At 64.6% G+C, this 111,168-nt stretch carries 113 protein-coding genes and 1 tRNA gene (2 of these 114 cut by a window edge); 51 read left to right on the top strand and 63 right to left on the bottom strand.

Annotated features, from left to right (window positions below):
- Both ACNJYD_RS18880 and ACNJYD_RS18875 read left to right on the top strand, forming a co-directional pair.
- A protein-coding gene (locus ACNJYD_RS18880) for an MgtC/SapB family protein (protein ID WP_439367387.1) crosses the window boundary here: on the top strand, window positions 1-276 show its 3' portion. 165 nt of this gene lie to the left of the window's left edge; only the last 276 of its 441 coding nucleotides appear in the window; its start codon lies beyond the left edge, outside the window; it ends in the stop codon at window positions 274-276.
- 91 nt (window positions 277-367) lie between these two features.
- The gene (locus ACNJYD_RS18875) at window positions 368-523 is read left to right on the top strand and encodes a hypothetical protein (protein ID WP_439367386.1); all 156 of its coding nucleotides are present in this window, start codon (window positions 368-370) and stop codon (window positions 521-523) included.
- A gap of 32 nt (window positions 524-555) precedes the next feature.
- Here ACNJYD_RS18875 and ACNJYD_RS18870 read toward each other — a convergent pair whose 3' ends face one another.
- The gene (locus ACNJYD_RS18870) at window positions 556-702 is read right to left on the bottom strand and encodes a hypothetical protein (RefSeq protein WP_172783745.1); all 147 of its coding nucleotides are present in this window, start codon (window positions 700-702) and stop codon (window positions 556-558) included.
- A 153-nt stretch (window positions 703-855) separates the two neighbouring features.
- Here ACNJYD_RS18870 and ACNJYD_RS18865 point away from each other — a divergent pair, with 153 nt between their 5' ends.
- A complete protein-coding gene (locus ACNJYD_RS18865) occupies window positions 856-1,236 on the top strand; it encodes a hypothetical protein (RefSeq protein WP_439367492.1) in 381 nt (126 codons plus the stop codon).
- Here ACNJYD_RS18865 and ACNJYD_RS18860 read toward each other — a convergent pair.
- The gene (locus tag ACNJYD_RS18860; protein WP_257187430.1) at window positions 1,196-2,755 is read right to left on the bottom strand and encodes a glycoside hydrolase family 17 protein; all 1,560 of its coding nucleotides are present in this window, start codon (window positions 2,753-2,755) and stop codon (window positions 1,196-1,198) included. The genes ACNJYD_RS18865 and ACNJYD_RS18860 overlap by 41 nt on opposite strands.
- A gap of 330 nt (window positions 2,756-3,085) precedes the next feature.
- Between ACNJYD_RS18860 and ACNJYD_RS18855 the strand changes: the two genes are divergently transcribed.
- From ACNJYD_RS18855 to ACNJYD_RS18845, 3 genes are all read left to right on the top strand, one after another.
- Entirely contained in the window at window positions 3,086-3,673 is a 588-nt protein-coding gene (locus ACNJYD_RS18855) for a beta-1-3, beta-1-6-glucan biosynthesis protein (RefSeq protein ID WP_172783743.1), read from the top strand.
- Window positions 3,674-3,905: 232 nt separating this feature from the next.
- Window positions 3,906-6,575 carry a glycosyltransferase gene (locus ACNJYD_RS18850; protein WP_172783742.1) on the top strand — a complete coding sequence of 890 codons (2,670 nt, stop codon included), beginning with the start codon at window positions 3,906-3,908 and terminating at the stop codon, window positions 6,573-6,575.
- A 319-nt stretch (window positions 6,576-6,894) separates the two neighbouring features.
- Window positions 6,895-6,970 (top strand) — tRNA-Lys (locus ACNJYD_RS18845).
- A 1,480-nt stretch (window positions 6,971-8,450) separates the two neighbouring features.
- Here ACNJYD_RS18845 and ACNJYD_RS18840 read toward each other — a convergent pair.
- Window positions 8,451-8,663: a hypothetical protein gene (locus ACNJYD_RS18840; protein WP_172783739.1), complete on the bottom strand. Its 213-nt coding sequence runs from the start codon at window positions 8,661-8,663 to the stop codon at window positions 8,451-8,453.
- Between the two features lie 358 nt (window positions 8,664-9,021).
- Between ACNJYD_RS18840 and ACNJYD_RS18835 the strand changes: the two genes are divergently transcribed.
- Both ACNJYD_RS18835 and ACNJYD_RS18830 read left to right on the top strand, forming a co-directional pair.
- A complete protein-coding gene (locus tag ACNJYD_RS18835) occupies window positions 9,022-9,216 on the top strand; it encodes a hypothetical protein (RefSeq protein WP_260379229.1) in 195 nt (64 codons plus the stop codon).
- A 255-nt stretch (window positions 9,217-9,471) separates the two neighbouring features.
- Window positions 9,472-9,630, top strand: a complete 159-nt coding sequence (locus ACNJYD_RS18830) for a hypothetical protein (RefSeq protein ID WP_164936882.1) — start codon at window positions 9,472-9,474, stop codon at window positions 9,628-9,630.
- A 569-nt stretch (window positions 9,631-10,199) separates the two neighbouring features.
- Here ACNJYD_RS18830 and ACNJYD_RS18825 read toward each other — a convergent pair.
- Entirely contained in the window at window positions 10,200-11,576 is a 1,377-nt protein-coding gene (locus tag ACNJYD_RS18825; protein WP_439367385.1) for a DUF6056 family protein, read from the bottom strand.
- A gap of 231 nt (window positions 11,577-11,807) precedes the next feature.
- Here ACNJYD_RS18825 and ACNJYD_RS18820 point away from each other — a divergent pair, with 231 nt between their 5' ends.
- Together ACNJYD_RS18820 and ACNJYD_RS18815 are read left to right on the top strand one after the other, a co-directional pair.
- Window positions 11,808-11,972, top strand: coding sequence for a type II toxin-antitoxin system HicB family antitoxin (locus tag ACNJYD_RS18820; protein WP_306557882.1), 165 nt, complete (start codon window positions 11,808-11,810; stop codon window positions 11,970-11,972).
- A gap of 178 nt (window positions 11,973-12,150) precedes the next feature.
- Window positions 12,151-12,321, top strand: a complete 171-nt coding sequence (locus tag ACNJYD_RS18815; RefSeq protein WP_212257138.1) for a hypothetical protein — start codon at window positions 12,151-12,153, stop codon at window positions 12,319-12,321.
- A gap of 12 nt (window positions 12,322-12,333) precedes the next feature.
- Here the strand turns inward: ACNJYD_RS18815 and ACNJYD_RS18810 are convergent, their stop codons facing one another.
- Window positions 12,334-12,996, bottom strand: coding sequence for a hypothetical protein (locus ACNJYD_RS18810; RefSeq protein ID WP_439367384.1), 663 nt, complete (start codon window positions 12,994-12,996; stop codon window positions 12,334-12,336).
- 1,259 nt (window positions 12,997-14,255) lie between these two features.
- Window positions 14,256-17,363, bottom strand: coding sequence for a DEAD/DEAH box helicase (locus ACNJYD_RS18805; RefSeq protein ID WP_439367491.1), 3,108 nt, complete (start codon window positions 17,361-17,363; stop codon window positions 14,256-14,258).
- A 511-nt stretch (window positions 17,364-17,874) separates the two neighbouring features.
- Here ACNJYD_RS18805 and ACNJYD_RS18800 point away from each other — a divergent pair.
- Entirely contained in the window at window positions 17,875-18,114 is a 240-nt protein-coding gene (locus ACNJYD_RS18800; protein WP_439367383.1) for a hypothetical protein, read from the top strand.
- A gap of 193 nt (window positions 18,115-18,307) precedes the next feature.
- Window positions 18,308-18,553: a hypothetical protein gene (locus ACNJYD_RS18795; protein ID WP_439367382.1), complete on the top strand. Its 246-nt coding sequence runs from the start codon at window positions 18,308-18,310 to the stop codon at window positions 18,551-18,553.
- Between the two features lie 4 nt (window positions 18,554-18,557).
- Here the strand turns inward: ACNJYD_RS18795 and ACNJYD_RS18790 are convergent, their stop codons facing one another.
- Together ACNJYD_RS18790 and ACNJYD_RS18785 are read right to left on the bottom strand one after the other, a co-directional pair.
- Entirely contained in the window at window positions 18,558-18,950 is a 393-nt protein-coding gene (locus tag ACNJYD_RS18790; RefSeq protein ID WP_172783732.1) for an NUDIX hydrolase, read from the bottom strand.
- 109 nt (window positions 18,951-19,059) lie between these two features.
- Window positions 19,060-20,139, bottom strand: a complete 1,080-nt coding sequence (locus tag ACNJYD_RS18785; RefSeq protein ID WP_373569495.1) for an AI-2E family transporter — start codon at window positions 20,137-20,139, stop codon at window positions 19,060-19,062.
- A gap of 229 nt (window positions 20,140-20,368) precedes the next feature.
- Here ACNJYD_RS18785 and ACNJYD_RS18780 point away from each other — a divergent pair, with 229 nt between their 5' ends.
- Window positions 20,369-20,596 (top strand): hypothetical protein, encoded by a 228-nt coding sequence (locus ACNJYD_RS18780; RefSeq protein ID WP_172783730.1) that lies wholly within the window; start codon window positions 20,369-20,371, stop codon window positions 20,594-20,596.
- 102 nt (window positions 20,597-20,698) lie between these two features.
- A complete protein-coding gene (locus ACNJYD_RS18775) occupies window positions 20,699-21,001 on the top strand; it encodes a hypothetical protein (protein ID WP_027575377.1) in 303 nt (100 codons plus the stop codon).
- Window positions 21,002-21,026: 25 nt separating this feature from the next.
- On the opposite strand, the gene ACNJYD_RS18770 is transcribed toward ACNJYD_RS18775, so the two are convergent.
- From ACNJYD_RS18770 to ACNJYD_RS18760, 3 genes are all read right to left on the bottom strand, one after another.
- Window positions 21,027-21,440: a hypothetical protein gene (locus ACNJYD_RS18770; RefSeq protein WP_172783729.1), complete on the bottom strand. Its 414-nt coding sequence runs from the start codon at window positions 21,438-21,440 to the stop codon at window positions 21,027-21,029.
- A 153-nt stretch (window positions 21,441-21,593) separates the two neighbouring features.
- The gene (locus ACNJYD_RS18765) at window positions 21,594-21,809 is read right to left on the bottom strand and encodes a hypothetical protein (RefSeq protein ID WP_172783826.1); all 216 of its coding nucleotides are present in this window, start codon (window positions 21,807-21,809) and stop codon (window positions 21,594-21,596) included.
- A gap of 292 nt (window positions 21,810-22,101) precedes the next feature.
- The gene (locus tag ACNJYD_RS18760; RefSeq protein WP_439367381.1) at window positions 22,102-22,383 is read right to left on the bottom strand and encodes a hypothetical protein; all 282 of its coding nucleotides are present in this window, start codon (window positions 22,381-22,383) and stop codon (window positions 22,102-22,104) included.
- 189 nt (window positions 22,384-22,572) lie between these two features.
- Between ACNJYD_RS18760 and ACNJYD_RS18755 the strand changes: the two genes are divergently transcribed.
- The 3 genes from ACNJYD_RS18755 to ACNJYD_RS18745 all read left to right on the top strand — a co-directional run bounded on the left by ACNJYD_RS18755 (window position 22,573) and on the right by ACNJYD_RS18745 (window position 24,211).
- The gene (locus ACNJYD_RS18755) at window positions 22,573-23,160 is read left to right on the top strand and encodes a formyltransferase family protein (RefSeq protein ID WP_172783727.1); all 588 of its coding nucleotides are present in this window, start codon (window positions 22,573-22,575) and stop codon (window positions 23,158-23,160) included.
- 210 nt (window positions 23,161-23,370) lie between these two features.
- Complete coding sequence (locus tag ACNJYD_RS18750; RefSeq protein ID WP_172783726.1) at window positions 23,371-23,721, top strand: hypothetical protein; 351 nt, start codon at window positions 23,371-23,373, stop codon at window positions 23,719-23,721.
- Entirely contained in the window at window positions 23,666-24,211 is a 546-nt protein-coding gene (locus ACNJYD_RS18745; protein ID WP_439367380.1) for a hypothetical protein, read from the top strand. The genes ACNJYD_RS18750 and ACNJYD_RS18745 overlap by 56 nt, the downstream gene beginning before the upstream one ends.
- 49 nt (window positions 24,212-24,260) lie before the next feature.
- Here the strand turns inward: ACNJYD_RS18745 and ACNJYD_RS18740 are convergent, their stop codons facing one another.
- Window positions 24,261-24,659: a RidA family protein gene (locus ACNJYD_RS18740; protein WP_439367379.1), complete on the bottom strand. Its 399-nt coding sequence runs from the start codon at window positions 24,657-24,659 to the stop codon at window positions 24,261-24,263.
- 141 nt (window positions 24,660-24,800) lie between these two features.
- Here ACNJYD_RS18740 and ACNJYD_RS18735 point away from each other — a divergent pair, with 141 nt between their 5' ends.
- Window positions 24,801-25,676 carry a DMT family transporter gene (locus ACNJYD_RS18735; protein ID WP_439367490.1) on the top strand — a complete coding sequence of 292 codons (876 nt, stop codon included), beginning with the start codon at window positions 24,801-24,803 and terminating at the stop codon, window positions 25,674-25,676.
- 200 nt (window positions 25,677-25,876) lie between these two features.
- Window positions 25,877-27,310, top strand: coding sequence for a caspase family protein (locus ACNJYD_RS18730; protein WP_439367378.1), 1,434 nt, complete (start codon window positions 25,877-25,879; stop codon window positions 27,308-27,310).
- Window positions 27,311-27,552: 242 nt separating this feature from the next.
- Here the strand turns inward: ACNJYD_RS18730 and ACNJYD_RS18725 are convergent, their stop codons facing one another.
- A complete protein-coding gene (locus ACNJYD_RS18725; RefSeq protein WP_172783722.1) occupies window positions 27,553-27,792 on the bottom strand; it encodes a BrnA antitoxin family protein in 240 nt (79 codons plus the stop codon).
- A gap of 3 nt (window positions 27,793-27,795) precedes the next feature.
- Window positions 27,796-28,773, bottom strand: a complete 978-nt coding sequence (gene cysK / locus ACNJYD_RS18720) for a cysteine synthase A (RefSeq protein ID WP_172783721.1) — start codon at window positions 28,771-28,773, stop codon at window positions 27,796-27,798.
- A gap of 222 nt (window positions 28,774-28,995) precedes the next feature.
- Here cysK and ACNJYD_RS18715 point away from each other — a divergent pair, with 222 nt between their 5' ends.
- On the top strand, window positions 28,996-29,214 hold the full coding sequence (locus tag ACNJYD_RS18715) for a hypothetical protein (protein ID WP_172783720.1): 219 nt from the start codon (window positions 28,996-28,998) through the stop codon (window positions 29,212-29,214).
- A 15-nt stretch (window positions 29,215-29,229) separates the two neighbouring features.
- On the opposite strand, the gene tgt is transcribed toward ACNJYD_RS18715, so the two are convergent.
- Window positions 29,230-30,375, bottom strand: coding sequence for a tRNA guanosine(34) transglycosylase Tgt (gene tgt / locus ACNJYD_RS18710; protein ID WP_439367377.1), 1,146 nt, complete (start codon window positions 30,373-30,375; stop codon window positions 29,230-29,232).
- 194 nt (window positions 30,376-30,569) lie between these two features.
- On the opposite strand from tgt, the gene ACNJYD_RS18705 reads away from it, so the two are divergent.
- The 4 genes from ACNJYD_RS18705 to ACNJYD_RS18690 all read left to right on the top strand — a co-directional run bounded on the left by ACNJYD_RS18705 (window position 30,570) and on the right by ACNJYD_RS18690 (window position 34,810).
- A complete protein-coding gene (locus ACNJYD_RS18705; protein WP_439367376.1) occupies window positions 30,570-31,778 on the top strand; it encodes a patatin-like phospholipase family protein in 1,209 nt (402 codons plus the stop codon).
- Window positions 31,779-31,912: 134 nt separating this feature from the next.
- Window positions 31,913-32,659, top strand: a complete 747-nt coding sequence (locus ACNJYD_RS18700) for a TetR/AcrR family transcriptional regulator (RefSeq protein ID WP_172783717.1) — start codon at window positions 31,913-31,915, stop codon at window positions 32,657-32,659.
- Between the two features lie 256 nt (window positions 32,660-32,915).
- Complete coding sequence (locus ACNJYD_RS18695; RefSeq protein WP_172783824.1) at window positions 32,916-33,518, top strand: PepSY domain-containing protein; 603 nt, start codon at window positions 32,916-32,918, stop codon at window positions 33,516-33,518.
- A gap of 254 nt (window positions 33,519-33,772) precedes the next feature.
- On the top strand, window positions 33,773-34,810 hold the full coding sequence (locus tag ACNJYD_RS18690) for an aspartate-semialdehyde dehydrogenase (protein WP_439367375.1): 1,038 nt from the start codon (window positions 33,773-33,775) through the stop codon (window positions 34,808-34,810).
- A gap of 96 nt (window positions 34,811-34,906) precedes the next feature.
- On the opposite strand, the gene queA is transcribed toward ACNJYD_RS18690, so the two are convergent.
- The 5 genes from queA to coaD form a co-directional block, all read right to left on the bottom strand.
- Window positions 34,907-35,980, bottom strand: a complete 1,074-nt coding sequence (gene queA, locus ACNJYD_RS18685) for a tRNA preQ1(34) S-adenosylmethionine ribosyltransferase-isomerase QueA (protein WP_439367374.1) — start codon at window positions 35,978-35,980, stop codon at window positions 34,907-34,909.
- Between the two features lie 122 nt (window positions 35,981-36,102).
- Window positions 36,103-36,567, bottom strand: a complete 465-nt coding sequence (locus ACNJYD_RS18680) for a peptidylprolyl isomerase (RefSeq protein ID WP_018642141.1) — start codon at window positions 36,565-36,567, stop codon at window positions 36,103-36,105.
- The gene (locus ACNJYD_RS18675; RefSeq protein ID WP_439367372.1) at window positions 36,564-36,989 is read right to left on the bottom strand and encodes a hypothetical protein; all 426 of its coding nucleotides are present in this window, start codon (window positions 36,987-36,989) and stop codon (window positions 36,564-36,566) included. Before ACNJYD_RS18675 ends, ACNJYD_RS18680 begins: the two co-directional genes overlap by 4 nt.
- An 8-nt stretch (window positions 36,990-36,997) precedes the next feature.
- Window positions 36,998-37,561, bottom strand: coding sequence for a peptidylprolyl isomerase (locus tag ACNJYD_RS18670; RefSeq protein WP_439367370.1), 564 nt, complete (start codon window positions 37,559-37,561; stop codon window positions 36,998-37,000).
- A 36-nt stretch (window positions 37,562-37,597) separates the two neighbouring features.
- Window positions 37,598-38,095, bottom strand: coding sequence for a pantetheine-phosphate adenylyltransferase (coaD, locus tag ACNJYD_RS18665; protein ID WP_172783711.1), 498 nt, complete (start codon window positions 38,093-38,095; stop codon window positions 37,598-37,600).
- Window positions 38,096-38,363: 268 nt separating this feature from the next.
- Here coaD and ACNJYD_RS18660 point away from each other — a divergent pair, with 268 nt between their 5' ends.
- From ACNJYD_RS18660 to ACNJYD_RS18650, 3 genes are all read left to right on the top strand, one after another.
- Window positions 38,364-38,621 (top strand): hypothetical protein, encoded by a 258-nt coding sequence (locus tag ACNJYD_RS18660; protein ID WP_172783710.1) that lies wholly within the window; start codon window positions 38,364-38,366, stop codon window positions 38,619-38,621.
- A 207-nt stretch (window positions 38,622-38,828) separates the two neighbouring features.
- Window positions 38,829-40,682 carry a potassium transporter Kup gene (locus tag ACNJYD_RS18655; RefSeq protein WP_439367489.1) on the top strand — a complete coding sequence of 618 codons (1,854 nt, stop codon included), beginning with the start codon at window positions 38,829-38,831 and terminating at the stop codon, window positions 40,680-40,682.
- A 34-nt stretch (window positions 40,683-40,716) separates the two neighbouring features.
- A complete protein-coding gene (locus tag ACNJYD_RS18650) occupies window positions 40,717-41,676 on the top strand; it encodes a phosphotransferase family protein (protein WP_439367368.1) in 960 nt (319 codons plus the stop codon).
- 9 nt (window positions 41,677-41,685) lie between these two features.
- On the opposite strand, the gene gyrA is transcribed toward ACNJYD_RS18650, so the two are convergent.
- Both gyrA and ACNJYD_RS18640 read right to left on the bottom strand, forming a co-directional pair.
- Entirely contained in the window at window positions 41,686-44,424 is a 2,739-nt protein-coding gene (gene gyrA / locus ACNJYD_RS18645; protein ID WP_439367366.1) for a DNA gyrase subunit A, read from the bottom strand.
- 356 nt (window positions 44,425-44,780) lie between these two features.
- On the bottom strand, window positions 44,781-45,275 hold the full coding sequence (locus tag ACNJYD_RS18640) for a single-stranded DNA-binding protein (protein WP_172783707.1): 495 nt from the start codon (window positions 45,273-45,275) through the stop codon (window positions 44,781-44,783).
- 439 nt (window positions 45,276-45,714) lie between these two features.
- Between ACNJYD_RS18640 and ACNJYD_RS18635 the strand changes: the two genes are divergently transcribed.
- The 6 genes from ACNJYD_RS18635 to ACNJYD_RS18610 all read left to right on the top strand — a co-directional run bounded on the left by ACNJYD_RS18635 (window position 45,715) and on the right by ACNJYD_RS18610 (window position 52,982).
- The gene (locus ACNJYD_RS18635; RefSeq protein ID WP_172783706.1) at window positions 45,715-46,515 is read left to right on the top strand and encodes an outer membrane protein; all 801 of its coding nucleotides are present in this window, start codon (window positions 45,715-45,717) and stop codon (window positions 46,513-46,515) included.
- Between the two features lie 249 nt (window positions 46,516-46,764).
- Window positions 46,765-47,460, top strand: coding sequence for an outer membrane protein (locus ACNJYD_RS18630; protein WP_172783705.1), 696 nt, complete (start codon window positions 46,765-46,767; stop codon window positions 47,458-47,460).
- A gap of 225 nt (window positions 47,461-47,685) precedes the next feature.
- The gene (locus ACNJYD_RS18625; protein WP_439367363.1) at window positions 47,686-48,438 is read left to right on the top strand and encodes an outer membrane protein; all 753 of its coding nucleotides are present in this window, start codon (window positions 47,686-47,688) and stop codon (window positions 48,436-48,438) included.
- A 271-nt stretch (window positions 48,439-48,709) separates the two neighbouring features.
- Window positions 48,710-51,691 carry an excinuclease ABC subunit UvrA gene (gene uvrA / locus ACNJYD_RS18620; protein ID WP_439367362.1) on the top strand — a complete coding sequence of 994 codons (2,982 nt, stop codon included), beginning with the start codon at window positions 48,710-48,712 and terminating at the stop codon, window positions 51,689-51,691.
- A gap of 49 nt (window positions 51,692-51,740) precedes the next feature.
- On the top strand, window positions 51,741-52,304 hold the full coding sequence (locus ACNJYD_RS18615; RefSeq protein ID WP_439367360.1) for a DinB family protein: 564 nt from the start codon (window positions 51,741-51,743) through the stop codon (window positions 52,302-52,304).
- Window positions 52,305-52,340: 36 nt separating this feature from the next.
- Entirely contained in the window at window positions 52,341-52,982 is a 642-nt protein-coding gene (locus ACNJYD_RS18610; RefSeq protein ID WP_439367488.1) for an HAD-IA family hydrolase, read from the top strand.
- A gap of 111 nt (window positions 52,983-53,093) precedes the next feature.
- Here the strand turns inward: ACNJYD_RS18610 and ACNJYD_RS18605 are convergent, their stop codons facing one another.
- The 3 genes from ACNJYD_RS18605 to ACNJYD_RS18595 all read right to left on the bottom strand — a co-directional run bounded on the left by ACNJYD_RS18605 (window position 53,094) and on the right by ACNJYD_RS18595 (window position 56,282).
- Window positions 53,094-54,047, bottom strand: a complete 954-nt coding sequence (locus ACNJYD_RS18605; RefSeq protein WP_439367359.1) for a cytochrome D1 domain-containing protein — start codon at window positions 54,045-54,047, stop codon at window positions 53,094-53,096.
- 2 nt (window positions 54,048-54,049) lie between these two features.
- Entirely contained in the window at window positions 54,050-54,613 is a 564-nt protein-coding gene (locus ACNJYD_RS18600) for an SRPBCC family protein (protein ID WP_212257156.1), read from the bottom strand.
- Window positions 54,614-55,484: 871 nt separating this feature from the next.
- Complete coding sequence (locus ACNJYD_RS18595; protein ID WP_212257157.1) at window positions 55,485-56,282, bottom strand: AAA family ATPase; 798 nt, start codon at window positions 56,280-56,282, stop codon at window positions 55,485-55,487.
- Between the two features lie 258 nt (window positions 56,283-56,540).
- On the opposite strand from ACNJYD_RS18595, the gene ACNJYD_RS18590 reads away from it, so the two are divergent.
- Entirely contained in the window at window positions 56,541-58,604 is a 2,064-nt protein-coding gene (locus tag ACNJYD_RS18590; protein WP_439367358.1) for a DUF1217 domain-containing protein, read from the top strand.
- Window positions 58,605-58,617: 13 nt separating this feature from the next.
- Here ACNJYD_RS18590 and ACNJYD_RS18585 read toward each other — a convergent pair whose 3' ends face one another.
- From ACNJYD_RS18585 to ACNJYD_RS18575, 3 genes are all read right to left on the bottom strand, one after another.
- Window positions 58,618-59,478, bottom strand: a complete 861-nt coding sequence (locus tag ACNJYD_RS18585; protein ID WP_439367356.1) for a PCC domain-containing protein — start codon at window positions 59,476-59,478, stop codon at window positions 58,618-58,620.
- A gap of 9 nt (window positions 59,479-59,487) precedes the next feature.
- Window positions 59,488-61,092, bottom strand: a complete 1,605-nt coding sequence (locus tag ACNJYD_RS18580; protein ID WP_439367354.1) for an acyl-CoA synthetase — start codon at window positions 61,090-61,092, stop codon at window positions 59,488-59,490.
- A 105-nt stretch (window positions 61,093-61,197) separates the two neighbouring features.
- Window positions 61,198-61,695: a hypothetical protein gene (locus tag ACNJYD_RS18575; RefSeq protein ID WP_439367352.1), complete on the bottom strand. Its 498-nt coding sequence runs from the start codon at window positions 61,693-61,695 to the stop codon at window positions 61,198-61,200.
- Between the two features lie 94 nt (window positions 61,696-61,789).
- On the opposite strand from ACNJYD_RS18575, the gene ACNJYD_RS18570 reads away from it, so the two are divergent.
- The gene (locus ACNJYD_RS18570) at window positions 61,790-62,119 is read left to right on the top strand and encodes a hypothetical protein (protein WP_212257161.1); all 330 of its coding nucleotides are present in this window, start codon (window positions 61,790-61,792) and stop codon (window positions 62,117-62,119) included.
- Between the two features lie 85 nt (window positions 62,120-62,204).
- Window positions 62,205-62,480: a GNAT family N-acetyltransferase gene (locus ACNJYD_RS18565; RefSeq protein ID WP_212257162.1), complete on the top strand. Its 276-nt coding sequence runs from the start codon at window positions 62,205-62,207 to the stop codon at window positions 62,478-62,480.
- 51 nt (window positions 62,481-62,531) lie between these two features.
- Here the strand turns inward: ACNJYD_RS18565 and ACNJYD_RS18560 are convergent, their stop codons facing one another.
- On the bottom strand, window positions 62,532-62,927 hold the full coding sequence (locus ACNJYD_RS18560) for an SPW repeat domain-containing protein (RefSeq protein WP_172783692.1): 396 nt from the start codon (window positions 62,925-62,927) through the stop codon (window positions 62,532-62,534).
- Window positions 62,928-63,251: 324 nt separating this feature from the next.
- Here ACNJYD_RS18560 and ACNJYD_RS18555 point away from each other — a divergent pair, with 324 nt between their 5' ends.
- Window positions 63,252-63,527 carry a GNAT family N-acetyltransferase gene (locus tag ACNJYD_RS18555; RefSeq protein ID WP_172783691.1) on the top strand — a complete coding sequence of 92 codons (276 nt, stop codon included), beginning with the start codon at window positions 63,252-63,254 and terminating at the stop codon, window positions 63,525-63,527.
- A gap of 52 nt (window positions 63,528-63,579) precedes the next feature.
- On the opposite strand, the gene ACNJYD_RS18550 is transcribed toward ACNJYD_RS18555, so the two are convergent.
- Complete coding sequence (locus tag ACNJYD_RS18550) at window positions 63,580-63,981, bottom strand: DUF3597 domain-containing protein (RefSeq protein ID WP_211401963.1); 402 nt, start codon at window positions 63,979-63,981, stop codon at window positions 63,580-63,582.
- Between the two features lie 337 nt (window positions 63,982-64,318).
- Here ACNJYD_RS18550 and ACNJYD_RS18545 point away from each other — a divergent pair, with 337 nt between their 5' ends.
- Entirely contained in the window at window positions 64,319-65,227 is a 909-nt protein-coding gene (locus ACNJYD_RS18545) for a DUF2189 domain-containing protein (protein ID WP_212257163.1), read from the top strand.
- Between the two features lie 120 nt (window positions 65,228-65,347).
- Window positions 65,348-66,172: a lytic murein transglycosylase gene (locus tag ACNJYD_RS18540; protein WP_212257164.1), complete on the top strand. Its 825-nt coding sequence runs from the start codon at window positions 65,348-65,350 to the stop codon at window positions 66,170-66,172.
- A 60-nt stretch (window positions 66,173-66,232) separates the two neighbouring features.
- Here ACNJYD_RS18540 and ACNJYD_RS18535 read toward each other — a convergent pair whose 3' ends face one another.
- Window positions 66,233-66,559 carry a hypothetical protein gene (locus ACNJYD_RS18535; protein ID WP_172783687.1) on the bottom strand — a complete coding sequence of 109 codons (327 nt, stop codon included), beginning with the start codon at window positions 66,557-66,559 and terminating at the stop codon, window positions 66,233-66,235.
- Between the two features lie 568 nt (window positions 66,560-67,127).
- Here ACNJYD_RS18535 and ACNJYD_RS18530 point away from each other — a divergent pair.
- The 5 genes from ACNJYD_RS18530 (at window position 67,128) to ACNJYD_RS18510 (ending at window position 71,835) form a co-directional block, all read left to right on the top strand.
- Window positions 67,128-67,280 carry a DUF1127 domain-containing protein gene (locus ACNJYD_RS18530; protein ID WP_007590701.1) on the top strand — a complete coding sequence of 51 codons (153 nt, stop codon included), beginning with the start codon at window positions 67,128-67,130 and terminating at the stop codon, window positions 67,278-67,280.
- A gap of 127 nt (window positions 67,281-67,407) precedes the next feature.
- Window positions 67,408-68,835, top strand: coding sequence for a methylenetetrahydrofolate--tRNA-(uracil(54)-C(5))-methyltransferase (FADH(2)-oxidizing) TrmFO (trmFO, locus tag ACNJYD_RS18525; protein ID WP_212257165.1), 1,428 nt, complete (start codon window positions 67,408-67,410; stop codon window positions 68,833-68,835).
- Window positions 68,836-68,842: 7 nt separating this feature from the next.
- The gene (locus ACNJYD_RS18520) at window positions 68,843-69,937 is read left to right on the top strand and encodes an AMP-binding enzyme (RefSeq protein ID WP_172783685.1); all 1,095 of its coding nucleotides are present in this window, start codon (window positions 68,843-68,845) and stop codon (window positions 69,935-69,937) included.
- A gap of 94 nt (window positions 69,938-70,031) precedes the next feature.
- Window positions 70,032-70,586 (top strand): CAP domain-containing protein, encoded by a 555-nt coding sequence (locus ACNJYD_RS18515; protein ID WP_172783684.1) that lies wholly within the window; start codon window positions 70,032-70,034, stop codon window positions 70,584-70,586.
- Between the two features lie 73 nt (window positions 70,587-70,659).
- Entirely contained in the window at window positions 70,660-71,835 is a 1,176-nt protein-coding gene (locus ACNJYD_RS18510) for an aminotransferase class V-fold PLP-dependent enzyme (protein WP_212257166.1), read from the top strand.
- A gap of 76 nt (window positions 71,836-71,911) precedes the next feature.
- On the opposite strand, the gene ACNJYD_RS18505 is transcribed toward ACNJYD_RS18510, so the two are convergent.
- On the bottom strand, window positions 71,912-72,373 hold the full coding sequence (locus ACNJYD_RS18505; protein WP_212257167.1) for a cupin domain-containing protein: 462 nt from the start codon (window positions 72,371-72,373) through the stop codon (window positions 71,912-71,914).
- A gap of 126 nt (window positions 72,374-72,499) precedes the next feature.
- On the opposite strand from ACNJYD_RS18505, the gene ACNJYD_RS18500 reads away from it, so the two are divergent.
- Window positions 72,500-74,053 (top strand): winged helix-turn-helix domain-containing tetratricopeptide repeat protein, encoded by a 1,554-nt coding sequence (locus ACNJYD_RS18500; protein WP_212257168.1) that lies wholly within the window; start codon window positions 72,500-72,502, stop codon window positions 74,051-74,053.
- A 25-nt stretch (window positions 74,054-74,078) separates the two neighbouring features.
- On the opposite strand, the gene ACNJYD_RS18495 is transcribed toward ACNJYD_RS18500, so the two are convergent.
- Genes ACNJYD_RS18495 through yajC form a run of 6 tightly spaced genes read right to left on the bottom strand, consistent with a single transcriptional unit; the run spans window position 74,079 to window position 79,720 of the window.
- Window positions 74,079-75,320 (bottom strand): threonine ammonia-lyase, encoded by a 1,242-nt coding sequence (locus tag ACNJYD_RS18495; protein ID WP_212257169.1) that lies wholly within the window; start codon window positions 75,318-75,320, stop codon window positions 74,079-74,081.
- Window positions 75,321-75,365: 45 nt separating this feature from the next.
- Window positions 75,366-76,229, bottom strand: coding sequence for a phytoene/squalene synthase family protein (locus ACNJYD_RS18490; protein ID WP_212257170.1), 864 nt, complete (start codon window positions 76,227-76,229; stop codon window positions 75,366-75,368).
- The gene (locus tag ACNJYD_RS18485; protein ID WP_212257171.1) at window positions 76,226-76,609 is read right to left on the bottom strand and encodes an Mth938-like domain-containing protein; all 384 of its coding nucleotides are present in this window, start codon (window positions 76,607-76,609) and stop codon (window positions 76,226-76,228) included. Before ACNJYD_RS18485 ends, ACNJYD_RS18490 begins: the two co-directional genes overlap by 4 nt.
- Before the next feature lie 60 nt (window positions 76,610-76,669).
- Window positions 76,670-77,689, bottom strand: coding sequence for a protein translocase subunit SecF (gene secF / locus ACNJYD_RS18480; RefSeq protein ID WP_439367346.1), 1,020 nt, complete (start codon window positions 77,687-77,689; stop codon window positions 76,670-76,672).
- A 10-nt stretch (window positions 77,690-77,699) separates the two neighbouring features.
- Window positions 77,700-79,304, bottom strand: a complete 1,605-nt coding sequence (gene secD / locus ACNJYD_RS18475) for a protein translocase subunit SecD (RefSeq protein WP_172783676.1) — start codon at window positions 79,302-79,304, stop codon at window positions 77,700-77,702.
- A 47-nt stretch (window positions 79,305-79,351) separates the two neighbouring features.
- A complete protein-coding gene (gene yajC, locus ACNJYD_RS18470) occupies window positions 79,352-79,720 on the bottom strand; it encodes a preprotein translocase subunit YajC (RefSeq protein ID WP_439367343.1) in 369 nt (122 codons plus the stop codon).
- Window positions 79,721-79,902: 182 nt separating this feature from the next.
- Between yajC and ACNJYD_RS18465 the strand changes: the two genes are divergently transcribed.
- A complete protein-coding gene (locus tag ACNJYD_RS18465; RefSeq protein WP_172783674.1) occupies window positions 79,903-80,886 on the top strand; it encodes an ATP-binding protein in 984 nt (327 codons plus the stop codon).
- A gap of 171 nt (window positions 80,887-81,057) precedes the next feature.
- Here the strand turns inward: ACNJYD_RS18465 and ACNJYD_RS18460 are convergent, their stop codons facing one another.
- Window positions 81,058-82,443, bottom strand: a complete 1,386-nt coding sequence (locus ACNJYD_RS18460; protein WP_439367341.1) for a peptidoglycan DD-metalloendopeptidase family protein — start codon at window positions 82,441-82,443, stop codon at window positions 81,058-81,060.
- Between the two features lie 109 nt (window positions 82,444-82,552).
- The gene (locus ACNJYD_RS18455; protein WP_439367338.1) at window positions 82,553-83,203 is read right to left on the bottom strand and encodes a protein-L-isoaspartate(D-aspartate) O-methyltransferase; all 651 of its coding nucleotides are present in this window, start codon (window positions 83,201-83,203) and stop codon (window positions 82,553-82,555) included.
- Window positions 83,204-83,431: 228 nt separating this feature from the next.
- Here ACNJYD_RS18455 and ACNJYD_RS18450 point away from each other — a divergent pair, with 228 nt between their 5' ends.
- Window positions 83,432-83,803 carry a response regulator gene (locus ACNJYD_RS18450; protein WP_197959430.1) on the top strand — a complete coding sequence of 124 codons (372 nt, stop codon included), beginning with the start codon at window positions 83,432-83,434 and terminating at the stop codon, window positions 83,801-83,803.
- Window positions 83,804-83,806: 3 nt separating this feature from the next.
- Here the strand turns inward: ACNJYD_RS18450 and surE are convergent, their stop codons facing one another.
- The 12 genes from surE to ACNJYD_RS18390 form a co-directional block, all read right to left on the bottom strand.
- Window positions 83,807-84,574 (bottom strand): 5'/3'-nucleotidase SurE, encoded by a 768-nt coding sequence (gene surE / locus ACNJYD_RS18445; protein WP_172783670.1) that lies wholly within the window; start codon window positions 84,572-84,574, stop codon window positions 83,807-83,809.
- Window positions 84,575-84,682: 108 nt separating this feature from the next.
- Window positions 84,683-85,045: a hypothetical protein gene (locus ACNJYD_RS18440; RefSeq protein ID WP_172783669.1), complete on the bottom strand. Its 363-nt coding sequence runs from the start codon at window positions 85,043-85,045 to the stop codon at window positions 84,683-84,685.
- A gap of 121 nt (window positions 85,046-85,166) precedes the next feature.
- The gene (gene serS / locus ACNJYD_RS18435; RefSeq protein ID WP_439367334.1) at window positions 85,167-86,498 is read right to left on the bottom strand and encodes a serine--tRNA ligase; all 1,332 of its coding nucleotides are present in this window, start codon (window positions 86,496-86,498) and stop codon (window positions 85,167-85,169) included.
- A 196-nt stretch (window positions 86,499-86,694) separates the two neighbouring features.
- Complete coding sequence (gene tatC, locus ACNJYD_RS18430) at window positions 86,695-87,507, bottom strand: twin-arginine translocase subunit TatC (RefSeq protein WP_172783667.1); 813 nt, start codon at window positions 87,505-87,507, stop codon at window positions 86,695-86,697.
- Window positions 87,504-87,998: a Sec-independent protein translocase protein TatB gene (tatB, locus tag ACNJYD_RS18425; protein ID WP_439367331.1), complete on the bottom strand. Its 495-nt coding sequence runs from the start codon at window positions 87,996-87,998 to the stop codon at window positions 87,504-87,506. The genes tatC and tatB overlap by 4 nt, the downstream gene beginning before the upstream one ends.
- A 91-nt stretch (window positions 87,999-88,089) precedes the next feature.
- Complete coding sequence (locus ACNJYD_RS18420; RefSeq protein WP_018642198.1) at window positions 88,090-88,323, bottom strand: twin-arginine translocase TatA/TatE family subunit; 234 nt, start codon at window positions 88,321-88,323, stop codon at window positions 88,090-88,092.
- A 165-nt stretch (window positions 88,324-88,488) separates the two neighbouring features.
- Entirely contained in the window at window positions 88,489-89,244 is a 756-nt protein-coding gene (gene scpB, locus ACNJYD_RS18415) for an SMC-Scp complex subunit ScpB (protein WP_172783665.1), read from the bottom strand.
- Window positions 89,245-89,265: 21 nt separating this feature from the next.
- Window positions 89,266-90,105, bottom strand: coding sequence for a segregation and condensation protein A (locus ACNJYD_RS18410; protein ID WP_172783664.1), 840 nt, complete (start codon window positions 90,103-90,105; stop codon window positions 89,266-89,268).
- Complete coding sequence (nagZ, locus tag ACNJYD_RS18405) at window positions 90,102-91,130, bottom strand: beta-N-acetylhexosaminidase (protein WP_212257179.1); 1,029 nt, start codon at window positions 91,128-91,130, stop codon at window positions 90,102-90,104. The genes ACNJYD_RS18410 and nagZ overlap by 4 nt, the downstream gene beginning before the upstream one ends.
- Window positions 91,131-91,176: 46 nt before the next feature.
- Window positions 91,177-92,742: an SPOR domain-containing protein gene (locus ACNJYD_RS18400; protein ID WP_212257180.1), complete on the bottom strand. Its 1,566-nt coding sequence runs from the start codon at window positions 92,740-92,742 to the stop codon at window positions 91,177-91,179.
- Window positions 92,743-92,882: 140 nt separating this feature from the next.
- A complete protein-coding gene (argS, locus tag ACNJYD_RS18395; protein WP_439367326.1) occupies window positions 92,883-94,673 on the bottom strand; it encodes an arginine--tRNA ligase in 1,791 nt (596 codons plus the stop codon).
- Window positions 94,674-94,682: 9 nt separating this feature from the next.
- A complete protein-coding gene (locus ACNJYD_RS18390) occupies window positions 94,683-95,891 on the bottom strand; it encodes a deoxyguanosinetriphosphate triphosphohydrolase (protein WP_439367323.1) in 1,209 nt (402 codons plus the stop codon).
- Between the two features lie 110 nt (window positions 95,892-96,001).
- On the opposite strand from ACNJYD_RS18390, the gene erpA reads away from it, so the two are divergent.
- Complete coding sequence (gene erpA, locus ACNJYD_RS18385) at window positions 96,002-96,331, top strand: iron-sulfur cluster insertion protein ErpA (RefSeq protein ID WP_172783659.1); 330 nt, start codon at window positions 96,002-96,004, stop codon at window positions 96,329-96,331.
- A 5-nt stretch (window positions 96,332-96,336) separates the two neighbouring features.
- Here the strand turns inward: erpA and ACNJYD_RS18380 are convergent, their stop codons facing one another.
- Entirely contained in the window at window positions 96,337-98,646 is a 2,310-nt protein-coding gene (locus ACNJYD_RS18380) for an ATP-binding protein (RefSeq protein ID WP_212257183.1), read from the bottom strand.
- A 153-nt stretch (window positions 98,647-98,799) separates the two neighbouring features.
- Between ACNJYD_RS18380 and xth the strand changes: the two genes are divergently transcribed.
- Complete coding sequence (gene xth, locus ACNJYD_RS18375; RefSeq protein ID WP_439367319.1) at window positions 98,800-99,597, top strand: exodeoxyribonuclease III; 798 nt, start codon at window positions 98,800-98,802, stop codon at window positions 99,595-99,597.
- A gap of 143 nt (window positions 99,598-99,740) precedes the next feature.
- Here xth and ACNJYD_RS18370 read toward each other — a convergent pair whose 3' ends face one another.
- The 7 genes from ACNJYD_RS18370 to ACNJYD_RS18340 all read right to left on the bottom strand — a co-directional run bounded on the left by ACNJYD_RS18370 (window position 99,741) and on the right by ACNJYD_RS18340 (window position 106,301).
- The gene (locus ACNJYD_RS18370; protein ID WP_172783656.1) at window positions 99,741-100,568 is read right to left on the bottom strand and encodes a tetratricopeptide repeat protein; all 828 of its coding nucleotides are present in this window, start codon (window positions 100,566-100,568) and stop codon (window positions 99,741-99,743) included.
- Complete coding sequence (ilvD, locus tag ACNJYD_RS18365) at window positions 100,555-102,276, bottom strand: dihydroxy-acid dehydratase (RefSeq protein WP_172783655.1); 1,722 nt, start codon at window positions 102,274-102,276, stop codon at window positions 100,555-100,557. Before ilvD ends, ACNJYD_RS18370 begins: the two co-directional genes overlap by 14 nt.
- Window positions 102,277-102,684: 408 nt before the next feature.
- Window positions 102,685-103,266, bottom strand: a complete 582-nt coding sequence (locus ACNJYD_RS18360) for a hypothetical protein (protein WP_439367317.1) — start codon at window positions 103,264-103,266, stop codon at window positions 102,685-102,687.
- Between the two features lie 187 nt (window positions 103,267-103,453).
- Entirely contained in the window at window positions 103,454-103,711 is a 258-nt protein-coding gene (locus tag ACNJYD_RS18355; protein ID WP_439367315.1) for a hypothetical protein, read from the bottom strand.
- Between the two features lie 190 nt (window positions 103,712-103,901).
- A complete protein-coding gene (locus tag ACNJYD_RS18350) occupies window positions 103,902-104,114 on the bottom strand; it encodes a hypothetical protein (protein WP_172783652.1) in 213 nt (70 codons plus the stop codon).
- A gap of 151 nt (window positions 104,115-104,265) precedes the next feature.
- Entirely contained in the window at window positions 104,266-104,442 is a 177-nt protein-coding gene (locus ACNJYD_RS18345; protein WP_172783651.1) for a hypothetical protein, read from the bottom strand.
- A 122-nt stretch (window positions 104,443-104,564) separates the two neighbouring features.
- Window positions 104,565-106,301: an adenylate/guanylate cyclase domain-containing protein gene (locus ACNJYD_RS18340; RefSeq protein WP_439367311.1), complete on the bottom strand. Its 1,737-nt coding sequence runs from the start codon at window positions 106,299-106,301 to the stop codon at window positions 104,565-104,567.
- A 316-nt stretch (window positions 106,302-106,617) separates the two neighbouring features.
- On the opposite strand from ACNJYD_RS18340, the gene ACNJYD_RS18335 reads away from it, so the two are divergent.
- Complete coding sequence (locus ACNJYD_RS18335; protein WP_439367309.1) at window positions 106,618-108,804, top strand: lytic transglycosylase domain-containing protein; 2,187 nt, start codon at window positions 106,618-106,620, stop codon at window positions 108,802-108,804.
- 75 nt (window positions 108,805-108,879) lie between these two features.
- Here the strand turns inward: ACNJYD_RS18335 and ACNJYD_RS18330 are convergent, their stop codons facing one another.
- Genes ACNJYD_RS18330 through ACNJYD_RS18320 form a run of 3 tightly spaced genes read right to left on the bottom strand, consistent with a single transcriptional unit; the run spans window position 108,880 to window position 109,822 of the window.
- Window positions 108,880-109,242 carry a hypothetical protein gene (locus ACNJYD_RS18330; RefSeq protein WP_439367306.1) on the bottom strand — a complete coding sequence of 121 codons (363 nt, stop codon included), beginning with the start codon at window positions 109,240-109,242 and terminating at the stop codon, window positions 108,880-108,882.
- Window positions 109,239-109,427, bottom strand: coding sequence for a hypothetical protein (locus ACNJYD_RS18325; protein WP_172782859.1), 189 nt, complete (start codon window positions 109,425-109,427; stop codon window positions 109,239-109,241). Before ACNJYD_RS18325 ends, ACNJYD_RS18330 begins: the two co-directional genes overlap by 4 nt.
- Window positions 109,424-109,822, bottom strand: coding sequence for a hypothetical protein (locus tag ACNJYD_RS18320; protein WP_271506594.1), 399 nt, complete (start codon window positions 109,820-109,822; stop codon window positions 109,424-109,426). The genes ACNJYD_RS18325 and ACNJYD_RS18320 overlap by 4 nt, the downstream gene beginning before the upstream one ends.
- 638 nt (window positions 109,823-110,460) lie before the next feature.
- Between ACNJYD_RS18320 and ACNJYD_RS18315 the strand changes: the two genes are divergently transcribed.
- On the top strand, window positions 110,461-111,168 hold the 5' end (the start) of the coding sequence (locus ACNJYD_RS18315; RefSeq protein WP_439367302.1) for a PAS domain-containing sensor histidine kinase. The gene runs 1,278 nt beyond the window's last position; 708 of the gene's 1,986 nt are visible here — the first part of the coding sequence; the start codon lies at window positions 110,461-110,463; its stop codon lies off the right edge, out of view.

The following is a 111,168-nucleotide window of genomic DNA, read 5'->3' as shown; positions in this document are numbered from 1 at the left end:
TTGCGCGACCACCCGGATGCGATCTCCAGGGTCATCCAGGGCGTCGTTGCCGGCGTATTGACCGGTGTCGGCTTCATCGGCGCAGGCGTCATCCTGCACGACAGCAAGGCGAAGACGGTTCACGGCCTCACCACGGCCGCAACCGTGTGGATTGCGGCCGGCCTCGGCATCGCCTGCGCACTCGGCGCGTGGCTGCTGGTCGGCGCCGCGATCGCGGTGACGCTGCTCGTGCTGTTCGCTCTCGGCTGGGTCGAGCGCCGGCTGGGCTTGAAATAGGGCGCCAGGGACATGCCGGAACATACCAAATGATACGGAGGAGGTTCGCGTAAGAAGGCACTATCCGCGGCGAATTCGATTCGGAGCGGAGATGACGGACGCGAACTTTCTGCGGGAGCAACTCGCGTTGATCCGCGAACTGGCCGACCGCGCCGACCCCCACATCCGGAAGCGACTGCTCGCATTGGCTGAAAAATACGAGCGCCGGCTGGCGGAGCAGAGCCGGAACACGCAAGATCGCAGCTGATTGCGCTTGATCGCTTTGGCGCAGGCGATGACCTATTCCATCCGCGCCTTTTCCTTCAGATCGCGGATGCGCATCTCCGCCTCGTCCTTGGACTGGACGATTTCCGACCAATCCTCCACCCGCGCCTCCTTGCTGAGCCTCTTGAGCTCGCTCAGCTGCTGCTGCGTCGGCTTGTCCATGCCTCACTCCTCGACGGCAATTGCGTTGGGCGACACCATGTTCAGAACCGGCGGGATGCTCGCGTGTTCCTGGACGATGCGCGGGCCCGCCGGATCAACAGAAACATCGCCTGCCCTGTTGCCTGCCCGCGCCTTCCCGACCATATTGCCGCCATGACAAAGAAGCCCTTCCGCCTCACGCCCTACCAGGTGCAGTTCCTGCTCGTGGTCGGATTCGTCACCGTCGGCTGTGCGCTCTACGTGCGCTATCTCGCGATCGAGCTTTCGCAGGTCGCGCTCGCCTGCGACGCCGGGCTGCAGACGCTGGTCTGCAAGTCGCGGGCGGTCTCGACCGTTCTGTTCAAGAATTCGGTGTTCGGCATCGTCGCGCTGGTGGTCGCAACGCTGAACCTGATGCGGCCCTCGATCGTGCTGCTCACGGTCGGCCTCATCGCGGCCGGCCTTGGCATCGTGCTCTACAATGTCGTGCTGTCGGGCCTTGCGATTGGCCTGCTCATTCTTGGCTTTGCTCGGCCCGCGCCCGCCACAGCGTGAGGGCGAACAACAGATAGATCGCGCAGGTCCACAGCGACTGCCAATTGTCGCGGCCTTCGTTGAACAGCACGTACACGGCCGACAGCGCCAGCACCCCCGCGAACACCGCTTCGGCGATCGGACGCTGGCCGATCTGCGGCCGGTTCAACATCAAAAGCGCGAACGGCACCACCGCCATCGTCAGCGCGGCGTAGGGAAAATCCTTGTAGCGCGGGTCGAACACGAAGCCGAGCGCGGTCGCGGCCGCGATCACCGCCGTCACCGCCAGCGTCAGGCCGAGCACGGCGGTGAGCTTCGACCATTTCCGGCCCTCGCGCGGGCCGAGCAGGTCGAGGAAGGTCGGCAGGCTGCGGCCGATCACCATCGCCTGCGCGCAGAAGATCGGTGACAGGATGCCGGCCAGCAGCAGCGCGCCCCAGAGCAGCCAGCCGCCGATCCCGTAGCTCTCGTAATACATCTTGTCGGCGCCGATCCCGAGCAGGCTCCCCGCCGTCGTCGCCGAGATGCCGACGCCGAGCCAGGCCGGGAAGCGCGGCGTCCACGGCCGCCGGCGCAGCGTGATCACCGCGACCGCGAACACCAGCACGGAAAGGCCCATGCCCGCGCCCATGTACCATTTCCAGTACGGGAAATTGCTGATCGGCTCGCCCGGCGGATATTTCAGGCTGCGGCGCACCGAGTCATACAGGCCCCAATAGCCGCCGACGGTGCCTTCCAGCCTGCGCTTCCACGGCTGGTCGTAGGACTCGATCAGGTTGACGCGGAACTTCTGTGCCTTCGCAAGGCTCAGGATTTCCGAGACGACACGCGCCTGGTTGGCGCGCGAGGGCAGCGCGCCGTCGCGCATGCGCCCCGCGCTCGGCCAGCCGGTTTCGCCGATCAGGATCTCCTTGCCGGGAAACGCCACCGCCATGCGCTCGCGGATCGCCTCGACATGGGCGGAGGCGAACTTCGCCTTGATGGGGAAGTCCTCCCAATAAGGCAGGATGTGGATCGTGACGAAATCGACCGCGTCATAGACCTCGCGGTTCTTCAGCCAATATTCCCAGACATCGGCATAGGTGACGGGCACGCTGACCTGGGTCTTGACCAGGCGGATGAGGGAGACGAGGTCTGCCGTCGTCATCTCACCGCGCAGCAGCACCTCGTTGCCGACGATGACGGCGGTGATGATTTCGGGGAATTGCTTGATGAGGCGGATGGCGAGCCCGGCCTGCTCGAAATTCTTGGTGCGGTTGCTGGAGAGCCAGATGCCCTGCAACACTTTCAGCCCGCCGACCTTGGCGGCGATCGCCGGCACCTGGTCGAGCCCGTTCTCCATCGAATAGGTGCGGACGCAGTCGGTGATCTCTTTGAGCTGGCGCAGGTCCTGCTCGATCTGGTCAGCCTCGATATGGGTCCATGCGTCCAGCGGCGACTGCTCGCCGCGGAACGGCGCGTAGGAGACGCATTGAACCTTGTCGGCGGGGTCGATCGGGGCGCGCGCGAGCGTGATCGGCGTGGCAAGCCACCACCACACGGCAGCGATCGCACCCAGTGAGACGAGCAGAAGCGCCAGTGGCGTACGAAGAGAAATCGGTTCCGTCCTCCGCGAAGGGCCGTCGATTACCTTCTCGCACGCCGTCTGCCAAGGGGGCACCCCCGGTGGACCCCTTCGCGCCCCCAAAGGAATTTACCTGCGGCCGTTCGACCGTGATCTAGGATCGTGACTTTGCTGGACAAAATTCGAAATACAGGTCATGGACTCCGAAAGACTTTTCCGCCGCATTGGAGACCCATTTGGACGCCATCAGCTGGCGCGTCCGCGGGGCTCCTGACGCGGACGGCCAGCGGATACATTGGGGAATTCATGCGGCAACGGGTGTTCGAGTCACGAAATGCGGTCCTGCGGCAGTTCGCCGCCACCTTGGCCGTATCCTGCCTGCTCGTTCTGATCGGTGTTGGCGGCGCCTCGGCCCAGAGCGGCACGCCGGCCCCCGACCAGGGCAAGGCGGCCGCCCAGCCCGCCGACGCCGCCAAGGACGCCGCCCAGAATCAGCGCCGCACCGACGAGTTCGCGGAAGCCGCCCAGGTCATCAACGGCCCGGCCGGCAATCCCGAATGCGTCTGGCTCGGCCGGCGCGTGGTGCGGCTGATGTGGCGGGATGACCTCGATACCGCGTTTCGCCATCTCGACCTCTACGACCGCTTCGGCTGTCCCGGCGGCCACATCCAGGCCGCGTTCCGCTGCCTGACCCGCTTCGGCGGCCAGATCGATCCCAAGGTGGCCGAGACCCTGGACAGCCGCGTGCACGCGTGCTGGATCAACCCGGCCGCCCAGCCGCAGCAGGCGGCGGCCGCGGCCTCTCAGCCGGCAGCGCCAGCCGCCAATGCGCAGCCGCAGCCGGCGGCGAGCCCCTCGCCTGCGGCCAGCCCGTCCCCGGCGCCGGCGAAATAGCCCGAGCTCTTAAATAGCTCTGGTCGTTTCAGCTGCCGTTCAGGAACGATCGGCCATAGACACGGTTGGCACTGCCGCGCGTCGTTCGAAAAGGCATGCCCTCATAAGGACATGAGGCCATGACAGTTGTGAAACCGCGCGGCAGAGGTATGCTTCCTTTGCCGCGGACACGGTCGGATCTCGGGGTCAGATCCGCTTCCCTGCCACCTCAGCCCCTATTGGTTTAGCCGCGATGCGCGTTGTCGCCGCCGTTCTGTTGCTCGTGTCTGCGCTCCATGCAGGCGTATGGGGAGTCCTGCGCGACAGGGAACCTGCACCTGATTTCAAAGGCCTGTTGCCCAGCGTCTCCTACGCGCCGTTCGAAGGCTCGGCCCACCCCGACATCGACAACATCCCGACGGTCGAGAAAATCCGCGCCGACCTGAAGACGCTGTCGACCATGACGCGCGCGATCCGCCTCTATTCGTCCACGGGCGGCGTCGAGCTGGTGCCGCCGATCGCGGCGGAGTTCGGCCTCAAGGTCACCGTCGGCGCCTGGATCGACAAGGACAAGGATCGCAACGAGCGCGAGATCAAGGCCGCCATCGAGCTCGCCCGCAAGAACAGCAACGTCGTCGGCGTCGTCGTCGGCAACGAGGTGATCTACCGCGGCGAGCAGAAGGTCGAAGACCTCATCGACATGATCAAGAAGGTGAAGGGCTCGGTCCGCGTGCCCGTCACCACCGGCGAGATCTGGAACATCTGGCGCGACAATCCCGAGCTCGCCTCCAGTGTCGATTTCATCGCCGCGCACGTGCTGCCCTACTGGGAAAACTTCCGCTCGGACCAGGCGGTCGACCAGGCCGTCGACCGCTACAACCTGCTGCGCAACCTGTTCCCCGGCAAGCGCATCGTGATCGCCGAGTTCGGCTGGCCGAGCCAGGGCTACAATCTGCGCAACGCCGATCCCGGCCCGTTCCAGCAGGCGCTGGTGCTGCGCAACTTCGTCAGCCGCGCCGAAGCCATCGGCATGGAATACAACATCGTCGAAGCCATCGATCAGCCCTGGAAATTCTTCGAAGGCGGCGTCGGTCCGTATTGGGGCGTCCTCAATGCCAGCCGCGAGCCGAAATTCGCCTGGACCGGCCCAGTGGAGAATCCCGACTATTGGAAGCTGATGGGCATCGCGCTGTTGGTCGGCGTGCTGCTGTCGCTGCCGATCCTGCGGATCGAGAAAGCGACCGCCAGGCAGGCCTTCCTGCTGTCGGCGACCGCCAATGGCGTCGGCGCCTGGGCCGCGACCGTGTTCGCGTTCTGGAACAGCCACTACTTCATCTTCGGCTCGGCCTTCGCGCTGACGCTCGGCATGATCCTCCTTGTTCCGCTCGTCCTCATCGCGATGGCGCGCATCGACGAGATCGCCGCGGTCGCCTTCGGCCGGCCGCCGCAGCGGCTGATCACGAAGGACAAGCCGGTCGAGAACGTGCCCGAGAATTACTGCCCCAAGGTCTCGATCCATATCCCGGCCTATTTCGAGCCGGTCGAGATGCTGAAGCAGACGCTGGATGCGCTGTCGCGGCTGAACTATCCGAACTACGAATGCGTGGTCATCATCAACAACACGCCGGATCCCGCCTTCTGGCAGCCGATCCAGGACCATTGCCGCGCGCTCGGTGAACGCTTCAAATTCATCAACGCCGAGAAGGTGCAAGGCTTCAAGGCCGGCGCACTGCGCATCGCGATGGACCGCACCGCGGCCGATGCCGAGATCATCGGCATCCTCGATGCCGATTACGTCGTCGAGCCCGACTGGCTGAAGGACCTCGTGCCCGCCTTCGCCGACCCGCGCGTCGGCCTGGTGCAGGCGCCGCAGGAGCATCGCGACGGCGATCTGTCGATCATGCACTACATCATGAACGGCGAATATGCCGGCTTCTTCGACATCGGCATGGTCCAGCGCAACGAGCTCAACGCCGTCATCGTGCACGGCACGATGTGCCTGATCCGCCGCGCCGCGATGGACATGGCCGGCGGCTGGTCGAGCGACACGATCTGCGAGGATAGCGATCTCGGCCTTGCGATCCAGGAGCTCGGCTGGACCACCCACTACACCAACACCCGCTACGGCGCGGGCCTCTTGCCCGACACCTACGAGGCCTTCAAGAAGCAGCGGCACCGCTGGGCCTATGGCGGCCTGCAGATCGTCAAGAAGCACTGGCGCCGCTTCCTGCCCGGTGCGAGCCGGCTGACGCCCGACCAGAAGCGCGAATATGGCCTGGGTTGGCTGAACTGGCTGGGCGCCGAAAGCCTCGGCGTGGTCGTGGCGCTGCTCAACCTCGTCTGGGTGCCGATAGTCGCCTTCGCCGACATCGCCATCCCCGACAAGATCCTGACGCTGCCGATCATCGGCGCCTTCGTCGTCTCGCTGGTGCATTTCCTGTCGATGTACCGCGCCCGCGTCGCCATCAAGCCCGGCCAGATGCTGGGTGCCATGATCGCGGCGATGAGCGTGCAATGGACGGTGTCGCGCGCGGTGGCGCAGGGCCTGATCACCGAGCACATCGCCTTCGCCCGCACCTCCAAGGGCGGCCTTAGCAGGATGTCGATCGAGTTCCAGGCCTTCTGGGAGGCCGTGATCGGCATCCTGCTCATCGTTGGCGCCGGCGTCCTGGTCGCTTCCAACAGCTTCCGCCAGATCACCGAGATCTACATCTTCGCCGGCGTCCTGGTGCTGCAGAGCCTGCCGTTCCTGGCCGCCGTCGCGATCGCCATCCTCGAGCTCAGCCGCATCAACTCGTTCCAGTTCTGGCGCGATAGCGCGATCCGCACCGCCGAGCTGATCGGCCTGCGCCCGGTCGCGCTGCCCCACCCGACCGGCACGCCGCAGCCTGTGCCGAGCGAGGTACGGCGGGAGACGAACTGATCCGGCTCCACGCCGGTCTTCGGACCTCGTGCTTAGAAGTCACATGGTCTTCGGCGTGGATGACCGGCCGCCAATTGAGGTGAGAATTTTGGCCTAAGCGACGGATAGCCCAAGCAAATCCCAGCTCCTGCCGCGATCTTCGGCAGCCACCCGCACTATTGACCTCCGCTGCCACTCCCCCTACACAGCCCGTGCCGAAGGCATGATCCGGAAACAACCGGTTTTCCCCGCAACGCGATTTTCAGCGAAGCGGCAAGACATGCCTCTCGAATGTCCGAACACGATGGCGATCTCTTATCTTAGCCATCAGCGGCCATGGGAGCGCGTAGCTCAGCCGGTAGAGCACGTGACTTTTAATCACGGGGTCCTGGGTTCGAGCCCCAGCGCGCTCACCAAACTTAGCCGCAATTTAAAGCTTGTCGCGTTCGCTGGTCAGGTCGCCGTCGCCGCCGTGTTGTTCGTTGTCATCTGCTGGAGCGCGCGCGTGAAGCGACGCCGTTCGCAATCAAAGGAAGAAGGGCCGTCGTTGTGACGGCACTTCTTCACAGCCACGACGGCAAGTAGCGCGAGGTGGGATTGCGCCGTGTGCTGGTCTACTGGCTTCTGGTTCAGCGCATTCACGGCCGCGTGTACGAAGCCATTTTAGGCGCCCAACGAAGCGAAACTGAAACAATGCAATCCGATGCTGTGATCGTAACGCCCGTTGAAGGGAGAGTGGAATGCGTAGCCTGATTATCGGTGCGGCACTCCTCGCGCTAGCAACCATCGGATGTTCCACGTTTATCTCGGCCGCCCTTTCCGCAGCACGGGATGCAAAGGCCGCAACATTCTCGGAACGGTTCGCGCCGGCAGTGACGGTTCTCCCGAGCGGCTAGCCGCCAGCGTGAACCGGCGAGCCGATTGCGACGGCCTCAATGGGGAGCTTTGCCTTCGCGGTTAAGGAGCTGCAGTCGTCGTTCTAGCTCTTGCTTCTTCGCCGCAAGCCTCTCAGCCAGAACATCATTGACCAGGGTGTGCAGTCGCCACAGCTCTTCGAGACACATGCTCTCAATGGGCTTCCGATCCATGAATCCCCCGACTCACGTATCGCGCAAGGTTAGCGCCAAGAAAGAGACGGTGCCACTTTTTCCCGAAACGATTCACATATGCGATTGAAGCTACAAAGATGAATGCCGCTCCCTGTGAGTGCTGGGCAAACCGGGAGCATGCTTCATTGACTGACGAGGTTCCGTCGCAAAGCCGATTTTTCATTCGAATGGGAGGCAAAGGTTGGATGGTCTACGATCGAGAACGCAAGGGCCCAGCACTGATCGGGACCGACATGGCGGCCAATCTGACCAAGGAGCGAGCTGAGCAATTGCTACGTCTGCTGATGCCCTCGCGCGTCGAGAGGCCACCTGCGACGAATGACAGTGGCCCGCCAGCGTGAGCCGGCGGTCCCAATGGTTGCGGTCTCCTTTCTCGCCAGCCGCAATCGAACGTGTTCACCGGCCGTCGTTCGCGTTGCCGCACCTGAGGCCCTCCTGGATTCATCCCGGTTCTTCGCATTCGAGTTGGGGCTGGTTCTGTACCCCTAGGAAATTTAATTTCTGGTCGGTATCTTTTGAGACACCCCGCTCGAATGTTTGAGCAGACGATATCCCTGGCGTGCCAGACTGAATGGTGCGTCGGGCGGCCCCGGTGTGTCCGCAGCCAGCCCCGCGACGCTCGGGGCCGTTCCTTTGGATTCACATTTGTTGATGCAGGAACATCCTCCAGGACGAACCATGTCGTTACCGGGGCTGGCAAATTTTATCTCGGATCTATTGTAACCCGGTAGGGCCGCTGTTCCAGAGCAGCGGCCCTTGTTCTTGAAGCGTGAACCGGGGGCCGCGCCTAGCGCCTCTTCGGTCGATCGGTTTCTGCTGATCGCGATTTAGGTTTGGCACTCTTGCGAATCGTCGGGGGCGGCTTGCCCTCGGGACTTTGCCTCTCTTGCTTTTGCTCGGCCGCGAATACGCGCGAGCGCAGATCTTGCAATTCGGAAAGCCCGGAAGCGAGCTCGTCGAAACGCTGTTTCAGAACAGCGGTGCGATCGTAAGTGCTCATAGTACGCCCCCTCCGTCACCCCGAGCCGACCGAGATAACAGGGAAAACCATGCAATCGAAAAATGCACTCGCGAGCAGCCAGTTCCAGTGGAAAGTGTTGCGCGGTTGTCGCAGGTCGCGCGATGCGAATTGCTTGGAGACACGGGCTTTGCGCGTGGGATCGTAGATCGGGCGTAGCGCCCCATGACGGCCCCGACCGTGGGGGCTTTTGGGGTGTGGAGGCCGGGGCCGCTGGAGGTGCTTGACCTTTTTGGGGAAGGCCAAAGCCAGCGAAGACTAGGAAAGTTTGGCAATCACGTCTGTTCGCTTTCGAACATTGGCTGTACGTTCCGTTTGCGCAGAACGGAGCGAATTGCCGATGAAGGATTATCTGGCGCAGATCGAGAAACTCCGCAAAGATGCGGCCGAATGCGCCCTGATCCGCGACTTGGCTACCGATCCAGCCAAGCGCGAAGTGTTCGACCGGCTTGCGCGCCACCTCACGGTCCTTGCTGACCAGGTTGAAATGGCGCTGCTTGAGCGGAAGACCGGGACTAACCCGTCTTCACCTTAGAGGCGCGCGCCGCTGATCCCGTGCCAGACTGGCGCAGTCATGGCCAAGTGATTCATGGCCAAGAGATTTATGGCCAAGAGATTTATGGCCAAGTGATTTGGTGCCTCCAGCCTTCGGAGTTGCAGTTGCAGTCGGCATGCTGAGCTAAGCTCCAAACGTTGCCATTGCACCGCTGATCCAGCTGAGCATAGGAACGTTTCGACCGGCGGTGAGTCCTACAAGCGCAATCCATCCCGTTTCCTCGTGGATCGAACGATGGAAAAAGCACTCGCCTATGCCATCTCGGCGGCCCTCGTGGGCTTCGGTCTCTTGATCTTTTTCGCCGGTCTATCTTCCAGTTCGCCCGCTTTATGGACAATCGTCGCGCTGGTCCCGATCACGATCGGGATCGTGAGCGCCTTTGGTCCTGTGTGACTGGATGTGGAAATCGGTCGTTTAGGTCAGCGCGTCTGTATTTTCCGAATCGGCAACTCGTGTTCGCTCTCTCGTAGTTCCCAACCGCTGGTGACGCGCGTGAGCCATTTCGTCTCGATGCTTCTGCTTGCGACGGCCCTGATCTTGACGTTGTGCTTCGGAGTGGCAGCCTGGCGCCTCTCGGCAGACAAAGAGGCCGACATCACCGCCACGATTTCGCATCAGGAATACGGCTGGAGGCCAAGGCCCAGCAACTGAAACTTCGATTGCGACGACAGTCCACCAATCCAATCGCGCTCACCGTTGTTACCTGGCTGCGCGCGTCCACCTCGGCGCTATAAGCCCGTCAGCGTGAACTTCGGATCAAGTTACCGCGCTACCTCCCAACTGCTTTGCTTGACGTGCCTTCAGCTTTCCGGCGCCGCCACCACGGCCGGCATGCTCAACGGCACCCCTCCGACCGAAACCGGCCCCAGAGACTTCAGCTCCCGCATCTAGGGATTCATCCAAACCTCATCGCGCTTTAGGCTGCTGCAGAGCCACAAATCCGGCCGTCGCCGTGGCAGCACTCATTCCGAGGGTGCTTCAACGACGATAAAATCGGTCTTCCCAAAATATCTGGCGACGCATCCCTTGTTCACCATCACGTCGGCTATCAGCAAGAGGGTCGGTTTCCATCTGTGCTGAGCCACGATCACGACCGAGTCAGGTGTCGTGGAGAGGCGTTTGTGGCGCGCGACCGTCTCACGCCAGTAGGGATAGAGGCTCGATGCCTCGGCATACACCAGACGGCCCGTCCTGCCGAGCAGGAGCGAGGCCGCCACGACGACGGCCAGGGCAAGCGGCAACGCCGTCGAATTGAGCGGTAGAAGCATGCCCCTCTTGGAAAGCAATTGCTCGAGCTCTTGGCGATAGGTCCGGACCAGCAGTGAAACGCTCAGTCCCGAACCGAAGAGCAGCAGAATCAGCGCCTGATTTTGCGCTCGCTCGACAAGGCGAATACCTGTCGAGTAGTAGTGAACAAAATACTCGAAATAGCAGCATCCAAGGCAGAGGATCATCAGGCCGGGCGCCAGCAGCCGCGCGCGGGGATGATCGGGCCGGTCCGGTAGGGGGGCAGCAAGCGTCAATGCGCCGACGGCAACCAGCCAGGCGATCACCCCGGGGTCGCGCAGGAATCGCCCCAGCTGCGCAAGACCAAAGCGGAACGCCTCGAGCAGCGAATGGCCGAACAGGCCGGCATTTGTCATCTGCGACATGCGGGAGCCATTGCCGCTTGCCGTCACGACAATTGTCCAACCTGCCAAGGCGGCGACAGCGATGAGCAGATGGCAACCGATCTGCATTCTCCGCTCCAACATGCGACGCGCGAACGCGGAGCCGATGAGAATGGCGACGATCCACGGGGTCGTAAACTCGTTGCACAATCCCGCAATGAAGGCCCCGACAGCCATCCAGATAATCGCAGACGCCGAAAAATCGGCCTCGTTGTCCAGTGCGCGAACGCATTCCCCGAGGATCAGGATGCAGATGATCGCCGGCGGAACGTAACACGCGACCCCCGGAAGCCAGTAGAGCAGTTCGCTTACACTCGGCGAAGCACCGATGATTGCGGCGGCGAAGGCGATGCCGAGAAATAGCGAGGGCAACCCGCGAAGTCGCGGCCACGCGCGCCAAATGGCGATCATGCAGCCGATGACGAACAGGATCACGCCTGTCATCATTGTCAGGGAGTATGCAAAAAGGAGGCTTACGCCCGTCGCCTGCGCGATGATCGCGGGCACTTCGATGAGAACATAGGGGAGGACGCGTCCGCCCAACTCCCCGTATAATCGCATCAGCGAAACGTACAGCCCTTCTTCAAGATACCGGTATGAGAAACAGAAGTCGTCGTGTTGCGGGTCCGCAAATGCGCCCAACGCTATGAAAAAGAGCACGAAAAGCATGGGGACGACGCCGGCAACGACCCATGGCCAACGAACCCGATCACGTAGCCGCCCCATAATCGCTCCCAAGTTCGACCCAAATTTACCGAAGAATTGCAGTCATCGCTAGATGCAACGTCCTGGGTGAGCAAGCGGCTTTCATGACCGCGGCCTCAGCACGTGGGATGGGTTGAGCCCTTTGCGAAACCCATCGCTCGTGACTGCTGGGCGTTTCTGCGAGATTGAGACCAGATGGGCGAGCGTGCGCACTACAAGATCATCATCGAGCCGCTGTCGGAGGAAGACGGCGGCGGCATTGTTGCGACCGTGCCCGACCTTCCCGGCTGCATGTCCGACGGTGCCAACCGAATTCGAAGCGGTGCAGAACGTGCAGGATGCAATCGCGTGTTGGATTGAAGCTGCCGAGGAAGATCATCGCCCGATCCCCGTCCCTTCACATTTGCGACGCGCGGCGGCCGGTTAGTTCCTATGAAAAACGCATCTGCGGGAAGCTGCGCCCTGCCAGTACGAGCCTCACAAAACCCGCTGACAACCCGCCGGAAACGTGTACGCTCCCCAAAACCGGAGGAACGGCATGTTTGAAATCAACGGTTTCGACACGGCGGGAGTCGTCAGTCTCAAGCGGTCGTCACTCGCCGCCGCGCTCAAGAAGGCCAGGGAGCTGGTCGAGGACGGGTGCTGGGACGTTCAGGTCGTCGATCCCACAGGCCTGGTCTACACCTCGTTCGAGGAGCATGCCGCCTAGCGCGACCAGTCCTCAGCTCTCCGGAGCCGCCACCGCAGCCGGCACGCTCAACGGCGCCCCTCCGATCGACACCGGCCCCAGAGGCTTCGGCTCCCGCACCATCCGTTTGCGCATCGCGGCGGAGAGTCCGTAGCGCGCATTCGCTCGTCGAATGGACGACGTGACGTCCGACATCATCACATTCTGCAGGGAGTCGACCTTGGCGATCAGCGTCGACAGCTGCGACGAGATCTTCTTCACGTCGACCCGCTCGTCCGTGATGCTCTGCCGCAGCGACAGCAGCATCAGTGAATCCTGCTGCAACAAGGCCGCATTCTGCTGCAGGGCCTGGTTGTTCTCCTGCAGCGAAGCCGTGTGCTGCTGCTGCGCCGACTGAATCTCTCTCAAGGCGGCAACGACCGGATCCGGCTTCGGCGCCGGCGCCTCCTTCCGCGGCAGCAGTTCAGCCAGGCTGGCAACATTCAGTGACGGCAGGCCGGAGGGCGACGTATAGATCGCCGCTGCGCCGTTGATGGCCAGGGCACATACCGCCAGCGGCAGGACCGTTTTGCGGCGGGGCCTGATCGGCGGCGTTGGCGCTTCCGGGCCTGCTTGTTCATGCGCGCCTGCTGCGGCTGCAAGGGCGACGGCGTCGAGCTCTTCGGCGAAGCTTGGCGTTTCGAAGGACGTGGTCACGTTCTTGACCTCAATGAGCGAGCGACAGGAAGCCGTCGCCGGAACGTCCTCGCGACGCCTCCCTTACGCAGCACCCATCGACACAACTGTCTAAAATTGTGAGCTTTTCGGATTAATTCCACGTTAGCGGCCCGGCCGGCAGACGGCCCGGCGCCCCGGCCGATTACGGATCTATGCACGGTGCCCGTACGACCACCGCCCATCGCCAATCGAGCAGGAGCAACGCGGCGGCCAGACCGTACAACGGATTTTCCGAAGTTGGCGTAATACCACTGTTTTGCCCGACGGGTCAAACGGAGGCACGTCGTCGAGACACGCGGCGTGACGTAGAGCCGCCCCACTGGTCGCGTTCCGCCGATGCAGAGCCGAGCCTTATGGTAGAAGCACTTAGCTACTGTGCATGGGGTTGTTTTCGCATTTTGAGGCGCTCTCCGCCTCGTCCAGCCCTCCGAACAGCTCCTCCATCCGCCGAACGGCGCTTCGCGCACCGGGCTTGTGATCGGGCGCGATGCGCCGAGCCTGTCTGTTCGCCCTTCGCTCGCAGATTACAAACCTGGCCCTGTCGGGCTCGTAACGCGTTTGGGCGACACGGTCGTTCGTCGCTCGACCCGGGCCTTGGCATCCAGCACCTTGTCTCCAGCCCGTGCGGCTCGCGGCCGACTGACCTGGTCCGAAAGGCTCGAGCCTCTCCCTGACAGACCAACTGCATTGGCGCTTCCTTGAGCCTGTGTTGCCGGCCGGAATCTGTTTTGGGACAACGCCGAACCAGTGGCCTTTTGATCCTCATTGCTCGTGCCGCTCCCGATCGCGCCGATCGGCAGGCCATTTTGAGCGTGACCAGCCCCGGCATTTCTCGCGGCCTGAGCTGCCGCCCGCGACTTCGCGGGCGTTGCTGGCTGAACGTTCGGATTGGCCGGCTCGCTGTTGGTGCCCAGATCTCCGGGCGCGGTGTCCTTCGTCCCCATCCCTGGAGGCGCTGAGGGACCGGCATTGCCCGCACTCGTCCCCATTCCAGAAGGTGCCGAGCCGCCAGCGCTACCTGGTCCCGTTCCCATGCCCGCTCCTGCGGGCCCGGCATTTGCGCCGCCCGCTTGCGCCAGAGCCAACAGACATGAGCTTGCGACAATCGCGACAATGACCGGAGGAATGGCATGTGACATCGGACAATCTCCTTCGCCACGCCCAAATTAACTATAATGGTGGAACAGGGCTTCCGCTACGAATTCGCAGCTGTCCGCGCTGACGAACGCGCGAGCCCCTCACCCCTCGTCCAGCAGCTCGAACAGCTCCTCCACCCGCTCGAACGGCGCGTCCTGCGTTTTGGCGTGATAAACGACGCGGTCGCCATCCCGCTGCAGCGACTTGCCCCGCGACTTCCGCAAGCGTCCTGGCAGGAACGTCGCGGCCGCAGCTTCTGGGCCGACGTCGAGGCGGATGATGCCGCGTCGCTTGCATTCGATCCTGAGCTTCGCCGCGGCGAAGAAGTCGCGAGCCACTTTCGGCAAAGGTCCGAAGCGGCGTGAGGTCTCCTCCTCGAGGTCGTCGAGATCGTCCTCGTCGTTGCATCGTGCGGCGCGGGCATAGAGCTCGAGCCGCACCGGCTCGGACTGCACATAGCTCTCGGGCAGCATGTCCCCGACCGGCAGGTTGAGGTCGGGCACCCACAGTGCAGCCTGCTGCTCGTCGGTCTTCTCCGAAGCCATTTTCAGGAGGTGGCTGTAGAGCACCGGCCCGAATACCTGGACGTGGCCGGATTGCTGTTCAGAGAACAGGTCGCCCGCGCCTCGCAGATCGAGGTCGCGCTCGCTGATGGCAAAGCCCGCGCCCGGCCGGCTGAACTCCTCGAGCACGGCGAGGCGCTTCTCGGATTGTCCGGACTCCGTCTCGGTCAACAGATGCGCGAAAGCGCGGATGCCGCCACGGCCGACGCGTCCGCGCAGCTGGTGCAGCTGGGCAAGGCCGAACTTTTCCGGCCAGCACACCACGATGGTGTTGGCGCGGGGAATGTCGAGGCCGCTCTCGACGATGTTGGTCGCGAGCAGGACGTCGGCATGGCCTTCGACGAAGCTCATCATGCGGTCGTCGATCTCGTCGGCCGCCAGCCTGCCATGCAGGCAGACGATGCGAAGGTCCGGTGCGACGGCCCGCACCCGCGCCAGCATGGGATCGAGATCCTGGATGCGCGGGCAGATCAGGAAGCTTTGGCCGTGGCGGCGTTGCTCGCGCAGCAGCGCCGAGGCGATGGCCGCATCCGACAGCGGCGCGATCCGGGTCGCCACCGGAAGCCGGTGCACCGGAGGCGAGGCGATCACGCTGAGATCGCGGAAGCCGGCAAGACCGGCGGCCAGCGTCCGCGGGATCGGCGTCGCGCTCATCATCAGCACGTGGACGTTCTTGGCGAGCCCTGCGAGCTTGGCCTTCTCCGCTGCGCCAAAATGCTGCTCCTCGTCGACGATGACGAGGCCGAGATCGTCGAACCTGACGTCCTTGCCGGTGAGCGCCTGCGTGCCGATCACGACCTTGATCCGGCCGCTGCGCAGGCCCTCCTTGGTCTCCCGCAGCGCCGCGCCCGAGGTCGCGCGCGACAGGTTGCCGACCTCGATGCCGAACGGCGCAAAGCGCTTCTGGAACGTTGCGACGTGCTGGCGGGCCAGCACCGTCGTCGGCACCGCGACCGCCACCTGCTTGCCCGACAGCACCACGGCGGCCGCGGCGCGCAGCGCGACCTCGGTCTTGCCGAAGCCGACGTCGCCGCAGATCACCCGGTCCATCGGATGGCCGGACGCGAGATCGTCCAGCACGTCCCGGATCGCCTGGGCCTGGTCGATGGTCGTGAAGTAAGGGAAACGCGCGACGAACTTCTCGTAGGCCGATCCCGGCGGCACTAGCTTTTCGCCGCGCCGCCGCCGGCGCTGGCTGATGTGCTTGGCGAGCGCCTTACCCGCGATCTGGATCTCGCGCTCGGCCTCGCTGCGGCGCGCCCACCATGTGCTGCCGTCCGCCTTGTCGAGCGAAAGCCTGCCGAGCTCGGCCGCGTAGGGCCACATCAAGGCGAGATCGGGCGGCGGCACCAGCACCGCATTGTCACCGGCGAACTTCAGGCGGATCATCTCGCGCATGGCGCCGCCGCCGGTGTTGACCGTCTGCAGGCCGTCGAGCACGGCAAGGCCGCGCTGGAGATGAACGACCACCGTGCCCTGCTCCGGCGCATCGGCATGGTCGAAGGCCGCGCTCCAGGCGCGCGCCATCGGCTGCGGATGATGCGCGCGGCTGCCGAGCACGTCGGACGCCGTCACCACGACCAGAGGCTTCTTCCCCGGCACGACGAAGCCGGCATCGAGATCAGCGAGCAGCGCCGCCTCGCCGCCCCGCCCGCGCGCCGCCTCCTCCCAGTCTTCGCAGCGCTCCGCCTTGACGCCGCTCATCCGCTCCATCACGCGCAGATCGTCCTCGTGCGCAGCGATCAGGATCAGCCGCGACCCGGCCCGGCGCGTCTCCTCGACGAAGCCGCGCAACGCCTTCCGGGAGGATGTCAGCTTCGAAAACTCCGGGATGGCCTGGAACGGCGCCGTCCGCGGCAGCACCTTCATCCCCTTGGAGAGCCGTTTCCAATCGCTCCGCCCGAGATATTCGCGCTGCCGCTCGCTGCGGGGCGCGGCCTCCTCGATCGTATCGAGCCATCCGTCGGCGTGCGAGGGGACGCTTGCATCGGCGATCCATTTGGCGCCCGCGCAATAATCGAACAGGCTCGCGCGCTTGCCGCCCTTGCCGGCAAGGCCGAGCCGCTCCGACATGGGATCGACGAGCAGCTCCCTGGTCTCGAAGATGATCCTGTGCTCATGCGGGTCGAACGCCACGATCCGTTTGATCGTGTGCTGGGAATGCTCGATCCGGAACGGCCCCAGCGCGCCCGCCGGAAATATCTCGAAGGTCTGGCCGTGGAACAGCGCCCCGCCCGGATAGTCCGGCTCATCGTCGAGATCGTAACCGAGGGATTCGAGGCGGGACTCGAGGTCGTGCTCGGAGAAGGTGCCGCCCACCTTCAAGCTCAGGCTCAGGCGCGACAGGCTGGCCGGCGGCGGCATGCGCTCCATCACCGCTTCCGCCGTCGATACGAGAAACACCGGCTTCTTGGATTTCGCGAGGCGCCTGAGCACGGAGGCTCTGCGCCCCGCAAGCTCATGCGACGGCTCCAGCTGATCGAACGGCAACGTGTTCAGGCGCGGAAACACCAGCACCTCGCAGGAGGGCTCGAGTGCGTGAATGACGCTGCCGAGCCGCTCCGCCCTGTTCTCGCTCTCGGCGAGAAAGACGATGCCGCTGCGTCCGGACTGCTTCCATTGCGCAAGCAGATGAAGGGCCATCATGCCGAGAGGCGACGAAGACGAGATCGTGGCGCGCTGCGATCCTTTGCTCCTCTTCGGCGGCTTCTTGGTCACGCCTGCCTTCTTGGAAAGCCTCACTTGATCCCGCTTCTGCTCTTGAATCGCCGCAAACTGAACGCGAGCCGCCTTGATCCTCGAATCGGCAGCTCGCCGCCATGCATATGGGATTTGCCCTGCGAGCGCACCCCTCCCCGGCAACGTTCGAGGCGGCGGCCCGATCCCGACGATCTGGCCCTGGTCGCGAGAATGGAGGCACGAAAAAGCCCCAGCGCTTGGAGCCACGCTGGGGCGTTTCGTTCAAAATGAATCGGTTAAGCAATGACGTCTTCATAGCAGCGGTTTCGCCGCGCGCTTGTGAACTGGTTCACACGCCCATGAGAGTTCCAAGACCGGCCGATCAGACCACTCCGACCTTCCGGAACGGGCTACCGCGTCGCCCGGTTTGAGCGCGCGCCCGCCGCGCGCTAGGATGTCCGCTTTGACGGAGGCTCATTTGAGACCATTCATTTTCATCAGCGCCGTCGCGCTGCTCGCGACGGTCCCCGCCCACGCACAGCCGCTGGTCGATCCGAACAAGGTCGCTCCCGAATACCGCGAGGCGGCCGAGAAGCGCCGGGCCGAGCAGCTGCGTCAGCGCGAATGCGCGTTGAAGGCCGATCTCGAGAAGGTGCTGCCGAGGGATCGCACCGCCTTTCTCAACCATTGCCTGGAGACGATGGCGGCCAAGCAATAACGGCTGGCCAACTGTTCCAACCGGCGTCGTCCGCGACGGGCAAATGGCGCGGCAGCGCGATGTCTGCCGGCAGCCTGCCACGACGGCATTCAAGCTTTCTTCAGACATTTCGGATCAGCTGACGATCCATCTTCAAAGTGATTGTCATCCGCGCATGAGTTCAGTCCAGATTCAGTGCACGCGGTGCAAGAACGTGTTTCGCGATCGCGCCGGGCGGTTGCAGGACGGCTATTCCAGGCAATGTCCGAGCTGCGAAGTCGTACTGTTCTTCGCCGAGGACTCTCAACATCCCTTCATCAAGCGGGCGATGCGCAGTGCGCGCCAGGTCCGCAAGGAGATGCGGGAGCTCCAGGCCGCGAAGCTGACGGCCCCCGAGCCGCAGGTGGCGCAGTCGCGGAGATTTGCCGGACGGATGCGATCGGCGACGCGCGAGGACTAGCAGCTCAGCTTCGCCGCCGCTTGCGGGGAAACAGGCGGTCGCGGATGTAGCGCGAGGTCGCCGTCAGACGGATGCCGCGGGGCTTCTGCCAGGCGGCGCGGTCGATCTCCTTCTTGTCGCCGATCGCCAGCCTGCCCTTGGCGGACTTGGCGATGAAGATCGCGTCGCTCATCTTGCGGCCGGAGCGCTTGTTCCTCGTCTTCACTTCCTTCCAGAGGCTGATCCTGCCGAGCTTCAGCTTGGGCAGCTCCTCCTTGATCTCCCGCCGCAGGCAGTCCTTCTCCGACTCGCGCGCTCGCTTGCGGCCGCCCGGAAACATCCACAGGCCGTCCGACCGGCGTCTGACCAACAATACCTTGCCGCGCCTGGCGGCGACCAGCTTGGAAGACTTCGCCATTGCTGCCGTTGTCGAAAACAGAATCGACCCAATGGTAACTTGTCTAGTCGAACAGACAAGTTAGCGGCGCGCCTTGATCACAGGCCGCGAGCTATCCTGCGGGGCGAGATCAACCCTTCCCCGGCTCCGCCCGGTCCTCGGTCCTGATCCAGGCCATCATCATTTCCCATGCCACGGACAGGATGATCGGTCCGATGAACAGTCCGACGATGCCGTGGGCCAGCGTGCCGCCGATGACGCCGACGAAGATCACGATGGTCGGGGTGGTCAGGCCACGGCCCATCACGAGCGGCTTCAGCATGGTGTCGATGAAGCCGACCAGCACGAAGAACACGGTGAGCAGCAGCGCCGTGGTGACGTCCTTGGCGGTCCAGATCCAGATGATGACAGGCAGCAGCACCAGGAAAGCACCGATCTGCACGATCGAGAGCAGCAGCACGATGAAGGCAAGAAGGCCTGCGCTCGGCACCGAGGCGAGCTTGAAGCCGATGCCGGCGAGCAGCGCCTGCACGATCGCGACGCCGATCACGCCCTGCGCCACGGCGCGGATGGTCGCACCGGCCAGCGAGAGGAAATGCTCGCTCTGCTCCGGCACGATCCGAAACAGGAAGCCGCGGCCGGCGGCGACCAGGCGCGGCCCATGCGGAAACAGGAAGCCCGCCACGAACACCGAGACGAGAAACTGGAGCGTGCCGACGCCGGCATCGCCCGCGAGCGAGAGCAGCGGGCCGGCCAGCGGCTGGAGATACGGCGCCACCTCGCGCACCACCGCCCGAACGTTGTTGTAGGCTTGGTCCCAGAGCTCGTAGAGCCAGGGGCCAACCAGCGGCCAGGACTTGAGCTGCTCCGGGGCCGATTGGAGTACGAGGTCGCCGGTGCCGAGCTGGTGCGCCAGCTCACGCACGCCGTCCACCGCGCTGATGCCGAGCCAGGTCGCCGGACCGATGACGATGCCCAGCGTGATCAGGGTCAGGATCGCGGCTGCGGTCTTGGGCCGGCCGCCCAGGATCTTGGCAACCCAGCTGAACGCCGGATAGAACGCGACCGCCAGCACGCCGCTCCAGGCCAAAATCGGCACGAACGGGCGGATGATCAGGAAGGTCCAGATGATCAGCAGGGCCAGCAGGCCGAGCCGGATCACGAGCTGGATGACGTCCTCTCCCGTCAGCAGCTGACGGAGGCTTTTCACGGGCACAGCTTTCCTTGCGGCATGAACGCAACTTCCGCGGTTGCGGGCTCAGCCGTTATTGCCAGCAACGCATCTGGCGTCAAGACGACCGGCTGCCGGATACCGCATCGGCCGCACTCCAACCCGCCTTGGCTAACGCCCATTAACCGGATTTCCCGGCGCCGGTTTACGCCGCTGAAAACGCTCGTGACTACCTTCCATTCGCAGTCACCGAAACGCATTCCGGACCATGGCCAACAGCATCTGGACGATCGAAGAATTCACCTGTGCGAGTTGCGGCATGAACTACACCGCGACCAAAGAGGAGCATAGTGAGGCCCACAGCGGCAGCTTCAAATGCGGCATCTGCAACGGCGTCGTGCACGCCTGGTCCGGCAAGCATCATTTCTTCGGCTGGCAGGCCGTGAAGACGAAGCCGCCCGTGTTCGGGAGGCGCTGGGCCGGCATCGAGTGGTAAGCCGCCCGCGGTGAGCTGGATCGGCCGAATTGCACCGGCGCCGTTTGGACTCCGTTCACCGATCGCGGCTAGATCAGGACGGACCCCTCCGCTTCGGACACCATGGCCGACCTCAACGCCGTCCTGACCAGGCTCAACGACCGTCTGCTCCGCCTCGAGGGCGAGCTGTTCGTGCTGCGCTCGCTCGCGCGCGCGACGTTGACCGCGGGCGACGACCATGCGGCACGCATGCGCAAGCTGGTCGAGGCCGCAAAAGTCGCGCTCGACGACGAGGCCAAGCGCCCTCTCGACAAGCCCACGCGCAAATATGTCGATGCGGCGACCGCACTGGTGGAGGAGCTATTGGTCGAGCCGACGCCGGCGCGGCCGCTGTTCACGGTCATCGATGGTGGCCGGCGCGACTAAGCTCGCCCCTTACCAGGGCGATGGATTATCGGCCGTACAAGCCAGGCGCGTGGGCGTTGTTCGGGAAGCATTGTCCGCGCGAATAGTTGTAATCGAAGCCGGGCGGGCAAAGTTCGCCGCGTCGTCCGTAGTGTTCGGGAGCGCCATAAGCACCGGGCGCATGCGCCCCGTTTGGATAGCAATGGCCGTTCGTGTAATTGTAATCGTAGCCGCGCGGACAGAGCTCGCCGCCGTAACGGGGCCCGGGATCGCGGGTATAGACACCCGGCGCGTGATGCTCGTTGGGATAGCAGCGGCCGTTCGAGTGGTTGAAATCATAGCCGCGCGGACATTGTCCGCCGGGACCGCCTCTGAATTGAACTTGCTCCACCGTGGGCACCGTCGATGCCGCAGGCACGGTTGCGAATGCAAGCAGGCCGGCCAGCGCAAGCTCGATCATGACGATTCCTCCAAATCACTGGGACAAGCCTCTCAGGTTCGCGTCCCACGAAACGACTTGGCCATTGAGACTTGGCCGGCCTGAACCCTGCATGAACCGGGCTCGGGCTGCGACAATGCGTCAGCGCCGAATCCAGTGCACGATGCAGACTTTCTAGCTCGTGGAATTCTCCGCCTTGAGCCGGCTGAGCCCCGCCTCGATGATCGCGATTTCCTCGTTGATCTGGCCGATCGGCAGGCTGAAATCATAGCCGGACCGGCTCTTCAGATCGACTGCGAGCCGCTGCCTGTGCATCATCAGCTCGTCGAGTCCACGGCGGTTCTTCAGACGCACATAGGCGTCGACGATCTGCTCGATCGCGTTCGGCATGAAATCTGTCCCGGCGAAACGGCCCGGCGGCGCGCCCACGCCGGCGGACGATTTCAGTGTCGCGGTACGCAATACAAATCCGCGACGGATTCGTCGATACGCCAAGCTGGTTGAGATCGTGTTACCGTTCGATGATTTCGTGATGCGTAGCATGAAAAGGCCGCCGGCGGTGACGCCAGCGGCCAAAGCCGGGTTCGAAAACGGATGCGGGTTGAAATGTCGCCAGCCCCGGTTGGCGCACTCTATCAGCCAATCCGAGATATCTCTGTTAAGAACGAAACACAGGAACCCGTCACGTGCTCTCGTCGATGACGCAGAAATAGGTGCGCGGCAATTTTCGATAGGCCCGGTAACGATAGTACGGCCGGTAGGCGTAGCCGCGATAGAGCGCAGGCGGCTCCTCGCCGTAATAGGCGCCATGATAGAAATTGATCACTGGACCCTGCGCGCAACGGTAGGCGTCCCAAGCCGGCCCTATTGATGGCGCGGGCGGGACCGCCGGGTAAGGCCCGCCAGCTTCGGCCGAAGTTGCCGCCATCAGTGTCGCGACGACGAAAAAACCGATGCTGCGCATGCGCTCGCTCCCGAGCCGGTGTCATGCCCGGATGGAAGCACCGGACAGCTCGACCGCGCAATCCCAGAGTTCACGCAACCGGCGCCTGGCGCATTGTTGATAACCCTCGCAAACGTTGCGCGGGTGGTGACAGGGCGTGCGGACGTGTTATCGGGGGATGTACGCAGTTGCGAGACGGATCGGACACCCATGCGCATTACCCTTGTCGGCTCCCGCCATTTCGGCGTGACCACCCTGAACATGCTCCGGGAGCACAGCGTCTCGGTCGTCCGGGTCGTGGTGGCCGACGCCGACGACCGCCTCGCCGCGGCAGCCAAGGCGGCGGGCATCGAGGTGGAGGTGCAAGCCAATCCCAAGCTGGTGGTCGCCTCCGAGATCGCCCCGGACACCGATCTGATCATCACCGCACACAGCCATGCCAGGATCGGCAAGGATGCGCTCGCCGCCGCCAGGTTCGGCGGGATCGGCTATCATCCCTCGCTGCTGCCGCGCCACCGCGGCAAGGCCGCGGTGGAATGGACCATCAAGGAAGGCGACCCGATCGCCGGCGGCACGATCTACCATCTCGCCGACCGCATGGATGCCGGTGCGATCGCCGCCCAGGACTGGTGCTTCGTCAAGAAGGGTGAGACCGCACGGGAGCTTTGGGAGCGCGCGCTGGCGCCGCTCGGGCTCAAGCTGCTGGCCGACGTGATCGACTACGCCAAGGTTCACAAAGCGCTGCCCGCCAAAGCCCAGGACGAGCAGTTCGCGACCTCCGCGCCGAGCCTCTCCTAGGCCAAGCTCCCTGAGTCAGGTTTTCCCGAGTCGTCCTGACGTTTACCCTTAACGTGAGGGGCCTTTGATTCCACTTCGGAAATCGAAGCCAAAAGGGCAAATAAACCATTGTTCCCACAGGAACAATTTTCGTTTTGGCATCGCAACAAATTTCCGTCACATTTCGTCCGAATAAGCGTCAGTATCTCAGACACGTTCAAGGACGAATTCATGCGTTTTGGTCGCATTGCGGTGTTCTGTGCCGCCTCAGTTTTCGCCGGCACCCTCGCCGCCCCCGCCTTCGCCCAGAATCCCTATGACGGCAATTGGCAGGTCACCATCGTGACCAAGAGCGGTTCGTGCGAGCCGACCGCAAGCTCCATGTTGACGGTTGCCGACGGCAAGATCACAGCGCCCGGCGCTAACGTTTCCGGCACCATCGGCAGTGGGGGACTTGTGAAAGTTTCGATCAATGGTGCATATGCCAACGGTCAACTCAGCGGCAACGCCGGATCGGGGAAGTGGAATGGAGCATCTGCAGGCATACCGTGCAGCGGGCGGTGGGAAGCATCGCGCCAATAAGTCAATTGAGGCTCGCGCCCGGAACCGGCGGCTGCTGATCGCGGCCGCCGTTTTGTTTGCGGCAGGGATCGCCAATACCCAAAGCGAGGCCCAGTCCGGCCCGTTCGCCCCGCTGGCGGGCAGCTGGAGCGGCGCTGGTACGGTCACGTTGGATGACGGCTCCACCGAGCGGATCCGCTGCCGGGCCAAATACGCCCCGATCGGACCGACCATGGAGATGTCGCTGACCTGCGCCAGCGATGCCTACAAGTTCAATCTCGGCGCCAACGTGAAGGCCGAAGGCGGCGCCATTGCAGGCAGTTGGTCCGAGACCAGCCGCAACATCTCCGGTTCGCTCCAGGGGCGCGGCGCCGGCGGGAACTACGAGCTGGTGGCCTCCACCGCCGGCTTCAACGCCAACATCTCTCTGAAGACGTCCGGCAACAAGCAGAACGTCACGATGCGCGCGGACAGCCAGTTCCGCGGGGCCAGCATCTCGATGTCTAAATAAGACGCCGGGTGATGCGACGATCGATCCGGCGACCCCGCCGGGTCGAAATTTATGTGCCGGGCACGAACGCCGCGACCTCGATCTCGACCTTGGCACGCTCGTCCACGAGGCCTCCGATATAGAGCAGCGTCGAGGGCGGAAAATTGCGCCCGAGCGTTTCCTTCCAAGCCGCGCCGATGCCGGCACCTGCCGCTTCGTACTCGGCGCGGCTGGTCAGGTACCAGGTCAGGCGGACGATGTGCTCGGGGCCGGCGCCGGCCTCGCCCAGCAGCTTGACGATCCGCTTCAGTGCAGTCGCGACCTGAGCCGCCATGTCGGGCGCGTAATTGCCCGCCTCGTCGCCGCCGGTTTGGCCGGCCAGAACCACCCACCGGCCCGGCCCTTCCACCACGACGCCATGGGAAAAGCCGCGCGGTTTTTTCCACTCGGCCGGCTGCAGGATGCGCATGGGCAATCTCTCCCGATGTTCTCGTTGTTCGGCTGATGCCTTAACACGCCGCCCTGCATCGCTGCATCCGCAGATTTGGCCGTTGCAAACGGCGGCAATGTCGCCGATACCGGCCGCCCCTTCGTATTCCACCCGCCGCAAATGAGCACCACACCGTCGAAAATGATGGCTGCACTGTGGATGGCCGGTTGGCTGTCACTGATGCTGGTCATGGCTGTGGCCGGGCGCGAGACCACGCGCGAGCTGAATGTTTTTCAGATCATGGAAGTGAGGTCGCTGGCCGGCTTCGTGTTGCTCTCACCGATCATCTACCGCGCCGGCGGCTTGAAGGTGCTCAAGACGTCGCGCCTGCCGCAGCATGTCGCCCGCAATCTGGTGCACTATGTTGCGCAGCTCGCCTGGTTCTTCGCACTGACGCTGATCCCGATCGGCCAAGTGGTGGCCATCGAGTTCACCATGCCGATCTGGACGGCCCTCCTCGCGGCAAGCTTCCTGTCCGAGCGGATGACACCGTGGAAGATCGCCGCCATCGTGCTCGGCCTCGTCGGCGTCATCGTCATTGTCCGACCGGTGGCCGGGGAGATCAATCCGGGCCAGCTCATCGCGCTCGGCGCGGCCATGGGATTCGGCGTCTCGATGGCGCAGGTCAAATCGCTGACCCGCACCGAAAGCGCGCTCTCGATCCTGTTCTGGATGCTGGTGGTGCAGGCGGTCGCAGGCTTCGTTCCGACGCTTTTCGTCTGGACCTGGCCATCGCTCTATGTCTGGGCCTGGGTCGGCGTGATCGCCGTCTGCGGCACGTTCTCACATTATTGCCTCGCAAGCGCGATGCGCTACGCCGACGCGACGATCGTGGTTCCCATGGACTTCCTACGGGTTCCACTCACCGCAACCGCCGGCTGGCTGCTGTATTCTGAACGGCTCGATGCCTGGACCGTGCTCGGCGCCGCGCTGATCCTGTTTGGCAATCTCCTCAATTTGAAGCCCGCTTCGCCGGTTCCCGCCCGCGCACCGTGAACCTCGCGCCGCCCCGCGCGACAAAACCAAGTGGCCGTGTGATTTGGATCACGCTGGAGCGACACTCCATCGTGCACATTCGGCCACACAGCAGCGGGTTGCCGCAACGGACTGCCGTTTTGGTGGCGCGAAGTCGGGCACTTCGTGTAGGTTCGTTCCCAATTTGTTGCTGCCTGCAATTCGATTCTGGGGATTTCAGAATGCGCTATCTCACCTTCCTCGCTACGCTGATGTGCGTGGCACTGTCGGTCAGTGCCGCCAAGGCCGACCGCCGCGTCGCCTTCGTGGTCGGCAACGGCTCCTACAAGAACGTCGCGCAATTGCCGAACCCGCCGATCGACGCCAAGGCGATGGCTTCGACGCTGCGCAATGTCGGCTTCGAGGTGATCGAAGGCTCCAATCTCAGCCGCGACCAGATGACGGAGAAGCTGCTCGATTTCGGCCGCAAGGCGCAGGGCTCCGACATAGCGCTGTTCTACTATGCCGGTCACGGCATCGCTGTCAGCGGCACCAACTACCTGCTGCCCGTCGACGCCGACATCAAGTCGGAGATGGACGTCAAGTTGGGCGCCGCCATCAACATCGACCTGACGCTCGAGCAGACCATGGGCGATGCCAAGGTCAAGCTCGTCTTCCTCGATGCCTGCCGCGACAATCCGTTCGCCGCCAAGATCAAGTCGAATTCGGCGACCCGCAGCGTCAACGTCCAGAGCGGCCTTGCCGAGATGAAGTCCGGCGAAGGCACGCTGATCGCGTTCGCAACCGGCCCGGGCCAGACCGCGCTCGACGGCCAGGAGGGCAATAACAGCCCGTTCACGCGTGCGCTGATCGACAACATCACCAAGCCCGGCGTCGAGATCCAGCAGGCGATGACGTCGGTGCGCGCTCAGGTCAATGAGGAGACGCGCAAGGGCCAGCTGCCCTGGGGCCACACCAACCTGACCGGCTCCGTCTACCTCAATCAGGCCCCGACCACCCAGGTTGCCGCTGCGGCCCCGACCGCGACCGGCATCGTGCCGGCGGCGACCGGAGGCTCGGACGGCGTCGAGCTGGAATATTGGCGCTCGGTCAAGGAGTCCAACAAGCCCGAGGAGCTCAACGCCTACCTCACCGCCTACCCGAACGGCCAATTCAAGGCGCTGGCGCTGGCTCGGCTTGCGGCGATCAAGAGCGGCCCCTCGACCGCGACCCGCACGCTCAACGCCGGCGTCGACCCTGCGACCTTCACCGACGAGGCCACCCAAGTCACCGAGGACCAGATCGGCCTCGACAAGAACAAGCGCCGCGACGTGCAGCGTCGGCTCACGGCGCTCGGCTTCGACATCAACCAGACCGGCACATTCAACGACGAGACCCGGTCGGTGCTCAAGCGTTGGCAGACGGCGCGCGGCTATCCCTCATCGGGTTACCTCAACAAGCTTCAGCATAAAGCTCTGCTCTCGGAAGTCGTGGCTGCCCCGGCGACGGCGAGCGACACCAGCCAGAAGGCCGCTCGCCGCGCCGCTACCGCCCCGGCTCAGAGCAGCGCGCCCGCACCGGCTCCCCAGCCACGCAGCAATCCCGGCGATGCGGCCGGCGCGGCCTTCGTCGGCGGCGTCGTCGGCGGCATGATGGGCGGCATGTTCCGCCGCTGAGACGGACGCCGATCTCAGAAGACAAAAGCCCGGCTCGCGCCGGGCTTTTTCGTTGGTATGGACGGTGTTGCAGCATATTCCGTCATTGCGAGCGCAGCGAAGCAATCCAGAATCTTTCCGCGGAACAAGTCTGGATTGCTTCGTCGCAAGAGCTCCTCGCAATGACGAGGATAGGGATGCGCGCCAAGCGGATGTCACAGTCCGCGGAGAGACGCCGCTGGTCCGACATGCCGGGTCGGAGCCTATTTCCCCGCCGCCTTGCGCAGCGCCTCGTTGATGCGGTCCTGCCAGCCGGGACCGCCCTCCTGGAAGAACTCCAACACGTCCTGGTCGATCCGCAGCGTGACCTGCTCCTTGATGCCGGGAACGGCGTTTTGCTTGGGCGGCGGCGCGGCGACCTTCGCCGTCACCTTCTTGAACGCCGCCTCGGCTTCCGTTCTGGCATCGCCAAGCGTGCGCGGCCGCCTCGGTTGATCTGCCATGTCTCAGATCCCCTCAAACAGAGCCGTTGAAAGATACCGCTCGGAGAAGGACGGCACGATGGCGAGGATGGTTTTTCCTGCAGCTTCCGGCCGCTTGCCGATCTCGAGCGCGGCGGCGATCGCGGCGCCCGAGGAGATACCGCCCGGAATGCCCTCATGCCGCGCCAGCGCGCGCGAGGTCTCGATGGCCGTGGTCGAGTTGATCTTCACGATCTCGTCGATCACGGCGCGGTCGAGGATGTCGGGGACGAAGCCGGCGCCGATGCCCTGGATCTTGTGCGGGGTATGCTGTCCTCCCGACAGAATCGGGCTCTCCTCCGGCTCGACCGCGACAACACGCAAGCCGGGCTTGCGCGGCTTGAGCACCTGGCCGACGCCGGTGATCGTGCCGCCGGTGCCGACGCCGGCCACGAAGAAGTCGATGCTGCCGCCGGTGTCGTTCCAGATCTCCTCCGCGGTGGTACGGCGGTGCACCTCGGGATTGGCGAGGTTCTTGAACTGCTGCGGCATCACCGAGTTCGGCGTCGTCCTCAAGAGCTCCTCGGCCGCCGCGATCGCTCCCTTCATGCCTTGCGCCGCCGGCGTCAGCACCAGCTCGGCGCCGAGAAAGGCCAGCATCTTGCGTCGCTCGATCGACATCGATTCCGGCATCACCAGCTTGAGCCGGTAGCCGCGCGAGGCCGCCACGAAGGCGAGCGCAATGCCGGTATTGCCGGAGGTCGGCTCGATCAGCACGGTGTCGGGCTTGACGATGCCCGCCTTCTCCATCGCGATGATCATGGCCGCACCGATGCGGTCCTTCACGCTCGCGGCAGGATTGAAATATTCAAGTTTTGCCAAAATAGTCGCGTTCACGCCGTGCATGCCGGGCAGCCGGCGCAAGCGCACGATCGGCGTGTTGCCGAAGGCATCGACGATCGAGTCGTAGATCCGGCCACGGCCGGGTTGGTGCGCTGCACCCGTGTTGGACGATGCGTCCATGATGAACTCCCTGAGGCGACGATCTGCACGTCTGTCGCGGCCTTGCGCAGTTACGGACAGCTTGCGGCGACACGCAAGCGGCAATGCAGCACATGTTAAATACGCTGCATCGCAAAATCACGTGAGCTCTAATTAGCAGAAAACCAACGCATTTGTGTTGCGACCTCGTCAACTGATTCTGCTTATGTTAGACTTAGGTCTTAAAACAGGGAGGTCAGCACGATGTCAGCAGTTGCTGAAGTGATGTCGACCGTAACGCTAAGGCGTGATCCGCGTTGCAGTGAGTTGCCGACCTGTCCCGTCTGCGCCGACTCCATGGTCGCCGCTGAAGCATCTGCCTACGTCTCGGACCACATGATCAGCTATCTCTGGACTTGCGACAATTGCGGCTACGGCTTCGTGACCAAGCATGCCGTGAAGCGGCGGATCGTGTGCAACTGAGTTTGGACCGTTGATCTAGCGCGGGGCGATATCGCCCCTCGCCCAGTCCGTGCGCGTGCGCTGATAGAACTCCTCGAAATTTCCGCGTGCGATCGCGTCCCTGATGCCCTGCATCAGGAACTGGTAGTATGCGACATTGATCTCGGACAGCAGCATCGCCCCCAGCGTCTCGCCCGCCTTGACGAGATGATGGAGATAGGCGCGCGCGCAGTTGCGCGTCGACGGCCATGAGCTCTCTTCATCGAGCGGGCGCGGATCGTCGGCATGGCGCGCATTGCGCAAATTCACCTGGCCGTAGCGCGTGAACGCGACGCCGTGCCGGCCATTGCGCGTCGGCATCACGCAATCGAACATGTCGATGCCGCGCTTCACCGCTTCGAGGATGTCGTCGGGCGTGCCGACGCCCATCAGATAGCGCGGCCGCTCCTTCGGCAGCAGCGGCGCGGTCTCGTCGATCATCGCCAGCATCACCGCCTGCGGCTCGCCGACGGCAAGCCCGCCGATCGCATAGCCATGGAAGCCAATCCCGACCAGGCCTCTCGCGCTCGCATGACGAAGCTCGGGCACGTCGCCGCCCTGCACGATGCCGAACAGCATGTAGCCGTCCGGGGCGGTCTCGAAGGCGCGCTTGCTTCTCTCGGCCCAGCGCAGCGACAATTGCATCGCGCGCTCGATATCGGCGCGCTCGGCGGGCAGCCGCACGCATTCATCCATCTGCATGGCGATGTCGGAGCCGAGCAAACGCTGCACCTCGATCGAGCGCTCCGGCGACAGCTCGACCTTGGCGCCATCGATATGCGAGCGGAAGGTGACGGCGTGCTCGCTGACCTTGCGCAAATCCGCCAGCGACATCACCTGGAAGCCGCCGGAATCCGTCAGCATCGGTCCGTTCCAACCGGTGAACTTCTGCAGGCCCCCGAGCGCCGCGATCCGCTCGGCGCTCGGACGCAGCATCAGATGATAGGTGTTGCCGAGCACGATGTCGGCGCCGGCATCGCGCACCTCGCGCCAGTGCATGCCCTTCATGGCACCGGCGGTGCCGACCGGCATGAAGGCCGGGGTGCGCACCACGCCATGCGGAGTAGTCAGCCGCCCGGTGCGTGCGGCCCCGTCGGTGGCGAGCAACTCAAAGTGATTGGGAAGGTCATTGTCGGGATTCATGGCGGTGCTTATTGCGTGTCGGAGGAAGCCGATCAACCCGCCAAGCGGCGCTAAAGCACGGTTGGTGCTTCAGACTGGGACACCGTCCAACGCACGGACCGTGTTCCGCATACTTGTCAAACAAAACGATACAGTGTAGTTTTGTCCTTGGGGGCTGGACGAGATGCCGCGGCGTAACTTGCCGGCGGCGGTAGATGCGTGATCGCCAGCCACCGACAATGCCGTACCCTTCGTGTTCGACCGACGCATCCGCCTCCTCGCGCGACCGGATCAGGCAGATTGGCCTCGGCCTGATCGGATTGGTGGTCCTGAGCTGCAGCCTGGCGCTCGGCGCCTGCACCTCCCTGCCCCGCACGCCCTACACGGCCGCTCAGGCCAGGGTCTCGCGCGTGCTGGATATCGACGGGCTCAGGCGCTACGCCGACGAGCCGGTTACCAGGTTCAGCTTCGAGAAGGACTACAGCACCGCGACGAGAACCTATCTCGCCCTCTCCGGCGGCGGCGCTGACGGCGCCTATGGCGTCGGCGTGCTCAACGGCTGGACCGCAGCGAGAACCCGCCCCACCTTCTCGGTCGTCTCGGGCGTCAGCACCGGCGGCCTGATCGCGCCGTTTGCGTTTCTCGGACCGCAATATGACGACACGCTGAAGGAGGTCTACACCAGCGGCATCGCAGAGAGCCTCCTGAACGATCCCAGCATCGTGCGCGTGCTGTTCGGATCCGGCCTGTTCGGCAACACCAGGCTGCGCGAGCTCGTCGCGCGCTACGTGGGGCCCGAGATCATGGCGCAGGTCGCGCGCGAGCACGCCAAAGGCCGCAAGCTGCTCGTGGTGACGACCGACCTCGATACGCAGCGCACCGCGATCTGGGACATGGGCAAGATCGCCGCGGTCGGAACGCCCGAGGCGCTCAAGCTGTTTCGCGACGTGATGGCGGCCTCCGCCAGCATTCCCCTGGTGTTTCCGCCCATCATGATCGATGCCGAAGGCCAGGGCCGCAAGTTTCAGGAGATGCATGTCGACGGCGGCGTGACGGCGCCGGTGCTGACCCTGCCGGAAGCTCTGCTGTTCCAGAGCGGCCGCCTGCCGGGCAATGCGAAGATGGACATCTACATCCTCGTCAACAAGAAGATCGAACGCAATTTCGAGCTGGTGTCCAACGGCACCATCGACGTCGCCTCACGCAGCCTGTCGGCGATCACCCAATCGCAGACCCGCTCGATCATCTTCTCGACCTACGATTTCGCCAAGCGCAACCGCCTCGGCTTCCATCTCTCCTATATCGCGCGCGACTATCCCGCCCCGCCGTCGGAAGGGTTCGATACCGCCTATATGCGGGCGCTGTATCAGTACGGATACGAGAAGGCTGCAACCGGCCAGGCCTGGACCTCGACGCTGCCGTAGGCCGGCACGAAGGAACGAGGCCCTATCGAGACCGTTGACGATACGGCCATTTCGGCCAGATTCGCGATGACGCCCCGGTTGCTGCGCGTTATAGAGCAAAGACGACCGTCAGAAACGCGCAGGAATCATTGGGCATGGGATTGACTGCGACTAAGGCAAGACCGGCAGCGCCACGGCGCGAGGTGCCGAAATCGCGCGGCGGCCGGCCGACCAAGACCGCCGCGATCGAGCGCGATCAGCGGCTGATCGAGGTCGCCACCCGCCTGTTCCTGGACCGCGGCTTCGATGCGACCTCGCTCGATGCGGTCGCGGAAGCGGCGCGGGTCAGCAAGCCCACCGTCTATTCCCGCTATGGCGACAAGCGCGGCCTGTTCGCCGCCGTGCTGAGGCGCGAGATCGAGCGCTGGCTTGCGCCGCTGTCGGCAGCGGCGGAGACGCAGCTCTCCAGCGCCTCGAACATTCCGGTCGAGCAGCGGCTGGTCGAGATCGGGCGCGAGATGCTGACCTTCACCTGCGGCCCCGATGCCGTCGCCTTCAGCCGCATGATGACGGCGCAGGCCATCAACTTTCCCGACGTCGCCAAGCTCGGCAAGGAGGAAGGCTGGCTCAAGGCCGTCGCCACCACGGCGCGCTTCTTCGACCATCTGGTGGCGCAAGGCGCGCTCGATGTCGAGGACACCACCATCGCAGCCGAGGTGTTCCTCGACGTCGTCGTCGGCCACACCCACCGCATGGCGACGTTCGGAACGGCGCTCGAGATGAAGTCCGCCGAGAAGCGCATGCGCGCGGCGATCAAGCTGTTCCTGGCGGGCGCGCTGGGACCTGCCGACCGCGTCCAGGGCGGCCCGAAACTCACGCCGCGGCGCCGCTCCGCCCGCTGACAATTCCGTGAGCTTGCGGACTTTCCCCGAGGCGGATGGCGTGGCGTCATTGACCGAAACAAAACGATACGGTATGGTTTAATTATAAGTCGGTACGGGCCGCTTTTTCACCAGCCCCAAAGAGGTCCGGACCGCTTCGATCGCCATTGCGGGTACAGTACAGCCTGCCGCGGCGCTCGGCGGCCGGCCGATGCCCAAGGCCGGCCGCGAATTCTTTACGATCATCCGGCACACTCGCTGGCCGAGGGTTTCGAGCATGACCACTGCCAAACGATGGACCTCGTACCTGCTTGCGGTCGCAATGCCCGCGCTGCTCTTCGCCGCGCCGGTACAGGCCGTCGTGACCGCGAGCACGCCGACCGCGCTTCACAGCGACACAGATGGTGATGCCGAAGCGGACCGCCAGGCAGTCAGCCGCGAAATAGAGCGATTCCGCGGCTCGTCGATCACGATCAGCCAGGCCATGGCGATTGCCGAAGCCCGCCATGCCGGCGCCACCACCGCCGATGTGAGCTTCGACGGCGGCTCGGGCGTGCCGGTCTACCGGGTAAAGACCCTGCACAACGACCGGATCTGGCGCCACACCATCAATGCCGCGACGGGCGAATTCGTCGGCGGGGAAGCCGCCCTCCCCCTTACCGAGCTCGACCGCGAGGACCGCAGCAACCTCGCAGCGCTAGGTGCGATCAGGCACCGCCTCTCCGATGCCGTGCGCGTCGCCGAGCGCGCCGCTGCGGGCAAGGCGATCAGCGGCGGGCTGGTCCGCGAACGCGGCCGGCTGAACTTCTCGATCGTCGTCGTCAGCGGCGACGATCTCAAGGAGGTCACCCTGGAGCCGCCGGGAGCCAAGGCGAAATAGCGGGTGCTAAATAGCGGGTGCCGAATAGCGGCACGCCGCCCGCGGCATCGATCGGGCCGAAAAGCCATTGACGGGGGCAAGACTCTCCCGCATAAGTCGCCGCCATGTTCACGACCACCAAACGCACGACCAAAACCACCACGGCCGAAGGGGCCCGGGGAGGCGTGCGCGCGTAGGTCGTCGACTTAAACGCATCAGCTCTACGGCAAGCCCCGCCCTCGATGGTCCGGGGCTTTTTTGTTGTCTAAAACGCAATGGAGGACAAAGTGAGTAACGATCCCGTCGTCGCGATTGTCGGCGTCACCGGTGCGGTGGGCGCCGAATTCATCGCCACCATGGACAAGCGTGGTTTCCGCGTCGGCAAGCTCAAGGCACTGGCGAGCGCACGCTCGGCCGGCAAGACGGTGTCGTTCCGCGGGCACAGTGTGGTCATCGAGGAGTTGACCGAGCGTTCTTTCGACGGCGTCGACATCGCGCTGTTCTCCGCCGGCGGCAGCATCTCCAGGAAGTATGCGCCGATCGCGGTCAAGGCCGGTGCCGTCGTGGTCGACAACTCCTCCGCCTTCCGCATGGACCCCAACGTGCCGCTGGTGATCCCCGAGATCAACGCCAGCCGCATCCGTGACCACAAGGGCATCATTGCCAACCCGAACTGCGCCGCGATCACCGCCCTGGTGCCGCTCTGGCCGATCCACCAGAAGAACCGCATCAAGCGCGTGATCATCTCGACGTATCAGGCGGCTAGCGGCGCCGGCGCCGCGGCGATGGAGGAGCTCGTCGAATCCACCCGCGCCAATCTCAACGGGCAGGTCTATACGCCCAAGGTGATGCCGCACCCCTACGCCTTCAACCTGTTCAACCACAACACCGCCATCGACCCCGAGACCGGCTACAACGACGAAGAGACCAAGGTCATCAAGGAGACCCGCAAGATCTTCGAGGACGAGAGCATCGCCGTCGGCGTCACCTGCGTGCGCGTGCCGGTGCTGCGCGCCCATTGCGAAGCCATCACCTTCGAATGCGAGAAGCCGATCACCGAGGACCAGGTCCGTGCCATCATGGCGCAGGCCCCCGGCGTCAAGGTAGTCGACGACCGCGCCAAGAACTACTTCCCGATGCCGATCGACGCTTCGGGCCAGGACGACGTGCTGGTGGGTCGCATCCGCAAGGATCTCAGCGACGCTAGCGGCCATTCGATCTCGATGTTCGTGGCGGCGGATCAGCTGCTCAAGGGCGCCGCGCTCAATGCCGTGCAGATCGCGGAGCTCTTGCCGCAGCGGGTGATGGCGTAACCGAAGGTGCGTAGGGTGGATTAGCCGAAGGCGTAATCCACCTCTTGTGCTTGCGCGGAAGAGCAGTGGTGGGTTACGCCTTGCGGCTAACCCACCCTACCGCTCTGCCCTGAACAGCAAACACGCATCGCCATACGAATAGAACCGGTACCCGCTCCCGATTGCGTGCGCATAGGCCTGCTTCATCGTCTCCAGCCCCGAAAACGCCGACACCAGCATGAACAGCGTCGACTTCGGCAGATGGAAATTCGTCATCAGGACATCGACCGCGCGGAAGCGATAGCCGGGCGTGATGAAGATCGACGTCTTGGCGGCGAATGGCTGGATCGTGCCGTCCTCGCTCGCGGCGCTTTCCAGCAGCCGCAATGACGTGGTGCCGACCGCAACGATGCGGCCGCCGCTCTTCCGCGCAGCGTTGAGGCGCTCCGCCGTCTCGGCCGAGATCGTGCCCCATTCGGCATGCATCTTGTGGGCTTCGGTGTCGTCGACCTTCACCGGCAGGAACGTCCCCGCCCCGACATGCAGCGTCACGCGGTTGATGCCGACGTCGCGGTCGCGCAGCGCTTGCTCAAGCGCCGGCGTGAAATGCAACCCCGCGGTGGGAGCCGCAACAGCGCCTTCATTGGCCGCGAACATGGTCTGGTAATCCGCGAGATCCTGATCGTCGGGCGTGCGCTTGGAGGCGATGTAGGGCGGCAGCGGCGGGCTGCCGAGATCGGTGATGGCCTGGTCCAGCGCCGGACCGTGGAACGAGAACGACAGCGTCACCTCGCCCTCGGTGCCCTTGGCCTCCACCTCTGCGTCGAGATGGCCGAGCAGGCAGACCTTACCCTCGTTGCCGAAGCGGATGCGATCGCCGGGGACGAGCTTCTTCGCCGGCTTAACCAGCGCCTGCCAGCGCGAGCCGTCGAGCCGCTTGATCAGCGTCGCCTCGATCTTCGGCTCGGTCTCGCGGCCAATGCGGCGGCCCTTCAATTGCGCCGCAATCACCTTGGTGTCGTTGACGACGAGCTGGTCGCCGGGCCTCAGCCATTGCGGCAGGTCGGCGATGGTCTGATCGCGCAGCGCGCCGTTCTCGACGACCAGCATCTTCGCGGAATCGCGCGGGCTCGCCGGGCGCAAGGCGATACGCTCGGCGGGCAGGTCGAAATCGAAGAGATCGGTGCGCATGAGCGAGCTTGGTCGGTGTCATGCCCCGCGAAGGCGGGGCATCCAGTAACCGCCAGTGGTAGTTACGACAACGATCGTGAGTACTGGATCGCCCGCCTGCGCGGGCGATGACAGGACCGCGCTTACTCCTTGTCCGCGGCCATCCGCGCCTTGACGATCTTGTCGGGGTTCTGCACCGGCTCGCCGCGCTTGATCTTGTCGACGTTCTCCATGCCCTCGGTGACCTTGCCCCACACCGTGTACTGGTTGTCGAGGAAGCGGGCGTCGTCGAAGCAGATGAAGAACTGGCTGTCGCCGGAATCGGGATTGGCGGCGCGGGCCATCGAGGCGGTGCCGCGCACATGCGGCTCCTTGTTGAACTCGGCCTTCAGCTTCTTGCCCGAGCCGCCGGTGCCGGTGCCGTGCGGGCAGCCGGTCTGCGCCATGAAGCCCTCGATCACGCGGTGGAACACGATGCCGTCGTAAAAACCCTCGCGGACCAGCTCCTTGATGCGCGCGACGTGGCCCGGCGCGAGGTCGGGCCGCATCTCGATGGTGACGGGGCCCTGCGTGGTCTCGAGGATCAGGGTGTTTTCGGTGACGCTCATGCTCGTCTCTCTTGCGTTGGGGGTGAAGTCTTGTCGGGTGACGTTTTGCGGCTGCGGAACTGGATCGCGAATGGTCGCCCCGCGGCGGCACCGGCCATTGCATCGGTAAATGGCACCGGCGTGCAGCGTTGCAACGCCTCCATCACCGCGATCCGGTATTGCAGCCGGTCATTGTCGGAGGCCTCCGCGGATTCATAGGTAATCCTCGGATGGCCCAGAATGTTTCCGGCCCGGTTAAAGCTCACGACGACGGTGATGTCGAGGGGGCGCGCCCTGGCCGGCGACGGCGGTCTCCAGCAGGTGCGCAGGTGCCGGAAGATGTCCTGGATCGTGTCGACCCGGGCGGCCTCCGCGGCGGCACGGGAGGTGCCGAGCAGCAGCATCGCGGCAATCAGCAGGAGCCTGCCACCGCGGCGCGCCATGGCCGCGCCTATTTGACGTCGGAGGCGACCTGCACCTTCACCATCTTGTCGGGATCGGTGACGGAGCCGCCGGGCGAGCCGGGGGGCGCCTTCTTCAGCTTGTCGACGACGTCCATGCCCTGCACGACCTCGCCGATCACGGTGTACTGGCCGTCGAGGCTGCCGCCGTCGGCGAACATGATGAAGAATTGCGAGTTGGCGCTGTCGACGCTGTCGCCGCGCCGGGCCATGCCGACAATGCCGCGGGCAAAATGCACCTTGGAGAATTCCTGCTTCAGGTTCGCATATTTCGAGCCGCCGGTGCCGTTGCCGTTCTGGCCATCGCCCGTCTGCGCCATGAAGCCATCCATGACGCGGTGGAACGGCACGTTGTTGTAGAAGCCTTCGCGCGCGAGCTGCTTGATGCGTTCGGCATGCTGGGGCGCGATGTCGGTCCTGAGCTTGATGACGATGCGGCCCTTGGTGCTGTCGATGACGATGGCATTGGCCTTGTCGAGATTTGCCGGCAATTGCTGTGCCGCCGCCGGCACCGCGAACAGAAGCGCGGCAAGAACTGCGAGAATTCGGATCATGACAACTCCGGATCAGAAAGAGAAGGAAGCGCGCCGTTATCCGGCGAATTTGGCCTTGAGCTGTGCCGCGACCTGCGGCGGGACGAAGGCCGAGACGTCCCCGCCCATGCCGGCGATCTGGCGCACCAAAGTGGCGGTGATCGGGCGGACCATGGGAGAGGCCGGCAGGAAGACCGTATGCACCTCGGGCGCCATGGCCTCGTTCATGCCGGCGAGCTGCATTTCGTAGTCGAGGTCGCTGCCGTCGCGCAGGCCCCGGATCATGATGGTCGCGCCATGCTTGCGCGCCGCGGTGACCGACAGATCGTCAAACGTCGTCGCCTCGAGCACGCAGCCGGCCTGGGCCGCGATCGGGCCGCAGACGTCCTCGAGCATCTTCAACCGCTCCTCGGTCGAGAACAGCGGCTTCTTGCCGGGGTGCACCCCGATTGCGACCACAAGCCTGTCGCACAAGGAAACGCTGTGCCGGACCACGTCCAGATGGCCGTTGGTGATGGGGTCGAAGGAACCTGGGTAGAAGGCAATGCGCGGCATGGCCCCGTCCTACCGCGCCCGGCCCGGGCCGGCAAGCCGGGCAGGTTCCTTGTCCGTTTCCGGTCCAGTCACACGTAGATGTCTCCCCAGACGTCGGCAACGGCCGGTTTGTTTCGTCCTGCGGGTAGCCACGAAACAAAACGGACCGCGAACGAAACCATTTCCGGCGCCCGCGAAGACGTCCGGAAACTGGCCATGGTTACTAATCCGGCCAACGAACGACGGGTCGCATGCTGGGCGCAGGCGGCCGCATCACAGGGGACTGTCAATGATCAAGGCTCTTTCAGCGATCGCTCTGTCTGCGTGTGTTGCCGCGGCCCTCACCCTCCTGCCCGGCTTTGCCCCGACGGTCGAAGCCAGCGTGCCGCAGCCGCTGGCCAAGAGCGACCGGCTCGATATCCGCACCGTCGGCCGTGACTGCTCGCAGCAGGCCTGGCCGAATTTCGAGGCGTCCTGCCTGCGCCGCGCCGGCAGCAAGGCCAATGTCCGGGAGGCGCGCCTCGTGACCGCCGACCGCACGCCGTAGTCGGATCTGTCAGTTTCGCGTCAGGAAGGTCCCTCAAGATAAACCCCAAGATAAATCCCATGGCTATTTGCGACGTCTCGTCGCAGACTGCGTCATGCTCGCGCCCGTCGGAATGGCCCGCCGGGCGCGATTCCATTGGGGGATTTGCCGTTGTCCAGCACACCTGCAGTTGCCTCCGGCCACCACCCTGATGCACTGCCGGTTGCCATGACCATGGGCGCCCTCGGCGTGGTCTACGGCGATATCGGCACCAGTCCCCTCTACGCCCTGAAGGAAGCCGCCAAGGCGGCTGCCCATGGCGGTACACTCACTCACGACGCTGTCCTGGGGGTTGCCTCGCTGATCCTGTGGGCGCTGCTCCTGATCATCTCGCTGAAATATGCACTGCTGATCCTGCGCGCGGACAACCGCGGCGAAGGCGGCATCGTCGCCCTCCTGGCTCTGCTCCACGCGCGTAACGCGCAAGCCGGCACCTGGCGTGCGCATCTCCTCGTCGTCGGTCTCGTCGGCGCGGCCCTGCTCTATGGCGACGGCGCGATCACACCGGCGATCTCCGTGCTCAGCGCCATCGAGGGCCTCAAGGTCGATGCCCCCTCGCTCGCACCGGTGGTCGTGCCCGTCACCGTCGCCATCCTGATCGGGCTGTTCATGATGCAGAAGCAGGGCACCGGCTTCATCGGCCGCATCTTCGGCCCGGTGATGCTGGCCTGGTTCGTCGTGCTCGCCGCGCTCGGCATCCACGGCATCGTCAAGGCGCCGGCGGTGCTGGCCGCGCTCAGCCCGTTTTATGCGTTCAATTTCCTGATCCACCAGGATTTTCACGTCTCCTTCGCCATTCTCGGCGCCGCCTTTCTCGCGGTGACCGGGGGCGAGGCCATGTATGCCGACATGGGCCATTTCGGCCGCTTGCCGATCCGGCTCGCCTGGTTCGCGATCTGCCTGCCCGCGCTGGTGCTGAACTATTTCGGCCAGGCCGCGCTCTTGATCACCGATCCCACCATGATCGAGAATCCGTTCTTCCAGCTTTGCCCGGACGCCCTGCACTATCCGCTGGTCGCCTTCTCGGCGGTCGCGACCGTGATCGCCTCGCAGGCGATCATCTCCGGCGTGTTCTCGCTGACCCAGCAGTCGATCCAGCTCGGCTTCCTGCCGCGCATGCAGATCCGCCACACCACCAGCGACGCGATTGGCCAGATCTACGTGCCGCTGGTGAACTGGCTGCTCGCTGCGGCAACCCTCGGGGCGGTGCTGAGCTTCGGCACCTCGGACGCGCTCGCCGGCGCCTATGGCATCGCCGTGTCGCTGCTGATGGCCATCACGACGCTGCTCGCCGCGCTGGTGGCGATCCAGTGGGGCTATTCGCCCTGGCTGGTGGCCGGCGTGAACGGGGCATTCTTCGTCATCGACCTGATCTTCTTCTCGGCCAATTCGATCAAGCTGTTCGAGGGCGGCTGGTTTCCATTGCTGCTCGCCGGCCTCGTCGCCTTCCTGATGCTGACCTGGCGCGCCGGCGTGAGGCTGGTCGAAGCCGCGCGCGGCCAGCTGCGCCAGCCCGAGGAGGATCTGATCGAGACCGCGGTCAACAGGTGCCATGCGAGGCTGCCCGGGACCGCCGTGTTCCTGGCCTCGGCGCCGCGCGGCGTGCCGCTCGCGCTCACCCAGTTCGTCAAGCACAACCGCGTGCTGCACGAGCGCGTGCTGCTGGTCACCGTGCTGATCGAGGAATCCCCGCACATTCCCGACGACGAACGCGCCGAGGTGATCGAGATCATTCCCGGCATCACCCGCGCGATCCTGCACTACGGCTTCATGCAGAACCCGACGATCTACGAAGGCCTGAAGCTCGTTTGCCAGCAGGGCAAGCTGCCCGGCATCGACCTCTCCGAGATCACCTATTACGTCGGCCGCGAAACCATCATCCCGCGCGAGGACGTCCCGGGCATGTGGGTCTGGCGCGAAGGCGTGTTCGCCTTCCTGCAGCGCAACGCCGAACGCTCGGCCGCGTTCTTCGGCGTGCCGACCAAGCAGGTGGTGGAGTTCGGGACGGAGCTGGAGATTTAGGGAAGCTCGCCAGGCTGCATGAGACAGGTGCGAAATGTTCAACGAGCCGCCTCTGCAGCTGAAGCCTCGGCTGACGATCTCGGTCGATCAGGTGCAGTCAATCGTCCGTCGGATGTCTCCGAACGCGTCGGTGCTGGACGTCACCGAACTGCATGGCGGCGAGATCGGTACTGTCCTTGAGGTCGCGCTGGCGGATTCGCCAGCCTGCATCCTCAAGGCCTACCCTGCATCGCTGCAGTGGAAGATGGCAAAGGAAGTCTACGTTCTTGGGCTTTTCCGTGACCTTGACATAACCGTTCCCAGCGTACTGTTCGCCGACAACACGCGATCGGTGATCGACCTCAACTACGTCCTGATGACCAAGCTTGACGGCACGGTGCTCGGCCGGCGAGAGGCGGTGCTGACAGACGCACAGCTGTTCGAAATCTACGCCGAGATGGGCGCGGCGCTCCGCAGGATCAATGACATTGCCCTCGACAGTTTTGGCTATATCGGCCCCGACGGGGTGTGGACGGCATATCCGAGCAATCATGCCTACATGTCCGCGCAACTCGAAAGGAAGCTGAAAGAGTTCTGCGTGCGGGGCGGTGATCCCGCACTTGCCGAGCGGCTCCGGGATAGCGTTGTGGCTCGCCAGCATCTGTTGAAGGCGGCAGTTGTCCCTCGCCTGTGCCATTACGACTTCCACGCCGGAAATATCCTGGTGACGTCGCAGGGCGATCCGCACCTGTCCGGCATCGTCGATTTCGAGAATGCGACGTCCGGTGATCCGCTGATGGATATCGCGAAGGCGATCTATTATTTCACAGCGAAGGACGCGCCGAAGCGAGAAGGATTGCTCGCGGGCTATGGCAAGATCGAGCGCCCTGACTGGCAGGAGACGCCCGATCTCTACCGCATGTACTGCACGCTGGAGCTATGGTGCTGGATGGCACAGATCGGCAAGCACGAGGCGCTTGCCGATCTTACCAAGGAGCTCGCGAGCGCTGCATAGAACAGGGCATCACGCCCCGTTGCCGTTCTCGCCGTTGCCGCTCTCGGCCTCTTCCGTGATGTGCTCGACCGAGACGACGTGCTCGTCCTCGGCAGTGTCGAACACGATCACGCCTTGGGTCGAGCGGCCGGCGATGCGGATGCCTTCGACCGGGCAGCGGATCAGCTGGCCCTTGTCGGTGACCAGCATGATCTGATCCGCCTCCTCCACCGGAAACGAGGCGACGAGATTGCCGTTGCGGTTGTTGACGCTCATGGCGACGATACCTTTGCCGCCGCGGCCGGTGGTGCGGTACTCGTAGGACGAGGTCCGCTTGCCGTAGCCGTTGACGGAGACGGTCAGCACGACCTGCTCCTGCGCCGACATCTCGACATAGCGCTCCTGCGGGAGCTGGAAGCTGCCCGAGGTCTCCTCGGCCTCGGCATCGGCCGGCGCCTCGTCCGCGGCGGCTTCGCCCGCGACCGCGCGGCGCATCTTCAAATAGGCCGAGCGCTCGTCCGAGGTGGTGTCGACGTGGCGCAGGATCGCCAGCGAAATCACCTTGTCGCCTTCGCCGAGCGCGATGCCGCGCACGCCCATCGAGGTGCGCCCGGTGAACACGCGCACGTCGGTGACGGGGAAGCGGATGCACTGGCCGCCGGCCGCGGTCAGCAGCACGTCGTCGCGCTCGGTGCAGATCTGCACGTCGACGATCGCCTCGTTGTCGTCGAGCTTCATCGCGATGATGCCGGAGCGGCGCACGTCGACGAAGTCGGACAGCTTGTTGCGCCGGACGTTGCCGCCCGTGGTCGCGAACATCACGTCGAGCTGGCCCCAGGTCGATTCATCCTCGGGCAGCGGCATGATGGTGGTGATGCGCTCGCCCTGCTCCAGCGGCAGGATGTTGATCATGGCCTTGCCGCGCGCGTTCGGCGCGGCCATCGGCAGCCGCCAGACTTTTTCCTTGTAGACCTGGCCGCGCGAGGAGAAGAACAGCACCGGAGTATGCGTCGAGGCGACAAAGAGCCGGCTGACGAAGTCCTCGTCGCGGGTCTGCATGCCGGAGCGGCCCTTGCCGCCGCGGCGCTGGGCCCGGTAGGCCGACAGCGGCACGCGCTTGACGTAGCCGGCATGCGAGACCGTGACGACCATGTCCTCGCGCTGGATCAGATCCTCGTCCTCGACCTCGCCCTCCTGCTCCATGATCACGGTGCGGCGCGGCGTTGCGAACTCCGCCTTCACCTCGGCAAGCTCGGTCTTGATGATGTCGAGGATGCGCGCGCGCGAGCGCAGGATGTCGAGATAATCGCTGATCTCGCCGGCGAGCTTGGACAGCTCCTCGCCGATCTCGTCGCGGCCGAGCGCCGTGAGGCGCGCCAGGCGCAGCTCGAGGATCGCCCTCGCCTGCTCCAGCGAGAGGCGGATCGTCCCGTCTTCGTTGATGCGGTGACGGGGATCGTCGATCAGCGTGATGATGTCCTCGACGTCGCGCGCGGCCCAGTCGCGCGTCATCAGGGTCTCGCGCGCCGCAGCCGGCGTCGGCGAGTGCCGGATCACCTTGATGATCTCGTCGATGTTGGCGACCGCGATGGCCAGGCCGACCTGCTCGTGCGCGCGCTCGCGCGCCTTGCGCAGCTTGTATTTCGTCCGGCGGGTGACGACCTGCTCGCGGAAGCCGACGAAGATCGTCAGCATGTCCTTCAGGTTCATGGTCTGCGGACGGCCGCTATCGAGCGCGACGGCGTTGACGCCGAAGCTCGTCTGCAGCGGCGTGAACTTGTAGAGCTGGTTCAGCACGACGTCGGGCACGGCATCGCGCTTGAGCTCGACGACGACGCGGTAGCCGTCGCGGTCGGACTCGTCGCGCAGGTCGGAGATGCCCTCGATCTTCTTTTCCTTGTAGAGCTCGGCGATGCGCTCGACCATCGTCGCCTTGTTCACCTGATACGGGATCTCGGTGATGACGATCGCCTCGCGCTCTTTCCGGATCGTCTCGAAGGTGACCTTGCCGCGCATCACGATGGAGCCGCGGCCGAGATGATAGGCGCTGCGGATGCCCTGGCGTCCGAGGATGATGCCGCCGGTCGGGAAATCCGGGCCCGGGATGATGGCGTTGAGCTCGTCGATCGTCAGCGCCGGATTGTCGATCAGCGCGACACAGGCATCGATCACCTCGCCGAGATTGTGCGGCGGGATGTTGGTGGCCATGCCGACCGCGATGCCGCCGGCGCCGTTGACGAGCAGGTTCGGGAACCGCGCCGGCAGAACCACCGGCTCTCTTTCGGAGCCGTCGTAATTGTCCTGGAAGTCGACGGTGTCGTCGTCGATGTCCTCGAGCAGCTTCAGCGCGATCTTGGTCAGGCGCGACTCGGTGTAGCGCATGGCCGCCGGCGGATCGCCGTCGACCGAGCCGAAATTGCCCTGGCCGTCGATCAAGGGCGCGCGCATCGAGAAGTCCTGCGCCATGCGCACCAAGGCGTCGTAGATCGCCTGGTCGCCATGGGGGTGGTACTTACCCATGACCTCGCCGACGGCACCGGCGGACTTCTTGTGCTTCTTGTCCGGGGTGTCGCCGCGATTGTTCATCGCGAACAGGATGCGGCGGTGCACCGGCTTCAACCCGTCGCGCGCATCGGGCAGCGCACGCGCCACGATCACGCTCATGGCGTAATCGAGGTAGGACTTCTTCATCTCCTCGTAGATGGAAACGGGGCGAATGTCCGAGGGGTGCGCCGGCTGGTCGCCGGGCTTGTTGTCGTCGTCAGCCAAGGGGGAATCCGGTGAGGTTTTGTCTGGGAATCATATAGCGCATCCGGGGTCGGATAACCACCCTGGCAGCCGCTCGGAAAGCGCTTTTTCCGCTTATTTTTCCAATAACTTACGGCCTCAGAGCCGCGCCCTGGACGGCCACGGAATCGACCCTCCAGAACCACCCGCAACGCCGGCCTGAACACCAGGGAAGCGGCGCCCCGTCAGCCAGCTTTCCGCTGCGCAACGGACCTCACCCCAAACATGAAGCGGGCCCGGAAAATCCGAGCCCGCCCAGCCAATTAGTAAGGTTTGCTGACCCGATGCGGGAAGCGCGATCGAAATCGCCGCCTCACCGGGCCGAGCGGTCCGCCCGCTCAGAACGGGATGTCGTCGTCCATGTCGCTGTTGCGACCGCCGCCAGCGGCAACCGGACGGCGCGGCGCGCTGCTCACGGGTCCGGAGGAGCCGAAATCGCCGCCCGGCTCGTCGGCGAAGCTGCCGCCTCCGCCGCCGCCACCGCGGCCGTCCAGCATCGTCAGCGTCGAGTTGAAGCCCTGGAGCACGACCTCCGTCGAGTACTTCTCGACGCCGCTCTGGTCGGTCCATTTGCGGGTCTGCAGCGCACCCTCGATGTAAACCTTCGCGCCCTTCTTCAGATACTGTTCGACGACCTTGCAAAGCGGCTCAGAGAAGATCACGACGCGATGCCACTCGGTCTTCTCCTTGCGCTCGCCGGTGTTCTTGTCGCGCCAGGTCTCCGACGTCGCGATGCTCAAATTCGCGATCGGCCGCCCGTCCTGGGTGCGGCGGATTTCAGGATCCTTGCCGAGATTTCCAACCAGAATGACCTTGTTGACGCTTCCCGCCATCGCCGCTCTCCACTCCGAATGCCACTGAATTTCAAAAGGGGCCAATCCCGCTGCCCGCGTTTCTCTGCGCCCGTCGAGGCGACCCTATACGCTTGCGGGCACCGCTCAGCCTGCCACCCCCAGGGTTATCCCCACATATAGCATCGCGCTCAGATCTGTTCCAGATTTGTTCTTTATAGCGGTAGAGCAAACATTCGGCCGGCCGCCAACGAAAAGAGCAGCACTCCGATGGAACTTTTTTGGGTTCCCGTGAACGACGAAAACCGCTTAACATTCATCAAGTTGTTCCACCTCAGTTGAGCCGCGAGTGTGGCATTCCGGAGACGGACTCTGCCCTTTCCTTAGGCTACCTTTGCCTCGGAATTGGTTCATATGGGCGTCGCGCCTGATCAGCCGCTTCGGGGACTTTCGTGAAGCGGACGTAACTGGGGAGACTGCAATGAATAAGGTTCTATTTGGCGCAATCAGTGTACTGGCATTGGGGCTGTCGGCTCCGGCAGGCGCGGCAGATCTTGCCGCGCGGCCCTACACCAAGGCTCCCGCTCCGGCGGTCGCTGCGATTTACGACTGGAGCGGCTTCTACATCGGCATCAACGGCGGCGGCGGCACGAGCCACAAGTGCTGGGACTTCCTCGACACCACCGGCGTCGTCACCGGCGTTCCCGGTACCTTCGTCGGTGAAGGATGCCACAACGCGACCGGTGGCACGGTCGGTGGCCAGATCGGCTATCGCTGGCAGTCGGCCAGTTGGGTGTTCGGCGTCGAAGGCCAGGGTAACTGGGCTGACTTCTCGGGCGACAACGTCAGCACGGTCTTCCCTGGAAGCGCTTTGGTCACCGGTGACCGCAACCGCTCGCGCATCGATGCTTTCGGCCTGATCACCGGCCAGGTCGGTTACGCCTGGAACAACGTCTTGTTCTACGTCAAGGGCGGCGGCGCCGTGGTCGGGGACAAGTACGACGTTTATGCCGCGGCCGGCACGCCGGGCGCCGGCACGCTGCTGGCGTCGGCTCGCGAGACCCGCTGGGGCGGCACCGTTGGCGCCGGCCTGGAATTCGGATTTGCTCCGAACTGGACGCTCGGCGTCGAGTACAACCACATCTTCCTCGGCGACCGCACAATCGGTTTCACGACGCCTGCGGGCGCCGTGTTCGGGAGCGATCGCATCAGCCAGGATGTCGATATCGGCCTGGTCCGGTTGAATTATCGCTTCGGCGGCCCGCTGATCGCGAGGTACTGATATCCCTCTGATTTTGTGAGTGAATGCAAGGGCCGGCCCGCTGCGCCGGCCCTTCTTTTTTGCTTTTTTGCGGCACGATGCCTGGACGTAAATGAGTCAGCAACCATCACCTTTTCGACTGTTGTGGCTTTTCGGAGACACAACTTGCGGCTTTGGTGGTGTAAAGACGGCGTCAGTTGGGCCGTTGAGTCCGATGCCCTTCCGCGACGGAAGGCAACAACAGAAACTGGGACTGGGATTAAGTTGAAAATGAAAAAGGTTTTGTTGGCTTCGGCCTGTGTGTTCGCTCTTGCGGCCCCCGCTTCGGCTGCTGATCTGGCAGCCCGCCCCTACACCAAGGCTCCGGTGGCTGTGGCCTCGGTCTACAACTGGACCGGCTTCTACCTCGGTATCGTCGGCGGCGGCGCTTGGGAGAACGGTTCCGGCGACCCGCGGATGAAGGGTGGCTTCGTCGGCGGCACCGGCGGCTATAACTGGCAGACCGGCAACGTCGTGTTCGGCGTGGAAGCCGACGGCTCGTGGGCTGATGTCAATGCTTCGGTGACCACCCCTGTTCTCTTTGGCGGCGCTATCGTTCCCGTGACCACGAGCTCGCGCATTGATGCGCTCGGCACTGTGCGCGGCCGTATCGGTTGGGCCGTCAACAACGTGCTGTTCTACGCTACGGGCGGCTACGCCTGGATCGACAACAAGATCACCGTCAGCTCGCCCTTCGCAAGCGTCTCGGACAGCAAGTGGCATTCCGGTTGGACGGTCGGCGCTGGCGTCGAGGCATTCTTCGCGCCGCAGTGGTCGGTCAAGGGCGAGTATCTCTATCGCAGCCTGGGCGGCGAGACCTACTTCTCGGGTATCGGCGCTCCGGTGAACACCGGCACGCTCAACCTTCACACCGTGCAGGTCGGCGTGAACTATCACTTCGGTGGCCCGGTCGTCGCGAAGTACTAAGCTTCGTCTCTGACGCACCCGCGTTACGAAAGGCCGGCCTCGCGCCGGCCTTTTTGTATTTGTTGCGGCCGCCCCGTTCGTTCGCGTTTTAGGACGGATGTGGCGGCCGGGTGACACAACTTTTGGCTTCAATGGTGTAAAGCAATGACGTTACTTGAGTCATGAGGTCCGCTGCTCTTCCGCTCTCCGGAAGACCGGAATGAGAAACGGAAGTGGGGAATGGATATGAAGAAGCTTTTGCTGGCTTCGGCCAGTTTGTTCGCACTCAGCGCGTTGGCACCGGCCTCGGCGGCCGATTTGGCGGCCCGCCCCTACGCCAAGGCTCCGGTGGCGCCGATCGCGGTGTACAACTGGAGCGGTTTCTACCTCGGCATCAACGGCGGCGGTGCATCGAGCCGCAATTGCTGGGATCTCAATGCCGTGCTCGGTGTGGCAATCCCGGTCGTGTCCGAAGGCTGTCACAACGCGACCGGCGGTCTCGTCGGCGGCCAGGTCGGTTATCGTTGGCAGTCGGCTAACTGGGTGTTCGGCCTTGAAGCCCAAGGCGACTGGGCCAACCTGAAGGGATCGAACGCGAGCCCGCTCGCCGCTTTCGCACCCGTGGTCAATCAGACCAGAATCGATGCCCTCGGCCTGTTCACCGGCCAGGTCGGCTACGCCTGGAATAACGTGCTCTGGTACGTGAGGGGTGGCGCCGCGGTCACGCACGCCAAGTATGACGGCCTTCTCGGCGGCGTGGTCTTCGATAGCGCGAGCGAGACGCGCTGGGGCGGCGCAGTCGGCACCGGCATCGAATTCGGTTTCGCACCGAACTGGTCCGTTGCGATCGAATACGACCACTTGTTCATGGGCGGCCGCAACGTCAATTTCACGGTGCTTGGCATCAACGACCGGACCGACCGCATCAAGCAGGATGTCGACATGGGCACCGTTCGCCTCAACTACACCTTCGGCGGCCCGGTCGTCGCGAAGTACTGATCTTCCAAGTCACATCGTCACGAAAGGCCGGCCTCGCGCCGGCCTTTTGCTTTGGGCGGGCTGTTCCGACAGGGGTTCCGCAGCGCTCCTGCTGCCAGATGCCGCCAGGGCGCCAACAATCCGTTGACGATTCGCAAGTCCCACTGGAAATCCGCCGCCGTTCTTCCTACGTTCGCTGCCATACCCATCGGCGCCGATCCCGGTTCCGGGCGAAGCGCGCCTTTTGCATTGGCGCGATCGCGCGTCTTTGGATTCCTCGAGGACCTCTGGGATGGACGAAGTGATCAGGGCGAAGCGCCAACAACAGAACGCGGGCTCGAGCCTGCGCGCAATTACGATCCGCGGCGCGCGCGAGCACAACCTCAAGAATATCGACGTCGAGATTCCCCGCGACAAGCTGGTGGTGTTCACCGGCCTATCCGGCTCCGGCAAATCCTCGCTCGCCTTCGACACCATCTATGCCGAGGGCCAGCGCCGCTACGTCGAATCGCTGTCGGCCTATGCCCGCCAGTTCCTGGAGATGATGCAGAAGCCCGACGTCGACCAGATCGACGGCCTGTCACCGGCGATCTCGATCGAGCAGAAGACGACGTCGAAGAACCCGCGTTCCACCGTCGGCACCGTCACCGAGATCTACGACTACATGCGCCTGCTCTGGGCGCGCGTCGGCGTGCCCTATTCGCCGGCCACGGGCCTGCCGATCGAGAGCCAGACCGTCTCGCAGATGGTCGACCGCGTGCTGGCGCTCCCCGAGGGCACCCGCCTCTATCTGCTCGCCCCCGTCGTGCGCGGCCGCAAGGGCGAGTACCGGAAAGAGCTCGCCGAATGGCTCAAGAAGGGCTTCCAGCGCGTCAAGATCGACGGCACCTTCTATGAGCTGGCGGAAGCCCCGAGCCTCGACAAGAAGTTCCCGCACGACATCGACGTCGTGGTCGACCGCATCGTGGTGCGCGCCGATATCGGCCAACGCCTCGCCGAGAGTTTCGAGACCGCGTTGAAGCTCGCCGAAGGCCTCGCCGTCGTCGAGTTCGCCGATGCGCCCGCGGCGGCTGCCCCTGCGGAGGAGAAGAAGAAGACCGCAAAGATCCACGACAAGAGCGGCCCCGAGCGCATCCTGTTCTCGGAAAAATTCGCCTGCCCGGTCTCCGGCTTCACCATCCCCGAGATCGAGCCGCGCCTGTTCTCCTTCAACAATCCCTACGGCGCCTGCCCCGCCTGCGGCGGCCTCGGCGTCGAGCAGCATGTCGACGAGGACCTCGTCATCCCCGAGAAGGATCTGACGCTGCGCAAGGGCGCGATCGCGCCCTGGGCCAAATCGTCATCGCCCTATTACGTGCAGACGCTGACCGCGCTCGGCAAGCACTACAAGTTCACACTCGACACCAAGTGGAAGGACCTGCCGAAGAAGACGCAAAACGCGATCCTCTACGGCTCGGGCGAGGACGAGATCAAGTTCTCCTACGAGGACGGGGTGCGCTCCTACGACACCAAGAAGCCGTTCGAGGGCGTCATCACCAACATCAACCGCCGCTACCGCGAGACCGAGAGCGAGTGGGCGCGCGAGGAGCTCGCGAAATATTTCCACGACGTGCCCTGCGAGGGCTGCAAGGGTTTTCGGCTCAAGCCTGAGGCGCTCTGCGTCAAGATCGGCGGCAAGCATATCGGCGAAATCTCGGAGCTGTCCGTGAAGGGCGCCGGCGCATGGTTCGAGACCGTGCCGGAGGCGCTGAACGCGCAGCAGAACGAGATTGCCGGCCGCATCCTCAAGGAAATCCGCGAGCGCCTCACCTTCCTGCTCGACGTCGGCCTCAATTATCTGACGCTGTCGCGCTCCTCCGGCACGCTGTCCGGCGGCGAGAGCCAGCGCATCCGCCTGGCCTCGCAGATCGGCTCGGGGCTCACGGGCGTGCTCTACGTGCTCGACGAGCCCTCGATCGGCCTGCACCAGCGCGACAACGCGCGCCTGCTCGATACGCTGAAGCGGCTGCGCGACCTCGGCAACACCGTGGTCGTGGTCGAGCATGACGAGGACGCCATTCGGCTCGCCGACTACGTGCTCGACATCGGCCCCGGCGCCGGCATGCATGGCGGCAACATCGTCGCCGAAGGCACGCCCGCCGAGATCATGCGCAACCCGAAATCGCTGACCGGCAAGTACCTCACCGGCGAGCTCGAGGTCGAGGTGCCGGAGCGGCGCCCGCCGAACCACCGCCGCACCATCAAGGTGGTGAACGCGCGCGGCAATAACCTCAAGAACGTCACGGCGGAGATTCCGCTCGGCCTGTTCACCTGCGTCACCGGCGTCTCCGGCGGCGGCAAATCGACGCTGCTGATCGATACGCTCTACCGCGCCATCGCCCGCAAGCTCAACAATGCCAGCGAGGGCGCCGCCCCGCACGATCGCATCGAGGGCCTCGAGCACATCGACAAGATCATCGACATCGACCAGTCGCCGATCGGCCGCACCCCGCGCTCGAATCCTGCGACCTACACCGGCGCCTTCACGCCGATCCGCGAATGGTTCGCCGGCCTGCCGGAAGCGAAGGCGCGCGGCTACGAGCCCGGCCGCTTCTCCTTCAACGTCAAGGGCGGCCGCTGCGAAGCCTGCCAGGGCGACGGCGTCATCAAGATCGAGATGCACTTCCTGCCCGACGTCTACGTCACCTGCGACGTCTGCAAGGGCAAGCGCTACAACCGCGAGACGCTGGAGGTGCTGTTCAAGGGCAAGAGCATCGCCGACGTGCTCGACATGACCGTCGAGGAAGCCGCCGAGTTCTTCAAGGCGGTGCCGCGCGTCCGGGAGACTTTTCAGACCTTGCACCGCGTCGGGCTCGATTACATCCATGTCGGCCAGCAGGCGACGACCCTCTCGGGCGGTGAAGCGCAACGCGTCAAGCTGGCAAAGGAATTGTCAAAACGCGCCACCGGCCGCACGCTTTACATCCTGGACGAGCCCACCACCGGCCTGCACTTCCACGACGTCAAGAAGCTCCTGGAAGTGCTGCACGAGCTGGTCGCCCAGGGCAACACCGTCGTCGTCATCGAGCACAATCTCGAAGTCATCAAGACCGCCGACTGGGTCATCGACTTGGGCCCCGAAGGCGGCGACGGCGGCGGCGAGATCGTCGCCTGGGGTCCGCCGGAAGACATCGTCAAGGCGCCACGGAGCTATACGGGGAAATTCCTGGCCCCGGTGCTGGAGAAGGCGCGAAAGCCGAAGCGGAGGCGGGCGGCGAGCGAGGCGGCGGAGTAGGTTGCGCGTCCGGAATGTGACGACGCACATGTCTGAGGGAGAATGAACTTTGCCTGCCGGACTTGTGCAAACCTTTCGCGCGTTCGCTCATAACAATGCCTGGGCAAACCATCGGCTGCTCACGGCTTGCGCTGCTCTGTCTCAGGTTGAGTTCGAGGCCGAGCGAACCGGGTTCTTTCCAAGTCTTCAGCGCACGCTAAACCACATCCATGTCATTGATCTCTTCTATGTCGATGCGCTGGAGGGCGGTTGGTTGGGCCCGGCGGCCTGGGAGAACGAGGTGCCGTACCCTTCCCTCGTCACGCTCAAGCCGGCGCAAGCCGCAGTCGACGAGCGCTTGATTGCTGTCTGCGATGCACTGACGCCCGAGAGTCTCAATACCGTTGTGAGTATCAACCGCGACACGACCGTGCAGACCGAACGCCGCGACCGGCTGCTCATGCATCTCTTCCAGCATCAAATTCATCATCGCGGACAGGCGCATGCCATGCTGTCCGAAACAAGCGTCGCACCGCCTCAGCTTGACGAGTTCTTTGCAGAGGGAGAAGCATCGCTCCGCGCCAGCGAATTCGCCGAACTTGGTTGGACCGAAAGCACTGTGTGGAAATCCTAGTTCAATAACTGGATGATCGAACGGCATCCCTTTCACGTGCCCTATTCCCTCGCCATCTTCGACCTCGACGGCACGCTCGCCGACAGCTTCCCCTGGTTCCTGCGCACCATCAACGATGTCGCCGACCGCTTCGACTTTCGCCGCGTAAAGGACGAGGATGTCGAGGAGCTGCGGCATGCATCGAGCCGCGAGATCCTCGCCCGGCTCGAAGTACCCTTGTGGAAGCTGCCGGCGATCGCGCGGCATGCGCGGCGGCTGAAGGCGGAGGCCGCTTCCGAGATCTCGCTGTTTTCGGGCGTCGAGACGATGCTGCGGACGCTGACCGAGAACGGCGTGCAATTGGCGCTGGTGACTTCCGACAGCGAGGCCAATGCCCGCGAGAAGCTTGGGCCTGCCGCGGCGTTGTTCGCGCATTTCGACTGCTCTGCATCGCTGTTCGGCAAGGCTGCGAAATTCCGCCGCGTCATCCGCCGTGCGGGTGTCGAGCCCAGCAAGGTGATTTCGATCGGCGACGAGGTTCGCGACATCGAGGCGGCGCGCGCCGTGGGAATTGCCTGCGGCGCCGTGTGCTGGGGCTATGCGGCACCGGCGGCATTGCGGGCGCTGGGGCCGGATCATGTGTTCGACCGGATGGATGAGATTGCGGATGTGTTGTGCCGGATCCGTAGGGTGGGTTAGCCTTGCGGACTGCGCGAAGCGCAGACCGCTTGGCGTAACCCACCACTTCGGTCACCGCGGACACCAAAGAGGTGGGTTACGCTGACGCTAACCCACCCTACGCGACCACACCTACTCCGTCCTGCGCAAGAACGCCCCGAACGCGCGCGGGCCGTCGCCGGTCCTGATCTCGCCGATCACCTTCAGCTCGGCCGCATCGATGATGCTTAAGGTGTTGCTCTCCCAGCAGGCGACGATGACGCGCTTGCCGTCGGCTGTTGCCGCGATGCCTTCGGGATAATCGCCGACATTGATGCGCTTGAACGGCTTGAGGCTCGCCAGATCGAACACGCTGACGGTGCCGCCATATTGGTCGCTGACGAAACCGCGCCCTGGCGTCAGCGCCACCGCATACGGGCGCATGCCGGCCGGCACGCGGCCGATCTCTCGAGCCTCTGCGATATCGATCACGGAGACATCGTCGGAGCCGACATTTGCCGTGTAAGCGCGCTTGCCCTCGGCATCGATGGTGACGCCGAACGGGCGGGTGCCGACCTTGATCACCGCCTTGCGCTGGCGCGTCGCCGTGTCCACCACGGAGACGCTGTCGTCGTCGCGGTCGGCCGAGAGCAGCAGCTTTCCGTCGGGCGTCACCGCAAGACCCGACGGCGAGGCGCCGACCGCGATGCTGGCGACAACGCTGCGCGAGGCCGTATCGATCACCCGCACCGCGGCGGCGTACCAATCGGCGACATAGACCGTCTTGCCGTCGGGCGCGACCGCAATGCCGAGCGGCCCGCCGCCGACCTCGACGCGGCCGGCGACCTGCCGCGTCGCCGCGTCGACCACCGTGACCGCCTTGGCATCCGGGCTCGTGACATAGGCAAAGCGCCCGTCCGCGCTGACGGCGATACCTGCCGGCTTGCCGCCGATCGGGATGGTCGCGACGCTGCGCGCGCCAGCGAGGTCCACGACCATCAGATCGTCGCTGAGCTGGTTGGTGACGAACGCCTCCTCGGCAGCTGCGCCGCCGAACCCGGCATGACAAAAGCTGGCGGCGAGCGCCGCCAGAACCAGCGCCCTCACGATCAGCTGCCGCTCTCGATCTTCTTCTTGAGCGCCTCGAGCCCGGCCTTGTACAGCCCGCTCACGGCCTTGATCGCGGCCTCGTCGCTCAACTCCGGCGGCGGGTCGTTGTTGGGATAGCCGCGATAGAACGCGGCGGCCCATTCCAGCTTCGCCTTGCCGTCCGGCGCGGGCGAGACCGTCAGGGTCGAGGAATAATTGGTCACCGGCAGCACCTTCACGTCCACCCTGGTGATCCGATAGGAATAGCTCTGCATGTCGGGCTCGTATTTGTAGAGCTCCTCCTCGACCGTGGCGCCGCCCGTCAAGGTGAGTTTCCGCGTCGCGCCGATCTCGTTGCCCTTCTCGCCTTCGGTCTTGGTGACCGGCTGAAGCCAGCTCATGTCCTGGAAATTGCCGATCATCGCCCACACCTTGGCCGGGGCCGCGTTGATCTCGATGGATTCCCGCACCTTCTGCCGCGTCGGCCCGTGGGCCCGGGCCGGCTCGAAAGCGGTGATCAGAGCCATTCCCGCTACCCCCAGCGCCGCCACCCCGGCGAGCGCCGCTCCGCTTCTCATCCTCATGTCGTTTCCTCGTTTCTCAACCTGCGCGACTTGGAACGCGCGCTGAATTCATCGTAGCGCATTTTTGGACCGTGGGGAGACCTGTTCGTGGCGCGGCTGTGGCAGGCGCAACGCACACCATTGATTGGGTGGCCGGACGGGCAAAACACCAGACCGGGGTCAACATGGCCACGCCGAAATAATTCGCTTTACTCGAATTCGGAATTGTCGCATGTTGGCCCCACCTCAACCCGGGCCGAGGGGCGCATCGCGATCGTCACGAACGCGGGATGGGAGGCGGTGGACGCAGGCAGCGTCGCGCGCAGGTGGTTTGCAGGGCGGGTCACTCCGTGAGCAGGCGATGCGCGCACACGACGGGCGCAGTCTGCGTACGGCAAAATCGTGTGGTCCTGGCGCCCGGGGTCTGTGCGCCAAGGTTTGCGGTGACGTTGCGGCCCGACCGGGCTCGCACCGTCAGTCATCCGCAAGGCGACGGGGGCAATAGTGCATCGCTCCCCGGGGAGAGCACGACATAAGCCGTCAACCCACTGCGCAGGGAAGGCCGGATGTTTGGCTTCACCTGTATGCCGCTGTGCAGCTTTTTCAAGCACACGCTTCGCACAGTGGACCGCGGGTGCCAGCCGGCACCCGGCCTTCCCTGCGCCCTCGGCACTTTCGAGGGTGGTGAATGCAGCAAAGCTCGGGCGGAATCTGCCGCGAGGATGCGGGCCTGTGTCCGGTATTAAGACGATTTTTAGTTCGATGCAGGCCCCTCCTCTCCGTCATTGCGAGCGTAGCGAAGCAATCCAGACTCATTACGCGGAAAGACTCTGGATTGCTTCGTCGCAAGAGCTCCTCGCAATGACGATGGAGAGAGCGCAGGCCCTTTCAACTACTCTCCCAGCGTCGCCTCCACGAACCCGCGCGGATCATCGCAAAACTCCCGCATCACCCGGTAATGATCGGTCTGCTCCACCGTAACAGGCTCAAGGCCGTACTTCCCGAGCCGCAGCAGCTGCGCATTCGGATAGGCCATCAGCAACGGCGCGTGGGTCGCCATGATCACCTGGCAACGACCGGAGAGATCCATGCGATGCAGGAGCTTGAGGAAGTCCATCTGCCGTGCCGGCGACAGCGCGGATTCCGGCTCGTCGAAGATGTAGATGCCCTGCTTCTGGCAGCGCTCCTCGAAGAAGACCAGAAAGCCCTCACCGTGGGAAAAGGAAAGATAGTCCGGCGCTTCCTGGACGCTCGCACCAAACACGCCTTCCATGGCGTGCGCAGCGTCCACCGCCGAGCGGTCCAGATAGCGCGCGATGGAAAAGAACGTCTCGGCACGAAAGAACCAGCCGTCGGTCACCTTCGGCACCCAGGCTGCCCGCAATGCAGAGGACAGTTCATCACCGCTGACCTCGATGCCGCCGCCGTCGATTTCCTGAAAACCCTTGCGGCCGCCGGTGCTGGCGAAGCCGGCCAGCCCCGCAATGCCCTCGAGAATGGTCGATTTGCCGGTCCCGTTCTCGCCGACGATGATCGTGACCGCGGCGTCGAAGCTCTGGTCGAACTCGTCCCTGAACACGGGAAGACAGAACGGATAAGCCTCCCAGTCCTCGACCCGCGTACGGTCGAGCCAGACGCGCCTGAGATAAGGCGCAGCCAACGTGGTCTGACGGCGTCGTGTCCGGCTCATTTCCCCCACCTACCTCAGCTGGAGCCGCTCGGAACATATCAGGAACACAATGCTCGCGAAAGCTGCATTTGAGAAACATGCAGAAATATGCCCGGCACGCGTTCCTCTGCTCGCACTTCGATATCTCAGGTTGTGGAGCAGAATCGCCCTTGAGGATGCGTTGCCGAGACAGTCTGCTGACATGAGGCCAGCACCCACCTCGCGCCCCCCGCAATGATTGACGGAGGTCCGGGACCGCCAAGCCGCGAGGAATGCGCGATGATATCAACGTATTTCAGCTACAACTACATTTCGCGCCATCTCAAGCAGTCCCTGACGCGGGTCGAACAGCAACCCGACGTCTCGCGAGAGGCAGCCTATTACAAAGCCAATATCGGCAAGGTGAAGACCGTCGACGATCTCATGAATGATTATCGCCTGTATCACTTTGCAATGAAGGCTTACGGCCTGGAAGACATGGCCTATGCCAAGGCGTTCATGAGAAAGGTCCTGGAGAGCGACCTCTCCGACACGAAGAGTTTTGTCAACAAGCTGGTCGATAAGCGTTACCGGGAGTTTGCCGCGGCATTCTCCTTCAACGGCAGCACAACGCCTGTTGCGCAATCGGCGGACCAGACCGACGAGATGATCGGCCTGTACACGGCGACCAAGAAGAGCCAGGTCGACGCACTTGCCGACGACACCAATTACTACAGCGCCCAAATCGGCAACATCACCAGTGCAGACCAGCTCCTGAACAACGACCGGCTTCGCAACTACGTCTATTCTGCATTCGGGATCGATCAAAGCAAGTGGCCGCGCGACACCATAAGCCAGGTCCTGCGCAGCGATCCATCCGATCCAAACAGCTACGTCAACACCACCTTCGCGTCTCAGTTGACCGGCCTGAACAGCCAGCTCGCGCAAGCCAAATCGGACGTGAGCGCCGCCAATGCAAGGATCGCCGACTACACGGCTCAACTCTCGCAACCAGGCGCTGACGTGACCCAGTTGAAGGTCCAGATCCTGGTCGAAAAATATCACCTGGAGTCGTACACGAAGAGCATTTCCAGCCTCAATGACCAGATAGGCACGATCGGCGAATTTATAGATTTGGCCGGCGCATTCGAGTTTGCGCCTGACGGGTCGCTTCCGGCGGGCGTGCCTGCGCAGACTGCTGCAAACGTCGCGCTCACGAAACAGCGGTTCGACGACAGCAAGGCCGCCATCTATTCGGCGGCAAGCCCGCTGAACGAAGCTTTCGCTATCAGGCAGTTCAGAACGGCCATCCTCACCATCGATTCGATCCAGACATTCGTATCGACACCGGCCGTGTATGATTTTGCTCTCGGCGCCGTCGGCCTCGATTCCAAGGAAGTCTCGCAGGACACCGTCAAATCCGTCCTCGAAAGCGATCTAAACGACCCCAAGAGCTTCGTGTATACCCTCAAGGACGATCGATATGTTCAGCTCGCGCGCGCCTTCAACTTCGATGCAAAGGGCAATCTGACCACGCCCCTGGTGGCCCAGGACCCGAGCGAGGTCCTCCAGATTGCGAAGGACTACGTCACCGCGATGATCAGACAGACGAGCCCTCAGGAGCAAGCTGCGGTTCGGGCCCAAGCCGCGAAAGACGCGACATCTTATCGGGAAGCCATCGCAGACATCGAGAGCGTTTCCGATTTGCTCGCAAACAGGAAAATGGTCGATTTCATTCTCGTCGCCAAGGGTCTGGAGCCAGGGAAAGTCAGCACCGAATATCTCAAGAAGATATTCAATTCCGATCTGAGCAATCCAAAGAGCTTCGCGAACACGGAGAGCGATCCGCGCTTTGCTGACATCGCGGCGTCGTTCAATTTCGACAGCAAGGGCAACGTCGCGCGCCTGCCGACGATGGGGCCTCAGAAACGAGATCAGTTTCGGGAAACCCAGGCAAACTATCTCCGGCAAAGCCTGGAACAGCAGCAAGGCGACATGAACCCCGGCGTGCGCCTGGCCCTCTATTTCCAGCGCAAGGCCGGGGAAATCACGTCCGCATACGACATCCTTGCCGACAAGGCGCTTTCGGAGGTGTTCAGGACCACGTTCAACCTGCCTGATTCGATGGCTGCGATGCCGATCGATCAGCAAGCCAAGTTCGTGGACCGCTTCATGAAGATCAAGGATCTCTCCGATCCCGCGAAGGTTGAAAAGCTGCTGGGCCGTTTCTCCGCCATGTATGACGTCAAGAACAGCCAGAGCACCGGTCAGGCTCAATCCCCCTTGCTCGACCTGTTTCAAGGATCGAGCTCAGGGATAAGCCAATCGACCTTCCTGGCCATTGCCAAGCTGCGCGCTCATTGAGCGCTCGCCGCGACTAGCCCAGCACCTCCAGCACCAGCTCCATCGTCATCAGCACGGGATTGTCGCCACGGATCAGACGGCCTTCTGCAACGCCGCCAGTGTAGTCGATCAGCGCGACATCGAGCGCAGCTTCCAGCGCGCCGGACGTGCCGGGCGCGATTGTTCCTGCTGTGATCGCCAGCTCCGTCGCAAACGGCTCGGTCACGCCGCCATGGGTGAAGCGCGCGCCGATGGTCGAGCCGACGCCGCCATGAATCTTCGCGCGGGCAATGCCGTGCGCGCGGCAGAACACTTCGACGCACCCAGCAAAATCCTGGTTCGGGCGCAGGCGGAGCGCGAAGGCGCGGCTCGTCGTGCGCGCGCCGTTGCTCGCAGCCGCGACCGGCCCGAACAGCTTGAAATTGGTCTCGGGATCAGGCTCGGCGGTGAATATCGCCCCGTCGATGCCGAAGGCCTCGACCTCGAACGCCTCAGCAACGACGGTCTCGTCCGGCAGCATGTGGCCCCCGCTGGTCTTGCCGTCGGCCTCGGTCCACAGCCCGTGGCAATGAAAGAACGGCGCACCGTCGCGCGTGCCGAGCGTCATGCTGCCGAGCCTTGGGCGCGTCACGCCGTCGGGCCGGAACGTGTCGCTGTAGAACGCCGCGTTTTCGCCGGTCTTCGACAGCGCCGGCATGACATAGGCGAACGGCCCCAACGCGCCGCGGCGAAAGTTCAGCACGCCGCCGGCAAAGCTCTCCGCGGCAAAGCCGCGCCGCGCGGCCTCCAGCAGCGGCAGACCGGCTTCAAGCGTGAAGGCAAAGGCGCGCCCCCTCGCCTCCACCCATTGGATGCGTTCCGGAGGTGGCGGGCCCGGCTGCTTGATGCTCCGCATCTGATGCGCTCAGCCCGTCTTCTTGTCGAGGTCGAGCAGCCCGCGCACCTCGAGCTCGTCGCGCACCATGCGCTTCGGCACCTTGCCGTAGCCGGATTTCGGCAGCGCATCCCAGAAGAAGAAGCGCTTCGGCATCTTGTAGCGCGGCACTTTCGGCGACAGGAACGCCGCCATCTCCGCTTCGCTCACCGCCTTCGCGCCTTCACGAACGACGCAGACAGCGACACCGACCTCGCCCCAGGTCGCGTCGGGCACGCCGAGCACGGCCACTTCGCCCACCGCGGGATGGGTCAGGATCTTCTCCTCGATCTCACGCGGATAGATATTGGAGCCGCCGGAGATGTACATGTCGGAGGCACGTCCCGTGATGTACACAAAGCCCTCCTCGTCCATGTGGCCGAGGTCGCCGGTGCGGAACCAGCCGTTGCGGAACGCCTTCGCATTGGCTTCGGGGTTGTCGTAATAGCCGGCGAACACCGCAGGCCCGATCACGCAGATCTCGCCGCTCTGGTTGGCCTTGAGCTCGCGGCCCTCGTCGTCCTGAATCGAGACCTGCATGCCGGTGCGCTCGAAGCCGCAGCTGCCGATCTTGGCGTGCGGGCCGTCCTCCGGATCGTGCAACGCCGCCGGCAGCACGGTGATGTTGCCGGTGACTTCGCCAAGGCCAAAATACTGCACGATGACCTTGCCGAGCTTCTTCAGCGCCGCCTTCTGGTCCTCGCGATACATCGGCGCGCCCGCATAGATGACGTAGCGCAGCGAGGAATGGTCGTATTTATCGGCGGCGGGATGCTCGACCATCATCTTCAGGATGGTGGGCACGGTGAAGAGATTGCTGACACGATGCGCCTCGATCAGGCGGAACGCCTCGTTGATGTCGAATTTCTCGGTCGGCAGCAGCACAGTGCGCGCGCCGCGCGCGGTCTGCATCAATTGGTGCACGCCGGCGCCGTGCGACAACGGCGCCACCACCAGCGAGGCATCCTGCTCGGTCGTCCCGGGCGTCAGATCGGCGAGGTGATTGGGGACGACGAAGCCCATCTGGCCGTGGGTCAGCACCGCCGCCTTGGAGCGTCCGGTGGTGCCGGAGGTGAAAAAGAACCAGCAGGGATCGTCGTGCTCGACCGCGACATTCGCGACGTTCGCGCCGGCCTGCGAGGCGATGGCATCGGCGACCGAGCGCTCGCCGAACGCGGCCTTGCCGTCGATGCTCCAGGTGAATTCGATTGCGCCGCCCTTCACGGCCGCGGCGTGCTCGGGGAAATCGACGTGACACAGAAACGCCTTTGCGCCGGAGGCTTGCGCGAGATAACTGACCTCATCCGGCATCAGACGGAAATTGGTGGGCACCCAGACCGCACCGAGCCGGAACGCGGCGAACATCGAAAAGAACATCTCGTCGCCATTCTTGGAATGGACGAGGATGCGGTCCCCCTTGGCAATGCCTCGCGCGGCGAGCGCCGTGGCCAGGGCCGAGACCTGCGCATCGATCTCGCGCCAGGTCCAGGATTTTTCACCCCAGACGAAACCAGGACGCGCACCATGCCGCCGCGCATTCTGGGTCAGCATATAGGCGAGATTCATGACGCGGCGGGACATGCGCAGGGGCTGCATCGGGCTTCCTCTTCGGCGACGGGCGGCACGCGAGCCGTCCGTTCATTGCAGCCCATTTATCGCCAACGCCGGCGGCCCTGCAAGGCCGGCTGCCGCGGACCTGCCCTACGGCTGCTTGAATGCAAATGGCGTCGCCGTGATGGTCCTGGTCTTCCAGCAGGCCTGCGCACCAAAGCCGCCGCAGAAGCTGCCATGCAGATCGAAGCGGATGGTGCGCGCGGCGCCGCGCTTTACCGGTGGGGCCATGACCTTGTAGCGGAGGACGTAGCCGTCGAACACCTCGCGCACGCTGCCGTCCGGCAGCGTCACCAGGATCTTCATGATGCAGCCACCGGTTCCGCAATAGGTCGTCTCGCGATCGCCGCATTTAGTGTCCTGGAAATCGACGATGTAGTCCTCGCGACCATCGCCGGTCAGGTCGATCTTGCGCACGGTGTTCGGCGCGAAGGTCACCGCGCCACCCTCCTGGCTCTCGCATTCCTCATTGGCGTAGCGCAGCGCCTTCTGCACACCTGGCGGATAGTCGGCCGGATTGAACGGCTTTGCGTCGTCGGCGCGCGCAGCCGAGGCGAACAGAGCGAGCATGAGGATGAGATAGCGCATGCGCGTTTGTCGCCAGCGGAGCAATTATCGTTCAGGGAATTTTAAACATGATCGGCGCAACGTTCATCGATTGTCGCGTACAGAGTGCCCCATCATGGTCAAAGCGCCCGCCCTCCTCCTGTTGTCGCTGGCGCTCGCCGGATGTGCCGCTTCTCCGCAAGCGCATCTTGCGTCCGATCCCGCCTTCAAGCCTGCGCGCTATGCCTGGGATGGCGCCGGCAAGGATCCCAATCGGCCGCTCGCCGCCTCACAGCCAACCCGGACTGCCGCCCGCTCCGAGCGCAACAGGGCGCAAGTCGAGGCGCAGGACGGCATCGATGCCGAACAGGACGCCAGGGTGAACCGATCCCTGGTCATCTGCCAGGGCTGCCTTCGCCCGCCGCCACAGGCCGAAGAGTCCAGGCTGGCCAAAGCGACCGATTGAACCGAACGGCTTCGGATCGGAAACCGCCGGCCGGACCGCGCGTTACGATCTCGTGCGCGGGGGCCGGCAGCTGCAAGGCAACGATATGAGCGACGTCATCAACAACAAGGACCATCACCGCTATGAGCTCGAGGTGGAGGGTCACCTTGCGACCGAGCACTACAGGCTCGACGGCGATGTCATCACCTTCGAGCATACCGACGTGCCGAAGGAGCTTGGCGGCAAGGGCATCGGCTCGAAGCTGGTGCAAGGCGCGCTCGACCAGGTCCGAGCGAACGGATTGAAGCTGATCCCGCAATGCCCGTTCGTGAAGGCATGGATCGACAAGCACCCGGACTATGCGGATCTCGTGACACGGTGAGTGCACAGGCCCGCCGCCAGTGGCTGGCGGGCCCGTCGTTGACTTACGGCCCTATTGTCCGTGCTTGAGCAAGTCCTGGTCGTTCATGTCCCAGTCCTGCCACAGCTGGAGAACGCCGAGCAGCACCACCACCGCACCAAGGCTCGTGTGATAGATGCGGAGGAAGCCCTCGCCTGAATAGCCGAGCGCGTATGGCGAGGCGATGAGCCACAGTCCGACCAGGATCGTCGTCACCTCTTGCCAGCGCTGCAAAGCGACGTATTCGAGCTGGCTGATGCCAAACACGACCAGGCCGATCGCAACCGTGTTCAGGATCGCCGTCTGGTGACCGGCGATCGCCTGATCCTGGATCGGAAACCACGGCGAGGCCACGATCACCGCACCCAGCAGCATCCCGCACCAGTCTTCCCACGTTCGATGAGTATTAAAGAAACCAGAGTCCGACATCGTACCCTCCCTGCAAAAGAGGCATACGTCTGCGGCTGGCGATCATGACACTCCGAATGTCTAGCGACCCTGCCGGCCGCATTCGGGCGTATGTCCTTTCCAGGACGTGGGAACCGAAGTGCGGCTTGCAAGAGCGGCATCAGGGATTTTTTTTGCGGGTCGCGGGACCGTGCTCGCGGCGCGCCAAGTCCATACTGCAATGCGGTGACGGCGGCGCGCATTTGCAGATATCTCCTCTGCGCCGATCTCCCTTGGTCTCATCTTGGCAAGGGCCGTGTCAGGCTCCTAGATCAGGAAGCAATCTGCAGCTTGGAAGGATCCCGCATGGCGGCTTCGGTACGCGACAACAAGGACAGGAGGCGCTTCGAGCTCGATGTCGGCAACGACATGGCCTTCGCCAATTACCGGCTGACGCCATCGGCCGTGATCATCACCCACACCGAAACGCCGCGCGCGCTGCGCGGGCGCGGCATCGGCTCCGAGCTGGTCAAGGGCGCGCTCGAGCTGATCCGGCGCGACGGCAAGAAGGTGATCGCCGGCTGCGGCTTCGTCGTCGACTATCTCGACCGGCATCCGGAGGATGCGGATCTGGTCGCCTGAACGCAAAAGGGCCCGCGCGATCGCGGGCCCTTACGGCACGACCGACGCCGGGTCAGTGCTTGATCTCAGGCGGCAGCTTGCCGCCATTGGCGGCAAGCTTGGACATCACCTGCTTGTGCAGCCAGACGTTCATGCTGGCGGAGTCGTTCATGTCCCCGCTATAGCCGAGCTCCTTGGCGAGGTCCTTGCGCGCGGCCAGGCTGGAATCGATGTCGAGTGCCTTCATGAGGTCGACGATCGAGGTACGCCATTCCAGCTTCTCGCCCTTGTGCGCGGCGACGGCCTTGTCGACGATGGCAGCGACGTCGACGGCCGCCATGGGCGCTGATGCCGGCGCCGATGCGCCCGGCGCGGTCCCAGCGGGGGCACTGCCCGGCGCTGCGCCACCGGCCGGCGCGGCGGAAGCCGGCTGGCTGCCGAAGATCGCGCTCATGATTTTCCCGAAAATGCTCATGTCTGCTTCCCCGAAAAGGATCCATTGGAAGGGCCTTGAGTGGCCCCTTATAGACGAAGTCACTGCGTTGCGCCCGCGGAGTTCTGCGAACCACCAGGCAGCATGAGCTTATCTGCGGCGAAATGACGACCGAATGACATCATCGAGGTTGCACTGCGGCATCGAATTTCACCCAGGCGTGAGGGACAGGACTCGGAATTGGGAGTAGCCTTTACATTCAACTCGCGATCCCGTCCGGAATTCGCGTCTGGTTGGAATCGCGAAACTCAGAGAAGAGCGGCCGCTTGCGCCGTTTGCCGGCGCCGAGTGCGGCTGCCCGGCAAGGGAGCTAGCGACCATGGCGACACTCTATCAGGGCAATGTACCCACGATGGCCCAGCCCGCGGATGCGGCTGGACCTGTGATCCGAACCATCCAACTGTCTGATCTGCACGAGGCGCTCCGGCGCGGCTGGGAGGATTTCAAGGCGGTTCCGAGCCACGCCATCATCCTTTGCGTCATCTATCCCGTGCTGGGCCTCGTGCTCGCCCGCGTGGTGATGGGCTATTCCATATTGCCGCTGCTGTTTCCGCTGGCCGCGGGCTTCGCCCTGATCGGCCCGTTCGCAGCCCTCGGCCTCTACGAACTCTCCAGCCGACGTGAACGCTACGAGGAGGCCAGCGCCTGGGATGCCATGGAGGTGCTGCGCTCGCCTTCGTTCGGTGCGATGCTCGGTCTCGGCACGTTGCTGCTCGCCCTGTTCGTCACCTGGGTGGCAACCGCACAAGCGATTTACGTCGCGGCGTTCGGCTACGAGGGCGTCACCGGATTCTCGGATTTCATCAGGCGCGTGCTGACGACGCAGCAAGGCTGGTGGCTGATCGTGGTGGGCTGCGGCACCGGCTTCCTGTTCGCGCTCGCCGCACTCTGTCTCAGTGCCGTGTCGTTCCCCTTGATGCTGGACCGCCATGCCGGTGCGTTCGAGGCGATGAGCACTTCGCTGCGCGTGGTCGCGAGAAACCCGGTGCCGATGGCGGCCTGGGGCCTGATCGTGGCGGTGCTGCTCGCGCTCGGCACGATCCCGGCCTTCCTCGGCCTTGCCGTTGTGGTCCCCCTGCTTGGGCACGCCACGTGGCACCTCTATCGCAAGGTGATCGTGTCGGATCCGGGCGCACGCCCTGTGCCGCCTCCGCCGCATCGGCCGCGCAAGCCGGCCGCCGACTTCCCGGCAAACCTCTTCCCGTGGCGGAATCGGACGGACGCCTGACAATCTCGTGACGTGCGGCCCTGCCCCGTTTCGGACAGGGCCGCACGCCTTGCTTTGGCCGCGGTTACAGCCGAGATTATGCTGCCGGTCAGATCAATTCACGGAAATCCATTTCATCTGATGACTCCGACGATTTCTCGTCTTGCTCTCGCAGCCTTCATCGTCTCCGCGTCCCTTCTCTCAGTCCGGCCAGCGCCCGCCGCGGTTGCCTGCGGCTCGGGCAATTTCGACGCCTGGCTGGCTGATTTCAAAACCGACGCTGCGGCGAAAGGCATCTCGCAGCAGGCCATCACCGCCGGGCTTGCCGGCGTCACGCTCGATCCGAGCGTGGTCAACCGCGACCGCTCGCAAAAGGTCTTCACCCAGACCTTCGAGGAGTTCTCCGGCCGCATGGTGCCGCCGCGCTTGGAGCGCGGCGCCAACAGGATGAAGCAATACGGCTCGGTGCTGTCGCGCATCGAGCAGGCCTATGGCGTGCCCGGCGAGGTCCTGGTCGCGATCTGGGGTCTGGAGACCGATTTCGGCGTCAACACGGGCAAGTTCGCAACGATCCGCTCGCTTGCAACGCTCGCTTACGATTGCCGTCGCTCCGAGCAGTTTCGCGCCGAGCTGCTGGATGCGCTGCGCATCGTCCAGCGCGGCGATCTTGCGCCTGCCGACATGAAAGGCGCCTGGGCCGGCGAGCTCGGCCAGACCCAGTTCATGCCGTCATCCTGGATGAAATATGCCGTCGACTTCGACGGCAACGGCAAGCGCGATCTGCTGCATAACGCGCCCGACGTGCTCGCCTCCACCGCCAATTATCTGGCCGGCTATGGCTGGCAGAAGGGCAAGGATTGGCAGCCGGGCAGTCCGAACTTTGAGGTGCTCAAGCAGTGGAACAAGAGCGAGGTCTACTCCAAGACCGTCGCCTATTTTGCCGCCCAGCTCGCACGCGCTCCCTGAAACAACACGCGACAAAATGCATGGGCCGATCGCGAGCGACCGGCCCTCGCTTGGGTGCGTTTACTTGCCCATGGTGGCGAGCATTGCCTTGTTCAGATGCGCGCCGCACGCACCCATCTTGCCGTTGAGCAGGGAGTCCTGAGCCGCAGCGATCTCCTTCTGCGCGACAAATTTGCTGTCACCGTCGGCCATGTTTTCGATCGCCGTCTCAGTTTTCTCCAGATTGGCCCCGCTGCAGCCGCCCATGGCGTGCTTGGCGGCCTGGGCCGGCGCGACGGCGAGTGCAACAGCGGCGACTGCGATAACCCCGAGTAACTTCGTCATGATGTTACTTTCCTTCTCTTGTTCTTGGGCCAGAACCGGCGACATTGCCGGAATCTGCGACATGACTTTCCTCCGGTTGCGGCAACTTGCCGCAATAAATTCCCCGCGAGATTTGCGTGATGCTGCGCGCCGCGCAGAGCCGCATGCGAAATTTCTGATTTTCATTACAACTTCGTAATGGAGGCCCTAACGCATCGCGTGTGTACACGGCACCAACTGCGCAACAGAGAGCCTCAGGATCAATGGCGATCCAATTTCGGCCTCTCGACACATGAATATAGATTCACTTTTTCTCCGAGCAGATCATGCGATTCGCGCATGCGAGACTTGGGCCCAGACGCTATCCCATCCTGTTGCGGATCACTGGAACGCGACATACTTCGACCCCCGTCGGCACCGCAAATCCAAACATAAGCCCGTGATTTCACGGACGTTTGCTGCGAAAACCGATCGCTGCCGCCCAGCTGTTGGGCGGGAGTGCCAAGAGGTTAATCGCTTCTTACCGGTGCTATGCGCTCTTCGCTTAGCTGCATCGCAACATCGGAACTTTCGCACTGCACCACTCTCACCTATATTCATTTCAACGATGAGGCTCGAAGCAAGAGCTGAATCGAACTACAGGAGACTACCAATGCTGCTCTCGCTCATCCGCATGATCCAGGCCTTCCGGGACTATCAGCGTAATGTTGCCGAGTTGTCCCAGCTCAGCGACCGCGAACTGGCCGACATCGGCCTCGATCGCTCGGACATCCCGCGCGTTGCCGCCGGTCAGTACCAGGGCTGATATCGTTCAGCCCTTCACCGGAACGGACCGATAGCGCCCGCCTCGTGCGGGCGTTGTCGTTTCTGATGGCAGAAAACTCGATCTCGGCGATTCCACTCTCCGCCGAAAAGCGCTACCTGTCCGCCCCATGACAGGACCCCAATCCAACATCGTGCACGTGATCGGTGCCGGCCTCGCCGGTTCCGAAGCCGCCTGGCAGGTTGCGAAGTCCGGCGTGCCCGTGGCGCTGCACGAGATGCGGCCGACCCGCATGACCGAGGCGCACCGCACCGACGGGCTCGCCGAGCTCGTCTGCTCCAACTCGTTTCGCTCGGATGACGCCGCCAACAACGCCGTCGGCTTGCTGCATGCGGAAATGCGGCGGCTCGACTCGCTGATCATGCGCGCCGCCGATGCCAACCAGGTGCCCGCCGGCGGCGCACTCGCAGTCGATCGCGACGGCTTCTCCGCTGCCGTCACCAAGGCGCTCAACGACCATCCCCTGATCGAGATCGCCCGTGGCGAGGTTTCAGGCCTGCCGCCGGCCGAGTGGAGCAATGTCATCGTTGCCACCGGCCCCCTCACCTCCGCGCCACTGGCTGATGCCATCCGCGAGCTCACGGATGAGAGCGCGCTAGCCTTCTTCGACGCGATCGCGCCGATCGTGCACCGCGAATCCATCGACATGTCGGTGGCCTGGTTCCAGTCGCGCTACGACAAGGTCGGCCCCGGCGGCAACGGCGCCGACTACATCAACTGCCCGATGACCAAGGAGCAGTATGACGGCTTCGTCGCCGCGCTCATCGCCGGCGAGAAGACCGAGTTCAAGGAGTGGGAGACCAACACGCCCTATTTCGACGGCTGCCTGCCGATCGAGGTGATGGCGGAGCGCGGCCCCGAGACGCTGCGCCACGGTCCGATGAAGCCGGTCGGCCTCACCAATCCGCACGATCCCACGACCAAGGCCTACGCAATCGTGCAGCTGCGCCAGGACAACAAGCTCGGCACGCTCTACAACATCGTCGGGTTCCAGACGAAGCTGAAATACGGCGAGCAACAACGCATCTTCCGCACCATTCCGGGGCTGGAGAACGCCGAATTCGCCCGCCTCGGCGGCCTGCATCGCAACACCTTCCTGAACTCGCCAAAGCTGCTCGACGGCCAGTTGCGCCTGCGTGCGCAGCCGCGGCTGCGTTTCGCCGGCCAGATGACCGGCTGCGAGGGCTATGTGGAATCCGCCAGCGTCGGCTTGATCGCCGGTCTCTACGCAGCCGCGGACGCACGTGGCGAGGCGCTTGTCAGCCCGCCGGGCACGACCGCGCTCGGGTCACTGCTCGGCCACATCACTGGCGGCCATATCGAGACCATCGAGCCGGGCACGCGCTCGTTCCAGCCGATGAACATCAATTTCGGCCTATTCCCGCCGCTCGCGACCGTGCCGACCAAGAAGCCCGACGGCACACGGCTGCGCGGCAACGAGAAGACGGTGGCCAAGAAGCAGGCGCTGAGCGCACGGGCGCTCGCCGATCTCGATCGCTGGATCGCCGATCACCTGCGCATTGCCGCCGCCGCGTGAGTTTGCGATGAGCCTGCCCAAAGACGACGCCGCAGAGCTGTCGGCGCGCTGGACCGAAGGCGTGCTGCTCAAGCGCGACGTGTTCTCGACCGTCGAGCGCGGCCGCTTCCGCAGCGAGAGCGGCGAGATCGATGCGGTATTGCGCCGGCTGGACGAGGTGCCCTGGTGGTCGTTCCTGCTGGCACGCCACCTGTTCGCCCGCGAGAAGCATGCCCTGGTGCGCGCCAAAGGCCTCGACGTCGGTCCCGAACTGCTATGGGCAGGGCGCCGCGCTCTGGTGCGCGGCTTCGTCGACGGCGTCGCGCTGCATCTGGCAAAGCCCCATGGCGATCTCGCCTATTTCCGCTCGGCCAAGGCCGCACTGCGCCGGCTGCGCCGCGCCGGCATCTGCCACAACGATCTCGCCAAGGAGCAGAACTGGCTGGTCGGCCGCGACGGCCGCGCCTATGTGACCGACTTCCAGCTCGCCGCGTGCTTCAAGCGCCGCGGCCGGCTCTATCGCATCCTCGCCTATGAAGATCTCCGGCATCTGCTCAAGCACAAGCGCTCCTACGCGCCGGAGGCGCTGACGCCGCGCGAGCGAAAGATCCTGGCGAGGAAGTCGTTCGCCGCGAGCCTGTGGCTCGCCACCGGCAAGAAGGTCTATCGCGCCATCACCCGCGGCCTGTTCAATTTCACCGACCGCGAGGGCGGCGGCCGCCGGCTCGTCAACGACGCGCCGGTGCTGGCCGAGCTGATCCGCCGCAATCCCGCCGTGCGCGACGCCGCCATCGTCGCCTTTGCCGACCGCCGCTCCGGCGTCGGACTTTACGCCTTCGTCGAGGCCGATCACGCCGCGCTCGAAGGCCAGCTCCGCAGCGAGCTTGCCGCCGCCAAGGGGCCGAAGCCGCCCGAGCACATCCAGGTCGTGCACGCCCTGCCACGCAACAGCAGCGGCAAGCCGCGCACCGAGGTCTTGCAGCTGGTCGCCATGAACCAGCTCGACCTGATCGAGCCGATGATGAAGAACGAGCAGGACCGCGCCTTCCTCAAGGACATCCTGGAGCAGCGCAAGAACCTGCGCGACCGCTTCAATTTCGAAGCGAAGCTCCCAACGAGCTAAGCGGAATCTGCGCCTTGAAGCCTCCACAATGGCGACCGAGAAGCGCTTGGATCACGCAGGGCTCGCAGAGATCATGGGCGGTCGGGGGACGATGATGCATCGTGTGGTTGGCGGGATCATCGCTGGTCTTGTGCTGCTGGCGGGCGCGCCCGCGCTGGCGGACTCTCCGGCCGAGCTGATCTCCAGCTTCCGTCTCAAGCATGGTGAGGCCCGCGTCGTCCGCGACGCCACCCTCGATCGCATCGCCATGGATCAGGCCCGCGCGATGGCAGCGAAGGACGACCTCAGCCACGACGCGCTCGGCCCGTTCAATCGCCGGGTCGCACCGGCCGGTGCGGGCCGCGCCGCCGAGAACATCGCCTACGGCTACGACAATTTCGAGAAGACGCTGGGCCAGTGGATCGACTCGTCCGGGCACCGCAAGAACCTGTTGCTGCACAACGCCTCCCGCGTCGGCATTGCCAGCGCCAAGAATGCGAGTGGCAAGCGCATCTATTGGGCCATGGTCATCGCCGGCGATTACGAGCCGAAGGGCAAAGGCAAGAAAAAGGACAAGGAGCCCGTCGTTGCCGTGAAGCGCGAGGTCGCTCCGGCCAGCAAGCCAAAGCCCAGCAATTGTCACGTCAAGCTGCTCGGCCTCTGCATCTGAGGCGCGCCAGCCCATCTTGCTCGCGCGCGGCAACGCGCCTAATTCATGGGATCGCAAGAAGCGGAGGGCGTGAGTGATCGACCTCGACCGAATACGTGCCGATACCCCAGCCACCAGCCGGCTCGCCTATCTCCACAACGCCGGCGCGGCGCTCATGCCGACCCCCGTTGTCGCCGCAATGAAGCAGCATATCAACCTCGAAAGCGAGATCGGAGGCTATGCCGCCGCTGACCGCGAAGCCCCGCGGTTAGATGCGGTCTACGGCTCGGTCGCACGCCTGCTGAATGCCGCACCCGACGAGATCGCGCTCGTGGAGAATGCGACGGTTGCGTGGCAGATGGCGTTCTATTCGCTTCCGTTTCGGAAGGGCGACCGGATCCTGACCGCCGAAGCGGAATACGCGGCGAATTATGTCGCCTTCCTTCAGGTCGCCAAGCGAACCGGCGCGGTCATCGACGTGGTGCCGAGCGATGCCAGCGGTGAGCTCGACCTCCACGCGCTCGAACGGATGATCGAAAAGCGGGTGAAACTGATCGCCATCACCTGGGTTCCGACCAATGGCGGGCTGGTCAATCCGGCAGAGGCAATCGGCAGGATCGCGCGGGCGCATGGCATTCCCTATCTGCTCGACGCCTGCCAGGCGGTCGGGCAGATGACAGTTGATGTCGAAGCTATCGGCTGCGACATGTTGTCGGCCACGGGCCGCAAATTCCTGCGCGGCCCCCGCGGCACTGGCTTTCTCTACATCCGCCGCGCGCTGCTGCAGCAGCTCGAGCCGCCGATGATCGACCATTTTGCAGCGCCCTGGGTCTCGCGCGATGAATATCGGCTCCGCGACGATGCCCGCCGTTTCGAGACATGGGAGAATAATTACGCGGCCCGGCTTGGGCTGGGCGCGGCTGTCGATTATGCCCTCGAGATCGGCATCGATCGGATCGAGCAGCGCTGCCGCCCGCTCGCCGACCGCCTGCGCGGCGGCCTCGCCGCCCTTCCTGGCATCACCATTCGCGACCTCGGGCGTGCGCCGGGTGCGATCGTCAGCTTCACGATGGACGGGCACGAGGCGGAAGACATTGTCGCCAGCGCCGCTGCAGCCGGCATCACGATCGGTGCTTCGGACCCATCGAGCACGCGCATCGATGCCGAGCTTCGCTCGCTGCCGCATCTCGTGCGGGCGTCACCGCATTACTACAACACGGAAGCCGAGGTCGATCGGCTGCTCGCGCATCTGGCGGACCTGACACGATAGCAAGAGGAGGCGGCGCGACCGGGCCAACCGTGAGGTCGCTCCACCATCGCGCCGGCCTGACATCAAGCTCTTGTCGTCAAGCTCTTGTCGTCAATGCCGAGAGTTGGTCGGTATCGAAGCGGGCGCGTAAGGCGCTGATGGCTTTCGCATCCGGCGGCCCACTCGCCGTCAGCTTGGCCAGCTCCTCGAAATAATGCTCGTGTCCCGGTGGGGAGACGGTCATGACCACGCGCGCGGGCTTCTCGCTCACATTTGTGATGTTGTGAGCTACGCCCGGAGGAATGAAGAGAAAGGTCCCGGGGGTTGCGCGGACGACCTCATCCCCAACGTGCCATTCACACTCGCCTTCGAGCATGTAGAACGTCTCTTCCTGAACACGATGCACGTGCCGGCCGGTGGCGAATCCTGCCGGAACTGTCCAGTCGAACATACTGGTGTGCCTGGTGTCCTCGCCGGTCACCAGGAAGCCCATCGGTTGGCCGCGCAGCACGACCCCTTCGGTCTCGCCGGGCCTGCGGATCACGTGTTTCGCGGTCATGTATCCCTCCATCGCTTGTTGCAGCGCTCCTCACGGCTGGAGCGATAGTGATCCAGGCGAGCCCGAAAGTGGTGAAGCCGTTCGGAAAACGTTGCAAAAAACCTGCGAAATGTGCCCTTCTTCGGCATGGCCGCGATCCTTGAATTTGGTCCCTTTCGGCTCGATGTCGAGGCGGGGATCCTGTTCCACGGTGCCGAGCCGACCGGACTCGGCCGGCGCGCCGTGCTGCTCCTCGCCCTCCTCGTCCGGAAAGCTGGAGCGCCGGTTTCGAAAGATGCCTTGATCGAGGCGGCCTGGCCCGCCCAGGCCGTTGAGGACAGCAATCTGACCGTCCAGATCGCGGCGGTGCGGCGCACGCTGGCAGACATTTCCGGCGAGACGCATTGGATCGAAACGCTGCCGCGCCGCGGCTATCGCTATGTCGGCCCCACCGTGACGCCGTCCGATCCGGATCACGCTCAGGCGACGCCGCAAGCGCCGCCGCTGGCATTGCCCGACAGGCCGTCGATCGCAGTGTTGCCTTTCACGAACTTGAGCGGTGATGCGGACGAGGACTATTTTGCCGATGGGATGGTCGATGACATCATCACCGGGCTCTCACGCATCAACTGGCTGTTCGTGATCGCGCGGAATTCCACGTTCGCCTACAAGGGCCGCGCGGTGGACGTGAAGCAGGTCGGCCGCGAGCTTGGTGTACGCTACGTCCTGGAAGGCAGCGTCCGCAGAACAGGCACACTGGTCCGCATCACCGGCCAGTTGATCGATGCGGCGAGCGGAATGCACGTATGGGCCGAGCGATTTGACCGCCGGTCCGAAGACGTCTTCGCGCTCCAAGATGACATCGCTTTGTCGACCGTCGGTGCCATCGCACCCAGCCTGCGGCGTGCCGAGATCAACAGGGTCAAGCGCAAGCGGCCGGACAGCCTGGATGCCTATGATCTCGTCCTGCGCGCCCAGCCGGACGTCGATTCCGGCATGCCCGCCCAGGTGACCCAGGCGCTCGTGCTGCTCGAACGTGCGATCGCGCTCGAACCTGCGTATGCGCTCGCGCATGGCAATGCGGCGATGTGCCATCATTGCTTGTTTCTCCGGGCCGGCTTGCAGGAAGCCAATCGCGAGGCTTCGATCCACCACGCGCGCTCGGCCATCGCCCAGGGCCAGGATGACGCGCTTGCGCTCACGCTCGCGGGTTTTTCGATCGGCATGGACGGGCATGATCGCTCCGCGGCCTTCACCGCGTTCGAGGCCGCGCTCGCCATCAGCCCATCATCGGCGCTGACCTACATTCTCGGCAGTGTCGTGCTCGGCTGGGGCGGAGATTCCGACCGCGCCATCGAGTGGAGCGAGCAAGGCCTGCGGCTCAGCCCGTTCGATTCCTGGGCTTTCGCGGCATTCGACGCCCAGGCGCTTGGGCACTTCCATCGCGGCCGATATGAGGAGGCGTGCCGCGCCGCTTACCGCTCGGTTCAGGCCAACCCTCGCCACAGCATCACCTACGTACAATTGGCCGCAGCGCTGGCAAAGCTGGGACGATTGCAGGAGGCGAAAGCCGCGGCCGCGCGGGTGCTGGAGCTACACCCGACCTTCCGCTATGGCCGTCAATTTCAGGGCGTCAACTGCGCGCCGGCGCTGGCCTCTTCGCTGGGCGACGCCCTCCGCGCTGCAGGCCTTCCCGAGTAGCGCTCGGCTCGGCCTCGCGTGGCGCTCACGTGCAGCGCGCGCTCAGCCCGGATGCGCTGAGCCTGGCCATGACCTCGTCGAGATGCGCGGCATCGCGGGTCTCGATGACGAGCTGCAGCAGCGTCGCCTTGGCCGGCAGATCGGAAAAGGTCCGCTGGTGCGAGACCTCGATGATGTTGGCACCGGCCTCGGCCAGCAGCCCCGCCACCGCGGCGAGCTGCCCCGGCCTGTCGGGGATATCGAGCGACAATTGCGTCAGCCGCCCCTCGCGCGCCAGCTCGCGGGTGAGCACGGAAGCGATCAGCCGCGTGTCGATATTGCCTCCGCTCAGCACGAGGCCGACCTTCTCGCCGGCAAAGCGAGACGGATCGGACATCAGGGCGGCGAGGCCGGCGGCGCCGGCGCCCTCGACCACGGTCTTCTCGATCGAGATCAGGGTCGCGACCGCACGCTCCAGCTCGGCTTCGTTGACGAGGGCAATGTCGTCGACGAGGCGTCGGACGATTTCGGTGGTGATCCTGCCCGGTGATTTCACCGCAATGCCCTCGGCGAGCGTATCGCCGCGCGCCGGCAGATTGCCGTCATGGATGGCGTTGTACATCGAGGGATACAGCCAGGCCTCGACGCCCAATATCCGCAGCGACGGCTTGATCGATTTCGCGGCAATGGCAATCCCGCTGATCAGACCGCCGCCGCCGATCGGGACGACGAGCGTGTCGAGCTCCGGGACCGCCTTCAGCACTTCCAGTCCGATCGTGCCCTGCCCGGCGATGACGAGCGGATCGTCGTAAGGATGGACGAAGACCATGCCGTGCGCTTCACCGTGGCTTCGCGCAAAAGCGGCCGCCTCTTCCAGCGTCGCGCCCGTGACCACCACTTCGGCGCCGTGATGCCTGGTGTTCTCGATCTTCACCATGGGCGTGCCGATCGGCATCACGATGGTGGCGGGAATGCCGAGCCGCTTGGCGTGGTAGGCAACGCCTTGCGCGTGGTTGCCCGCGGACATCGCGATCACGCCCCGCACGCGCTCTTCCGGCGTCAGCGCGGTGAGCCGGTTGAGCGCGCCGCGCTCCTTGAACGAGGAGGTGAACTGGAGGTTCTCGAATTTCAGCCAGATGTCGCAGCCGCAGATGCTGCTCAGCGTGCGGCTGTAGCTGCAGGGCGTCTCGACGACGGCGCCTTGGATGGTCTTGGCGGCGGCGTGAATGTCTTTCGGTGCGACCGGAAGGCCGCTGAGATCGGACGAGTTTTGCGACATGTCAGCCATAGGACAGCATAGAGCATTTGGCCCGGCCAGGCGATAAGCCGGCGTCTATTTGGTAAATTCACGCGATCGCGAGGCGCGCCACAGCGTCCAGAGCGTGCGCAACCGCGAGGTCGGCTGCAATGTAAACGGATTGCGTCCCGGGCGCGACAGGCGCGCGAGATCGGCCTGCGCCTGCCGCAGCAGCAGAAATGCCGGCCGCACCGGCGGCGCCAGCTGCGCCAGCAGCGATGAAGCCGCGGTCATATGCTGCCGGGCTTCACCCGCGAGTTGCTCCAGCGCCGCATGGAGATTGGGTGTCTCCTTGCCGGCGAACACATCCTCCATGCTGCAATTGTGCCTCTCCAGTACCTGCTGCGGCACGAACAATTGCCGGTGCGCGGCATCGCGCGGCAGGTTGGCGATGACCTGCACGATTCCCTGCGCCAGCCCGGCATGGCGGGCGAGATGCTCGGCCGCCTCCGACGGCGGTCCCAACACCTGCGCTGCCAGGGCGAACAGCGCCGATGAGGTCGCCGCCAGGTAACCTTCCAGCGCGGCCATGGTCGGCATCGGGTCGTTGTAGAGATCGAACTGGTGTTCCTCCGCAAGCAGCGACAGCGGCTCGACCGGCAGGTCGAAATCGCGGATCGCGCGGAGCAGCTCGGCCGCCACCGGATTGCCCTCGGCGCTGCCGTGGACTTGGCCCGACAGCATGTCGGTCCACCATTGCAGGCGGATCTCGCCGGGCAAGGGCTGGCTCACCTGGTCGCGAACGCGGACGATCTCGACGTTGAAGGCGTAGAGTGCCAGCAACGCGCGGCGCTCGGCGGCTGGCGCGAACAGGGTCGCAGCGTAGCGCGGAAAGTCATGGCTGCGCACGAGATCGGCGCAAAAGACAACTGAGTCGGGCGGCGGCGGGGGGGTGCTCATGGCACGGCGATCAGCGCGGCGGCAACCCGCCGCCGTTCACCGATCATGATGTTGTAGGTGCGCACGGCCGGGCCGGTCTGCATCGTGTCCAGCACCACCCTCACCGCCTTGAGCGCCTGACGCAGCTCGGGCGGCGGCAGCCACAGCCCGGTTCCGGTGCCGACCAGCAGCGTGTCGATGCTGTTGGCCACCACGAACACCCGATCCAGCGAATAGCGGTCGATCTTCGCGGGGTCGGTCACGTCCCAGGCCCAGATTGCGTCGGGGAGGCAGAGCAGCGAGCCCCGATGCGACATGCCGGCAAAGGCGAAGCCGCCCTTGCCATAGGCATCGATCGGCGCCGAGCGCGGGAAATGCGGAGCGTTGGGATCGCCGGCCATGAGCTTCGTCCGAATGGGCTTACTGCCCTCGCAAACGCCAGCGAGGGCATGAGGTTCGGATCATGCCTTGCTTTTCTTCGCCGGCGTCGCCGTATCGGGCGCATCTTCGCGATGCTCGCCGACGCCGAGATAGATCAGGATCGGCGCCGCAATGAAGATCGATGTGTAGGTGCCGACCAGCACCACGCCGAACATCATCACCGCGGTGAAGCTGTGGATGGCATGGCCGCCGAACAGCAGCAGCGCGAGCAGTGCCAGCGTCACCGTGACGTGGGTGATGATCGATCGCGACAGCGTCGAGTTGATGGACTCGTTGAGCAGCTGCGGCATCGGCATCTTCTTGTAGCGCCGCAGCATTTCACGGATGCGGTCGTAGATGACGACGGTATCGTTGAGCGAATAGCCGAGAATCGTCAGCAGCGCCGCGATGCTGGTCAGGTCGAAATCGACCTGGCTGATCGACATGAAGCCGATCGTCAGAACGATGTCGTGCACGTTGGCGATCATGGCGCCCAGCGCGAACTGCCATTCGAAGCGGAACCAGAGATAGATCAGGATCGCGATGATCGCGAGCATCAGGCCGAGCATGCCGTAGGCCAGGAGCTCGCCGGCGACGCGAGGACCGAGCACCTCGGTGCGCTGAATGTCGACGCTGTTGCCGAGCGCGCCGCGAAGCTTCTGCAAGGCTGCCTGCTGGGCGGCGTCGCCGCCCGGCTGCTCCGCAACCCGGATCAGCACGTTCTCGGGACCGCCGAACTGCTGCAGCTGGACCTCGCCGAGGCCCAGGGCGTCGAGCGAGGTGCGCATCGCCGCGATGTCGGCGGTGCCGGACTTCGCCTTCACCTCCAGCAGCGTGCCGCCCTTGAAGTCGATACCGAGGTTCAGGCCGTGGGTGAAGAACAGCGTGATCGCGACGATCGACAGCACGGCCGAGATCGGGAAACTGATGCGGCGGAACCGCGTGAAGTCGAAATGCGTCTCGTCCGGAACGATGCGCAGCGACGGCAACAGGCCGAGGGCCGCGACCACGGTGAGGATGGCAATGAGGACGCCGAGCCCGATGAGAACGGTGTAAGTCACGATCAGGCTCCTAGATCGGCACGCTCTGCGGCCGCTTCCACCGCACCCACCATGCCACGATCAGTCGAGTCAGGGTGAAGGCGGTGAACACCGTGGTGATGATGCCGATGCCGAGCGTCACGGCGAAGCCGCGCACCGGGCCGGTGCCGATGTAGAACAGCACCGCGGCGGCAATGAAGGTGGTGATGTTGGAATCGAGGATGGTCGCGAGCGCCCGCTTGAACCCGGCATCGATCGCCGAGATCGCGTTGCGGCCGCCGCGCAGCTCCTCGCGGATGCGCTCGTAGATCAGCACGTTGGAGTCGACCGCGATGCCGACGGTGAGCACAATGCCGGCGATGCCGGGCAGCGTCAGCGTGGCATTGAGCAGCGACAGCAGGCCGAAGATCATGGCGACGTTGATGGCCACCGCGATGTTGGCGAACACGCCGAACAGCCGGTAGGTCACGAGCATGAAGATGATAACGAGGATCGAGCCGACATAGGCGGCGAGCTCGCCCTTCTCGATCGAGTCCTGGCCGAGGCCCGGGCCGACGGTGCGCTCCTCGACGACCGTGAGCGGCGCCGGTAGCGCGCCGGCGCGCAGGAGAATCGCGAGATCGTTGGCCGATTGCACGGTGAAATTGCCGGAGATCTGGCCCTGGCCGCCGGTGATGGGCTCGCGAATGACCGGCGCCGAGATCACCTTGTTGTCGAGCACGATCGCAAACGGCAGTCCGACGTTCTCGGTGGTAGCCTGCGAGAACTTGCGGGCGCCCGACGTGTTGAACTTGAAGCTGACGACCGGTTCGCCCGTGCGCTGGTCGAAGCTCGCCTGGGCGTCGGTCAGGTCGCCGCCGGCGACCAGCACCTGCTTCTTGACCACATAGGGCGTGGGCGGCGGCGATGCGCTCGTCAGCAGCTCGGATTCCGGCGGCAACCTGCCCGCTTGCGCCTGATCCGGCGGCACCGAGGTGTCGACCATGCGGAATTCCATCTTCGCGGTCTTGCCCAGCAGCTCCTTCAGGCGGGTGGGATCCTGGAGACCGGGGACCTGCACCAGGATGCGGTCGTTGCCCTGGCGCTGGATCACGGGCTCGACGGTGCCGAGCTCGTTGACGCGGCGTTCGACGATCTGGATCGACTGCTCGATGGTCTTGCGCATGCGGTCGAGCATCGCGGCCTGCGGGACGCTGAGGCGGATCACACCGCCGCCGGCATCAGCCACCTCGAGGTCGCGCTGACCGCTGGATCCCATGAGGCCGCCCAGCGGCTGGGACAGCTCGCGCAGCTTGGCGAGTGCCGGCTGCACGTCGGTTTCCTTGGTGATGCGGACCTCGACCGCGTCGTTGCGCACCGTGACGCCGCCGGTAAAGCCGATCTTGGCGTCGCGCAGCGTCCGGCGAACGTCGTCGCGGATCTGGTCCAGCCGCTCCTTCTTCACGTAGTTGGAATCGACCTCGAGCAGGAGATAAGAGCCGCCCTGGAGGTCGAGGCCGAGCACAAGCCGGCGCTGCGCCCAGGCCGGCCACGTCTTGACCTGCGCCTCGGGGAAGAAGTTCGGGACCGCGCAGAGGCACACGATCAGCGCCGTCAGGATGATCCCGAGCGCCTTCCACCGCGTGAAATACAACATCGACTGGACCTGTCAGATCAGGAGACTTGAGATGCTCGCGGAAGCGCTCACTTCGACGCGGCGTCGTCCTTGGCGCTTTCCTTCGAGCTTTCTTTCGCCGGCTCGCCCTTGGCGCGAACGCCCGAGATCATCTGGCGCATCTGCCGCACGCGCACGCCGTCGGAAATCTCGAACTCGATCTGGTCGTCGTCGACCACCTTGGTGACCTTGCCGACGAGGCCGCCCGAGGTCACGACGGTGTCGCCGCGGCGGATGTTCTTCACGAGCTCGGCGTGGTCGCGGACCTTCTTCTGCTGCGGGCGCAGAATCAGGAAGTACATGATCACGAAGATCAGGGCGAACGGCAGCAGCGACATCAACATGCTGTTGGTGTCGCCGGCGCCCGCGGCCTGGGCATACGCAGGGGTAATCAGCATTCGGACGATCCTCGTGAGAACGGGGGAAAGCCGGTCGGGCCCTCAAGGGCGACCGGTTCGGTCAAATTCGCGCGGACTATAGCGGCCATTGCCCCAATTGCAACGCTGGCAGACCGCCCTTTTGGGCCACCTTGCGGCGGCCCCTGAGGCCCGATAAGGCTGCGTTCTCAGGAACTTCGGACATGCCCAAGAAACCAGACAAAAGCCCGGCCGGCAAAGGCCCCCGCACCCCTGCCAACAAGCCCGCCCGCGTCGCGGCAAAACGCCCCACGGCGGCGATCGCCGAGACAGGCCCCAACCTTGCCCAGGAGCGCATCGTCCGCGCCCTGGAGACCATTGCGGCGCACCTTTCCGCCCGGGGCACGCCGGCCGTCGAGCCCGAGTCGTTCAAGCGGGCCGATGCCTATGTCTGGCACCCTGACGGACGCCTCTCGGCGGTGCCGCGGGTCAGTCGCGTCGAGCTGTTCCTGCTCAAGGGCGTCGACCGGATGCGCGACATCCTGATGGAGAACACCGAGCGCTTCGCCAACGGCCTGCCGGCCAACAACGCCCTGCTCTGGGGCGCACGCGGCATGGGCAAGTCGTCGCTGGTGAAGGCGACGCATGCCAGCATCAACGCGGAGCGCAAACCGGTCGACAAGCTCAAGCTGATCGAGATCCACCGTGAGGACATCGAGACCCTGCCGGCCCTGATGGAGCAGCTGCGCGCCTCCGCCTTCCGCTTCATCGTGTTCTGCGACGACCTCTCCTTCGACGGCAACGATGCCTCCTACAAGTCGCTCAAGGCGGTGCTCGAAGGGGGGATCGAAGGCCGGCCCGAGAACGTCATCCTCTATGCCACCTCCAACCGCCGCCATCTGCTGGCACGCGACATGATCGAGAACGAGCGCTCGACCGCGATCAATCCGGGCGAAGCGGTCGAGGAGAAGGTGTCGCTGTCGGATCGTTTCGGCCTCTGGCTCGGCTTTCACCGCTGCAGCCAGGACGAATATCTCGCCATGGTACGCGGCTATTGCAGCCATTTCGGCATCAAGATCGACGACGAGGCGCTGGAGCGCGAAGCGCTGGAATGGTCGACGACGCGCGGCTCCCGCTCGGGCCGCGTCGCCTGGCAGTTCGTGCAGGAGCTGGCGGGACGGCTCGGTGTGAAGCTGACGGCGCAGTAGCGAACAGCGTCGCCTCACCCACAACTGTCATTCCCCGCGCAGGCGGGGAATCCAGTACGCCGCAGCTAATCGGCTCAACAATAACTGTCTCTGGAATACTGGATCGCCCGGTCAAGCCGGGCGACGACAGTGTGCTTGTGGTGATCGCGTGCCCTGCTCCGGGCCCGCGCCTCACGCCCCGTTCAGGAATTGAAGCGGGTCAACCGGGCTCGACCCCTTGCGGATCTCGAAGTGGAGCTGCGGCGACGCCACTTCCCCGGATTGACCCGACTTGGCAATGACCTGGCCGCGCTTGATGGTATCGCCGCGCTTCACCAACAGCTCACTCGCATGGGCATATGCGGTGACGTAGCCGTTGGAGTGCCGAACCAGAACCAGATTGCCGTAACCCTTCAGCTCGTTGCCGGAATAGGCGACGACGCCGTCTTCGGCTGCCTTGACCGGCGTCCCCTCGGGCACCGCGAGATTGATGCCGTCATTGGATTTGCCATTGGTCTTGGCGCCATAGGTCGTGACCACCTTGCCGCGGACGGGCCAGCGGAAGGTCGGCAGCGCGCCGGTGGCCTCCGCAGCCTTCGCCGGCGTCTCAGCGGGCTTCTCTTCGACATTGCTCGTGGCCTGGGCGAGACGCGCGCTCTGCACGGGCGCGGCGGCAGTGGCCATTTTGGTCGTGGGCGCCGGAGCTGCCGCGACGGGCTGGAGCGTTCCGGCCACCGGTGTGGCCGCGACCGGAGCCGCAGCAACCGGCGCCGCAACGGCGGCGGTCTTGGCGCCGGGCACGGTCAGCTTGGTGCCGAGCTTGAGCTTTGCCGACGGATCGAGGCCGTTGGCACGGGCGAGCTCTGCCGCCGAGACGTGGTTCTTGCGCGCGATGCTGGCCAGCGTGTCGCCGCGGTTGACGAAGTGCGTGCTCGGCGGTGCGGCGACGACCGCAACCGGCTTCGCAGCAGGCGCAGCCGCAACCGGAGCCATCGTGGGCGCCGGTGCAACTGTCGTCGCCGCAGACGGAATGATCAGCTGCTGGCCGGGCGAGAGCGCCCGCGGCCCCTTGTAGCCGTTGGCGGCCAGGATGGCCTGCGGCGTGACGTGATAGCGCTTGGCGAGCACGTCGAGCGTATCGCTGGTGCCGACGATGATCTTGGTCCCGCCGACCGGCTGGGCGGCCGCGACCGACCGCGGCGGCACGGTAGCCGTGGTCTCCAGGTGCGGTTGCGCCGGAGGCGCATATGAACTGACGCCGCGTCCGCCGCCGGATACGCCGCTGCCGGAGGCAACGGGATAGGATTGCGGGGCGGACACCGCGGGCGGAGGCAAAGCCTGCGACTGGTAGTAACCGGGCTGCGTTTGCGGCCGCGCGTATTGCGGCAGCTCACGCTGCGGCGGCGGTGGCTGCTGCACCGAACCGGTCTGCTCGGAGGCGAAGGGATTGGAGAAGTTCGACTGGGACAGCCGCGACGACATGTCGGCGCTGCACCCTGCAAAGCTGAAGGAGATCAGCGCCAGCACCGCGACCTGCGGCACGCGGCGCGAGTAAAGCAACTCGGCGACAGCGGACATGGTTACTCACTCGTACGCAACAGAACTGGTGTTTTAAGTAAACACGCGCCGAGTAAATAACGGCTTAACCCTCACAATAAGATGTTGGCGGCACTGCCGATCCGGGATTCTACAGCTCCCGCGCCACACCGGGCAGGGCCGGCACGAAGCGGACTTCGACGAGTTCCTTGCGCTCGATCCCGGTTTCGTTCCGGGCCAGGCGGGTCAGCGTCTGCACGCCCTGATGCGGGCCGACGGGGGCGATCAGGATGCCCCCGACCTCCAGCCGCTCGACCAGGTTCTCCGGAATCTGCTCCATCGCGGCGGTGACGATGATGCGGTCGAACGGGCCGATGTTGGGAGGCAGATTGAGACCGTCCCCGAGCATCACCTCGACATTGTGACAATCGAGCTTCTCAAGCCGGGCGCGTGCCGCCTCGGCCAGCTTGCGATAGCGCTCGACGGTTAGCACCTGGCCGGCGAGCCGCGACAGCACGGCGGCCTGGTAGCCCGAGCCAGTGCCGATTTCCAGCACCCGGTGCTGCTTCTGGAGCTGGAGCTGCTCGGTCATGTAGGCAACGACGAAGGGCTGGCTGATGGTCTGCCCGCAGGCGATCGGCAGCGCGCTGTCGCGATAGGCGCCGTCGCGATCGGCCTCGTCGACGAAATGCTCGCGCGGCACCTCTTCCATGGTCCGCAGCACGGCCTGATCGCTGATGCCACGACGCCTCAGCGTGAGCTGAAACATCATCTTTTCCGGCGGCTGCTGGTCGGGCGTCATTGCTGCTATTGCTCATCACGTCTGGCGGATCGCCGTACTGCACCGCAAGAACCCGAGACGAGAATCTTGTTCCGGCTCAGGAACTCATGATAGCCTTTCGGCGCAGCATTTGACCACAACAGGCATTCAAAGCGCTAAGCCATTTGTGGGGTTTGCGTTCGCCGAAACGCGCATTGCGTCGCCTATCGTTATCTGCGAACGTTTACGAGAATGGGCAAGGACTCAACCATGACTGCGACAGGGCTTTCGGGCCGCTCTGTTTTCCTCGTCGAGGACGAGGTCATGATCAGAATGATGGTCGCGGATATGCTGGAGGAGCTCGGCTACAAGGTAGCCGCCGAGGCGGGTGACATCACCGAGGCCATGCGGCTTGCGCAATCCACCGATTTCGACCTCGCCATTCTGGACGTCAACGTCAACGGCAAGGTCATCTCGCCGGTCGCAGATGTCATCATGGCCAAGGGCTGCCCGTTCATCTTCGCCACCGGCTACGGCTCCTCCGGCCTGCCCGAACAGTACCGCGACCGGCCGGCGCTGCAGAAGCCGTTTCAGCTCGACGCGCTCGGCAAGACCATCGAGGCCGCGCTTCGCGGCGGCTAGCCTTTATTTCAGGGTGAGGCCCAGCTGCTCCGAAAACGCTTCGTCGGTGCGGTCGAGCCTGAGCGGGGTGACCGAGACGTAGCGCTCGCGCAGCGCCGCGAGATCAGTGCCGTCGGCGGGCGTGTCGAGCATCGCGGTGCGCTCGAAGCCGATCCAGAAATAGGGATTGCCGCGGCCGTCCCTGCGCTCGTCGATCCTGAGGAAGCCGAGATTGCGCTTGCCTTGCCGCGTGACGCGGATGCCCAGCACATCCTCCGGCGCGCAGGACGGGAAGTTGATGTTGATAACGGTGTCCTTCGGAACGCCGGCGGCGATCACCTTGCGCAGGATATCCGGTCCGAATTTGCGCGCCGTATCCCAAGGCGGCCGTTCGCGCGTCTCGACGCTGAACTCCTGCGACAGCGCGAACGATGGCAATCCCAGGATGGTGCCTTCCAACGCGCCGGCAATGGTGCCGGAATAGACGACATCCTCGGCGACGTTGCGGCCCTTGTTGACCCCGGACAGCACGACATCGGGCAGCTTGGCACCCAGGATATGGCGGGCCCCCATGATGACGCAGTCCGTCGGCGTGCCGCGCACGGCGAAGTGCCGCGGGCCGACCTCGCGCAGACGCAAGGGATCGTTCAGCGACAGCGAATGCGACACGCCGGACTGGTCGAGCTCGGGCGCCACCACCCAGACATCATCGGACAAGGCGCGCGCGATCTCCTCCACGACCTTGAGGCCGGGAGCGTGGATGCCGTCGTCATTGGTGCAGAGAATGCGCATGCGGAAGGTTCGATTCCTGAAAGCGGGTCTGAGCCGTCTTATCCGGCCAGGGCCGATCAGGCAAACCGGACGATTGCGGTCCGGCGGCTGGTTCCCTGGCTGGTCCCGCTAGCGGCGAATGCGCCATTGCGGCAGGAAGCGCGCGAGCCGGCCTTCCGCACGCAGTTGCATCGCGGGCACGACCTGGTTCACGACGGAAGCCTCAATGACGCCGAGCGCCTTCAGCTGCGCCACGAACGGGTCAGACGTCGGCTCCTGCGGAAAGCGTTCGCGTGCCACGGTCAGCGCCTTGTCGAAATCCGCTGCATTGACCCCGGGCTTGGCCCGCCGGCTCTGCACGAGATCGTCGTCCCAGAGCCGCGCGATCTCGATGTCGAGAACGCCGCGGAGGCGCTGATCGACGGCCTGGATCCCGGCCCCTGTCACCGCCCATTGTCGGCCGACCCAGAAGATGTCGCGGTGCAAGGCCATGAACGGAGGGGTTCGCGTGGACGGGCCGGCAGGATAGCCGGCCGCCCGATCTTCGCAACGCGATTCTCGTCATGCCCGCGTTTTCGGACGCGAACCGGTGCCCACTTCGCGGGAAAACGCTTTAGTCGCGTGCGATCACCTTCAGCCCGCCCATATAGGGCTGGAGCACGTCAGGGACCGCGATCGAGCCGTCCTCCTGCTGATAGGTTTCCATCACGGCGATCAGCGCGCGGCCGAGCGCGGTGCCGGAGCCGTTCAGCGTGTGCACGAAGCGCGGCTTGCCGTCGGGCCCGCGCGAGCGCGCATCCATGCGGCGGGCCTGGAAGTCGCCGCAGACCGAGCAGCTCGAGATCTCGCGGAACGCCCCGCCCTCGCCCTGCCCGGGCATCCAGACCTCGATGTCGTAGGTTTTTTGCGACGAAAAACCCATATCTCCGGTGCACAGCGTCATGACGCGGTAGTGCAAGCCGAGCCGCCGCAGCACCTCCTCGGCACAGGCGAGCATACGTTCGTGCTCATCCTTGCTGGTCTCCGGCGTCGTGATCGACACCAGCTCGACCTTGGTGAACTGGTGCTGGCGAATCATCCCGCGCGTGTCCCGCCCTGCCGCACCCGCCTCGGCGCGGAAGCACGGCGTCAGCGCCGTGAGACGCATCGGCAGCTGCTTCTCGTCAACGATGGATTCGCGCACCAGGTTGGTAAGCGCTACCTCCGCTGTCGGAATGATGCCGAGACGTTCAGTCTGCAGCCGCTCATATTCGGGCGCGGCGAGCAACTCGCCCTTGATCGCCCAGAACTGGTCGTCCTCGAATTTCGGCAACTGTCCGGTACCGAACATGATCTCGTTGCGCACCAGCAGCGGCGGGTTAATCTCGGTATAGCCATGCTCGTCGACATGCAGGTTCAGCATGAACTGACCGAGCGCGCGTTCGAGCCGCGCAAGCCCCTTCTTCAGCACGACGAAGCGCGCGCCGGAGAGCTTTGCCGCCGTCTCGAAATCCATGTCACCGAGCGCGCCGCCGAGATCGTCGTGGGGTTTGGGCGCGAACGCGTAGTTGCGCCTGTTGCCGAAGACATGGCGCTGCACGTTGCCATGCTCGTCGGCGCCATCGGGTACCTCGCCGAGCGGCAGATTGGGGATTGCCGACAGCTCCCTGGCGAGCTCATCGTCAGCGGCTTTCGCGGCCGCTTCGAGGTCCGGCATCGTGGTCTTGAGCTCGGCGACTTCGGCCATCAGCTTGGCCGCACGCGCCTCGTCCTTGGCCTTCTTGGCGTCGCCGATCTCCTTCGAGGCCGCGTTGCGCCGCGCCTGCGCCTGCTCGGAGGCCAGGATCGCCGTACGCCGCTTCTCGTCGATCGCAAGCAGAGAGGCCGACATCGGCTTCAGGCCACGCCGGGTGAGGCCGGCGTCGAAGGCTTGCGGATTGTCGCGGATCGCTTTGATGTCGTGCATGGCCGTGGTCCTGGATCAGCGCGTAAACATACAACGGCAAATGTTGTAAGTTTGCATTGGCGCTTCCCCTAGCACAGGTGTCATCATCCGCGAAGGCGGATGATCCAGTATTCCAGAGACGGCCGTGATTCCTCGATAGGCTGCAGCGTACTGGATTCCCCGCTTTCGCGGGGAATGACAGTAGAGCCAGCCGCCCCTACTCCGCCGGCTTGGCCGGCGTCGACACGTCGGTGCCGGTGGCTTGCGACGAGGCCGCCGCCTTCTTCTCCACCATCGCCACCGCGATGATCGAGCCCTCGTAGAGCGCCATCAGGGGGATCGCGAGCGAGCACTGGCTGAGCACGTCGGGTGGCGTCAGCACGGCCGCGATCACGAAGGCCATCACGATGAAATAGCGCCGCTTCTCGCGCAGCATCTTCGAGCTCACGATGCCGATCCGTCCGAGCAGCGTCAGGATCACCGGCAGCTGGAAGGCGATGCCGAAGGCGAAGATCAGCGACATCATCAGCGACAGATATTCGCCGACCTTGGGCAACAGCTGAATCTGCGCGGTCTCGTCGCCGCCGGCCTGCTGCATGCCGAGCGAGAAGCGCACCAGCATCGGCAGCACGACGAAATAGACCAGCGCCGCGCCGAGCACAAAGAAGAACGGGGTCGCGACCAGATACGGCAGGAAGGCCTGCTTCTCGTGCTTGTAGAGTCCGGGCGCGACGAATTTGTAGATCTGCGTCGCCACGATCGGGAACGAGATGAAGCCTGCGCCGAACAGGGCGAGCTTGAGTTGGGTGATGAAATATTCCAGCAGCGCCGTGTAGATGAATTTCGAATTCTCGGGACCTGCGATCCACACGAACGGCCAGACCAGCACGTTGTAGATCTGCTTGGCGAAGAAGAAGCAGAAGATGAAGGCCACGCCAAAGCCGAGCAACGCCTTGATCAGCCGCGAGCGCAGCTCGATCAGGTGGTCCATCAGCGGGGCTTTGCTGGCCTCGATATCGGCGTCGGTCATGACGCTTTGGCGTCCTTGATCGCTTCGGATGGCGCGGTGTCCTGCGCAACCGTCGCCTGTTCGACCTCACGGGTGATCGCGAGCGGCTCGTTCGCGGCCGCATGCGCTTCGGCTTCCATGAAGGTCGAAGGCGTTGGGCTCTCCGGTGTCGTGGGCGTGACGGGCGGATCGACGGCCGTGGCGGCCGACGGCTCGGCCGGCTTGTCCAGCGCATCGACGCGAAGCGCGTCGCTCACGTCCTTCTGGAGCGAGGTCAGCGGATTAAATCCCGTGGCGGCTTCCTTGACCTCGTCGAAGCTCTTCTTGAGGTCGGCGATCTCGGCCTCGCGCATCGCCTCCTGGAATTGGCCCTGGAATTCGGCGGCCATCTTGCGCGCCTTGCCCATCCACTGCCCGACCATGCGCAGCACGCCCGGCAGCTCTTTCGGGCCGATGGCGATCAGGGCCACGACCCCGATGAGGACCAGTTCACTCCACCCGATGTCGAACATGAGGTCTTCCGTTCACGCGAAGCCGGAGCCGGCCCAATCCCTTGCGCGCAGGATCGGGGCCGCTACCCGCGTCTCGCGTGCTGCTTCCGGCTCAGACGGCCTTGCTGCCGACGTCGGACCGTGCCGCGGTCGGCGCCGCATTGTGCTCGATCGACTTGGCCGGCTCGGGCTTCTCGGCAGGCTTGTCGTCGTCCTGCATGCCCTTCTTGAACGCCTTGATGCCCTGCGCCACGTCGCCCATCAGATCCGAAATCTTGCCGCGGCCGAACAGCAGCAGGACCACTGCGATCACCAAGATCCAGTGCCAAATGCTGAGTGAACCCATCCTGCAACCCTCCAAACGCGCATGGCCGGGGACCCGGCCGATCTTCACCGAAACCTAGGCTTGGCAGGTCTCAAAAACAAGGACCAAGGCGGCGCCAATTCGCTGTCGGCGCTACGCAATCTTGCTAGTGTTAACTGTCGCAGGGGCCCGTATTTCGCCGGGGCGTCACTCTTCGGTGCCGCCCTCGCCGCCCCCCTCATTGCCGCCATCCGGCGGGCTCTCGGGCTCGACCGCAGGCGCGAGCGCGAGATCGAGGTCATCGCCCGGTTCCAGCGGATCCTCGTCCTCACGCAGGGCCGGATCATCCGACGGCGTCGGCACGCTGAAGCCGGTCGGGAGGCGCGAATCCAGGAGGCCAGTGCCCTTGAGCTCTTCCAGGCCCGGGAGGTCGCCGAGCTGCTCCAGGGTGAACTGCGACAGGAACTCCTCCGTGGTTCCGAAGGTGAGCGGACGGCCGGGCGTCTTGCGACGGCCGCGCGGCTTGATCCAGCCGGTCTCCAGCAGCACGTCGAGCGTGCCCTTCGACGTGACGACGCCGCGGATCTCCTCGATCTCGGCCCGCGTCACCGGCTGGTGATAGGCGATGATCGCCAGCACCTCGATCGCGGCACGCGACAGGCGCCGGGTCTCGGTGCTCTCGCGCGTCATCAGCCAGGCCAGATCGCCGGCGGTGCGGAACGTCCATTTGTTTGCGACGCGGACGAGGTTGACGCCGCGCGAGGCATAATCGGCCTGCAATTGCTCGAGGGCCGCCTTGACGTCGACGCCTTCGGGCATGCGCTTGGCCAGCGTCGCGGTGTCCAGCGGTTCACTCGAGGCGAACAGCAGCGCCTCCAGCAGCCGCAATTCTTCGGGGCGCGCCTGGGATTCGTTCTCCATCGGCTCGGCCTCTTCTACCCGCACTTCAGCCAGGCTTGCCATGGTAGATTCTCCTTCTTGCACTTAAGCGACCGGCGCATCAGGCGCAGGAGCTGCGTCCGGGACCGGTTTTGGGCGCCCCTTCCGGAAATAGATCGGCGCAAACGCCTCTTTCTGATTCAACTCGAGCTGACCTTCGCGCACCAATTCGAGCGCGGCGGCAAAGCTCGAGGCGAACACCGTTGCGCGCTGAGTCGGGTCGGCGACATGCCGGATCAGGAAGTCGTCGAGAACACCCCAATCGTCCTGCTCGGTGATGCTGCCAACCAGCCGCTCCAGCGTGGCGCGTGCCTCGGCGAGCGACCACACCGTGCGCTTGGCCAGATGCACGCTCGCCAGCACACGCGACTGGCGCTGCGCGGCATAGGCGGTGAGCAGGTCGTAGAGCGTGGCCGTGTATTTCGGATGCTTGATCTCGGCGATGTGCTCGGGCTCGCCGCGCGGGAAGATGTCGCGCTGCAATTGCGGCCTGTTCATGAGCCGGTTGGCGGCTTCGCGAATGGCTTCCAGCCGGCGCAGGCGGTTGGCGAGCGCCGTCGCCATCTGCTCGGCGCTCGGGCCTTCCGCGCTCGGCGGCTCCGGCAGCAGCAGACGCGACTTCAGGAAGGCGAGCCATGCGGCCATCACCAGATAGTCCGCGGCGAGCTCCAGCCGGATCTTTCGCGCGGCTTCGATGAAATGGAGGTACTGGTCGGCGAGCGCCAGGATCGAGATCTTGGCGAGGTCGACCTTCTGCTGTCGCGCCAGCGCGAGCAACAAATCGAGTGGGCCCTCATAGCCCTCGACGTCCACCACCAACGCCGGCTCACCCTCGGCGAGCTCTGCGGGCCGCCCGGTTTCGAACGATAGGATTTCTGCGGTCATGCCGATGCCGTGTTTGCCCGTGCGATCAATGCGTCCAGCTCAGTGCGTGCGGCCACGCGGTCGAACGGCTGCGGCGGCTTGCGTGCGGCGAGCGCGGCTTTCGCCCGCTCCAACGCCCGGCCGGCCAGTTCAGGAGTCTGACTGGCGACGTCGCGCATCTCCTCGATGCTGCCGTTGCAATGCAGGGCCACGTCGCAGCCGGCCGCGAAGATCGCGCGGGTCCGCTCGGCGATATTCCCCGACAGCGCGTTCATCGACACGTCATCACTCATTAACAAACCCTGGAACCCGATTGCGCCGCGAATCACGTCAGCAATCATTGTCGCAGATGTCGTCGCCGGATGGGCGGGGTCGAAGGCGCTAAACACAACATGTGCAGTCATGGCCATCGGCAGATCAGCCAGCGGCTTGAACGCGGCGAAATCGGTCCGCTCCAGCTCGTCCCGGGGCGTGTCGACGGTTGGCAGCTTGAAATGGGTGTCGGCGGTGGCGCGGCCATGCCCGGGAATGTGCTTGAGCACCGGGAGCACGCCGCCCTGCTCCAGGCCCTCGGTGACTGCGCGGGCAATCGCCGCGACTTTGCCCGGCTCCGTGCCGTAGGCGCGGTTGCCGATGACCGCGTCAGCGCCCGGCACCGGCACGTCCGCCAGCGGCAGGCAATCCACGGTGATGCCGAGATCAACGAGATCGGCTGCGATCAGGCGCGCACTGAGGCGCGCCGCAGCGAGCCCGAGGGCCGAATCAGTGTCGTACAAATTCGCGAAAACGGCTCCCGGCGGATAAACCGGCCAGTGCGGCGGCCCTAGCCGCTGCACCCGTCCACCCTCCTGGTCGATCAGAACCGGCGCCTCGGGGGCATTCGCGACCGAACGTAATTCCGCAACCAACGCAGCAACTTGCGCCGGTGTCGCGACATTGCGCTTGAACAAGATGAAGCCCCATGGGCGTTCGGCACGGATAAACTCCCGCTCGGCGGCGGTCAGTTCCGTTCCGGATACGCCGGTAATGAAGGCCCGCGTGCTCATAACGGCCGATTAACCCTGCCCCGTCAGGGGGTCAAGGAAACCGCCGCTAATTCCTCTGGACGAAGCAGTCGGACAGCCCTGCGGCCTTCAGATTGTTGCAAGCCTGCGTCGCTTCCTGGACCGAGCCATAGGGTCCGGCGAAGGCGCGGTAGACGATCCCCTTGCCCTTATCGGTCAGATCGACCCGCTTGATCACCGGCGAGCGGGATCCGAGCACGCTGCCGTACTTGCCCTGAAGCACCCGGTAGGACGCGGCGGCGCTGTCCTCGCTCTGCTGCGAGGAGACTTGCACGATGTAGCCGCCGCCGCTGCTGGTGGGCGCAATCTGCGTCGGGTTGGTGGCCGCCATCCGCTGCGGCGGCTCGGCCGCCGGTGCCGATTGCGGCGCGAGCGACATCGGCTGGTTGGCACTGGCATTGGCCGAGGTCGGCGGATTGCGCGGCGCGGCGGGCGCAACTGGCGCGGCAACAGGCTTCGGCGCGGCGGCCGTCGGCTTGGCGGCAGCCGATTGCGGCACGGCGCTATCGGTCTGGTCACCCTTCACCGCCACGGTCCTGATCGGGCGCGGCGAATTGTTCGGCATGGTGCCGTTGCTTGGAGTCGGGCCCGCGCTCGGCGGCGGCACGGTGGACGGCGACACGCTCGCCACCGACGGCGGGTTCGCATTCTGGTTCAGCGGCGGGAACACCACGCGCGGCCCGCCCGCCTTGGCGTTGACGTCGACGGGCGCCTCCTCGCGCGGCACGATCTTTTCAGTGCCGTCACCGCTGACCATGCGGTCCGGCACCTTGGCCGCGGAGTCCGTCGGCGCCGGCACGATCTTGGTCGGCGTGTTGTCGGCCTTGATGATCGGCGGCTCGCCGCTGCGGGGCGAGCCGATATAGGTCTTGTAGGCAAACGCGGCGCCGGTGCCGACCACGGCAAGCGCCAGGATCGCCGCAACCGTCATCATGCCGCCGCGCTGCTTCTTCGGCTCCTCGACCTCGTCCTCGGGAAAGTCGCTTTGGTAGGCATAAGGGTCGTCGGGATAGGCCGGCTCGCGCTGAAAGTCCTGCTCGCCCGTCTCCAGCCGACCATAGAGCGCGTCGTCGTAGCGCGACGGATCGGGCTGCGCATACGGCTCCTGATACGACTGCTCCTGGTGGGCCTGACCGTGCTGCTGATAGGCCTGCTCCTGATAAGTCTGATCTTGATAGGAGTGGTCCTGGTAGGCCTGAGGCTGATGAACGACAGGCTCGGGCGCGGCAGGCTTGGCCGTGTAGCGATGCAGCGGGTGAACCGGGCTTACCGAAACGGGATAGTCAGGCTCCGGCGCCGGTGCCGGCTGCGGTTGCACGTTGGCGCGCCGCATCCATGAGGGCGGCCCGGGCGGCGGCACCTGCTCGGCGTAATCCTGCTGATCATCGACTTGGCGGTAATCGTCGTCCTGATAGCTCTGAGAGGGCGCTGCCGGCGGACGTGCCGTCGGCCGCGACTGCGCGGCGAACGGATCGGTCTGCCCGATCAGACGGGCGAGCTCGGCCAAGGGATCGCTTTCCGCCTTCCCATGCTGATCGCGACCGCGACCATAGTCATCGGAAGGAAACGGTCTGTCCTGATATCGTTCGGCCATCGTGATGATGCGTCCCTTCGGGAAAGCCGCGCGCCCCTCGACCAAGGCACGGCTTTCGACCCACAAGGCTTTCAACCAAGTCTAAGCGATCCGGCTTCTGCCGGTTACCCCCGAATTCCCCTTAAGTAGTTCGCCCCAAACTACCGCATCTCGTCCGGGGCATGGACGCCGAGGATGGCGAGGCCCGATGCCAGGACCGAGACGACGCCCTGGACCATTGCCAATCGCGCCTTTGTAAGATCTGCATCATTATTGATAATGAAGCGTAAATAGGGCAAATCGCGCCCTTTCGTCCAAAGTGCGTGAAATTCGCTCGCTAAGTCATAGAGATAGAAGGCAATTCGGTGCGGCTCATGGGCCGCGGCGGCAGCCTCGAGCATGCGCGGATAAATTGCGAGGCGCTTAAGAAGATCGAGTTCGACCGGGTCCGACAGCCGCTCCACCGCCGACTCAGCAAGCCATGCGATCCGCGCGCCGGCATCCTCCGGGAGTTCCGGGAACACCTCGGCGCGGGCGTTGCGGAAGATCGAGTGGCCGCGGGCGTGGCCGTATTGGACGTAGAACACCGGGTTGTCGCGCGACTGTTCCATGACCTTGGCGAGGTCGAAATCGAGCACCGCGTCGTTCTTCCGGTACAGCATCATGAAGCGGACGGCGTCCTGGCCGACTTCATCCACCACCTCACGCAAGGTGACGAAGTCCCCGCTCCGCTTGGACATCTTCACCGGCTCGCCGTTGCGCAAGAGCTTCACGAGCTGGACGATCTTGACGTCGAGTGATCCCTTGCCTGAGGTCGTCGCTTTCACGGCGGCCTGCATGCGCTTGATGTAGCCGCCATGATCGGCGCCCCAGACGTCGATCATCTCGGCAAAGCCGCGGTCGAACTTGTTCTTGTGATAGGCAATGTCGGAGGCGAAGTAGGTGTAGGAATTGTCCGATTTGATCAGCGGGCGATCGACGTCGTCGCCGTAGGCGGTCGCCCTGAACAGCAGCTGCTCGCGGTCTTCCCAATCCTCGACCGGCGCGCCCTTCGGCGGCGGCAGGCGTCCCTCATAGATGTCGCCCTTGGCGCGCAGGAAGTCGATGGTCTCGGCAACCCTGTTGTTGCCGGTCTCGATCAGCGAGCGCTCGGAGAAGAACACGTCGTGGCGGATGTTGAGCGCGGCGAGATCGTCCTTGATCTCGTCCATCATCATCGCGATCGCCTTGGCGCGCACGATCGGCAGCCACTCGGCCTCACTTCTGGCGAGCAGCTTGTCGCCGTGCTCTTTCGCCAGCGCCTCGCCGACCGGCTTCAGATAGTCGCCGGGATAGAGCCCTTCCGGAATGGCCCCGATGTCCTCGCCGAGCGCCTCGCGATACCTCAGGAAGGCCGAGCGCGCGAGCACGTCGACCTGGGCGCCGGCATCGTTGATGTAATATTCGCGCGTGACGTCGTGGCCGGCGAACTGGAGCAGGCTCGCCAGCGCGTCGCCGAACACGGCGCCGCGGCAATGGCCGACATGCATCGGTCCGGTCGGATTGGCCGAGACGTATTCGACATTGACCTTGGAGCCGCCGTGGATGCGGCCGTAATCGGCACCTTCGCGCAGCACGGTACGCAGCGCCTCGGCCCAGGCAGCCGGCTTCAGCGTCAGATTGATGAAGCCGGGACCGGCGACATCGACCTTGGCGATCAGCGCGTCGGAACGCAGCCGTTCGGCAATCTGCTCGGCGAGATCGCGCGGCTTTGCCTTTGCCTCTTTCGCAAGCACCATGGCGGCATTGGTCGCCATGTCGCCATGGGAGGCATCGCGCGGCGGCTCGACCACGACGCGGGAGAAATCGATGCCCTCGGGCCAGTTGGCGTCTGCCGCAAGCGCGCGGCAGGCAGCGTGCACGCGTGCGAGCACGTCGGCGAACAGATGCAGCGATGAGGATGTCTGGGGCATTGCCGCCGCCTAACGCAAATCCGGGGTCGAGTCAAAGAGCCGCTGGTGCTCGGTCAGGGCGAAGCGATCGGTCATTCCGGCAATGAAATTGCCGATCCGGCGGGCCCGGTCGCCCTCGTCGTCCGCCTCCGACCCCAGCAGCCATTCCGGCGGCAGCTCGCTGGGGGACTTCAGGTATTTCGCGAACAGATCGAACAGTATCTGCTCGGCCTCCCCCATCACTCGCATCACCCGCTCGTGGCGGTACATGTGCTGGTACAGGAAGGCCTTGATGGCGGCCTCTTCCTCCGCCACGTCGGCTGGAAACGCGACCAGCGCCTGGCTTTGCCGGCGGACGTCCTGGGCCGATTGCGGCTTCACGGCAGCGAGTTTCTTCCCTGTCTCCGCGAACACCGCGCCGATCAGGTGCGAGATCAGCTCGCGCACCAGTTCAGCACCGCGGCGGACGTCTTCAAGATCGGGATAATGTGCCGCAGTCTCGGCGATGATCTCCGCCGTCAGCGGCATCACCTTGAGATCGTCGAGGTGGAACAGGCCGGCGCGCAGGCCGTCATCGATGTCGTGGGCGTCATAGGCGATGTCATCGGCGATCGCGGCGACCTGCGCCTCCAGCGAGGCAAAGCTCCACAATTCGAGATCGTAGGTCTTGATGTACTCGGCAATCCCGACGGGAACGCCATGCTCGCGGTAGCGCCCGACCGGGGCGCCGCTGCGGTCGGTCAGCGGACCGTTGTGCTTGACGATGCCTTCCAGCGATTCCCAGGTCAGGTTGAGCCCGTCGAATTCGGGATAGCGGTGCTCGAGCGAAGCCACGACGCGCAGCGTCTGGGCATTGTGGTCGAAGCCCCCGAACTCCTTCAGGCACGCGGCCAGGGCCCGTTCCCCGGCATGCCCGAACGGCGGATGACCGAGGTCGTGCGCCAAGGCCAATGTCTCGGTGAGATCCTCGTCGAGCCCGAGTTGCCGGGCCAATGCGCGGGCGATCTGGGCCACCTCCAGCGAATGAGTCAGCCGGGTGCGGTAGTGGTCGCCCTCGTGGAACACGAACACCTGGGTCTTGTACTTCAGGCGACGGAACGCGGTGGAATGGATCACCCGGTCGCAATCTCGCCGGAACGGGCTGCGGGTCCGGCTCGGGGGCTCGGTGACCAGCCGGCCGCGGCTGCGGTCGGGGTCGCAGGCATAGGGCGCGCGGGGGGCTGCCATTCCGACGGACACGGCGAATTTAGTCCCTATCCATTTGATTCTGCGTATGGTGGCACTTAACTATGTCGGACGCGCGATACCAAATGAATTGGGTATGAGCGCGGGACTATCGGAGACCAGCAATGACGAGTGCCGTGACCATCAGCGACCGCGCCGCACGCCGGATTGGGGAGATCCTCAAGGGCGAAGGGTCGGGCGCGATGCTGCGCATCTCGGTCGAGGGCGGCGGCTGCTCGGGCTTCCAATACAAGTTCGACATCGACCGCGCCCGTACCGACGACGATCTCGTGATCGAGCAGGACAATGCGGTGGTGCTGGTCGACTCCGCCTCGCAGCCGTTCCTGGCGGGATCACAGGTCGATTTCGTCGATGACCTGATCGGCGCCTCGTTCCGCGTCAACAATCCGAATGCCACGGCGTCTTGCGGCTGCGGGACGAGCTTCTCGGTGTAGCGCGCTTACGCACCTGTTATCTGCCTTTCCTCGTCCGTCCACGCCACCTCGGTCGGCATCAAGTCCGGCTGGAGCGGTGCGTCCTCCGACATGACGTGGCCGTCTAGCGCCCGCAGGAGCGCTCCGATCAGCGCCGGCTTGCGCAGCGGCTTGGCCAGGAAGTCCGACATACCGGCTTCGCGGCAGATCTTGATGTCCTCGGGGAAGGCATTGGCGGTCAGCGCGATGATCGGCAAGGCTTCGAAGCGCCCGCCTTGCGCGCGGATCGCGCGGGTGGCGGCGAGCCCGTCCATGTCGGGCATGCGCACGTCCATCAGCACGACATCGTAATTGCCTTCGCAGGCTGCCGCTACGGCTTCGGTCCCGTCCGTGACGACCCGCAGCTCGACGTCGAAAGCCCCCAGCATCTTGCTCACGACCATGCGGTTGACCGCATCGTCTTCCGCGACCAGCACCTTCAGCGGCCGGTCGAGGCCGGCGATCCGGGCCTTGAGCTCGTCGGCTTCGTCGCGCCCGCCAGCCTGATCGGAGGCCTGCGCCTGGCTCCAGGGCAGCACCAGCGTGAAGCGGAAGGTCGAGCCCTCGCCCGGCGTCGAGGTGACGCCGATCGTGCCGCCCATTTGCTCGATGATCCGCCTGCTGATCGCAAGGCCGAGGCCAGTGCCGCCGAAGCGGCGGCTGATCGAGGCATCGGCCTGGGCGAAGTCGCTGAACAGCAGGCCGAGCTTGTCGGGTGCGATGCCGATCCCGCTGTCGGTCACCGTCCATTCGACGGTCGCGAGCAGGTCGCGCCGCGCCTGGCAGGTCGCCGATATCGTCACCTCCCCCTCGTCGGTGAACTTCACCGCGTTGGAGGCGAGGTTGAGCAGCACCTGGCGGATGCGCGCGACGTCGCCACGGAGTGTCGGCGGCAGGTTCGGATCGAGCTCGACCCTGATCGTGAGCCCCTTGCTCTTGGCGCCGGCGCGCACCACGGTCGCGACCGTCTCGGCCAGCGCCTGCGGCGCGAAGTCGATCGCCTCGAACTGAAAGCGGCCGGCTTCCAGCTTGGAGAGGTCGAGAATGTCGTTGAGGATGCGCTGGAGATTGTCGCCGGACTCGCGGATCGTGGTGACGGCCTCGCGCTGCTCCGGATCGAGTTTTGTCTCCAGCAGCATGCTGGCGAGCCCGAGCACGCCGTTCATGGGCGTTCGGATCTCGTGGCTCATCACCGCCAGGAAGTCGGACTTGGCGCGGCTCTCGGCCTCGGCCTTCTCGGCGCGCCAGCGCTCGGTGACGTCGCGGCCGAAGCCGCGATAGCCGAGGAAATGACCGTCACGGTCATGGGCGGGCTTCGCCGTCAGCGACCACAGCCGCGCCTCGCCGCCCGCGACGACCTTGAGGTTCATCTCGTGCAGCGGCTCGGCCTGCTCCATCAGGCCGACGATGTTGTAGGCGGCGCTCTTGTCCTCTGGGCAGAGCATGTCGAGCACGTCGGCGAATTGCGAGCCTTTCAGGAGCGGAAGCGGCAGTTGCGCGACGTCGGCGAAGCGTTGCGGCACGTCGACGAGGCGTCCCTCGGCATCGGTCTGCCAGAGCCAGTCGCTGGCGTTCTCCTGAAAGTCCTTCAGCAGCAGCGAGATGATCTCGGTCTGGCGCTCGAGCTCGAGTTGGGCCTTGAGATTGCCGAGGAAAAGGTTGCCCTGCGAGACGATGTTGCGCGCCATGAAGAACGCGAACAGCAGCAGGAACACCGCGGTCACCAGATAGGGTCCGGTGCCGCACAAAAGCAGCGCGCCGGCGCAGGCGATCGTCATGGTGGCGAGATAGACGAGGCCCGCGCGCGGGAAGGTCGAGAGCGTGAAGGCGCCGCCGGACATCATGCCGACCATCAGGCAGGCCAGGATCAATTGACTGGTCGGCTCGATGCGACTGAACAGAGCGAGCGGCAGCGCGCCCCAGATCGCGGCGAGAAAAAACGCCTGCCGCAGCGTCTGCTGCGCCGCGCGCGGCGATGCCTCCTGCGGCGGGTTCTGACGCGACTTGCGCCATGCGCGCACCGCGAGCGAGGCGGTGGCGGCGAGCGTCAGGCCCCAGATCGCAAGGAAGTCGTTCCAGCCCCTGCCCCAGAACAGGATCAGCACGATGGCGACGTTCAGCATCGTCACGGCCATCGTCACGGGGATCAGCTGGGTCACCGCGTCGATCTGCTTGGCGCGGATGCGGCGGATCTCGCGCTCGCTGAGATCGGCCGTCAGACCGTCCTCGATTTCGAAGCCGCCGAGCCAATACAGGAACGCGCCGAGCAGGCCGTCACGCGGCTGAGTTCGCTTCATCGCCTTGTCCGGCCATCCATCCGAGGAACCTCTTGATGATCAATGGCCTGCGGCCTGCTTAAGCCGGGTTAATTTTGTGGGAGATTTTGCGGCCGTCTTGACGGGCACGTTTGCATTTTGTTCTAACCAAGCCCCCTGCCCGGAGCCCTCCCAATGCCTATCAGAGTAGCCACCTGGAACGTGAACTCGGTCCGGCAGCGGATCGATCTGCTCCTGACCTGGCTGAAAGAGTGCCAGCCGGACATCGTCTGCCTGCAGGAGATCAAATGTGTCGACGAGGCCTTCCCGCGGCTGGAGATCGAGGCGCTCGGCTACAACGTGGTGACGCACGGGCAGAAGACGTTCAACGGCGTCGCCCTGCTATCCAAGCTCCGTTTCGACGAGACCAAGTCGGGCCTCGCCGGCGACGACGAGGATACCCATGCCCGCTTCCTAGAGGGCGTGGTGACGCTCAAGTCCGGCGTGCTGCGCATCGCCTGCCTCTACCTGCCCAATGGCAATCCGGTCGGGACCGACAAATATCCCTACAAGCTCAAATGGATGTCGCGGCTTCTTGATTATTCGAAGGAGCGACTCAAGGAGGAGGTCCCGCTGATCCTGGCCGGCGACTTCAACGTCATCCCGCATGCCCGCGACGTGCATAATCCGGCTGCCTGGACCGAGGACGCGCTGTTCAAGACCGAGACGCGCGAGAGCTTCCAGTCCCTGCTCGGCCTCGGCCTCACCGACGCCTTGCGCGCCGTCAGCGACGAGGGCGGGCTCTACACCTTCTGGGACTACCAGGCCGGGGCCTGGCAGAAGAACCAGGGGCTGCGGATCGATCATCTGCTGCTGTCGCCGCAGGCCAGCGACAGGCTCGCCAATTTCGGCATCGACAGCTACGTGCGCGGTTGGGAGAAGCCCTCGGACCACGTGCCGGTGTGGGCGGATCTGGATCTGGAGGCGGCGTAGGCCTTCGCAGAGTCGGTGGGAGCGAGCGGCAGTCGCAACTGCCGGTAGGGTGGGCTAAGCGAAGCGTGCCCACCATTCGCAATGGCGGAGAGAGATCGTGGGCACGGCGCCGAGGCGCCTTTGCCCACCCTACGAGACCGTGCTTACTCCCGACGCCCCTGCACCCACTGCTCCAGCATTTGCAGGGCCATGGCGCGGTCGTCGTCGGAGGCCTTCGCGAAGGCGCGGTTGTAGCTTTCCTTGATCCAGACCTCGTCGGCGCCGGCGCTGTCGCGCGCCAGCGTCAGCCACATCAGGCCGCGCGCGGCCTGCCGCGGCAGGCGGTCGCCGTTGAACAGCATCTGGCCGAGCAGCGCCTGGGCCTGGTGCTGGCCCTTCTGCGCGGCGAGGCCAAGCCAGCGCGCGCCATAGCGGTAGTCCTCGCGCGAGGCGTCCGGGGTCTTCAGGTACAGACGAGCGAGGTCGTACTGCGCGTCCGCATTGCCGAAATAGGATGCGGCATAGGAAAACATCTCCCGGGCGCGGTCCGGATCGGCCTTGACCTTCGAATTCGGGATGCCGGCCAGATAGTACCGGCCGAGCGCAACGAAGGCGTTGGCCACGATCTGCGCCTGCGGCGCCGACGGGCTGTCCTCGGCATGCGCGTTGGCGATCCGGCTGAAATATTCGAAGGCACGCAGATCGTCCTGGGCGACCCCGTCGCCGTTGGCGTACATGCGGCCGAGCTTCCACTGCGCGATCGGGTGGCCGCCCTCGGCAGCATATTGCAAGGCGCTGAGCGAGGTTTCCTGGGTCGCGACCGCAGGCGGAACCTTGGTGCGCACCGCACCCGCAGCGCCGGGCAAGGTCGTCACGACCGGGATGGTGGCGTCCTTCGGGTTGACCGGCGCACCGTCGAAGGCGAACGCCGGCGCGGCCAGCGCAGCCGCCCCCAACACAAACGCAACTGTGGCACGCCTAAATGTCCGCATAGCACTGTTTCTCGTGCGCGCCGCCCGGATGGGTCACTGCCCCTCCGATCGCCGGTCCAACCTGCTGAGCATATTTCCAGAGCGCACCCGACGTGTGGTTAGTCGCGCGGGCGCTCCATTTGGTTCTGCGCTGGGCGAGCTCGGCGTCGCTCAATTTTACGTCAAGGGTCCCATTGACCGCGTCGATCTCGATGATGTCGCCGTCCTCGAGCAGCCCGATCGGGCCGCCGACCGCCGCCTCCGGGCCGACATGGCCGATGCAGAAGCCGCGGGTGGCACCGGAGAAGCGGCCGTCGGTGATGAGCGCGATCTTGCCGCCCATGCCCTGGCCGGTCAGCGCTGCCGTGGTCTGGAGCATTTCCCGCATGCCGGGACCGCCCTTCGGCCCCTCGTAGCGGATCACGATGACTTCGCCTTCGCGATAGGTGCGGTTCTGGACCGCCTCGAACGCGTCCTCCTCACGGTCGAAGCACCTGGCCGGACCAGTAAACCTGAGGTTGGACATTCCCGCGACTTTCACGATCGCACCTTCTGGCGCCAAATTGCCCTTCAGACCGACCACACCGCCTGTCACGGTGATGGGCTTGTCCGCCGGATGCACCACGTCCTGGTGCGGATTCCATTTCACGCTCTTGAGGTTTTCAGCGATCGTGCGGCCCGTGACGGTAAGGCAATCACCGTGCAGGAAGCCGTTGTCGAGCAGCGTCTTCATCAGAAGCGGGATGCCACCTACTTCAAACATGTCTTTGGCGACATAACGGCCGCCCGGCTTCAAATCCGCGACATATGGTGTCTTTTTGAAGATTTCGGCGACGTCGAACAGGTCGAACTTGATGCCGACCTCGTGCGCGATCGCCGGCAGGTGCAGCGCAGCATTGGTCGAGCCGCCGGACGCCGCGACCACGGCGGCGGCATTCTCCAGCGCCTTGCGGGTGACGATGTCGCGCGGCCGGATGTTCTGGGCAATCAGGTCCATCACCTTCTCGCCCGCGGTCATGCAGAAGGCGTCGCGGATCTCGTACGGCGCCGGGGCACCGGCCGAGTACGGCAGCGCCAGCCCGATCGCCTCAGAGACGGTCGCCATGGTGTTGGCAGTGAACTGCGCGCCACAGGCACCGGCCGAGGGGCAAGCGACGCGCTCGATCTCGTCGAGGTCCTCGTCCGACATGGCCCCGACCGAGTGCTTGCCGACAGCCTCGAACATGTCCTGCACGGTGACCTGCTGCCCGCGGAAATTGCCGGGCAGGATCGAGCCGCCATAGATGAAGATCGAGGGCACGTTGAGGCGGACCATCGCCATCATCATGCCCGGCAGCGACTTGTCGCAGCCGGCGAGCCCGACCAGGGCGTCATAGGCGTGGCCGCGCACGGTCAGCTCGACCGAATCGGCAATGCACTCGCGCGACGGCAACGAGGAGCGCATGCCGTCGTGACCCATGGCGATGCCGTCGGTCACGGTGATGGTGCAGAATTCACGAGGTGTACCGCCGGCCGATGCCACGCCCTTCTTCACCGCCTGTGCCTGGCGCATCAGGGCGATGTTGCAGGGAGCGGCTTCATTCCAGCACGAGGCGACGCCGACGAAGGGCTGGTGGATCTGCTCGGTGGTCAGACCCATCGCGTAGAAATAGGACCGATGCGGCGCGCGCGCAGGGCCTTCCGTCACGTGACGGCTCGGCAGCCTCTGCTTGTCGATCTTCGCGCCCATCGCAACCAGTTTCCCTGGCCAACCCTTTCAGACCCGAAAAATCAGAGCCAAGATTTGAATCGACCTTGGGATTTTCTCGTCGCCTTCGAAGACCGCCGTTGCCGTTAGAAATTTAGAGCGATTTTATTCATGGTCGGGTGTGGCCAAAAAGCGGCGGCGATGCGAACCGCCGGTTATGAGGGTTAAATCCGGGATGGGTGTTGCACAGGCAGCACAATCGTTACCGGGAAGACACGGGTATGCTTACCATGATACTCTCGTCCAGACGGCAAGCTACAACCTCTAATTTCGCAATGCGTGGTGCGCGCCTATGCTCCGGCTCGGCGATGACATGCGCGCAAGTGAGTCGTCTCCTCTGCCCCCTCTCGCGTCCGCGCCGGAGCGCTTCTGCCGTACGAGGCGAGCCGCTCAGGCCGACATCGCGCCTCTGCGCCCGAACGGATCGAACAGACGGACGATCTCGCAGGCGGCAACGAGCCCGGCGAGCCAGGCGGCGCTGGTCAGCCCGAGACGGGCAACGACGGCGGCGGTGAACGCGTCCTCGCCACCGAGGAACGGCGTTGCCGCCAGCAGCGCGATCTCATAGGCCGCGTAGGCGGCGATGAGCGTGACCGCAAGCATCAGGGGCGTGCGGCGCCGCGGCAGCATGCGGAGCACCGCGGACGCTGCCGCGGTGGACAGGAGCGCTGCGGCGCCGATCACGAGGCCCCAGGCGATGGTGTTGCCGTCAACGGGATAGTGCAAGGCTCCGAAACCGATGCCCTGGTTCACGAGCCAGGCACCGGCGATGACGAGCTGCGCGTTGCGCAATGGCAGCATCCCGGCCGCGACGACTGCAAACGCCGCGAACGGCGTTGCGCAGGCGAGCGCGAAGCTTGCAAGCGCGCATGACAAGGTCAGCAGCGCAAAGCAGAACACCGGCGCAAGGCGTGGTGCCACCGGATCAAGCCGCAGATGGTCCGCGTGAGGCGGCACGATGCTGAGCGCCATGGATGATCTCCTTCCCATCAATTCTAGTTCGTTTGCGGGCTTGTGACAGCCCCATCGGCATCAAAACGTGGCCCGGCTCTGACGGGTAGCTGCGACCGGGCGGCGGAACGTTCGGTGCGTGGAAGTGCTTGCGACGGCCGCAGCTATCGCCGCCAGCCGGCAACCGACGACTCGACGATCGCAATCATCAGGTCCGTCCGCGCAAGCGTTGCGCCTGGGCCCAGGCGACTGCGACGTCGCGTGGCGGAACATCGACGCGCTTGATGGGCGTCAATTCGCCGGAGGCCGAAACGATCGCCGTCTCTTCGCGTCGGCAGCGCGTGCAGACGAAGCGGACCTCGTGCGGGGACGCCGACCAGGTCGACCGCTTCACATTGGCCGCCATCGGCCAGGCATCGCAATGCGAGCACGACACCAGAAAACGACCGGGATCGAGCATACCCATTCCATCGGACTCCGAATCCTGCCGCTTCCTTCAATGATTAATCCATGTGAATCGTTCCGGTGTCCAAGCACCGCCGGCCTTGCCTCGGGCCGCTACCGGTTCCGCGCAACCGCAGAGCGTCGGATGGCGGATTGCGTTGCGAAGCTCACCGGTGGCGTCGCGGGATTGCGATCCCCTGCAAGTGCCCCGCTCAGCGAGCCCCCTTGAGGGTGCAGGAGGTCGTGCAGGTCACTGTCGTGCCGCGGTCGCACGTTTTGCAGGCGCTGACACACTGGTTCATATCGCGGGGATTGTAGCTGTAGTTGCGCAACGGACAGGCCGGCGTCGTCGAGCCGGTGATGTCCTGCTCCTGATCGCAGGCCGCCGTCATGAGCGCGAACATGATCACTGCAGCGAGGCGCATGGGATTGCCCTGTCAAGCATGGCAAATCACACTCACGGGACGCGCTGCATTGCAGCGAACCCCGGCCTTCCCACCACGAGCGTCGCCGATCAGCGATACTCGCTTGCTGCAAGGATGCGCGCCAAACGTTAAGAACGGATTTCAGCCCGGCTCAGGCCGCAGCCGTCGTTGCGATCGCCTGCCGGATATCGACGGCCAGCTGACGGTACTGCTCCCCGAGCTTCAAATAGAACTCGCGCTTGCTGCTTTCGGTGGCGAGCTTGGCGATCAGCTCGCATTCGGCGGTGAGCGTCTCGAACCGTTCCAGCCTGTCCTCAAGATGTGTCATCGGCGTGTCCCCATCAGACGCCTCAGGGACATCCAACCTAAGCCCGGGAAATAGGTCACGGCGAACATCGTTATGGAGTAGCATCTTTTTTTCCGGCGCGGCGTGCCGGACGCAAGGCACCGCTATTTCTGCTCCAGCCGCCACACGCCGTCCCAATTGGGATCCGGCGGATTGGCCGCAAACTGCGCGATGCGGATGAGCATCGTGCGCGAGGGGCCGTCGCCTGGGACCGCCTCGAGCGCCGCATTGAAGGCGGCGCGCGCCTCGTCGAAGCGCCGGCCGCGATAGGCGGCGAGACCATCAGCATAATGCGTGCGCAACGTCACTTGCGCCTCGGTGAATGCGCCCGCTCTCGCCATCACCTCGAAGATCGCCTGCGGCGCGCTTTGACCCGCGACCGCCAGACGATCGATCTCGCGCAATTCCAGCCGCGATCCGATCCCGTCCGCGGTCGCCTGCGAGATCAGGATGCGGGTGCCGTAGACCTTGTTGACGGCCTCCAGCCGCGAGGCGAGGTTCACGGCATCGCCCATCACGGTGAAGCTCATCATCAGCTCGGACCCGATGCTGCCGGTCAGGACCTCGCCAGTGGCGATGCCGATGCGCAGATCGCACGGCGCCGGCATGGCGCGGATGCCGAGCAGATCCGGCAGCTGCTTCTGCAGCGCAGGCACCTGATCGGCCATCTCGACGGCGGCAAGCCCGGCGAGCAGGCCCTGCTCATCCTCCTCGATGAAGGGAGGTCCCCAATAGGACATGATGGCGTCGCCGATATATTTGTCGATGATGCCGCGATTGTTTCTGATCGGAGCGGACATCACGGTGAAGTAGTGGTTCATCACCTTGACGAGGCCGCGCGGGGTCATGCCCTCGCTCATCGAGGTGAAGCCGCTCATGTCGGAGAACATGATGGTCATCACCCGGCGCTCGCCGTCGATGGCGACCTCCGGCCGGTCGATCAGGCCCTGCACCACTTTCGGGTCGATGTAACGGCCGAAGGTCTCGCGAATGCGCTCGTTGTGCCTGAGCTGCTCGATCATGCGGTTGAAGGCGGCAGCAAGCTCGCCGATCTCGTCCTGCGTCGAGACGGTGATGGGCTTGTCGAACCGGCCCGCCTCGACCTCGCGGGCGCCGGCCAGCAGCAGGCGCACCGGGCGCGTGATGCCACTGCTCACCAGCAGCGCAAAGGCAAACCCGACGATCGCCGCGAGCAAGGTCACGACCCCCGAAACAATGATCGTCTGATGCTGGCGGCTGATCACCTGCGACGTCGAGAAATAGACCTGCGTCAGCATGTCGGCGCGGATCGCATCGACCTTCCGATTGAACACATCGCGCAGGGTGTCGAGGTGCTCCAGCGTGTCCCGGGCCGCGGTCATATCCTTGGCCTCGACCTGCTTGAGCAGTTTCGCATTGCCCTCGTCCAGATCGCGCCGCAGCTCGGTGACGGCGCTTTCGATCCGGACGTCGAGCCGTGCCAGCGCGGCATTGTCGGAATACGTCCTGACGTCGTCGATGATGGCATTGATGAGCTTGCGTGCAGCCTCGGCCTCCTCCTCGAACTTGCGGTCCAACGCCTCGAAGTCGCGAAGCCGCGCCGCGTAGGCCTGCTCGTCCGATGGCGCCTCCATCCTGCTCATCACCATCCGCCGCAGTGCTAGGGCCCGCTCCAGCGAGCGGATGTTCGCACGCGCCAGATGGCTATAGGCGGGGATGTAGCGGTTGGTCAGCTCGTCGAGCAAAATGCCGACCTGGCTGGACATCACCATCGACAGGATCGAGGTGACCAGCATCAGGACGATCAATCCGAGAGCGATGCCGACGATCTTGCGCCGGATCGACTGGTTGAAAATCGGCATAGGTACAGGGCAAACGCTGAAAGGATGAAGCGAGGGAACTCATACACCGGATTTGGCCGAGGGAACACGCGCAATCTGGCTGCTGTGACGTCCTGCGCCGTGCGTAATCGTCGCGCGAGCCCCAATCGTTAACAAAGGTTAAAACCGCTGCCGCTTACGCCATTTCGGAAGTTCCCGAGTTCCAATCCGTATTTTGCCGCATTGTTGCGACAGCTTGAGGGTGCGACACGATGCCGGCGCATCGTTCGATGCTTTGATTCGCAAGCCGCATGTGCGGACCTTGGTTTGTAGTGGTTTTCGCAGGGGGGACCATCGAATGAACCAGTGCCTACGCTCGCTCGCGTGTGTCGTTGCCGTGGCCGCAATGGCCCTCCTTCCCACCGAGCTGGCGGCGAAGAGCAATCACAAATCATCCGCACTGAAGAAGACGCACGAGGCCAAAGCCGGCAAGCACCGCCACGCCGCCGCCGGCAAAGCGCGTCATGGCAAGCACGCCGAAGCCAAGCGCAAATCGAAGACGGTCGACGAGCCCGCGGACAAGCCGGCGCCGCCGCCGCTGACCGGCGATCTCGCCGCGCTGAAGAACGCCATCGATCTGACGCGCAAGGGCAAGACCGAGGATGCGAGCGCCGCGCGCGACCGCATTTCCGATCCCGCGGGACAGAAGCTCGCCGACTGGTTCATGCTGCGCCATTCCGAGAGCACCGCGAACTTCAAGCGCTACGCCGCCTTCCTCGCGGCCAATCCCGATTGGCCGAGCAGCGCCCTGCTCCGCCGCCGCGCCGAGGCGCGGCTGTGGCAGGAGAAGGCCGACGCGGCCATCGTGCACAAATTCACGATGGATCGGCCGACCAGCGCCAAGGGCAAGTTTGCGCTCGCGCGCGTGCTGCTCGCCGAAGGCGAGACCGACAGGGCCGCGCGGCTGGTCCGGGATACCTGGCGCGCGGAGGAATTGTCCGAGCGCAGCGAAGAGGATTCTTACGAAGCCTTCCGTGATCTGCTCACGGCGGACGATCATCGTGCCCGCATGGACAAGCGTCTCGGCGCCAAGGATTATGTAGGCGCGCGGCGCGCGGCCAAGCGGCTCGGCGAGGATGCGCTCGCGATCGTCAAGGCATGCGCCGGCGTCACCGGCAAGGCCAACAAGGCGAAGGACTATCTCGAGGACGTCCCGGCCGAAGCACGCCGCGATCTCGGCTACGTGCTGTGCCGCGCCCAATGGCACCTGCAGAAGGACCGCATCGACGATGCCGCCGAGGTGATCCTCGCCGCCGCGCCGGACACCATGGCGGCCCAGGACACCGACGCGTGGTGGCGCGAGCGCCGCCTGCTCGCGCGCAAGCTGCTCGACCAGGGCAAGTCCAGGACCGCCTATGATGTCGTGCGTATGGCCGCGGTGCCGGAGAAGGAAGTCTATCGCATCGACTATCACTTCATGTGCGGCTGGATCGCGCTGCGCTTTCTGAACGATCCCAGGACGGCGATGATGCACTTCGTCGCGATCGACGAAGGCTCCGCCAATCCGATCGCGCTGTCCCGGGCCCATTACTGGCGCGGCCGCGCCGCCGAAGCCATGGGCGCGACGGCCGATGCGCGCATGAACTATCGGGCTGCGGCGCGCTATCAGACCGCCTATTACGGCCAGCTCGCCCGCGCCAAGCTCGGCCTTGATGAAATCGAGCTGCGTCCGCCCTCGCCCGTGCTGGCTTCGGCCGAGACGCAGCTAGCGGACGAGCGCGTGCGCGCCGCCGACATGCTCTACGGCATCGGCGAGCGCGACATGGTGTTCTACTACGCCGAGGATTTCGCCAAGGAGAGCACCGATGTCACCGCGCTCGAAGCGCTCGCCGAGCTCGCCGGCCGGCGCAACGATGCGCGCGTGATGCTGGAGGTCGGCAAGACCGCGCTGGCGCGCGGGCTCGCGCTCGACCATTACGCCTTCCCGACCATCGGCATTCCCGAGCACAAGCAGGTTGCGCCTGCGATCGAGACCAGCGTGATCTATTCGGTGGCGCGCACCGAGAGCTCGTTCGATCAGCGCGACAAGTCGCCGGCCAACGCGGTCGGGCTGATGCAGGTGACGCCGGAAGCCGGCCGCGACACCGCCAAGCGCTTCGGCCTGACCTATGACTGGGACAGGATGGTGTCCGATCCCGTCTACAACACCCAGATGGGCGCGGCCGAGCTCAGCGCGCTGCTGTCGGAATATCGCGGCAACCAGATCATGACCTTCGCCGGCTACAATGCCGGCCGCGGCCGCGTGCGCGAGTGGGTGCAGGCGCGCGGCGATCCACGCGATCCCAATGTCGATCCGGTCGACTGGGTCGAGCGCATCCCGCTGTCGGAGACACGCAACTACGTCCAGCGCGTGATGGAGAACGTGCTGGTCTACCGCGCAAGATTCGAAGGCAGCGGCATGATCGCCGGCAAGAGCGACCAGCGCGTGGTGACGCACGAGGCCGGCGCAGCGGCGCCAGTGGCGACCGCAGCACCCGCTCCCTGATCGACGCCGCCGGGGCTGGACGCGACGCCTGCAAGGATACGGTGCTGCGGCTCCCACGCGAGTGCAGTCGCGCAGCTAGGTGTCACCTCCTTCCATCGTGATCAGATCGCAACTGTCCAAACATGCGCCGGTCAAGGCTCTCGCGACGGTCCAGGCGCTGATCGTGCAGCTCCAGCACCAGACGGCACTCATGACCGTCAGTATCTCGATCATGCTGCCAGCGGCGAGCTCGACCTTCCCTAGGGCCGGTTCTGTCCGCCCAGGCACCGGCCATTGCATGAACAGCGTGGAGAATTCGCCGCGCCGATAACAATTGTCGTCGCAGTAACGGCGCTGCATCCGCGCATGGCGGACATAGCCGGAGCGCAAGGGACGCGAGCATGTGCTGCACGTGGCCGCGTGCAACGGCGGCTCGTGATTGACCACCACGAATTTCATGAAGCGGCTCTCACACCATCTTTCGCCAGCGTCTCGCAGAACAGCGCGTAGCACTGATGATCGCAGTAAGGCAGACGGGTCGCGATCTCGCGCAGATAGCTGCCGCTGATCGGCTCGCAGCACTGCATGCACCAGGTCTGCCGGAACGGGGTCCGGCCGTTGACCAGCACGAACGCGAATCTCATGTGGCACCTCCCAAAGCGAAGCAGTAAACGCTGTCGAGCGGAGACAGTGCTGGCGGTGGAGCGCACAGATGGTTTCGGCCGTCCGGATTATCCCTGTTTCGCTCCACCTTTTGCGGTGGGATCAGGATGTATCTCCCGTCCTCCCGGCGCCGCGCATAGATCTGGCCCTCGATGTACTTGATGTCGGTCGGATAACAATCGGCGCTGTTGCAACAACTGACGCTCGGGTTGTCCGGCATGTGCCAGGTGGAATAGAATTTTTCGTGCAGCGCCTGGTCCTGAGGTGGGTGCTGGCGATGGACGGCACCGTGTCCCGTCTCCTGTGCCTGGAGGGCCGCGATGGGGGTGATGAGAACGATCCAGCAGAAGAGCTTGCATGAGCGGTTCAACGACACAGCCTCCCGGATCAGCTCTCCAATGCAGCCTTATGCGACCTGAGCCCGAAACAACCACTGCCGGTCGCGTTCGCTTCGCGTGCGGAAACGATCAACGCACTTCTTTGAGCAGAGCGCCGTGCGCCAGGAGTAGTAGCGGATCAGGCCAAACTTGCCGCCGCAAACTGCACATCCGCTGAGCGAGGAGCAACTTTCGGACTCCGATCGGTGACGCTCAGGAAGTACCGACATATCGCACATTGTTGTCTCCCTCTGTTGCTTGCGCTTTTCTCAGTTGTTCCCTTCGACACTCTCGATGGTCGAGAGGCTAGTCCGCCGGGCACGAAGCGCTCAATTGTACGGAGGTAAAATGGCCGACATGACTAGGAATGGAGGAGCTATACCTAGGTTTGCCCCGTATTCGACCGGGGGGCCCACGCGGCTCGAGTTCAACGAGACGGCGCACGACGCTTCGGCTGCACGGTCACCGTGAAAACTTGGCCGGCACGGTGTCCTTGATGCGCCACAATGGACCCGGCGGCGAGCGGACGGTCCAAAGGCGAATGTCATGACCGCCGATCCGACTTTGGCTGGAATTGCTCCTCTCGCCGCAACGTGCTCTACTCATCTTCACGCAGAGAGTGCCGGGAGCGTCTGCGATGAAGCCTGGCCGGGCAGCGACGTTCGGGAAGTCAGCCGCGCAATTCCTCGTCGGCTGCCTGAGGCAAACTGTTCCCGCCAAGCCGCGCACCGATTCCAATGCCGCCGACTTGCTCGAGGCGGTCAAGCAGTGGCAGCAGGTCTTCGAGCACACGCCGGTCATGTACTTCATGGTCGATCCGGCCGGTACCGTGATCAACGTGAACACGTTCGGCGCCGAGCAGCTGGGCTACACGCCGGCCGAGTTGATCGGCCGATCCGTGCTGGACGTCTTCCTCGCGGAAGATCGCGCCACTGTCCGCGCCTGTCTCGCGTTGTGCCTCAAGACCCTTGATCAGTCACACACCTGGGAAATCCGGAAAGTTCGCAAGGACGGCTCGATGTTATGGGTCCGCGAGAACGCCAAGGCCATGCTGCGGGCCAATCGCGGACCAATCGTGCTTGTCGCCTGCGAGAACATCACCGAGCGCAAGGAGGCAGAGAACGCGCTGCGACAGAGCGAGGCTTACCTCGCCCAGGCGCAGGAATTGAGCCACACCGGTAGTTTCGGCTGGAAGGCCGCAACCCGCGAGATCACCTGGTCCAAGGAGACCTATCGCATCTTCGAATGCGAAGAGGGGACGAAGCCCGCGATCCCATTCATGCTTCAGCGGATCCATCCGGAGGACCGGCTCGCTGTGAAGCAGACGACGGGCCAGGCGGCGCGC

It is taken from the genome of Bradyrhizobium sp. SPXBL-02 (assembly GCF_051853065.1).
Lineage (GTDB): Bacteria > Pseudomonadota > Alphaproteobacteria > Rhizobiales > Xanthobacteraceae > Bradyrhizobium.
This window is presented reverse-complemented; position numbering and strand designations above follow the sequence as displayed.

Coding starts and splice junctions, on each gene's coding strand:
- ACNJYD_RS18875 (WP_439367386.1), top strand. CDS start 368: ATGACGGACGCGAACTTTCTGCGGGAGCAACTCGCGTTGATCCGCGAA.
- ACNJYD_RS18870 (WP_172783745.1), bottom strand. CDS start 702: ATGGACAAGCCGACGCAGCAGCAGCTGAGCGAGCTCAAGAGGCTCAGC.
- ACNJYD_RS18865 (WP_439367492.1), top strand. CDS start 856: ATGACAAAGAAGCCCTTCCGCCTCACGCCCTACCAGGTGCAGTTCCTG.
- ACNJYD_RS18855 (WP_172783743.1), top strand. CDS start 3,086: ATGCGGCAACGGGTGTTCGAGTCACGAAATGCGGTCCTGCGGCAGTTC.
- ACNJYD_RS18850 (WP_172783742.1), top strand. CDS start 3,906: ATGCGCGTTGTCGCCGCCGTTCTGTTGCTCGTGTCTGCGCTCCATGCA.
- ACNJYD_RS18840 (WP_172783739.1), bottom strand. CDS start 8,663: ATGAGCACTTACGATCGCACCGCTGTTCTGAAACAGCGTTTCGACGAG.
- ACNJYD_RS18835 (WP_260379229.1), top strand. CDS start 9,022: ATGAAGGATTATCTGGCGCAGATCGAGAAACTCCGCAAAGATGCGGCC.
- ACNJYD_RS18830 (WP_164936882.1), top strand. CDS start 9,472: ATGGAAAAAGCACTCGCCTATGCCATCTCGGCGGCCCTCGTGGGCTTC.
- ACNJYD_RS18825 (WP_439367385.1), bottom strand. CDS start 11,576: ATGCTTTTCGTGCTCTTTTTCATAGCGTTGGGCGCATTTGCGGACCCG.
- ACNJYD_RS18820 (WP_306557882.1), top strand. CDS start 11,808: ATGGGCGAGCGTGCGCACTACAAGATCATCATCGAGCCGCTGTCGGAG.
- ACNJYD_RS18815 (WP_212257138.1), top strand. CDS start 12,151: ATGTTTGAAATCAACGGTTTCGACACGGCGGGAGTCGTCAGTCTCAAG.
- ACNJYD_RS18805 (WP_439367491.1), bottom strand. CDS start 17,363: ATGATGGCCCTTCATCTGCTTGCGCAATGGAAGCAGTCCGGACGCAGC.
- ACNJYD_RS18790 (WP_172783732.1), bottom strand. CDS start 18,950: ATGGCGAAGTCTTCCAAGCTGGTCGCCGCCAGGCGCGGCAAGGTATTG.
- ACNJYD_RS18780 (WP_172783730.1), top strand. CDS start 20,369: ATGGCCAACAGCATCTGGACGATCGAAGAATTCACCTGTGCGAGTTGC.
- ACNJYD_RS18775 (WP_027575377.1), top strand. CDS start 20,699: ATGGCCGACCTCAACGCCGTCCTGACCAGGCTCAACGACCGTCTGCTC.
- ACNJYD_RS18770 (WP_172783729.1), bottom strand. CDS start 21,440: ATGATCGAGCTTGCGCTGGCCGGCCTGCTTGCATTCGCAACCGTGCCT.
- ACNJYD_RS18765 (WP_172783826.1), bottom strand. CDS start 21,809: ATGCCGAACGCGATCGAGCAGATCGTCGACGCCTATGTGCGTCTGAAG.
- ACNJYD_RS18760 (WP_439367381.1), bottom strand. CDS start 22,383: ATGCGCAGCATCGGTTTTTTCGTCGTCGCGACACTGATGGCGGCAACT.
- ACNJYD_RS18755 (WP_172783727.1), top strand. CDS start 22,573: ATGCGCATTACCCTTGTCGGCTCCCGCCATTTCGGCGTGACCACCCTG.
- ACNJYD_RS18750 (WP_172783726.1), top strand. CDS start 23,371: ATGCGTTTTGGTCGCATTGCGGTGTTCTGTGCCGCCTCAGTTTTCGCC.
- ACNJYD_RS18745 (WP_439367380.1), top strand. CDS start 23,666: ATGGAGCATCTGCAGGCATACCGTGCAGCGGGCGGTGGGAAGCATCGC.
- ACNJYD_RS18740 (WP_439367379.1), bottom strand. CDS start 24,659: ATGCGCATCCTGCAGCCGGCCGAGTGGAAAAAACCGCGCGGCTTTTCC.
- ACNJYD_RS18735 (WP_439367490.1), top strand. CDS start 24,801: ATGAGCACCACACCGTCGAAAATGATGGCTGCACTGTGGATGGCCGGT.
- ACNJYD_RS18730 (WP_439367378.1), top strand. CDS start 25,877: ATGCGCTATCTCACCTTCCTCGCTACGCTGATGTGCGTGGCACTGTCG.
- ACNJYD_RS18725 (WP_172783722.1), bottom strand. CDS start 27,792: ATGGCAGATCAACCGAGGCGGCCGCGCACGCTTGGCGATGCCAGAACG.
- cysK (WP_172783721.1), bottom strand. CDS start 28,773: ATGGACGCATCGTCCAACACGGGTGCAGCGCACCAACCCGGCCGTGGC.
- ACNJYD_RS18715 (WP_172783720.1), top strand. CDS start 28,996: ATGTCAGCAGTTGCTGAAGTGATGTCGACCGTAACGCTAAGGCGTGAT.
- tgt (WP_439367377.1), bottom strand. CDS start 30,375: ATGAATCCCGACAATGACCTTCCCAATCACTTTGAGTTGCTCGCCACC.
- ACNJYD_RS18705 (WP_439367376.1), top strand. CDS start 30,570: ATGCGTGATCGCCAGCCACCGACAATGCCGTACCCTTCGTGTTCGACC.
- ACNJYD_RS18700 (WP_172783717.1), top strand. CDS start 31,913: ATGGGATTGACTGCGACTAAGGCAAGACCGGCAGCGCCACGGCGCGAG.
- ACNJYD_RS18695 (WP_172783824.1), top strand. CDS start 32,916: ATGACCACTGCCAAACGATGGACCTCGTACCTGCTTGCGGTCGCAATG.
- ACNJYD_RS18690 (WP_439367375.1), top strand. CDS start 33,773: ATGGAGGACAAAGTGAGTAACGATCCCGTCGTCGCGATTGTCGGCGTC.
- queA (WP_439367374.1), bottom strand. CDS start 35,980: ATGCGCACCGATCTCTTCGATTTCGACCTGCCCGCCGAGCGTATCGCC.
- ACNJYD_RS18680 (WP_018642141.1), bottom strand. CDS start 36,567: ATGAGCGTCACCGAAAACACCCTGATCCTCGAGACCACGCAGGGCCCC.
- ACNJYD_RS18675 (WP_439367372.1), bottom strand. CDS start 36,989: ATGGCGCGCCGCGGTGGCAGGCTCCTGCTGATTGCCGCGATGCTGCTG.
- ACNJYD_RS18670 (WP_439367370.1), bottom strand. CDS start 37,561: ATGATCCGAATTCTCGCAGTTCTTGCCGCGCTTCTGTTCGCGGTGCCG.
- coaD (WP_172783711.1), bottom strand. CDS start 38,095: ATGCCGCGCATTGCCTTCTACCCAGGTTCCTTCGACCCCATCACCAAC.
- ACNJYD_RS18660 (WP_172783710.1), top strand. CDS start 38,364: ATGATCAAGGCTCTTTCAGCGATCGCTCTGTCTGCGTGTGTTGCCGCG.
- ACNJYD_RS18655 (WP_439367489.1), top strand. CDS start 38,829: ATGACCATGGGCGCCCTCGGCGTGGTCTACGGCGATATCGGCACCAGT.
- ACNJYD_RS18650 (WP_439367368.1), top strand. CDS start 40,717: ATGTTCAACGAGCCGCCTCTGCAGCTGAAGCCTCGGCTGACGATCTCG.
- ACNJYD_RS18640 (WP_172783707.1), bottom strand. CDS start 45,275: ATGGCGGGAAGCGTCAACAAGGTCATTCTGGTTGGAAATCTCGGCAAG.
- ACNJYD_RS18635 (WP_172783706.1), top strand. CDS start 45,715: ATGAATAAGGTTCTATTTGGCGCAATCAGTGTACTGGCATTGGGGCTG.
- ACNJYD_RS18630 (WP_172783705.1), top strand. CDS start 46,765: ATGAAAAAGGTTTTGTTGGCTTCGGCCTGTGTGTTCGCTCTTGCGGCC.
- ACNJYD_RS18625 (WP_439367363.1), top strand. CDS start 47,686: ATGAAGAAGCTTTTGCTGGCTTCGGCCAGTTTGTTCGCACTCAGCGCG.
- uvrA (WP_439367362.1), top strand. CDS start 48,710: ATGGACGAAGTGATCAGGGCGAAGCGCCAACAACAGAACGCGGGCTCG.
- ACNJYD_RS18600 (WP_212257156.1), bottom strand. CDS start 54,613: ATGAGGATGAGAAGCGGAGCGGCGCTCGCCGGGGTGGCGGCGCTGGGG.
- ACNJYD_RS18595 (WP_212257157.1), bottom strand. CDS start 56,282: ATGAGCCGGACACGACGCCGTCAGACCACGTTGGCTGCGCCTTATCTC.
- ACNJYD_RS18590 (WP_439367358.1), top strand. CDS start 56,541: ATGATATCAACGTATTTCAGCTACAACTACATTTCGCGCCATCTCAAG.
- ACNJYD_RS18585 (WP_439367356.1), bottom strand. CDS start 59,478: ATGCGGAGCATCAAGCAGCCGGGCCCGCCACCTCCGGAACGCATCCAA.
- ACNJYD_RS18580 (WP_439367354.1), bottom strand. CDS start 61,092: ATGCAGCCCCTGCGCATGTCCCGCCGCGTCATGAATCTCGCCTATATG.
- ACNJYD_RS18575 (WP_439367352.1), bottom strand. CDS start 61,695: ATGCGCTATCTCATCCTCATGCTCGCTCTGTTCGCCTCGGCTGCGCGC.
- ACNJYD_RS18570 (WP_212257161.1), top strand. CDS start 61,790: ATGGTCAAAGCGCCCGCCCTCCTCCTGTTGTCGCTGGCGCTCGCCGGA.
- ACNJYD_RS18565 (WP_212257162.1), top strand. CDS start 62,205: ATGAGCGACGTCATCAACAACAAGGACCATCACCGCTATGAGCTCGAG.
- ACNJYD_RS18560 (WP_172783692.1), bottom strand. CDS start 62,927: ATGTCGGACTCTGGTTTCTTTAATACTCATCGAACGTGGGAAGACTGG.
- ACNJYD_RS18555 (WP_172783691.1), top strand. CDS start 63,252: ATGGCGGCTTCGGTACGCGACAACAAGGACAGGAGGCGCTTCGAGCTC.
- ACNJYD_RS18550 (WP_211401963.1), bottom strand. CDS start 63,981: ATGAGCATTTTCGGGAAAATCATGAGCGCGATCTTCGGCAGCCAGCCG.
- ACNJYD_RS18545 (WP_212257163.1), top strand. CDS start 64,319: ATGGCGACACTCTATCAGGGCAATGTACCCACGATGGCCCAGCCCGCG.
- ACNJYD_RS18540 (WP_212257164.1), top strand. CDS start 65,348: ATGACTCCGACGATTTCTCGTCTTGCTCTCGCAGCCTTCATCGTCTCC.
- ACNJYD_RS18535 (WP_172783687.1), bottom strand. CDS start 66,559: ATGTCGCAGATTCCGGCAATGTCGCCGGTTCTGGCCCAAGAACAAGAG.
- ACNJYD_RS18530 (WP_007590701.1), top strand. CDS start 67,128: ATGCTGCTCTCGCTCATCCGCATGATCCAGGCCTTCCGGGACTATCAG.
- trmFO (WP_212257165.1), top strand. CDS start 67,408: ATGACAGGACCCCAATCCAACATCGTGCACGTGATCGGTGCCGGCCTC.
- ACNJYD_RS18520 (WP_172783685.1), top strand. CDS start 68,843: ATGAGCCTGCCCAAAGACGACGCCGCAGAGCTGTCGGCGCGCTGGACC.
- ACNJYD_RS18515 (WP_172783684.1), top strand. CDS start 70,032: ATGCATCGTGTGGTTGGCGGGATCATCGCTGGTCTTGTGCTGCTGGCG.
- ACNJYD_RS18505 (WP_212257167.1), bottom strand. CDS start 72,373: ATGACCGCGAAACACGTGATCCGCAGGCCCGGCGAGACCGAAGGGGTC.
- ACNJYD_RS18500 (WP_212257168.1), top strand. CDS start 72,500: ATGGCCGCGATCCTTGAATTTGGTCCCTTTCGGCTCGATGTCGAGGCG.
- ACNJYD_RS18495 (WP_212257169.1), bottom strand. CDS start 75,320: ATGGCTGACATGTCGCAAAACTCGTCCGATCTCAGCGGCCTTCCGGTC.
- ACNJYD_RS18490 (WP_212257170.1), bottom strand. CDS start 76,229: ATGAGCACCCCCCCGCCGCCGCCCGACTCAGTTGTCTTTTGCGCCGAT.
- ACNJYD_RS18485 (WP_212257171.1), bottom strand. CDS start 76,609: ATGGCCGGCGATCCCAACGCTCCGCATTTCCCGCGCTCGGCGCCGATC.
- secD (WP_172783676.1), bottom strand. CDS start 79,304: ATGTTGTATTTCACGCGGTGGAAGGCGCTCGGGATCATCCTGACGGCG.
- yajC (WP_439367343.1), bottom strand. CDS start 79,720: ATGCTGATTACCCCTGCGTATGCCCAGGCCGCGGGCGCCGGCGACACC.
- ACNJYD_RS18465 (WP_172783674.1), top strand. CDS start 79,903: ATGCCCAAGAAACCAGACAAAAGCCCGGCCGGCAAAGGCCCCCGCACC.
- ACNJYD_RS18460 (WP_439367341.1), bottom strand. CDS start 82,443: ATGTCCGCTGTCGCCGAGTTGCTTTACTCGCGCCGCGTGCCGCAGGTC.
- ACNJYD_RS18455 (WP_439367338.1), bottom strand. CDS start 83,203: ATGACGCCCGACCAGCAGCCGCCGGAAAAGATGATGTTTCAGCTCACG.
- ACNJYD_RS18450 (WP_197959430.1), top strand. CDS start 83,432: ATGACTGCGACAGGGCTTTCGGGCCGCTCTGTTTTCCTCGTCGAGGAC.
- surE (WP_172783670.1), bottom strand. CDS start 84,574: ATGCGCATTCTCTGCACCAATGACGACGGCATCCACGCTCCCGGCCTC.
- ACNJYD_RS18440 (WP_172783669.1), bottom strand. CDS start 85,045: ATGGCCTTGCACCGCGACATCTTCTGGGTCGGCCGACAATGGGCGGTG.
- serS (WP_439367334.1), bottom strand. CDS start 86,498: ATGCACGACATCAAAGCGATCCGCGACAATCCGCAAGCCTTCGACGCC.
- tatC (WP_172783667.1), bottom strand. CDS start 87,507: ATGACCGACGCCGATATCGAGGCCAGCAAAGCCCCGCTGATGGACCAC.
- tatB (WP_439367331.1), bottom strand. CDS start 87,998: ATGTTCGACATCGGGTGGAGTGAACTGGTCCTCATCGGGGTCGTGGCC.
- ACNJYD_RS18420 (WP_018642198.1), bottom strand. CDS start 88,323: ATGGGTTCACTCAGCATTTGGCACTGGATCTTGGTGATCGCAGTGGTC.
- scpB (WP_172783665.1), bottom strand. CDS start 89,244: ATGGCAAGCCTGGCTGAAGTGCGGGTAGAAGAGGCCGAGCCGATGGAG.
- ACNJYD_RS18410 (WP_172783664.1), bottom strand. CDS start 90,105: ATGACCGCAGAAATCCTATCGTTCGAAACCGGGCGGCCCGCAGAGCTC.
- nagZ (WP_212257179.1), bottom strand. CDS start 91,130: ATGAGCACGCGGGCCTTCATTACCGGCGTATCCGGAACGGAACTGACC.
- ACNJYD_RS18400 (WP_212257180.1), bottom strand. CDS start 92,742: ATGGCCGAACGATATCAGGACAGACCGTTTCCTTCCGATGACTATGGT.
- argS (WP_439367326.1), bottom strand. CDS start 94,673: ATGCCCCAGACATCCTCATCGCTGCATCTGTTCGCCGACGTGCTCGCA.
- erpA (WP_172783659.1), top strand. CDS start 96,002: ATGACGAGTGCCGTGACCATCAGCGACCGCGCCGCACGCCGGATTGGG.
- ACNJYD_RS18380 (WP_212257183.1), bottom strand. CDS start 98,646: ATGAAGCGAACTCAGCCGCGTGACGGCCTGCTCGGCGCGTTCCTGTAT.
- xth (WP_439367319.1), top strand. CDS start 98,800: ATGCCTATCAGAGTAGCCACCTGGAACGTGAACTCGGTCCGGCAGCGG.
- ACNJYD_RS18370 (WP_172783656.1), bottom strand. CDS start 100,568: ATGCGGACATTTAGGCGTGCCACAGTTGCGTTTGTGTTGGGGGCGGCT.
- ilvD (WP_172783655.1), bottom strand. CDS start 102,276: ATGGGCGCGAAGATCGACAAGCAGAGGCTGCCGAGCCGTCACGTGACG.
- ACNJYD_RS18360 (WP_439367317.1), bottom strand. CDS start 103,266: ATGGCGCTCAGCATCGTGCCGCCTCACGCGGACCATCTGCGGCTTGAT.
- ACNJYD_RS18355 (WP_439367315.1), bottom strand. CDS start 103,711: ATGGGTATGCTCGATCCCGGTCGTTTTCTGGTGTCGTGCTCGCATTGC.
- ACNJYD_RS18350 (WP_172783652.1), bottom strand. CDS start 104,114: ATGCGCCTCGCTGCAGTGATCATGTTCGCGCTCATGACGGCGGCCTGC.
- ACNJYD_RS18345 (WP_172783651.1), bottom strand. CDS start 104,442: ATGACACATCTTGAGGACAGGCTGGAACGGTTCGAGACGCTCACCGCC.
- ACNJYD_RS18340 (WP_439367311.1), bottom strand. CDS start 106,301: ATGCCGATTTTCAACCAGTCGATCCGGCGCAAGATCGTCGGCATCGCT.
- ACNJYD_RS18335 (WP_439367309.1), top strand. CDS start 106,618: ATGAACCAGTGCCTACGCTCGCTCGCGTGTGTCGTTGCCGTGGCCGCA.
- ACNJYD_RS18330 (WP_439367306.1), bottom strand. CDS start 109,242: ATGAAATTCGTGGTGGTCAATCACGAGCCGCCGTTGCACGCGGCCACG.
- ACNJYD_RS18325 (WP_172782859.1), bottom strand. CDS start 109,427: ATGAGATTCGCGTTCGTGCTGGTCAACGGCCGGACCCCGTTCCGGCAG.